This is a genomic window from Dactylosporangium vinaceum, from assembly GCF_019904175.1.
In the GTDB taxonomy this organism is placed as follows: domain Bacteria; phylum Actinomycetota; class Actinomycetes; order Mycobacteriales; family Micromonosporaceae; genus Dactylosporangium; species Dactylosporangium vinaceum.
On the sequence record NZ_CP061913.1, the window covers coordinates 7,809,014 to 7,920,666 of the forward strand.

108 protein-coding genes and 2 pseudogenes (2 of these 110 running past the window's edge) are annotated in these 111,653 nt (G+C 72.6%); 47 read left to right on the forward strand and 63 right to left on the reverse strand.

The genetic code is table 11. From position 1 onward, the window contains the following. Together Dvina_RS35000 and Dvina_RS35005 are read right to left on the reverse strand one after the other, a co-directional pair. Positions 1 to 488, reverse strand: the 5' end (the start) of a protein-coding gene (locus Dvina_RS35000) for a HAMP domain-containing sensor histidine kinase (RefSeq protein WP_223093548.1). Its footprint begins 880 nt before the window's first position; the window shows 488 of its 1,368 coding nt (coding positions 1-488); its start codon is at positions 486 to 488; the stop codon falls past the left edge of the window. Further along, positions 485 to 1,156, reverse strand: coding sequence for a response regulator transcription factor (locus Dvina_RS35005; RefSeq protein WP_223093549.1), 672 nt, complete (start codon positions 1,154 to 1,156; stop codon positions 485 to 487). The genes Dvina_RS35000 and Dvina_RS35005 overlap by 4 nt, the downstream gene beginning before the upstream one ends. A 155-nt stretch (positions 1,157 to 1,311) precedes the next feature. Here Dvina_RS35005 and Dvina_RS35010 point away from each other — a divergent pair, with 155 nt between their 5' ends. The 4 genes from Dvina_RS35010 (at position 1,312) to Dvina_RS35025 (ending at position 7,427) form a co-directional block, all read left to right on the forward strand. Continuing rightward, positions 1,312 to 1,617 (forward strand): STAS domain-containing protein, encoded by a 306-nt coding sequence (locus Dvina_RS35010; RefSeq protein ID WP_223093550.1) that lies wholly within the window; start codon positions 1,312 to 1,314, stop codon positions 1,615 to 1,617. 81 nt (positions 1,618 to 1,698) lie between these two features. Beyond that, a complete protein-coding gene (locus Dvina_RS35015) occupies positions 1,699 to 4,704 on the forward strand; it encodes a helix-turn-helix transcriptional regulator (RefSeq protein WP_223093551.1) in 3,006 nt (1,001 codons plus the stop codon). A gap of 88 nt (positions 4,705 to 4,792) precedes the next feature. Further along, positions 4,793 to 5,461, forward strand: coding sequence for an esterase/lipase family protein (locus tag Dvina_RS35020; RefSeq protein WP_223093552.1), 669 nt, complete (start codon positions 4,793 to 4,795; stop codon positions 5,459 to 5,461). Positions 5,462 to 5,522: 61 nt separating this feature from the next. After that, positions 5,523 to 7,427: a potassium transporter Kup gene (locus tag Dvina_RS35025; RefSeq protein ID WP_223093553.1), complete on the forward strand. Its 1,905-nt coding sequence runs from the start codon at positions 5,523 to 5,525 to the stop codon at positions 7,425 to 7,427. A gap of 4 nt (positions 7,428 to 7,431) precedes the next feature. Here Dvina_RS35025 and Dvina_RS35030 read toward each other — a convergent pair whose 3' ends face one another. Both Dvina_RS35030 and Dvina_RS35035 read right to left on the reverse strand, forming a co-directional pair. Beyond that, entirely contained in the window at positions 7,432 to 9,066 is a 1,635-nt protein-coding gene (locus Dvina_RS35030) for a sensor histidine kinase (RefSeq protein ID WP_223093554.1), read from the reverse strand. Further along, positions 9,063 to 9,806, reverse strand: coding sequence for a response regulator transcription factor (locus tag Dvina_RS35035; RefSeq protein WP_223093555.1), 744 nt, complete (start codon positions 9,804 to 9,806; stop codon positions 9,063 to 9,065). Before Dvina_RS35035 ends, Dvina_RS35030 begins: the two co-directional genes overlap by 4 nt. A gap of 104 nt (positions 9,807 to 9,910) precedes the next feature. Between Dvina_RS35035 and asnB the strand changes: the two genes are divergently transcribed. Further along, positions 9,911 to 11,779: an asparagine synthase (glutamine-hydrolyzing) gene (gene asnB, locus Dvina_RS35040; RefSeq protein ID WP_223093556.1), complete on the forward strand. Its 1,869-nt coding sequence runs from the start codon at positions 9,911 to 9,913 to the stop codon at positions 11,777 to 11,779. Positions 11,780 to 11,802: 23 nt separating this feature from the next. On the opposite strand, the gene Dvina_RS35045 is transcribed toward asnB, so the two are convergent. Further along, positions 11,803 to 13,008, reverse strand: a complete 1,206-nt coding sequence (locus Dvina_RS35045; protein ID WP_223093557.1) for an MFS transporter — start codon at positions 13,006 to 13,008, stop codon at positions 11,803 to 11,805. A gap of 61 nt (positions 13,009 to 13,069) precedes the next feature. Between Dvina_RS35045 and Dvina_RS35050 the strand changes: the two genes are divergently transcribed. The 3 genes from Dvina_RS35050 to Dvina_RS35060 all read left to right on the forward strand — a co-directional run bounded on the left by Dvina_RS35050 (position 13,070) and on the right by Dvina_RS35060 (position 15,716). Beyond that, positions 13,070 to 14,029, forward strand: a complete 960-nt coding sequence (locus tag Dvina_RS35050) for an ArsR/SmtB family transcription factor (RefSeq protein WP_223093558.1) — start codon at positions 13,070 to 13,072, stop codon at positions 14,027 to 14,029. 34 nt (positions 14,030 to 14,063) lie between these two features. Next, entirely contained in the window at positions 14,064 to 15,086 is a 1,023-nt protein-coding gene (locus Dvina_RS35055) for a glycoside hydrolase family 113 protein (RefSeq protein WP_223093559.1), read from the forward strand. Between the two features lie 108 nt (positions 15,087 to 15,194). Continuing rightward, positions 15,195 to 15,716 carry an AAA family ATPase gene (locus Dvina_RS35060; RefSeq protein WP_223093560.1) on the forward strand — a complete coding sequence of 174 codons (522 nt, stop codon included), beginning with the start codon at positions 15,195 to 15,197 and terminating at the stop codon, positions 15,714 to 15,716. On the opposite strand, the gene Dvina_RS35065 is transcribed toward Dvina_RS35060, so the two are convergent. Next, a complete protein-coding gene (locus tag Dvina_RS35065) occupies positions 15,697 to 17,811 on the reverse strand; it encodes a methyl-accepting chemotaxis protein (RefSeq protein ID WP_223093561.1) in 2,115 nt (704 codons plus the stop codon). The genes Dvina_RS35060 and Dvina_RS35065 overlap by 20 nt on opposite strands. 59 nt (positions 17,812 to 17,870) lie before the next feature. Between Dvina_RS35065 and Dvina_RS35070 the strand changes: the two genes are divergently transcribed. Beyond that, entirely contained in the window at positions 17,871 to 18,443 is a 573-nt protein-coding gene (locus Dvina_RS35070; protein ID WP_223093562.1) for a GNAT family N-acetyltransferase, read from the forward strand. A gap of 1 nt (position 18,444) precedes the next feature. On the opposite strand, the gene Dvina_RS35075 is transcribed toward Dvina_RS35070, so the two are convergent. From Dvina_RS35075 to Dvina_RS35090, 4 genes are read right to left on the reverse strand one after another with little or no spacing between them, the layout of a single operon-like run. Then, entirely contained in the window at positions 18,445 to 19,224 is a 780-nt protein-coding gene (locus tag Dvina_RS35075) for an SAM-dependent methyltransferase (protein WP_223093563.1), read from the reverse strand. Then, positions 19,221 to 20,888, reverse strand: a complete 1,668-nt coding sequence (locus Dvina_RS35080; protein WP_223093564.1) for an AMP-binding protein — start codon at positions 20,886 to 20,888, stop codon at positions 19,221 to 19,223. Before Dvina_RS35080 ends, Dvina_RS35075 begins: the two co-directional genes overlap by 4 nt. Positions 20,889 to 20,934: 46 nt before the next feature. Next, positions 20,935 to 21,246 carry a hypothetical protein gene (locus Dvina_RS35085; protein WP_223093565.1) on the reverse strand — a complete coding sequence of 104 codons (312 nt, stop codon included), beginning with the start codon at positions 21,244 to 21,246 and terminating at the stop codon, positions 20,935 to 20,937. 2 nt (positions 21,247 to 21,248) lie between these two features. Then, positions 21,249 to 21,545, reverse strand: coding sequence for a hypothetical protein (locus tag Dvina_RS35090; protein ID WP_223093566.1), 297 nt, complete (start codon positions 21,543 to 21,545; stop codon positions 21,249 to 21,251). A gap of 154 nt (positions 21,546 to 21,699) precedes the next feature. Here Dvina_RS35090 and Dvina_RS55375 point away from each other — a divergent pair, with 154 nt between their 5' ends. Next, positions 21,700 to 22,881 (forward strand): sensor domain-containing phosphodiesterase, encoded by a 1,182-nt coding sequence (locus tag Dvina_RS55375; RefSeq protein ID WP_223093567.1) that lies wholly within the window; start codon positions 21,700 to 21,702, stop codon positions 22,879 to 22,881. Positions 22,882 to 22,934: 53 nt separating this feature from the next. Here Dvina_RS55375 and Dvina_RS55550 read toward each other — a convergent pair whose 3' ends face one another. Both Dvina_RS55550 and Dvina_RS54725 read right to left on the reverse strand, forming a co-directional pair. Further along, positions 22,935 to 23,738 carry a hypothetical protein gene (locus tag Dvina_RS55550; RefSeq protein ID WP_343217197.1) on the reverse strand — a complete coding sequence of 268 codons (804 nt, stop codon included), beginning with the start codon at positions 23,736 to 23,738 and terminating at the stop codon, positions 22,935 to 22,937. Further along, positions 23,721 to 24,842 (reverse strand): annotated as a pseudogene (locus Dvina_RS54725) (lytic polysaccharide monooxygenase auxiliary activity family 9 protein); the annotation flags it as partial. The gene Dvina_RS55550 and the pseudogene Dvina_RS54725, both read right to left, overlap by 18 nt. A 226-nt stretch (positions 24,843 to 25,068) precedes the next feature. Here Dvina_RS54725 and Dvina_RS35105 point away from each other — a divergent pair. From Dvina_RS35105 to Dvina_RS35120, 4 genes are all read left to right on the forward strand, one after another. Next, on the forward strand, positions 25,069 to 26,247 hold the full coding sequence (locus Dvina_RS35105) for an FAD-dependent monooxygenase (protein ID WP_223093569.1): 1,179 nt from the start codon (positions 25,069 to 25,071) through the stop codon (positions 26,245 to 26,247). A gap of 83 nt (positions 26,248 to 26,330) precedes the next feature. Beyond that, positions 26,331 to 27,122, forward strand: a complete 792-nt coding sequence (locus Dvina_RS35110; protein ID WP_246655527.1) for a hypothetical protein — start codon at positions 26,331 to 26,333, stop codon at positions 27,120 to 27,122. Then, entirely contained in the window at positions 27,115 to 28,047 is a 933-nt protein-coding gene (locus tag Dvina_RS35115; RefSeq protein WP_223093570.1) for a serine hydrolase domain-containing protein, read from the forward strand. The genes Dvina_RS35110 and Dvina_RS35115 overlap by 8 nt, the downstream gene beginning before the upstream one ends. A 94-nt stretch (positions 28,048 to 28,141) precedes the next feature. Further along, positions 28,142 to 28,717: a hypothetical protein gene (locus tag Dvina_RS35120; protein ID WP_223093571.1), complete on the forward strand. Its 576-nt coding sequence runs from the start codon at positions 28,142 to 28,144 to the stop codon at positions 28,715 to 28,717. Positions 28,718 to 28,757: 40 nt separating this feature from the next. Here Dvina_RS35120 and Dvina_RS35125 read toward each other — a convergent pair whose 3' ends face one another. Then, positions 28,758 to 29,282, reverse strand: a complete 525-nt coding sequence (locus tag Dvina_RS35125; RefSeq protein WP_223093572.1) for a GNAT family N-acetyltransferase — start codon at positions 29,280 to 29,282, stop codon at positions 28,758 to 28,760. Positions 29,283 to 29,292: 10 nt separating this feature from the next. Continuing rightward, on the reverse strand, positions 29,293 to 29,853 hold the full coding sequence (locus Dvina_RS35130) for a helix-turn-helix domain-containing protein (RefSeq protein ID WP_223093573.1): 561 nt from the start codon (positions 29,851 to 29,853) through the stop codon (positions 29,293 to 29,295). 73 nt (positions 29,854 to 29,926) lie between these two features. Between Dvina_RS35130 and Dvina_RS35135 the strand changes: the two genes are divergently transcribed. Together Dvina_RS35135 and Dvina_RS35140 are read left to right on the forward strand one after the other, a co-directional pair. Further along, on the forward strand, positions 29,927 to 30,646 hold the full coding sequence (locus Dvina_RS35135; protein WP_223093574.1) for a dienelactone hydrolase family protein: 720 nt from the start codon (positions 29,927 to 29,929) through the stop codon (positions 30,644 to 30,646). 86 nt (positions 30,647 to 30,732) lie between these two features. After that, entirely contained in the window at positions 30,733 to 31,260 is a 528-nt protein-coding gene (locus tag Dvina_RS35140; protein ID WP_223093575.1) for an FBP domain-containing protein, read from the forward strand. A 374-nt stretch (positions 31,261 to 31,634) separates the two neighbouring features. Here the strand turns inward: Dvina_RS35140 and Dvina_RS35145 are convergent, their stop codons facing one another. From Dvina_RS35145 to Dvina_RS55805, 4 genes and pseudogenes are all read right to left on the reverse strand, one after another. Further along, entirely contained in the window at positions 31,635 to 32,666 is a 1,032-nt protein-coding gene (locus tag Dvina_RS35145; protein ID WP_223093576.1) for a helix-turn-helix transcriptional regulator, read from the reverse strand. A 3-nt stretch (positions 32,667 to 32,669) separates the two neighbouring features. Further along, positions 32,670 to 33,560 (reverse strand): SDR family oxidoreductase, encoded by an 891-nt coding sequence (locus tag Dvina_RS35150; RefSeq protein WP_223093577.1) that lies wholly within the window; start codon positions 33,558 to 33,560, stop codon positions 32,670 to 32,672. A gap of 106 nt (positions 33,561 to 33,666) precedes the next feature. Next, positions 33,667 to 34,203, reverse strand: a complete 537-nt coding sequence (locus Dvina_RS35155) for a YciI family protein (protein ID WP_223093578.1) — start codon at positions 34,201 to 34,203, stop codon at positions 33,667 to 33,669. A 29-nt stretch (positions 34,204 to 34,232) separates the two neighbouring features. Next, positions 34,233 to 34,915 (reverse strand): annotated as a pseudogene (locus tag Dvina_RS55805) (IS5 family transposase). A 280-nt stretch (positions 34,916 to 35,195) separates the two neighbouring features. Between Dvina_RS55805 and Dvina_RS35165 the strand changes: the two are divergent. Continuing rightward, positions 35,196 to 35,693, forward strand: a complete 498-nt coding sequence (locus tag Dvina_RS35165) for a hypothetical protein (RefSeq protein WP_223093580.1) — start codon at positions 35,196 to 35,198, stop codon at positions 35,691 to 35,693. Between the two features lie 31 nt (positions 35,694 to 35,724). Here the strand turns inward: Dvina_RS35165 and Dvina_RS35170 are convergent, their stop codons facing one another. Continuing rightward, on the reverse strand, positions 35,725 to 36,267 hold the full coding sequence (locus Dvina_RS35170; RefSeq protein ID WP_223093581.1) for a DUF6939 family protein: 543 nt from the start codon (positions 36,265 to 36,267) through the stop codon (positions 35,725 to 35,727). Positions 36,268 to 36,326: 59 nt separating this feature from the next. On the opposite strand from Dvina_RS35170, the gene Dvina_RS35175 reads away from it, so the two are divergent. Continuing rightward, positions 36,327 to 36,812, forward strand: a complete 486-nt coding sequence (locus Dvina_RS35175) for an ATP-binding protein (RefSeq protein ID WP_223093582.1) — start codon at positions 36,327 to 36,329, stop codon at positions 36,810 to 36,812. A gap of 118 nt (positions 36,813 to 36,930) precedes the next feature. Next, positions 36,931 to 37,257: an STAS domain-containing protein gene (locus Dvina_RS35180; RefSeq protein WP_223093583.1), complete on the forward strand. Its 327-nt coding sequence runs from the start codon at positions 36,931 to 36,933 to the stop codon at positions 37,255 to 37,257. Here the strand turns inward: Dvina_RS35180 and Dvina_RS35185 are convergent. Then, complete coding sequence (locus tag Dvina_RS35185) at positions 37,234 to 38,352, reverse strand: ROK family transcriptional regulator (protein ID WP_223093584.1); 1,119 nt, start codon at positions 38,350 to 38,352, stop codon at positions 37,234 to 37,236. The genes Dvina_RS35180 and Dvina_RS35185 overlap by 24 nt on opposite strands. Positions 38,353 to 38,402: 50 nt before the next feature. Between Dvina_RS35185 and Dvina_RS35190 the strand changes: the two genes are divergently transcribed. Then, on the forward strand, positions 38,403 to 39,638 hold the full coding sequence (locus Dvina_RS35190) for an MFS transporter (protein WP_246656622.1): 1,236 nt from the start codon (positions 38,403 to 38,405) through the stop codon (positions 39,636 to 39,638). An 83-nt stretch (positions 39,639 to 39,721) separates the two neighbouring features. Here the strand turns inward: Dvina_RS35190 and Dvina_RS35195 are convergent, their stop codons facing one another. Continuing rightward, on the reverse strand, positions 39,722 to 40,825 hold the full coding sequence (locus tag Dvina_RS35195; protein ID WP_223093586.1) for a hypothetical protein: 1,104 nt from the start codon (positions 40,823 to 40,825) through the stop codon (positions 39,722 to 39,724). A gap of 27 nt (positions 40,826 to 40,852) precedes the next feature. Next, positions 40,853 to 41,065, reverse strand: a complete 213-nt coding sequence (locus Dvina_RS35200) for a hypothetical protein (RefSeq protein ID WP_223093587.1) — start codon at positions 41,063 to 41,065, stop codon at positions 40,853 to 40,855. Between the two features lie 253 nt (positions 41,066 to 41,318). Between Dvina_RS35200 and Dvina_RS35205 the strand changes: the two genes are divergently transcribed. The 3 genes from Dvina_RS35205 to Dvina_RS35215 are packed head-to-tail and all read left to right on the forward strand — an operon-like array spanning position 41,319 to position 44,677. Continuing rightward, entirely contained in the window at positions 41,319 to 41,522 is a 204-nt protein-coding gene (locus Dvina_RS35205) for a heavy-metal-associated domain-containing protein (RefSeq protein WP_223093588.1), read from the forward strand. 3 nt (positions 41,523 to 41,525) lie between these two features. Further along, positions 41,526 to 42,413, forward strand: a complete 888-nt coding sequence (locus Dvina_RS35210; protein WP_223093589.1) for a hypothetical protein — start codon at positions 41,526 to 41,528, stop codon at positions 42,411 to 42,413. Continuing rightward, a complete protein-coding gene (locus Dvina_RS35215; protein ID WP_223105884.1) occupies positions 42,413 to 44,677 on the forward strand; it encodes a heavy metal translocating P-type ATPase in 2,265 nt (754 codons plus the stop codon). The genes Dvina_RS35210 and Dvina_RS35215 overlap by 1 nt, the downstream gene beginning before the upstream one ends. Positions 44,678 to 44,720: 43 nt before the next feature. Here Dvina_RS35215 and Dvina_RS35220 read toward each other — a convergent pair whose 3' ends face one another. Beyond that, the gene (locus Dvina_RS35220; protein WP_223093590.1) at positions 44,721 to 45,707 is read right to left on the reverse strand and encodes an AraC family transcriptional regulator; all 987 of its coding nucleotides are present in this window, start codon (positions 45,705 to 45,707) and stop codon (positions 44,721 to 44,723) included. A gap of 71 nt (positions 45,708 to 45,778) precedes the next feature. Between Dvina_RS35220 and Dvina_RS35225 the strand changes: the two genes are divergently transcribed. Then, positions 45,779 to 46,657, forward strand: a complete 879-nt coding sequence (locus tag Dvina_RS35225; protein ID WP_246655528.1) for an NADP-dependent oxidoreductase — start codon at positions 45,779 to 45,781, stop codon at positions 46,655 to 46,657. Here Dvina_RS35225 and Dvina_RS35230 read toward each other — a convergent pair. Together Dvina_RS35230 and Dvina_RS35235 are read right to left on the reverse strand one after the other, a co-directional pair. Then, positions 46,641 to 47,555 carry an aminoglycoside phosphotransferase family protein gene (locus tag Dvina_RS35230; RefSeq protein ID WP_223093592.1) on the reverse strand — a complete coding sequence of 305 codons (915 nt, stop codon included), beginning with the start codon at positions 47,553 to 47,555 and terminating at the stop codon, positions 46,641 to 46,643. The genes Dvina_RS35225 and Dvina_RS35230 overlap by 17 nt on opposite strands. Further along, positions 47,552 to 49,435: a SpoIIE family protein phosphatase gene (locus tag Dvina_RS35235; RefSeq protein WP_246655529.1), complete on the reverse strand. Its 1,884-nt coding sequence runs from the start codon at positions 49,433 to 49,435 to the stop codon at positions 47,552 to 47,554. The genes Dvina_RS35230 and Dvina_RS35235 overlap by 4 nt, the downstream gene beginning before the upstream one ends. 67 nt (positions 49,436 to 49,502) lie before the next feature. Here Dvina_RS35235 and Dvina_RS35240 point away from each other — a divergent pair, with 67 nt between their 5' ends. The 4 genes from Dvina_RS35240 to Dvina_RS35255 all read left to right on the forward strand — a co-directional run bounded on the left by Dvina_RS35240 (position 49,503) and on the right by Dvina_RS35255 (position 51,843). Then, positions 49,503 to 50,189 (forward strand): hypothetical protein, encoded by a 687-nt coding sequence (locus tag Dvina_RS35240; protein WP_223093594.1) that lies wholly within the window; start codon positions 49,503 to 49,505, stop codon positions 50,187 to 50,189. A 137-nt stretch (positions 50,190 to 50,326) separates the two neighbouring features. After that, complete coding sequence (locus Dvina_RS35245; RefSeq protein ID WP_223093595.1) at positions 50,327 to 50,539, forward strand: PspC domain-containing protein; 213 nt, start codon at positions 50,327 to 50,329, stop codon at positions 50,537 to 50,539. Between the two features lie 17 nt (positions 50,540 to 50,556). Continuing rightward, positions 50,557 to 50,856 carry a MazG nucleotide pyrophosphohydrolase domain-containing protein gene (locus tag Dvina_RS35250; protein ID WP_223093596.1) on the forward strand — a complete coding sequence of 100 codons (300 nt, stop codon included), beginning with the start codon at positions 50,557 to 50,559 and terminating at the stop codon, positions 50,854 to 50,856. Positions 50,857 to 51,003: 147 nt separating this feature from the next. Then, positions 51,004 to 51,843 (forward strand): YunG family protein, encoded by an 840-nt coding sequence (locus Dvina_RS35255; RefSeq protein WP_223093597.1) that lies wholly within the window; start codon positions 51,004 to 51,006, stop codon positions 51,841 to 51,843. A gap of 61 nt (positions 51,844 to 51,904) precedes the next feature. Here the strand turns inward: Dvina_RS35255 and Dvina_RS35260 are convergent, their stop codons facing one another. Further along, positions 51,905 to 53,218 carry an outer membrane protein assembly factor BamB family protein gene (locus tag Dvina_RS35260; protein WP_223093598.1) on the reverse strand — a complete coding sequence of 438 codons (1,314 nt, stop codon included), beginning with the start codon at positions 53,216 to 53,218 and terminating at the stop codon, positions 51,905 to 51,907. A 76-nt stretch (positions 53,219 to 53,294) separates the two neighbouring features. On the opposite strand from Dvina_RS35260, the gene Dvina_RS35265 reads away from it, so the two are divergent. Next, entirely contained in the window at positions 53,295 to 54,758 is a 1,464-nt protein-coding gene (locus tag Dvina_RS35265; protein ID WP_223093599.1) for a DNA polymerase domain-containing protein, read from the forward strand. A gap of 83 nt (positions 54,759 to 54,841) precedes the next feature. Here the strand turns inward: Dvina_RS35265 and Dvina_RS35270 are convergent, their stop codons facing one another. The 9 genes from Dvina_RS35270 to Dvina_RS35310 all read right to left on the reverse strand — a co-directional run bounded on the left by Dvina_RS35270 (position 54,842) and on the right by Dvina_RS35310 (position 61,549). After that, positions 54,842 to 55,381: a GNAT family N-acetyltransferase gene (locus Dvina_RS35270; protein WP_223093600.1), complete on the reverse strand. Its 540-nt coding sequence runs from the start codon at positions 55,379 to 55,381 to the stop codon at positions 54,842 to 54,844. Between the two features lie 77 nt (positions 55,382 to 55,458). Then, positions 55,459 to 55,737, reverse strand: coding sequence for a GlsB/YeaQ/YmgE family stress response membrane protein (locus Dvina_RS35275; RefSeq protein ID WP_223093601.1), 279 nt, complete (start codon positions 55,735 to 55,737; stop codon positions 55,459 to 55,461). Positions 55,738 to 56,222: 485 nt separating this feature from the next. After that, the gene (locus Dvina_RS35280; RefSeq protein WP_223093602.1) at positions 56,223 to 57,350 is read right to left on the reverse strand and encodes an ARPP-2 domain-containing protein; all 1,128 of its coding nucleotides are present in this window, start codon (positions 57,348 to 57,350) and stop codon (positions 56,223 to 56,225) included. Further along, complete coding sequence (locus Dvina_RS35285; RefSeq protein ID WP_223093603.1) at positions 57,347 to 57,709, reverse strand: hypothetical protein; 363 nt, start codon at positions 57,707 to 57,709, stop codon at positions 57,347 to 57,349. The genes Dvina_RS35280 and Dvina_RS35285 overlap by 4 nt, the downstream gene beginning before the upstream one ends. Positions 57,710 to 57,724: 15 nt before the next feature. Next, complete coding sequence (locus Dvina_RS35290) at positions 57,725 to 58,738, reverse strand: hypothetical protein (protein WP_223093604.1); 1,014 nt, start codon at positions 58,736 to 58,738, stop codon at positions 57,725 to 57,727. Between the two features lie 161 nt (positions 58,739 to 58,899). Further along, on the reverse strand, positions 58,900 to 60,105 hold the full coding sequence (locus Dvina_RS35295) for a hypothetical protein (protein WP_223093605.1): 1,206 nt from the start codon (positions 60,103 to 60,105) through the stop codon (positions 58,900 to 58,902). Then, positions 60,105 to 60,656 carry a SigE family RNA polymerase sigma factor gene (locus Dvina_RS35300; protein ID WP_223093606.1) on the reverse strand — a complete coding sequence of 184 codons (552 nt, stop codon included), beginning with the start codon at positions 60,654 to 60,656 and terminating at the stop codon, positions 60,105 to 60,107. Before Dvina_RS35300 ends, Dvina_RS35295 begins: the two co-directional genes overlap by 1 nt. Before the next feature lie 75 nt (positions 60,657 to 60,731). Further along, positions 60,732 to 60,962, reverse strand: a complete 231-nt coding sequence (locus Dvina_RS35305; RefSeq protein WP_223093607.1) for an SCO4848 family membrane protein — start codon at positions 60,960 to 60,962, stop codon at positions 60,732 to 60,734. Positions 60,963 to 60,976: 14 nt separating this feature from the next. Then, positions 60,977 to 61,549 carry a maleylpyruvate isomerase N-terminal domain-containing protein gene (locus tag Dvina_RS35310; protein ID WP_223093608.1) on the reverse strand — a complete coding sequence of 191 codons (573 nt, stop codon included), beginning with the start codon at positions 61,547 to 61,549 and terminating at the stop codon, positions 60,977 to 60,979. Between the two features lie 287 nt (positions 61,550 to 61,836). Between Dvina_RS35310 and Dvina_RS35315 the strand changes: the two genes are divergently transcribed. Both Dvina_RS35315 and Dvina_RS35320 read left to right on the forward strand, forming a co-directional pair. Further along, positions 61,837 to 63,786 (forward strand): discoidin domain-containing protein, encoded by a 1,950-nt coding sequence (locus Dvina_RS35315; RefSeq protein ID WP_223093609.1) that lies wholly within the window; start codon positions 61,837 to 61,839, stop codon positions 63,784 to 63,786. A gap of 15 nt (positions 63,787 to 63,801) precedes the next feature. Further along, positions 63,802 to 65,700, forward strand: a complete 1,899-nt coding sequence (locus Dvina_RS35320) for an RICIN domain-containing protein (RefSeq protein ID WP_223093610.1) — start codon at positions 63,802 to 63,804, stop codon at positions 65,698 to 65,700. A 100-nt stretch (positions 65,701 to 65,800) separates the two neighbouring features. On the opposite strand, the gene Dvina_RS35325 is transcribed toward Dvina_RS35320, so the two are convergent. The 3 genes from Dvina_RS35325 to Dvina_RS35335 are packed head-to-tail and all read right to left on the reverse strand — an operon-like array spanning position 65,801 to position 67,989. Next, on the reverse strand, positions 65,801 to 66,136 hold the full coding sequence (locus Dvina_RS35325) for a hypothetical protein (protein ID WP_223093611.1): 336 nt from the start codon (positions 66,134 to 66,136) through the stop codon (positions 65,801 to 65,803). 17 nt (positions 66,137 to 66,153) lie between these two features. Continuing rightward, a complete protein-coding gene (locus tag Dvina_RS35330; RefSeq protein ID WP_223093612.1) occupies positions 66,154 to 66,699 on the reverse strand; it encodes a DUF4232 domain-containing protein in 546 nt (181 codons plus the stop codon). Between the two features lie 15 nt (positions 66,700 to 66,714). Beyond that, a complete protein-coding gene (locus Dvina_RS35335; protein ID WP_223093613.1) occupies positions 66,715 to 67,989 on the reverse strand; it encodes an alpha-hydroxy-acid oxidizing protein in 1,275 nt (424 codons plus the stop codon). 23 nt (positions 67,990 to 68,012) lie between these two features. Here Dvina_RS35335 and Dvina_RS35340 point away from each other — a divergent pair, with 23 nt between their 5' ends. Next, complete coding sequence (locus tag Dvina_RS35340; protein ID WP_223106254.1) at positions 68,013 to 68,453, forward strand: hypothetical protein; 441 nt, start codon at positions 68,013 to 68,015, stop codon at positions 68,451 to 68,453. Between the two features lie 96 nt (positions 68,454 to 68,549). Here the strand turns inward: Dvina_RS35340 and Dvina_RS35345 are convergent, their stop codons facing one another. Then, positions 68,550 to 69,974 (reverse strand): WD40 repeat domain-containing protein, encoded by a 1,425-nt coding sequence (locus tag Dvina_RS35345; RefSeq protein WP_223093614.1) that lies wholly within the window; start codon positions 69,972 to 69,974, stop codon positions 68,550 to 68,552. Positions 69,975 to 70,151: 177 nt separating this feature from the next. Here Dvina_RS35345 and Dvina_RS35350 point away from each other — a divergent pair, with 177 nt between their 5' ends. The 3 genes from Dvina_RS35350 (at position 70,152) to Dvina_RS35360 (ending at position 71,653) form a co-directional block, all read left to right on the forward strand. After that, on the forward strand, positions 70,152 to 70,553 hold the full coding sequence (locus tag Dvina_RS35350; RefSeq protein WP_223093615.1) for an HIT family protein: 402 nt from the start codon (positions 70,152 to 70,154) through the stop codon (positions 70,551 to 70,553). Positions 70,554 to 70,634: 81 nt separating this feature from the next. Continuing rightward, positions 70,635 to 71,246 carry a hypothetical protein gene (locus tag Dvina_RS35355; protein WP_223093616.1) on the forward strand — a complete coding sequence of 204 codons (612 nt, stop codon included), beginning with the start codon at positions 70,635 to 70,637 and terminating at the stop codon, positions 71,244 to 71,246. An 11-nt stretch (positions 71,247 to 71,257) separates the two neighbouring features. Then, a complete protein-coding gene (locus Dvina_RS35360; protein WP_223093617.1) occupies positions 71,258 to 71,653 on the forward strand; it encodes a DUF4240 domain-containing protein in 396 nt (131 codons plus the stop codon). A gap of 9 nt (positions 71,654 to 71,662) precedes the next feature. Here Dvina_RS35360 and Dvina_RS35365 read toward each other — a convergent pair whose 3' ends face one another. The 4 genes from Dvina_RS35365 to Dvina_RS35380 all read right to left on the reverse strand — a co-directional run bounded on the left by Dvina_RS35365 (position 71,663) and on the right by Dvina_RS35380 (position 75,613). Next, on the reverse strand, positions 71,663 to 72,472 hold the full coding sequence (locus tag Dvina_RS35365; protein ID WP_223105885.1) for an alpha/beta hydrolase family protein: 810 nt from the start codon (positions 72,470 to 72,472) through the stop codon (positions 71,663 to 71,665). Between the two features lie 133 nt (positions 72,473 to 72,605). After that, on the reverse strand, positions 72,606 to 73,988 hold the full coding sequence (locus tag Dvina_RS35370) for a hypothetical protein (RefSeq protein WP_223093618.1): 1,383 nt from the start codon (positions 73,986 to 73,988) through the stop codon (positions 72,606 to 72,608). Between the two features lies 1 nt (position 73,989). After that, on the reverse strand, positions 73,990 to 74,652 hold the full coding sequence (locus Dvina_RS35375) for a zinc ribbon domain-containing protein (protein WP_223093619.1): 663 nt from the start codon (positions 74,650 to 74,652) through the stop codon (positions 73,990 to 73,992). Between the two features lie 142 nt (positions 74,653 to 74,794). After that, a complete protein-coding gene (locus tag Dvina_RS35380; RefSeq protein WP_223093620.1) occupies positions 74,795 to 75,613 on the reverse strand; it encodes an NAD(P)H-binding protein in 819 nt (272 codons plus the stop codon). A 96-nt stretch (positions 75,614 to 75,709) separates the two neighbouring features. Here Dvina_RS35380 and Dvina_RS35385 point away from each other — a divergent pair, with 96 nt between their 5' ends. Beyond that, positions 75,710 to 76,075: a winged helix-turn-helix transcriptional regulator gene (locus Dvina_RS35385; protein ID WP_246655531.1), complete on the forward strand. Its 366-nt coding sequence runs from the start codon at positions 75,710 to 75,712 to the stop codon at positions 76,073 to 76,075. Here the strand turns inward: Dvina_RS35385 and Dvina_RS35390 are convergent. Next, positions 76,055 to 76,828: an MBL fold metallo-hydrolase gene (locus Dvina_RS35390; protein WP_223093622.1), complete on the reverse strand. Its 774-nt coding sequence runs from the start codon at positions 76,826 to 76,828 to the stop codon at positions 76,055 to 76,057. The two genes, Dvina_RS35385 and Dvina_RS35390, sit on opposite strands and share 21 nt — an antisense overlap. 90 nt (positions 76,829 to 76,918) lie before the next feature. After that, on the reverse strand, positions 76,919 to 77,065 hold the full coding sequence (locus Dvina_RS35395; protein ID WP_223093623.1) for a hypothetical protein: 147 nt from the start codon (positions 77,063 to 77,065) through the stop codon (positions 76,919 to 76,921). A gap of 81 nt (positions 77,066 to 77,146) precedes the next feature. Between Dvina_RS35395 and Dvina_RS35400 the strand changes: the two genes are divergently transcribed. Next, complete coding sequence (locus Dvina_RS35400) at positions 77,147 to 78,178, forward strand: LLM class flavin-dependent oxidoreductase (RefSeq protein WP_223093624.1); 1,032 nt, start codon at positions 77,147 to 77,149, stop codon at positions 78,176 to 78,178. Between the two features lie 101 nt (positions 78,179 to 78,279). Here the strand turns inward: Dvina_RS35400 and Dvina_RS35405 are convergent, their stop codons facing one another. Further along, positions 78,280 to 80,214: a DUF6541 family protein gene (locus Dvina_RS35405; RefSeq protein WP_223093625.1), complete on the reverse strand. Its 1,935-nt coding sequence runs from the start codon at positions 80,212 to 80,214 to the stop codon at positions 78,280 to 78,282. 184 nt (positions 80,215 to 80,398) lie between these two features. Between Dvina_RS35405 and Dvina_RS35410 the strand changes: the two genes are divergently transcribed. Then, on the forward strand, positions 80,399 to 81,058 hold the full coding sequence (locus Dvina_RS35410) for a class I SAM-dependent methyltransferase (protein WP_223105886.1): 660 nt from the start codon (positions 80,399 to 80,401) through the stop codon (positions 81,056 to 81,058). Positions 81,059 to 82,702: 1,644 nt separating this feature from the next. Here Dvina_RS35410 and ligA read toward each other — a convergent pair. Further along, positions 82,703 to 84,796, reverse strand: a complete 2,094-nt coding sequence (ligA, locus tag Dvina_RS35415; protein ID WP_223093626.1) for an NAD-dependent DNA ligase LigA — start codon at positions 84,794 to 84,796, stop codon at positions 82,703 to 82,705. Between the two features lie 39 nt (positions 84,797 to 84,835). Between ligA and Dvina_RS35420 the strand changes: the two genes are divergently transcribed. Together Dvina_RS35420 and Dvina_RS35425 are read left to right on the forward strand one after the other, a co-directional pair. Then, entirely contained in the window at positions 84,836 to 85,678 is an 843-nt protein-coding gene (locus tag Dvina_RS35420; RefSeq protein WP_223093627.1) for a tetratricopeptide repeat protein, read from the forward strand. Positions 85,679 to 85,823: 145 nt separating this feature from the next. Continuing rightward, on the forward strand, positions 85,824 to 86,918 hold the full coding sequence (locus Dvina_RS35425; RefSeq protein ID WP_380027916.1) for a glycoside hydrolase family 53 protein: 1,095 nt from the start codon (positions 85,824 to 85,826) through the stop codon (positions 86,916 to 86,918). 12 nt (positions 86,919 to 86,930) lie between these two features. On the opposite strand, the gene Dvina_RS35430 is transcribed toward Dvina_RS35425, so the two are convergent. The 9 genes from Dvina_RS35430 to Dvina_RS35470 all read right to left on the reverse strand — a co-directional run bounded on the left by Dvina_RS35430 (position 86,931) and on the right by Dvina_RS35470 (position 96,163). Further along, the gene (locus tag Dvina_RS35430; protein WP_223093628.1) at positions 86,931 to 88,055 is read right to left on the reverse strand and encodes a serpin family protein; all 1,125 of its coding nucleotides are present in this window, start codon (positions 88,053 to 88,055) and stop codon (positions 86,931 to 86,933) included. 118 nt (positions 88,056 to 88,173) lie between these two features. Next, the gene (locus Dvina_RS35435; RefSeq protein ID WP_223093629.1) at positions 88,174 to 88,773 is read right to left on the reverse strand and encodes a hypothetical protein; all 600 of its coding nucleotides are present in this window, start codon (positions 88,771 to 88,773) and stop codon (positions 88,174 to 88,176) included. Positions 88,774 to 88,859: 86 nt separating this feature from the next. After that, a complete protein-coding gene (locus Dvina_RS35440) occupies positions 88,860 to 89,537 on the reverse strand; it encodes a hypothetical protein (RefSeq protein WP_223093630.1) in 678 nt (225 codons plus the stop codon). Between the two features lie 39 nt (positions 89,538 to 89,576). Next, entirely contained in the window at positions 89,577 to 90,539 is a 963-nt protein-coding gene (locus tag Dvina_RS35445) for an acetylxylan esterase (protein ID WP_223093631.1), read from the reverse strand. Between the two features lie 7 nt (positions 90,540 to 90,546). Next, on the reverse strand, positions 90,547 to 91,386 hold the full coding sequence (locus tag Dvina_RS35450) for a carbohydrate ABC transporter permease (protein ID WP_223093632.1): 840 nt from the start codon (positions 91,384 to 91,386) through the stop codon (positions 90,547 to 90,549). Continuing rightward, the gene (locus tag Dvina_RS35455; RefSeq protein WP_223093633.1) at positions 91,376 to 92,245 is read right to left on the reverse strand and encodes a carbohydrate ABC transporter permease; all 870 of its coding nucleotides are present in this window, start codon (positions 92,243 to 92,245) and stop codon (positions 91,376 to 91,378) included. The genes Dvina_RS35450 and Dvina_RS35455 overlap by 11 nt, the downstream gene beginning before the upstream one ends. Further along, the gene (locus Dvina_RS35460; protein WP_223093634.1) at positions 92,242 to 93,501 is read right to left on the reverse strand and encodes an ABC transporter substrate-binding protein; all 1,260 of its coding nucleotides are present in this window, start codon (positions 93,499 to 93,501) and stop codon (positions 92,242 to 92,244) included. The genes Dvina_RS35455 and Dvina_RS35460 overlap by 4 nt, the downstream gene beginning before the upstream one ends. 14 nt (positions 93,502 to 93,515) lie before the next feature. Continuing rightward, complete coding sequence (locus tag Dvina_RS35465; protein ID WP_223093635.1) at positions 93,516 to 95,111, reverse strand: FAD-dependent oxidoreductase; 1,596 nt, start codon at positions 95,109 to 95,111, stop codon at positions 93,516 to 93,518. Then, complete coding sequence (locus Dvina_RS35470; protein ID WP_246655532.1) at positions 95,108 to 96,163, reverse strand: LacI family DNA-binding transcriptional regulator; 1,056 nt, start codon at positions 96,161 to 96,163, stop codon at positions 95,108 to 95,110. Before Dvina_RS35470 ends, Dvina_RS35465 begins: the two co-directional genes overlap by 4 nt. A gap of 147 nt (positions 96,164 to 96,310) precedes the next feature. Between Dvina_RS35470 and Dvina_RS35475 the strand changes: the two genes are divergently transcribed. Beyond that, on the forward strand, positions 96,311 to 97,285 hold the full coding sequence (locus Dvina_RS35475) for a glycoside hydrolase family protein (RefSeq protein ID WP_223093636.1): 975 nt from the start codon (positions 96,311 to 96,313) through the stop codon (positions 97,283 to 97,285). Positions 97,286 to 97,316: 31 nt separating this feature from the next. Here Dvina_RS35475 and Dvina_RS35480 read toward each other — a convergent pair whose 3' ends face one another. The 3 genes from Dvina_RS35480 to Dvina_RS35490 are packed head-to-tail and all read right to left on the reverse strand — an operon-like array spanning position 97,317 to position 101,558. Further along, a complete protein-coding gene (locus tag Dvina_RS35480) occupies positions 97,317 to 98,201 on the reverse strand; it encodes a class II glutamine amidotransferase (RefSeq protein ID WP_223093637.1) in 885 nt (294 codons plus the stop codon). Between the two features lie 43 nt (positions 98,202 to 98,244). Next, positions 98,245 to 100,539 carry a beta-glucosidase gene (locus Dvina_RS35485; protein WP_223093638.1) on the reverse strand — a complete coding sequence of 765 codons (2,295 nt, stop codon included), beginning with the start codon at positions 100,537 to 100,539 and terminating at the stop codon, positions 98,245 to 98,247. Positions 100,540 to 100,541: 2 nt separating this feature from the next. Continuing rightward, a complete protein-coding gene (locus tag Dvina_RS35490) occupies positions 100,542 to 101,558 on the reverse strand; it encodes a LacI family DNA-binding transcriptional regulator (protein WP_246655533.1) in 1,017 nt (338 codons plus the stop codon). 131 nt (positions 101,559 to 101,689) lie between these two features. Between Dvina_RS35490 and Dvina_RS35495 the strand changes: the two genes are divergently transcribed. The 6 genes from Dvina_RS35495 (at position 101,690) to Dvina_RS35520 (ending at position 109,239) form a co-directional block, all read left to right on the forward strand. Then, entirely contained in the window at positions 101,690 to 102,997 is a 1,308-nt protein-coding gene (locus Dvina_RS35495; protein WP_223093640.1) for an ABC transporter substrate-binding protein, read from the forward strand. An 11-nt stretch (positions 102,998 to 103,008) separates the two neighbouring features. Beyond that, positions 103,009 to 103,986 carry a carbohydrate ABC transporter permease gene (locus Dvina_RS35500; protein WP_223093641.1) on the forward strand — a complete coding sequence of 326 codons (978 nt, stop codon included), beginning with the start codon at positions 103,009 to 103,011 and terminating at the stop codon, positions 103,984 to 103,986. A 5-nt stretch (positions 103,987 to 103,991) separates the two neighbouring features. Beyond that, positions 103,992 to 104,843 carry a carbohydrate ABC transporter permease gene (locus Dvina_RS35505; protein ID WP_223093642.1) on the forward strand — a complete coding sequence of 284 codons (852 nt, stop codon included), beginning with the start codon at positions 103,992 to 103,994 and terminating at the stop codon, positions 104,841 to 104,843. Positions 104,844 to 104,999: 156 nt separating this feature from the next. Continuing rightward, positions 105,000 to 106,394 (forward strand): glycoside hydrolase family 10 protein, encoded by a 1,395-nt coding sequence (locus tag Dvina_RS35510; protein WP_223093643.1) that lies wholly within the window; start codon positions 105,000 to 105,002, stop codon positions 106,392 to 106,394. 1 nt (position 106,395) lies between these two features. Then, the gene (locus Dvina_RS35515; protein WP_223093644.1) at positions 106,396 to 107,685 is read left to right on the forward strand and encodes an extracellular catalytic domain type 1 short-chain-length polyhydroxyalkanoate depolymerase; all 1,290 of its coding nucleotides are present in this window, start codon (positions 106,396 to 106,398) and stop codon (positions 107,683 to 107,685) included. A 42-nt stretch (positions 107,686 to 107,727) separates the two neighbouring features. Then, positions 107,728 to 109,239: a PP2C family protein-serine/threonine phosphatase gene (locus tag Dvina_RS35520; RefSeq protein WP_223093645.1), complete on the forward strand. Its 1,512-nt coding sequence runs from the start codon at positions 107,728 to 107,730 to the stop codon at positions 109,237 to 109,239. A gap of 57 nt (positions 109,240 to 109,296) precedes the next feature. Here the strand turns inward: Dvina_RS35520 and Dvina_RS35525 are convergent, their stop codons facing one another. The 4 genes from Dvina_RS35525 to Dvina_RS35540 form a co-directional block, all read right to left on the reverse strand. Beyond that, entirely contained in the window at positions 109,297 to 109,686 is a 390-nt protein-coding gene (locus tag Dvina_RS35525; RefSeq protein ID WP_223093646.1) for an ATP-binding protein, read from the reverse strand. After that, positions 109,679 to 109,987: an STAS domain-containing protein gene (locus Dvina_RS35530; RefSeq protein ID WP_246655534.1), complete on the reverse strand. Its 309-nt coding sequence runs from the start codon at positions 109,985 to 109,987 to the stop codon at positions 109,679 to 109,681. The genes Dvina_RS35525 and Dvina_RS35530 overlap by 8 nt, the downstream gene beginning before the upstream one ends. A gap of 130 nt (positions 109,988 to 110,117) precedes the next feature. After that, positions 110,118 to 111,029, reverse strand: a complete 912-nt coding sequence (locus tag Dvina_RS35535; protein WP_223093648.1) for an SdrD B-like domain-containing protein — start codon at positions 111,027 to 111,029, stop codon at positions 110,118 to 110,120. A gap of 517 nt (positions 111,030 to 111,546) precedes the next feature. Continuing rightward, on the reverse strand, positions 111,547 to 111,653 hold the 3' portion of the coding sequence (locus Dvina_RS35540) for a tetratricopeptide repeat protein (RefSeq protein WP_223093649.1). The gene runs 1,192 nt beyond the window's last position; the window shows 107 of its 1,299 coding nt (coding positions 1,193-1,299); its start codon lies off the right edge, out of view; its stop codon occupies positions 111,547 to 111,549.

Here is a 111,653-nt window from a genome sequence, read left to right on the forward strand (position 1 = left end):
AGGACCCAGCCGACGGTGCGCAGCGTCTGGTCGAGCTCCCGCAGGTAGTCGATCTCGTACAGCGCGGTCGCCGGCGTCAGCAGGATGCCCACGATCACCGCCGGGGACCCGTCCACCCGGAGCCGCTGGATGCCCTGCCCGGTGGACCCGACGAGCCCCTGGAGGCGCTGCGGGATCGCGGACGACGCGCCGGTGTCGGCGTTGCGGCCGTACCACTGACCCAGGTGGAACACGAGCACCCGCCGGTTGCCGCCGGTGTCCAGGCTCCGGATCATGCCCCCGATGTCCGGCCGGTCCGTGTTCAGCCCGGCCGCGATGACCCGCGCGTCGAACGTCGCCGACCGCACGGCCGCCCGCTCCCGCCCGGTGATGAGCTCGCTGCGGGTCAGCTCATAGGACACGAGCGCCATCGACGCGGACAGGGTGAGCGCTCCCGCCGCGAAGCCGGCGATCACCCGCGTGCGCAGCCCGAGCCGCAGCCGCGTCATCGTTGCAGCTTGTACCCCATGCCGCGCACGGTCACCAGGTACCGCGGCTGCTTGGAGTCCTGCTCGATCTTCTGCCGCAGCCGCCCCACGTGCACGTCCACGAGCCGCTCGTCACCGATCTCGTACTCCCACACCCGCTGCAGCAGCTGCTGGCGCGAGAGCACCTGCCCCGGGTGCTCGGCCAGCTCGCACAGCAGCCGGAACTCGGTCCGCGTCACGGCGACCGGCTCCCCGTCGATGCGCACCTCGCCCGCCTCCGGCAGGATCTCCATCCCCCCGAAGACCAGGCTCGACATCGCCTGCACGGTCCGCCCGCGCCGCCGCAGGGCCCGCAGCCGGGCCGAGAGCTCCTTCACCGCCACCGGCTTGACCAGGTAGTCGTCCGCCCCGGCCTCGAGCGCGGCGACGATGTCGTGCGTGTCGTCGCGCGCGCTGATGACCACGATCGGCACGTCGTCCCCGCGCCGCAGCTGCCGGATGCACTCGAAACCGTCGATCCCCGGGAGCATCAGGTCGACGAGCACGGTGTCGGCCGGGTCCTCCCGCTGCGCGACGAGGCCCTCCTCCGCACTGGCCGCGCCGCGCACGACGTACCCCTCGTCTTCCAGCGCGAGCGCCATGGAAAGCCGGATCCGGTCGTCGTCCTCGATCACCAGCACGCCTGCCATAGGGGCATCATGCCGCCCGGAACGGCTCCGGCCCAACCCACCCCGGCCCCGGACGGGCCCGCACCGGGCGAAGTCATACAACCGTCACGGTTCCGGGAACGGTTCGCCACATCGAAACCCAACGCTGGGAACGGTCGGACGACGGGAGAACCACCATGCACAGCGGGACGGCCGAACCGGCCACACCAGCGATCGAGATCGTCATCAGCGAGGAGCTGGACGCCGCCTCGGTGCCGCGGCTGGGCGCCCTCCTCCACGAGGCCGTCGACCTGCGCCCGGACAACCTCGTCATCGACCTGACGGACTGCCCCTTCGTCGACGCCGCCGCGGTCGGCCTGCTCCTGGACGTCCATCGCCGCATGTTCACCCACGGCGGCCGCCTGACCCTGCGCTCCCCGGGCCCCCGGGTCAGCCGCACCTTCCGCCTGGCCCGCGTGGACAACGTCCTGCACGTGCAGTAGAAGCGGCAAACGCCACAGAGCCCGGGACCAATACCGCACAGAGCCTTCCCTAGCGCGTTACCCACGCGTAACAATGCGGCAATGGTTGTTGCATCGACCGTGCAGAAACATCGCCTCCGGGGCCGCGACGACGACCTGGCCGCCGCGACGGCGCTGCTGGACCGGGCCGCCGACGCCGAGGGCGGCGCCCTGATCCTGACCGGCCCGCCGGGCATCGGCCGCACCGCGCTGCTCCGGGCCGTCGCCGCCCACGCCCGGGCGGCCGCCACCACGGTCCTGACGGTAACCGGCTACGAGGCCGAGCTCCCCTTGCCCTTCGCCGCCCTGCACCGCCTCCTGAGCGCGTATCCGGCCTCGGATACCCGGCCCGCCCCCGACCCGCTCACCGCCCACGAGCGCGCGGCCGGCCCAGCGGCCCGCCGCCAACCCATCCGGCACGACCGCCCCATCCGGTACGACCACCGCCTCCGGTCCGACCGCCTGGCCGCGGGCCTGGCCGTCCTCGCCACGCTGCGCGACCTGGCCGCCGCCGGCCCGGTCGCGGTCCTTCTCGACGACGTCCACGCCCTGGACCGCCCCTCGCTCGACGCGCTGGCCGTGGCCGCCCGCCGCGTCGGCGGCGAACGGATCGCGCTGCTCTTCGCCCTGCGCGACACGCCGGCCGGCACCGCCGCCGGGGACACCCTGGCCGGGCTCCCCCACCGCCGCCTGGCGCCCCTCGACCCACGCGAAAGCCGCTACCTCCTGGCCGACGCGGTCCCGGAGCTGGCCGGCGACGTGGCCGGCGTCCTGGCCGCCCGGGCCGGCGGCAACCCGCGCGCGCTGACCGAGCTCGCATCCGCACTGACCGGCGAGCAACGCCGAGGCGAGACGCCCCCGCCGACCACCCCGCTGCGCACCGGCGACCTGAGCCGCGAATACCGGACCGCCCTGCACGCCCTCCCCCCGGCCACCCGCCGGGCCCTGATCCTGGCCGCCACCTCGGCCACGACCACCGCCGCCTTCCCGGCCGCCCCGGGCCCGGCAAGCGCCCCGGCAGCCGACACGCCCGACGGCGGCGGCACCCCGGGCGCCGGCACCGCCGGTGACGCCTGCCCCACCGCCCTCCTCCTGGCCGCCGGAGTCCACCCCGACGACCTGGCCCCGGCCGAGCACGCCGAGCTGATCCACACCGACGACACCCGGGTCCACTTCGTCGCACCCCTGTTCGCAGCGGTCGTCTACGCCGAGGCCACCCTCGCCGAGCGCCACGCCGCCCACCGCCGCCTGGCCACCCTGACGCCGGCCCTTCCCGCCGCCCTGCACCGCGCCGCCGTGGCGGCCGGCCCGGACGACATGCTGGCCGAGGCCCTCGCCGCGGCCGGCGCACCACCAGGCGCAGCCGCGGGCCCGGCCGCCGCACCGGGCCACGCCGCCACCGCACTGCAGCGAGCGGCCCAGCTGACCACCAGCCCGATCCGAGCGGCCGAGTGGACACTGCACGCCGCCCGCCTGGCCTGGCGAGCCGGCGAGCCCCACCGGGCCCGGCTCCTCCTGCGGCCCGTCTTCGCCGCCGCCGTCCCGGCCTCCCTGCACGCCGAACGCGACCTCCTGCTCGGCGAGATCGAGCTGCGCACCGGTGCCCACGCCGACGCCCGCCAGACCCTCCTGACCGCGGCCACCCGCCTCCCGCCGGCGCGGGCCCTGCGCGCCCTCGTCCTGGCCGGCGAGGCCCTCGCCGCCGCCGGCCGCCACCACCAGTACACCGAGATCGCCGACCGGGTCGCCGCCCTCCAGCACCAGCCTCCCGATCAGCCACCCCCACCGAGCCGCCCCGCCCCACCCGAGCCGCCGGCGCCGCACGACCGGCCCGCCACGGGCGCCGGCCGCACGACCGGCCACGGGCCCGTCGAGGCGCTGCTGTTCGAGTACGTCGCCGGTATGGCCGCCGGGTACGCCGGTGAGCCGGGCCGGGCCGGCGCACCCCTCGCCCGGGTCATCGCGCTCGCCGCCGCCTGCGACGAGCCCGCGGCGCTCGTGCGGGCGGCCTGGGCCGGGATCGTCACCGGCCGGGACGAGGACGCCCACCGGCTCGCCGGGCGGGCGGCCCGCCTGGCCCGCGGCGCCGCAGATCGGGCCACCGAGCCCATGGCCGCCGAGGCCGCCGCCACCGCCGCGCTCGCCCTCGGTGACCTCGACCTCGCCGCCACCACGGCGGCCGAGGGCCGGCGCCTGGCCGTGGCGACCGGGCAGGACGCCGTGGCCGACACGTGCTGCGGCCTCCTCGCGGTCATCGCCGGGATGCTCGGCGACGCCGACGGGTGCCGGCGGTGGGTGCGCCGGTGCCGGGCCCGAGCCGGCGCGGACATCGACAGCCAGGCCCGGGCGATGTGCGTCTGGGCGGCCGCGCTCATCGACGTGGCCGAGGGCCGGCACGCCGACGCGGCCGGGCGGCTCTGGGCGGTCATGCGCACGGAGGTCGGGCGCGGCCACCTCGGCGTCCAGGTGCCGGCCATTCCCACGCTCGTCGAGGCGTCGGTGCGCTGCGGCGAGCCCGGCGCGGCCCGCCCCGTGCTCGCCGCGTACGACCTGTGGGCGGCGAGCACGGCCAACCCGACCTGGCTGGCGCTGTCGGCCCGGTGCCACGGCCTCCTGGCCGCGTCCGACGACGAGGCGGACAGCCACTTCCGCGAGGCGCTGCGCCTGCACCTGGCCGGTGACTCGGCGTTCCCGGGCGCGCGCACGGAGCTGCTCTACGGCGAGGAGCTGCGCCGCCACCGCCGGCCCGCCGCCGCCCGCGAGCATCTGCGCAGCGCCCTGGCGACGTTCGAGCAGTACGGCGCCGCGCCGTGGGCCCGCCGGGCCGCCGCCGAGCTGCGCGCCGCCGGCGACCACGTCGACCCGCCCGGGCCCGCCGGCGCCGAACCGGGCCCGGAGCTCACCGCGCAGCAGGCCCGCATCGCCCACCTCGTCGCCGGCGGCGCCACCAACCGCGAGATCGCCGCCGCCCTGTTCGTCAGCCCCCGCACGGTCGAGCACCACCTGCGCAACATCTTCGTCCGCCTGGGCGTGCGCTCCCGCACCGAACTGGCCCGCGTGCTCCCCTGAGCCCGACACCGGCGATTTCACCGATGCGGGGCCGGGCCGGAAATCCGCAAGCTTCGATGCACACACCCCCGAGTCACAGGAGGTTCGCGTGCGTCGAATCCTCGTCCTGCTCCTGGTGTCGGCGGCGGCGCTGTTCGCCGTCCCGGCACCCGGGGCCCACGCTGCCACAGCGCGGCGGCCCGTCGTGTTCGTGCACGGGTACACCGGAAGCGCCTCGAACTGGGTGACCGCCGAGGCACTGTTCCGCGCGGCCGGGTACAGCAGCAGCGAGCTGTTCGCCTACGAGTACAACTCGTACGGCAGCAACGTCACGAACGCCCAGGGCCTGGCCGGCTTCGTCGAGCAGGTCAAGTCCCGCACCGGCTGGTCAAAGGTCGACATCGTGAACCACTCGATGGGCGGCCTGGTCAGCCTCTGGTACCTCAAGCAGCTCGGCGGCGCCGCCAGCGTGGCCCACCTGGCGTCGCTGGCGGGCGCGAACCACGGCACGACGTCCGCGGGTGCGTGCCTGGCCTTCGTGACGTGCCAGCAGATGTACCCGGGCTCGGCGTTCATCCTGACGCTGAGCGCCGGCGACGAGACGCCCGGCAGCACCGTGTACCGCACCTGGTACTCCCCCTGCGACGGCGTCATCATCCCGTACACCAGCACGGCGCTGAGCGGCGCGACGAACACCTACGTGCCGTGCGAGAACCACCTCACGTACCTGACCGACACGGTCGTGCTGTCGCAGGTGCGCGCGTTCGTCTCGAGCTAATCCGCCTCCGGACGCCCCCTCGGGACCCATACTGTACGGGTCGCGAGGGGGTACACGGGGCGTGAGCGCACGGCAGCAGGGACTCAGCGCCGGGCTCGTCATCGGCGCGCTCGGCGTCGTGTTCGGCGACATCGGCACCAGCCCGATCTACACGCTGCAGACGGTGTTCAACCCGGAGGACCCGCACCCCGTCCCGGTCAGCGACGCCAACGTGTACGGCGTGGTCTCCACCATCTTCTGGTCCGTCATGATCATCGTGACGGTGACGTACATCCTGCTGGCGATGCGCCTGGACAACGACGGCGAGGGCGGCATCATGGCCCTCATCACGCTGCTGCGCCGCCGCGCCGGCCGGCCGGGCCGCCGGACCGCGCTGTTCCTGGCCGCCCTGGGCATCTTCGGCGCGTCGCTGTTCTTCGGCGACAGCATGATCACTCCCGCCATCTCGGTGCTGAGCGCCGTCGAGGGCCTCAAGATCGTGCAGCCCTCGCTGGGCGAGCTGGTCGTGCCGATCACCGCCGTCATCATCATCGTGCTGTTCCTGGTGCAGCGGCGCGGGACCGAGGCGGTCGGCCGGATCTTCGGCCCGATCATGATCCTCTGGTTCGTGACCATCGGCGGCTTCGGCATCAGCGGGATCACCCGGCACCCGGCGATTCTCAAGGCCCTGTCGCCGACCTACGCCGTGCAGTTCCTGGCCGGGCACTTCGGCATCGCGTTCTTCTCCCTCGCCGCGATCGTGCTCTCGGTGACCGGCGCCGAGGCGCTGTACGCCGACATGGGCCACTTCGGCCGCCGCGCCATCGCCGCCGGCTGGCTGTGGCTGGTCCTGCCCGCCTGCACGCTGAGCTACCTCGGCCAGGGCGCGCTGGTCCTCGACGACCCGGCCAACGTCGCCGGCCCGTTCTTCCTGCTCGTGCCGTCCTGGCTGCGCCTGCCGCTGGTGCTGCTGGCCACGGCCGCGACAGTCATCGCCGCGCAGGCGGTCATCACCGGCGCCTACTCGGTCGCCGCCCAGGCCGCCCAGCTGGGCTACCTGCCCCGGCTGCGGATCGCCCACACCTCCGCCCAGCAGATCGGCCAGATCTACGTACCGTGGATCAACTGGCTGCTGCTGGCCTCGGTCCTCACCCTGGTGTTCGCGTTCCGCAGCTCGGCCGCCCTCGCCTACGCGTACGGCATGGCGGTGACCGGCACCATCACCATCGCCACGCTGATGTTCTTCTACGTGGCCCGCAAGACCTGGTCCACCCCGCCCTGGATCCTGTACACCGGCGCCGCCCTCCTGCTCGCCTTCGACCTGCTGTTCGTGGCGGCCAACCTCACCAAGCTCATCCACGGCGCCTGGCTGCCGCTGCTCATCGCCCTCACCGCGTTCACGGTCATGACGACGTGGCAGAAGGGCCGGGCCATCGTCACCGCCCAGCGCCGGCGCGAGGAGGGCTCGCTGCGCGACTTCGTCGACCGGCTGCGCACGGACCCGTCACTGACCCGGATGGTGCCCGGCACGTCGGTGTTCCTCAACCGCGGCAAGGAGACGACACCCCTGGCCATGCGGGCCAACGTGGAGCACAACCACGTCCGCCACGTGCACGTCCTGATCCTGTCGATCGAGACCCAGCCCGTCCCCCGCGTCCCCGACGAGGAGCGCATCACCGTCGACGAGCTCGGCTACGCCGACGACGGCATCCTGCACGTCACCATCAACTACGGCTACATGGACCCCCAGAACCTGCCCGCCGCCCTGCGCCTGCTCGACCCGGCGCGCACCGAGGGCGAGCTCCAGCTCGGCCAGGCGTCCTACTTCCTCTCCAAAATCGAACTCCGCCGCGGCGACGCCCCCACGATGGCCGCCTGGCGCAAACGCCTCTTCATCGCCACCTCCTTCATCACCGCCGACGCCGCCGAACACTTCAGCCTCCCCCGCGACCGCACCGTCATCATGGGCTCCCACATCGAGGTGTGACGGGTCACGGCCCGACGATCGGGAACGTCACGCGGAACGTGCTGCCCTCGCCCAGGGTGCTGGTGACCTCGATGGTGCCGGCGTGGTCGAGGACGATCTGGCGGGCGATGGTCAGGCCCAGGCCGCTGCCGCCCGTCTCGCGGTCGCGGGCCGGGTCGGCGCGCCAGAAGCGGTGGAAGACGTGGGGCAGGTCCTGCGGGGCGATGCCACAGCCCGTGTCGCGGACCTCGGCGATCGCGCGGCCGTGCAGGGGATACGCGCGCAGGACCACCGAGCCGCCCGGGTCGGTGTAGCGCAGGGCGTTCGTGACCAGGTTGCCCAGGACCTGGCGCAGGCGGTCCTGGTCGCCGTGGACCGGCAGGGGGCCGGCGGCCTCGGCGGTGAGGCGGACGCCGCCGTGCTCGGCGACGGCGAGGTGGGCGACGCGGCTGACCTCGACCAGCTCGGCCAGGTCGAAGTCGGTGCGGCGGTAGGCCAGGTGGCCGGCCTCGGCGAGGGTCAGGTCCTGCAGATCGTCGAGGATGCGCCGCTGCAGCTGGACCTCCTCGTGCAGCGAGCCGAACAGCTCCCGCGACGGCGGCACGACGCCGTCCTGCAGCGCCTCCAGGTAGCCCAGCACGTTCGACATCGGGGTGCGCAGCTCGTGGGCGACGCCGGCGAGCAGGCGGCGCTGGGCCAGCTCGGCGCCCTCGAGGGCGGCGGCCATCCGGTTGAACGAGCGCGACAGCTCGCCGACCTCGTCGCGGCCGGTGGTCGTGACCCGGGTGTCGAGGTGGCCGTCGGCGAGGCGGCGCGACGCGGCGGTCAGGGAGCGCAGGGGGCGGCTCATGTAGCGGGCGACGAGGGCGGTGCCGATCACCGCGAGCACCAGCACGGCGCCGACGGCGGCCATCATCGGCCGGGCGAGGAGCGTCACCGCGTCGTCGTCGACGGCTCCGAGGTACAGCTGCAGCGGCTCGGGGGCGAACGTCGCCGCCCGGTCGCCGAAGACCTGCACCAGGCAGGCGATGTGGTCGGGGGCGGTGGTGCAGGTGCGGGTGGCGCTGTAGTCGCCTTCGCGGGCGTACTGCTGGGCGTCGTCGGCCTGGGCCGTGCAGTCGCCGGGCAGGGCTCCACCCCCGGCCGGCAGCGGGATGCCGTACTGGTCCGGGGTGACCGGCGGCGGCTCCACGCCGACGTCGGTGAGGCAGCGGGCGTTGACGACCGTGCGGCGGTAGTCGGCCAGCTCGTTGAGGACGAGGGCGTCGACCTTGGCGCCGATCTTGGTGAGCTCCTTCGGGTCGAGCGTGAGCGTCGGGCGCGGGTTGACGAGCGTGGCCGGGCTGACGACCGGGCGGGCGGCCCGCCGGGCCAGGTTGTCGCTGTCGACGATGACCTGGCCGTCGAGGTTGACCAGCCGGATGCGCTGCTTGTTGGCGGCGGCCAGGGTCTCGACCCGCCTGGAGATCCCGGCCCAGGTGCCGTGCCGGCGCGCGTAGGTGCGCGCGGTCTCGGCGATGTCGGCGACGTGCCGGGTCGCCTCCTGCTGCGAGCGCTCGATCTGCTGGGCCGTGATCCGTAGGCTGAACCAGGCCGTCGCCCCGGTCGCGACCACGGCCACGACGAGCGTCAGCAGGAACACCCGCAGCCGGAAGCTCACGTCTGCTCGGCCAGGCGGTAGCCGCGGCCGTAGACGGTCTGGACGTATCGTGGCTGCACGGCGCCGGGCCGGGGTCCGGCCGGCGCGGCCCCGGAGCCGGCCTCGGCGTTGCCCTCCAACTTGCGGCGCAGGTTCACCACGTGGGCGTCGACCGTGCGCTCCGAGACGTCCCGTTCGAAGCCGAACACCCGGTTGATGATCTCACCGCGGGTGAACACGCGCCCCGGCTCCCCGGCGAGCAGCTCCAGGATGCCGAACTCCTTCGCGGTCAGCACGACAGTCTCCCCGGCCACCCGCACCTCGAACCGCCCGGCGTCGACGACGAGGTCACCGACGGTGAACACGCGCTGGTGGCCGGGGCTGCCGATGCCGGAGCGGCGCAGCAGGGCCCGGACCCGCGCGGCCAGTTCCCGCGGGCTGACCGGCTTCGTCATGTAGTCGTCGGCGCCGAGGTCCAGGCCCAGCAGCAGGTCGTCCTCGGTGGAGCGGGCGGTGACCAGCAGGATCGCCACGCTCGACTCGGCCCGGATGATCCGGCACACGTCGAGCCCGTCGACGTGCGGCATCATGACGTCGAGCACCAGCAGGTCCGGCTTGCGCGAGCGGCACTGCTCCAGCGCGGCCCGGCCGTTGTGCACGGTGAGCACGCTGTGACCGTCCCGCTCCAGGTACAGCCGGATCAGCTCGGCCTGCTTCGGGTCGTCGTCGGCGACCAGGATTCGCGCACTCATCCCGGCCATTGTGACGCGCCGAATGTGAGGAACCTGCGAAATCGGGTTCGGATTTCGATCCGGCAACGGGTTCTTCATCGGTTCCCAACACCGGGATTCCTACCGTCCCCGGCATGTGTGGTCTTCTGGTGTTCCTCAGCGGCGACGGTACGGCCGACCCGTCGGCGCTCGCCGCGGCGCTGGACCGGCTCCGCCACCGCGGCCCGGACGAGACGTCGCTCGTCGTGTCGGGCGGTGTCGTGTTCGGCTTCACGCGCCTGGCGATCATCGACGTCGCGCACAGTCACCAGCCGGTCCAGTATGCCGAGCGGTGGACTGTCGTGTTCAACGGCGAGCTGTACAACTTCCGGGAACTGCGCACGGCCCTGCAGCGCGAGCACGGCGCGAGCTTCGCCACCGAGGGGGAGGCGGAGGTCCTGGCCGCGGCGTACCACTACTGGGGCCCGGCGGCCGTGCGCCGGCTGCGCGGCATGTTCGCGGCCGTGCTCTGGGACGAGCACACCGGGACGCTGCACGCGATCCGCGACCCGTTCGGCATCAAGCCGCTGTACCACCTGCGCACGCCGGACGGGCTGTACCTGGCCAGCGAGAAGAAGGCCCTGCTGCCGTTCGCCGGCGGCGCCCGCCGGATCGGCACGGCGGCGCTGTCGCACTACCTGACGCTGCAGTACGTCCCCGAGCCCGCCACCCTGCACCCGGCCGTGCACCGCCTCCCCGCGGGCCACGCGCTGACCTGCCGCCCCGGTGAGGAGCCGGTGCTGCAGCGGTACTTCCAGATAGCGCTGCGCCCCGCCCCGCGCCCGGCCGCCGAGGCGATCGCCGCCATCCGCGACGCGCTGCGCGACAGCGTGCACGCCCACCTGCAGTCCGAGGTGCCACTGGGAGCGTTCCTGTCAAGCGGCGTCGACTCCTCGGCCGTCGTCGCACTGGCCCGGGAGAAGCACCCGAACCTGCGCGCCTACACGGCCGGGTTCGACGACGCGCGGTACAGCGAGATCGAGGCCGCCGCGCAGACCGCCGCGGCACTGGGGGTACACCTCACGGCGACTGTGGTCCGTGACGAGGACGTCATCGAGGCACTGCCGCGCATCGTATGGCACCTGGACGACCCGGTCGCCGATCCCGCCATCGTCCCCCTGTACTTCCTGTGCCGCACGGCCGCCCGGGACGTCACGGTCGTGCTGTCCGGCGAGGGCGCCGACGAGCTGTTCGGCGGCTACGAGATCTACCGCGAACCGGCCGCCCTGGCCCGCGTCGCCGGCCTGCCGGACCCGGTCCGCCGCGGGCTGCGCGCGGTCGCCGAGGTGATGCCGGAGGGCGTGCGCGGCAAGAGCTTCCTGCAGCGCGCCACGACACCCATCGGCCAGCGCTACTACGGCAACGCCCGCATCTTCGGCCCCGCGGAGAAGGCGGTGCTCATGCGCGGCCCGGCCGACCCGCACACGACCGTCACGTCCCCGCTCTACGCGGCCGCCGCGGGCCTCGACGACATCAGCGCCATGCAGTACGTCGACCTGCACACCTGGCTCCCCGGCGACATCCTCACCAAGGCCGACCGCATGTCGATGGCCCACTCCCTGGAGCTGCGCGTGCCGTTCCTCGACCGGGCCGTCTGGGCCGCCGCCGCGGGTCTGCCGCCGGAGCTGAAGATCAGCCCGCACGCCACCAAGCACGCCCTGCGCGAGGCCGTCCGCGACCTGCTCCCCCCGGCCGTCGTCGACCGCCGCAAGCTGGGCTTCCCGACCCCCACCCGGGTCTGGCTGCGCGGCCCGATCGGCGAGTGGGCCGCCGAGACGATGGCCACGGCCGACGTGGACCACCTGATCGACGTGGCCCACGTCCAGCGCCTGCTCGCCGCCCACCGCAAGGGCGGCCCGGACCACTCCCGCAAGATCTGGACCGTCCTGATGTTCTGCCTCTGGTACGCCCAGCAGCCCGCGGCCGCCATGCTCCCCGTCACGGCGGTGCACACCAGGCTCTGATCCGGCGGTTCACGGCGCTGTCGTCAGGTCCGCGACGCTGCCGGGCTGGGCGAAACGGCCGGGCGGGGGCCGACCGGCGCGCGGAAGGGACGCACCAGCAGGACGGACACCGTGATCGACGCGACGGCCATCACCGCCATCGCCGGCCCCGGCGCCAGGGACTGGGCCACCGCCCCGGCCAGCGTGGCGCCCACGGCCTGCATCGTGAACATGCCCGAGCTGTGCAGGCCGAGGGAGTGCCCGCGCAGCTCGGGTGGGGTGAGCTCGACGAGGCGGTCCTGGAGCAGCAGGCTGCCGCAGTAGCCCACCGACGCGACAGCGGCCAGCCCGGCCGCCGCCCACAGGGGCGGGTGCAGGGCGAACGCGAGGTACGGCACGGCCAGCAGCAACTGCACGGGCGACGTCAACGGCCGCCGCCACCGCGCCGGCAGCACCCTCCCCGCGAGCGCGTCGCCGGCCAGCATGCCCAGGGCTGCGGCGACGAACAGGGCTGCGGCGGCGTGCGGGGAGTACGGGACGAACAGCGCCTCACAGCCGACGATCAGACCGTTGGGCACCCACAGGCCGATGTAGACGGCGCGGCGGGCCGGGTCGCCCAGCAGCGCCCGGTTGCCGCGCCAGGTGGCCCGCACCGACGCCCGCCCGGCCGCGCGCGGGGGCCGCGCCACCAGCCCGAACCGGGCGACGGCCGCCGCGAGCAGGCTGAGCCCGGCCCCGCCGAGCAGGACCGCCGAGGGGCTGGCGACCGCCAGGAGCAGGCCGCCACCCGCGAACCCGGCGATCTGCATGGCGCCGACAGACATGTTGAGCAAGGACCGGCCGAGGAGGTACCCCTCAGCCGCGACGATGTCGGAGAGCAGCCCGAACCGGACCCCGCCCCCGATCGACGCCACCAGCCCCTGGAGCAGCACCACGCCCAGGACCGCCCCGATCGGCAGCGCCGGCACCGCCAGCAGCGCGGTGGTGAGCGCCGTGAACAGGGCCAGCCCGGCCAGCGCGGCCCGGGGCGGCAGCCGGTCGGCCGCGGACAGCAGCGTCGCCGCCCCCACGACCTGCGCGAACGAGGCCCCGAACATCGACAGTGCCGACAGCAGCGCCGACCCGGTGGCGCCGTAGACGAGCGTCGCCAGGGCGATCCCGCTCACCGTCTGGGCCGCCACCTGCACGGACACGGTGGCGAACAGGGCCGGGAACTCGGGGGCCCGCAAGAGCTCGCGGTAGGTGCGCATGCCCGCAGTCTGCTGCCGCGGGCCCGGCGGGCCGTAGAGTTTCGGTTGGAGGCGAAACATCGTGGGGCTGTGGCGGATCGATGCCGACGTGCTGGCGGGCAGCCGGTTCGTGGTCTCGCCGATGGCCGAGACCGTCGGCTGCCTGGCCGCGCTGACCGGTCAGCACCGCCTCTCCCCGGCCCAGCGCGAGTGGCTGGACGCGGCCGGCCCCGCGTTCACGGCCCGCTGGGGCGGCGACGACTTCGCGCTGCCGTTCCTGCGCGACGCGATCCGCCCCGGTTGGCTGGCCGACTTCCTGGTCCGGCCGCCGCGGACGGACCCGCCGGCGTTCGCCGAGGAGCTCGCGGCCATGGCCGCGACCACCGACGAGCGGGCCCGCGCGCAGATCCTGGAGACGATGGACCGCCCGCTCGCCCCGGTGCTGCTGGGCGACGGCCTGGTCGCCCGCGCGCTGGAGCTGGTGGCGTGGGTGTGGGAGCACACGCTGCAGCCCGGCTGGCCGCGCCGCCGCCGGGCCCTGGAGGCCGACATCGTGGCCCGCACCGACCGCCTGACGACCGGCGGCTGGGCCGCGGTCCTGGACCGGATGCGGCCGGGGATGCGCTGGCTGGGCGACGGCCGGCTGCAGATCAACACGTACGACTACCCGCCGCGCGACGTGACGGGCACCCGGCTGCTGTTCATCCCCACGACGGCGTACCGGGGGTGGGTGGCGTACGAGGAGCCCGCAGACGTGCACGCGGTCATCTACCCGGCGACCGGCTGGCTGGCCCAGGACCCGGACGCGGTGGCGCCGGAGGCCCTGGCCCGCCTGATCGGCCCGGCCCGGGCCCGCATCCTGACGCTGCTGGCCGCCCCGAAGAGCACCACGCAGCTCGTTGCGCTGACCGGTCAGGCGCTCGGCTCGACAGGTGACCACCTGCGCGTGCTGCGCGACGCGGGCCTGGTTGCCCGCCGCCGCTCCGGCCGCTCGGTGCTGTACTACCGCACGGCCCTCGGCGACGCGCTGTGCGGGGGTTGACCTTCACGTGGCGTGAGGGTCCACCGTGCGGCCCATGAACCGACGAGGGGTCCTCTACGACACCGGCCGCGTCCTGGGCTTCAACTGGCGCCCGCACTTCGACCGCGCGGCGACCCGCCGCGACCTGACCGTGATCCGCGACGAGCTGCACTGCAACGCCGTGAAGCTCAGCGGCCGCGACCTGGACCGCCTGACGGTGGCCGCCGAGGAGGCGCTCGCGCTGGGCCTGGAGGTGTGGCTGTCGCCGGAGCTGTGGGACCGCTCGCCGGAGCGCACGCTGTCCTACCTGGCGCAGGCCGCCGTCGCCGCCGAGTCGCTGCGCCGCGCGGCCGGCGACCGGGTGGTGCTCAGCGTCGCCACCGAGGCCACGTTCTTCCTGCGCGGCATCCTGCCCGGCCGCACGTTCGCCGCCCGCACCAGGAACGCCGCCCCGCTGATCCGGGCCGGCCGGCACGCGGCCGGCCTGGCCGCGTTCCTCCAGGCGGCGGCGCAGACGGTGCGGGCGCGCTTCGGCGGGCCGCTGACGTACGCGTCGCTGCCGTTCGAGCGGGTCGACTGGTCGCTGTTCGACTTCGCCGGGGTCGACCACTACCGGTACGTCACCACCGAGGGCCACTACCAGCGCGTCCTCGACCGGCTGGCGGCCCACGGCAAGCCGCTCGTCATCACCGAGTTCGGGATGCGGGCGTACCGCGGGGCCGACCGCGATCCCCGGCTGCTCGACGTCGGGCTGATCAGCTGGCCCACCGTCGCACTGCACCGGGTGCCGGTCGCCGGGCGGCTCGTCCGGCCGCGGCTGATCCGCGGTGCCCACGTGCGCGACGAGGAGTTGCAGGCCCGGCGGGTGGCGCAGGACCTGGCGATCCTGGAGCGCGCGGGCGTGGAGGGGGCGTTCGTCACCCAGTTCTCCGAGCCGCTGCTCACCCACGACCCCGACCCCCGCTTCGACCTCGACATGAGCGGGTTCAGCCTGGTCCGGACCCTCCCCGGGGCACCGGACCGCTGGGAGCGCAAGGCGGCGTTCCACGCGGTCGCCCGCCACTTCGCACAGGGCTAGGATGGCTGCACCACTTCCTGCCGCGCGATCCGCGCCGCGAAAACCCCTTTTTGCCGCCGGTCCGACGACCGCGGCTTCGCCGTGCCCGAAATCCGAAGGAGCCTCAGGATGGTCCGTAGGTACGTCATCACCGGCGCGCCGGGCGCCGGCAAGACCACGCTCGCCGAAGCCCTCCGGGCGCGCGGCTACCCGGTGGTCCGCGAGGCCGCCACCGACGTCATCCACGAGAGCCCGGAGCTGGAGGGCACCGGGCAGCCGTTCCTCGAGCGCATCCTCGCAACCCAGCAGCAGCGGCAGCGGGAGGCGGCCGGGGAGATCCAGATCTTCGACCGCTCCCCCGCCTGCACCCTGGCTCTGGCCGAGTATCTGACCGCATACGGCGGCCCGGCGCCGAGCGAGCAACTGCTCCGCGCGGCCGCGAACGACGGGACGTACCAACCGACGGTCTTCTTCGTTCGTCTGCTCGGCTTCATCGTCGCGACCAGGGCCCGGCGGATCAGCCTCGAGCAGTCGCGGCACTTCGAGCGCATCCACGAAGCCGTCTACACGCGCCTCGGCTACCGGCTGGTCGAGATCCCGCCGGCCCCGGTCGACCGGCGGGTCGAGCAGGTCATAGCCGAAATCGGCTGACCAGGGCCGACAGCGCGGCGGCGCTGCTGTTGAGCTCCGTGGCGGCCGAGCGGGACGTCTCCACGGCGCGCTGGGCGGTGGAGACGCTGGCGCTCACGCCGTCGATGTCGGCGGCGATCGCACCGCTGGCGTCGGCCGCGCGGCGGACGTTGTGCTGCATCGCGTCGGTGGTCGCGGTCTGCTCCTCGACGGCCGTGGCGATGGCCCGCTGATACTCGCTCACCCGGTCGATCGCCTCGGTGATCGCGTTGATGGCGGTGACCGCGCCGTCGGTGTCGGCGCGGATCGCGGCCACGCGGGACGTCACGTCGTCGGTGGCCCGGGCGGTCTGCTGGGCCAGCTCCTTGACCTCGCCGGCGACGACGGCGAAGCCCTTCCCGGACTCGCCGGCCCGGGCCGCCTCGATGGTGGCGTTGAGGGCGAGGAGGTTCGTCTGCTCGGCGATCCCGGAGATCACCTTCACGACGTCGACGATCTGGGCGCTCGACTCGCCCAGCTGCCCCATGACGGTGGTGGCGCGCTGGGCGAGCTGGACGCTGTCCAGGGCGACCTTCGCGGCCTCGTCGGCGTTGCGGGAGATGGCGGAGATCGACGCGGCCATCTCGGCCGAGCCGGTGGCGACGGTCTGGACGTTGCCGGTGACGTCGCGGGCCGACTCGGCGACCGAACCGGCCTGCCGGGCGGCCCCGGCCGCGGCCCCGCCGAGCTCGTCACCGACGGCGGCGACCCGGGCCGCCGATCTCGAGACCTCGCCGGCGGTACCGCTGATCTCCGCGAGCAGCCCGCGAAGCTCGCCGACCGCGGTGTTGAGGGCCGCGCCCATGCGCCCGACCTCGTCGTCGCCCCGGGCGTGCACCGTGGTGGTCAGGTCCCGCTGCGCGACCCGGTCCAGGGCCCCGGTGAGGCCCGCGAGCTGCCTGCTGACGCGGCGCGCCCAGTACCAGGCGACCGCCCCGACCACGACGGCCAGCAGCACCGCGGCGAGCGCGAACGCCATCAGCATGTCGCGGCGGCCGCGGTCGAGGTTGTCGATGAAGACCTCGGAGTCGGGGCCGTAGGCGCGGGTGACGATCGCCCACTTGTACGGGGCGTAGTACGTGACGGTGACGTCGTTCGCGGCGGCGGCCCGGTTCACGGTGCCCGGCAGCGTGAAGGTGCCGTGCCAGGCGGCGCCGGCCGCGAGCTTCGGCGCCTCCGTGGTGATCGCGTCCACGTACGCCACCCCGGCCGCGTCCTTCGCGTCCAGCTGCACCGTGTTGACGTCGGCCGGTACCGCGGACGCGATGACCCGGCCGCGGTCGGTGGCGCCGGTCGAGTACACCGTGACGCTGCCGTTGGGGCCGACCTTCGTCTCGGCGATCGTCTTCGTCAGGCTGGCGATCGCCTCGGCCTGGGGCACGCCGAAGTAGATGGCGCCGATGACGGCGCCGGTGGCGTCCTTGAGCGGGTCGTAGCCGGTGACGTACCAGGTGCCGACGACCTGCGCGACCCCGCGGTACGACTTGCCGTCGCGGATCGCCGCGGCGACCGCGTTGGGGCTGCCGTCGGCGGTGACGGCCGGGATATAGGTGCCGATGGCCCGCTGCCCGGACTTGTTCGGCACGTTCGTGGCCACGCGCAGCAGGTCGCCGGCGGCGTTCATGCGCTGGAACAGGGTCACGGTCCCGCCGACCATGCCGCGGATCTCGTCGACGACCGGGGTCGGCGTGTTCAGGTCGCGGTTCTGGCCCAGCCACACCCCGCCGACGGTGACCCGGGGCAGGGTGACGGTGGTGACGGCCTGGGTGAGCTGGTTCGTCGCCGTCCAGGTGGCGGTCTGCGGGGCGAAGCGCAGGCCGCCGTGCTGGGCGAGCTCGGCGATGGCCGCGGTCTGCGCCCGGTCGACGCTGGCCTGGACGCCCGCGCCGACCGCGGCGGCGAGGCGGGTGACGCCCTCGGACACGTGGTTGAGGTCGTCGCGGGACAGTGCGGCGGCATCGGTGCGGGCATCGTCGCTGAACCGGCCGCTGGAGACCGCGCCGACGCCGAAGAGGACGAGCGCGGTGACGATCGTGCCGCCGACGCCGAGGGCGAGCAGCCGATGTCGCAGTTGCATATGGAGCCGATCGGCACCGCAACTGGGGATATGAGCGGGACAAGAGCTATCTTTCGGGCATGCTCCGGCCCGACGAGACTTTCCCCCGCACCGTGCTCACCTCCGAGCGGCTCCTGCTGCGCCCGTTCACGGCGGGCGACGCGCCGGACGTGCACGCGGCCTGGCAGGACCCGGCGTTCGTGGCCAGCGCGCCCGTCGGCTACCCCTACGCGGCGGCCGACCTGGGGACGGCGGTGGCCTGGTGCACCACCGGGATCGAGCAGCGCCGGGCCGACGGCAAGGGCGTCGGGTTTGCCCTGGCCCCGCGGGGCGGCGGGCGGCTGCTGGGGCACGTGTCGCTGTTCGGGGCCGACTGGGAGGCCCGCACGGCCGAGATCCACTACTGGACGGCGCCCTGGGCGCGCGGGCGGCACTACGCGGCCGAAGGGGCCGCCACCGTGGCCCGGTGGGCACTCACCGAGTGCGGCTTCGAGCGGGTCCACCTGCAGGCCGACACCGCCAACGGCGCATCGCGCAAGACGGCGACGGCTGCGGGCTTCCAGTTCGAGGGGGTACTGCGCAACCTCACGCCGACCCGATCGGGTGTACGGGCGGACATGGCGGTGTACAGCCTCATCCCGGCCGACCTGTGAGTCAGCGGATCCGGGCCACCCCGCCGTAGACGGACACCTGGGCGTCGGTGGCCCGCCGGTCGACCTGCGCGTCGGGCCGCCACCGGGTGACGACGACCAGGCCGGGGTCGAGCAGGTCGAGGCCGTCGAAGAACTGGCCGATCTCGGGCCGCGAGCGCACCCGCAGCGCCACCCCGTCGCGCGCGTAGATCGCCGCGACCCGCTCCCAGGCCGGCGGGTCGAAGTCGCCGGTGAGGTGCGACAGCGCCAGGTAGCTGCCGGGCGGGAGGGCCTCGGCGAGGCCGCGCACGAGGTCGTAGGGCTTGTCCTCGTCCTCGAGGAAGTGCAGCACCGCGACGAGCATGAGCGCCACGGGCCGGCGCAGGTCGAGCGCGGCCCGCAGCTCGGGCGCGGCCAGGATCCGCTCGACGTCGCGCAGGTCGGCGTCGACGTATGCGGTGCGTCCCTGCGGGTGCCCGCCGGTCAGCGTCCGCGCGTGGGCCAGGACGATCGGGTCGTTGTCGACGTAGACGATCCGGGCCCCGGGGTCGATCGCCTGCGCCACCTCGTGGACGTTCGGCGAGGTCGGGATGCCGGTGCCGATGTCCAGGAACTGCCGCACCCCGTGCTCGAGGGCGAGGTGCTCGACGACCCGGCGCAGAAACCCGCGGTTCTCCCGGGGCGGGATGCGGCTGCTGGGGTTGGCCGCCAGCCCGGCCTCGGCGGCGGCCCGGTCGGCCGGATAGTGCTCGGTGCCGCCGAGCAGGTAGTCGTAGACCCGCGCCGGATGGGGCTGGTTCATGCGTCCCAGAACTCGCCGGCGGCCGGCACCGTCGGGTCGGGATGTTTGTCGTGCTCCCGGCCGCGCAGCTCGACCCGGCGGATCTTGCCGGAGATGGTCTTCGGCAGGTCGGCGAACTCGAGCCGGCGGATGCGCTGGAACGGGGACAGGTGGGCGCGGCAGTGCGCGAAGATGGCGCGGGCCGTGGCCTCGTCCGGCTCCCAGCCGGCGGCGAGCACCACGTAGGCCTTCGGGACGGCCAGGCGGACCGGGTCCGGCGACGGCACCACCGCCGCCTCCACGACCGCGTCGTGCTCGATGAGGACGCTTTCCAGCTCGAACGGGGAGATGCGGTAGTCGGACGCCTTGAACACGTCGTCGGCCCGGCCCACGTAGGTGATGTAGCCGTCGGCGTCGCGGGAGCCGATGTCGCCGGTGTGGTAGTAGCCGCCGGCCATCGCCTCGGCGGTGCGGTCCGGGTCGCCGTGGTAGCCGGTCATCAGGCCCAGCGGCCGGGCCGCCAGGTCCAGGCAGATCTCGCCCTCGTCGCCGGGGTCGCCGGTGCCGGGGTCGATGAGCACGACCGAGTAGCCGGGGACGGGGCGGCCCATCGAGCCCGGCTTCACCGGCTGCTCCGGCGAGTTCGCGATCTGCACGGTCGTCTCGGTCTGGCCGAAGCCGTCGCGGATGGTGCGGCCCCACGCCTGCTGGACCCGCTCGATGACTTCGGGGTTGAGCGGCTCACCGGCCCCGACGACGAGCCGCGGCGGCGCCGGCAGCCGGCTCAGGTCGGACTGGATGAGCATCCGCCACACGGTCGGCGGGGCGCAGAAGCTCGTCACGCCGCAGCGCTGCATCTGCTCCATCAGCGCCGTCGCGTCGAAGCGGGTGTAGTTGTAGATGAACACGCACGCCTGGGCGTTCCACGGGGCGAAGACGTTGCTCCACGCGTGCTTGGCCCAGCCCGGCGAGGAGATGTTCAGGTGCACGTCGCCGGGTTCGAGGCCGATCCAGTACATCGTGGACAGGTGCCCGGCCGGGTAGGAGGCGTGGGTGTGCTCGACGAGCTTCGGGCGGGCCGTCGTGCCGGAGGTGAAGTACAGCAGCAGCGTGTCCGACGCCCGCGTGGGCCCGTCGGGGGTGAACGTGTCGTCGCCGTCGAGCGCGTAGGGCACCCAGCCGGGCACGTCGCCGCCGACCGCGATGCGGGTCACGGCCGGGTCGACGCCCTCGAACTTCGCCGCCGCGGCCGCCCCGGCGATGACGTGCCGCGCGCCGCCGCGCAGCACCCGGTCGCGGGCGTCGGCCGGGCCGAGCAGCGGCGTCGCCGGGATGATGACCGCGCCGAGCTTCATCGCGGCCAGGATCGTCTCCCACAGCTCCGCCTGGTTGCCGAGCATGAGCACGAGCCGGTCGCCGCGGGCCACGCCCTGCCCGCGCAGCCAGTTGGCCAGCCGGTTGGAGCGGGCCGACAGTTCGGCGTAGGAGAAGCGCTGCTCGCGGCCGTCCTCCTCGACGATCCACAGGGCCGGCGCGTCGTTGCCGGCGGCGATGCGGTCGAACCAGTCGAGGGCCCAGTTGAACTCGCCGAGCTCCGGCCAGCGGAACCGCTCGACGGCCGCCGCGTAGTCCGCGCGGGTGGCCAGCAGCAGGTCCCGGGCGGCCTTGAAGTCCTCGAACGACATGGCAAGCAGCCTACGTCCGGGTAACCCCGAATCGTAGGCTGCGTCGCTACTTGCCGGACTTGGCCGACCGCGCCGGCGTGCGCCGCGGCTGGTCCTCCTCCGCGCCGTCCTCCATCAGCTGCAGGATCCGCGGCGCGAGCGCCCCGGCCAGGGCCGGGGCCAGGGCGTCGGCCAGGGCTCCGGCGACCGCCTCGGCGAGCAGGACCCGCTCCAGCAGCGGCGTGCCGCGCGGCAGCTGCGGCAGGGCCGCCGCCGTCGCCGCCGGGGCCCGGCCGCCGTCGCCGAGGATGTCGAGGATCAGGTCGTCGATGGCGGCGTCGACCGGCCGGCCGGCACCGTTCTGCTCGTGCTGCGGCATGGTCAGCGCCGCGACATCAGGGCCGCGAGCAGCAGCGGGTGGTCGACGAGGCTCTCGCCCTCGTCCTCGCGGCGGCGCATGAGCATCGCCAGCATCAGCGGGTGGTCGATGCCCATCCCGCCCCGCCGGCCCCGGCGCTTGGCGAGCGCGGCGAGCATGAGCGGGTTGTCGAAGATGCTGTCGCCGCTCTCCTCACGGCGGGACATGATGGCCGCGAGCAGCAGCGGATGGTCGATGCCCATCCCCTGGTCACGCTGCTCGGTGCTCGAGTCCTGACGCTCGGCGGTGGCACTTGTCACGGTGAACTCCCTCGGGTCGGTGGCGTCGACGTCTGGTTTGCGACGGTGTCGTCGCGCCAACCGTCGCCGCGGCCGGAATGACCCGGCGTCACCTGCACCGAAGGTCTTTGCCCCGGACGTCTTCACTCCGCCCGGGCAGCGCCGATGTGCGTGCATGGCCAGACGACGTACAGAAGCGGCCGAGCGGGTGGCGGCGCTGCTGCGGACCGCCCGCTCGGCCCTGGGCCTCAGCCTGGCCTTCATCACCCGGCTCGACGGCGACACCCAGCACCTGGAGGTCGTCGAGTCCGCGTTCCCGCCCCTCTTCCGCGACGGCTCGGCCCGGCCGTGGCACAACTCGCTGTGCAAGGCGATCGCGGACGGGAAGCTGCCGGCCGTGATCCCGGACCTGCGGCGGTATCCGGAGGCGATGCGCCTGCCCGCCGCCCGGATGCCGCGGATCCGCAGCTACGTCTCCGTCCCGGTGGTCCTCAGCGACGGCACGACCTACGGCACGTTCTGCGCCGCGGGCTTCGGCGCCGACCGCGAGCTCACCCGCCGCGACCAGGCCCTGATGACGGTGCTGTCCCAGGCCGCCGCCCTCATCGTCGAGCCCGGCGCCCGGCAGCGGGCCCGGCACGGCGAGATCGCCGCCCGCATCGACCCCGTCGTGGCTGCGGGCGGCCCCGGCATCGTCCTGCAGCCGATCGTCGAGCTCACCACGGGCCACCGCATCGGCGCCGAGGCCCTCAGCCGCTTCCCGCGGGCGTGGGGCAGTACACCCGACGTGCACTTCGCCGAAGCACACGAGATCGGCGCGGGCGACGAGCTGGAGGTGCTGGCCCTGCGCCGGGCCGCCGAACTGCTCGGCGCGGGCGGCGGCTACGTGGCGATGAACGTCTCCCCCAGCACCCTGCTCACCCACGAGTGCCTGGACGCCCTGTCCCGGATGCCCCTGGACCGGATCGTGCTGGAGCTCTCCGAACACCAGCAGGTGGCCGACTACGACCTGCTGAAGGGCGCCCTGGCCCCGCTGCGAGCCGGCGGCCTGCGCCTGGCCGTCGACGACGTGGGTGCCGGCTTCTCCTCGCTGCGCCACATCGTCCTGACCCAGCCCGACGTCATCAAACTGGACCGCAGCATCGTGGCCGGCGTGGCCGCCGACCCGGTCCTGCAGGTCCTGGTGCGAGCCATGGCCGACCTGGCCGCGGCGACCGGCGCGGCAGTGGTGGCCGAGGGCATCGAAACCGCCGCGGACGCCGCCGCGCTGGGCGACCTGGGCGTGCCGTACGGCCAGGGCTTCTACTTCGCCCGCCCCGACGACCCGGCCCTCCTGCGCGACACCTACACCCGATGAACGCCGCGCGCCCGGCCCCGATGGTGCTGGGGCCGGGCGCGGTCGGGCGGTGACTAGCAGCCGATGCGCTGGGCGCCGACCGCGACGTCGTCGTACCACAGGGTGTCGTCGCCGTCTCCGTAGGCCTCCCAGCCGAGGCGGAGGTCCTGCGGCGCCGGCTTCCAGGAGCGGGCCAGCCACTGCTGGTCGATGTCCGCCGTCGGCGTGCCGTCGACGGTCAGGCCCGGGATGGCCGTGCCGTTGAGCCACGTCGTCAGCAGGCCGCGGCCGTCGACCATGAACTCCACGCAGTTCCAGGAGTTCGTCGGCAGCGGCCTGCTCTGGGCCACGCCGTTCGGGCTCTGGGCCGGCAGGGTGGCGTCGTCGGACTCCCGGTTCCACTGCAGGGCGCCGTTCTGGCCGCCCATGCGCAGGTCCTTGCCGCCGTCACCGCTGTCCTTCAGCGCCGCGAACGCGACGTGCTGGGCGGGCAGGGCGGTGGTGTGGCGGACGTAGAACCGGCCGTACCAGACCGAGCCGAGACCGCTGAGGTCCTTGGCCGGCTTGACCAGGACGTGGTTGCAGTAGCCGCCCTTGCCGTCGATGCGCACCGACTTCGAGCCGCTGTGGGCGACCGACGAGTCGACGGTGGCGGTGCCGGAGCCCTGGCAGTTGGCGTAGGACGTGCCCCAGACGCCGGATACGGTGGACCCGGTCTGGCTCTCGAACCCGTCACAGAACGCGGCAGTGGTGCAGGTCTGCCCGCCCTGGGTCGGGCCCGTGCTGGCGCTGGCGCTGGCGCTCGCCGAGCGGGACGGCGAGGACGAGGCCGTCGGCGAACCCGTCGTCGGGGTGCCGCCGTTCGCGGCGCAGGACAGCGTGGGGGCGGTGCCCGCGCTGCCGTTGCCGAGCATGCCGAAGTTGGTGCTGCCGCCCGCCGGTATCGCCCCGTTCCAGCTGACGTTGGCGGCGCTCACCGCCGTGCCGGACTGGGTGACAGTGGCGTTCCAGCCCTGCGCGACGGTCTGGCCACCGGTGTAGTTCCACCCGACCTTCCACGAGGAGGTCGGCGCGGTCCCGGTGTTGGTGACCTTGATGTCGGCCTGGAAGCCGCCCGACCAGCTGCTGGTGACCGTGTAGCTCGCGGTGCACCCGGCGTTGCCGCCGCCCGTGTTCCCCGGGCTGGAGGAGGAGGCGCCAGGGCTCGACGGGCTCGACGGGGGCCGCGACGTCGGACCGCCGTTGGTCGGGGTCGCCGTCGAGCCGGGGTTGCCGTCGCCGACGCCGGTGACCTGGCCGTTGCCGCCGTCGAATGTCACGTCCGAGCAGCCGTAGAACGTCTCTGTGCTGTCCGAGCGCGACCAGACCGAGTAGATGATGTGCCGGCCGGACTTGCCGGTCGGCAGCTTCCCGGACCAGTAGTAGTGCCCGTCGTTGGTGCCGACCGAGCCGACCTGCGGCGGGTTCGTCACCTGCAGGAACGGCGTCGACTCCAGCGAGTTCCAGGTGATCGGCTGGCTCGGGTCGAAGCCGTCCTTGGTGACGTACAGGTAGAACGTCCCCGGGTGGGCGGCCCAGTTGCTGTAGTCGAACTCCATGGTCGCGCCGGCCGTCAGGTGCGTCAGCGGCCAGTCGGTGCGGACCAGGTCGAAGCCCGAGAAGTCGTACAGCTTGGCGTCGGCGCTGCACATCTTGTTGTCGGGGATGAAGCCGGCCGTGCGCCCGGCCCCGTCGGAGCGCAGCATCGCGAACCAGTTGTACAGCGAGTTCGTGCCCTGCTGCGCCACGGCGGCGGCACAGGCCGGGTTCTTCGGCTGGATCGCGCCGGTGGCGTTGAGGCCGTCCTTCCAGCACAGGTACTGGCGGCTACCCGGCTGCATCAACGCGCCGTGCGCGGACGCCGGGGTCGCGAGCACCACGACCGCGCCGGTTCCGGCCATGGCCGCGGCGAACCACAGCGCGAGTCTTCGTCGTATCGTCATGCCCAACCTTCCATCCCATCGAGGGCAGTCCATTGCCCGGATTGAAGGCCGCTGACCAGCGAATTGACAATTCCGAAACAGGTTTCGCGCGCTCGGGCGGGCAAAAACGGTGAAAGATTCATCACCGGGCGCTGGAATCCTGCACGTGCGAATGGATAGGCTTCCGTCGCCCCATGGGCCATTTGTCCGTGTCACATTGTCAATCCCTCGTATACGTGGAGTACGGATGAGTTCGGCACCCCTGCGCGTCGCCATCGTCGGATCCGGCATCGGCGGGCTCGCCGCCGCGATCGCCCTGCAGGCCAAGGGCCACGAGGTCGAGGTGTACGACCAGGCGAGCGAGCTCTCCGCGATCGGCGCCGGCATCGCGCTCGGCGGCAACGGCATGCGCGTCCTCGACGACCTCGGCGTCGGCCGGGCCGCCCGCGACGTCGCCAGCAACCTGCAGCGCATCCAGTTCCACCACTGGCAGACCGCCGAGATCTTCTACGAGCACCCGATGGGCGACTGGTACGACAGCAAGATGGGCGGCCCGTTCCTGGGCATCCACCGCGGCGACATGCACCAGGTCCTGCTCGACCGGTTCGACGGCACGCCGCACCTCGGGCACCGGGCCGCCGCCGTGCACGAGGACCCCGGCGGCGCCGAGATCGAGTTCGCCGACGGCACCAAGGTCCAGGCCGACGTCGTCGTCGGCGCCGACGGCCTGCGCTCCGCCGTGCGCCACCACGTCGCCGGCCCCGACGAGGCCGTGTTCTCGGCGATGAGCTGCTTCCGCGGCCTGGTCCCGGCCCAGAAGGTCCCCACCTCGGAGTCGATGGGCCTGACGTTCATGCTCGGCCCGGGCCGGCACCTGGTCATCTACCCGGTCCGCGGCGGCGAGCTGATCAACTTCGTGGCGTACGTGCCCGATCCCGAGTGGACCCTCGAGTCGTGGTCGTCCAAGAGCGAGCCGGCCGAGGCGGTCGCCGCGTTCGCCGGCTGGAACGACACCGTGATCTCGATGCTGTCGAACGTCGAGGAGGTCGGCCGCTGGGCCCTCTACGACCGCGAGCCGCTGCGCAAGTGGAGCACCGACCGGGTCACGCTGCTCGGTGACGCCGCGCACCCGATGCTCCCGCACGCCGGGCAGGGCAGCAACCAGGCCATCGAGGACGCCGCCGCGCTTGCCGCGTTCCTGTCCGCCGACGGGCTCTCGACCGCCGAGGGGCTGCAGCGGTACGAGCAGCTGCGCAAGGCCCGCACCCGCAAGATCCAGATGGGTTCGCGGGGCAACGCCGCCTGCTTCCAACTGCCCGACGGCCCCCCGGCCGACGAGCGCAACGCCCGCCTGCAGTCGCTGCCCGACAACGTAGCCTGGATCCACGGCTACGACATCTTCGCGGACCTGCAGGAGACGAAGTAAAACACCGGCTTCCCGAATGCCCCCCGGACCTGCACCCGGAAGCGCTCCCCGCCCGGCTCCACAGCTGGGCGGGCTCGCCCGTCATGCGCAACCTGGTGGCCGCGTTCAACGGCAAACTGCCTGATGCGGTGGGTACCGCCGGTCTCCTGGCCTGGCTCGACGAGTTCTCCGACACCCACTGGAACTTCCGCGGCCGCCTCGGCGGCGCCGAGCGCGACCGGGTCCGCGTCGACCTGGACCCCGCCCACGCGGCCGCCGCGCTGACGGCCGCCGAGGGCCTCGGGCTGACCGACAGCATCGAGCCCCCGCACGCCGGCTACGACCACCTGCTCATCCTCGGCGGCCTGGCCCCCGCCTGCCTGCAGCGCACCGAGCACGCCGCCCGCCTGGCCGCCACCCGCCGCATCGGCACGGTCACCGCCCTGGGCAGCCTGCGCCCGCTGGGTCCCCCGGAGCGCCAGGTCCCGGGGGTCGAGGCCGCCGAGACCGAGGCCGACGCCCTGGCCGCCGGGGTCCGGGCCGCGTTCGACCGGCACGTGCCGGTCCTGGTCGCCCCACCCCGCGACCCGGCCGCGCCACGCGCGAACACGGCCGACACTTACGAGCACTGGGCCGCCGTCGCCCGGCCGCGCCCGGAGCAGCGGATCCTGATCGTCACCTCGCCGATCTACGTACCGTTCCAGCACTGCGACGCCATCCGCATCCTGGCCCTGCGCTACCGCTGCGGCATCGACACGGTCGGCTTCGACCCGGCCCGCGCGACAACGCCCCAGCCGCCCGGGGCCGCGGCCCCGGACCGCTACCTGCAGGAGATCCGCTCCGCAATCCGCGCCGCCCGCGCCCTGCACACCGCGGCGACCGGCACCCATGCCTGACACCTGGCTGCACGACCTCACCGCCCAGGCCCCCATGCCCGCCGTGGCGGTCGCCGTGTTCGACCGGGACGCCACGGTCGCCGAGAGCGTGCACGGCGTGGCCGACCTGACCACCGGGCGGCCGGTCACCCGCGACTGCTGGTGGGACCTGGCCAGCCTGACGAAGGTCCTGGTGACACTCCCGGCCGTGCTGCGGCTGGGCCTGCCGCGGGACCGCCCGATCGGCGAGCTGTGGCCCCGTGCGCGGGGCCGGGCCGCGGGCGCGTGCACGGTGGACGATCTGCTCGCCCACCGGTCCGGGCTCCCGGCGACCGTGCGGTTCTACGAGACTTTGCACGGCCCGGCGATCGTCGACGCCGCCCTCGGCACGGCCCGCTCGGCCCCCGAGCCGGTGTACAGCGACCTCGGGTACATCATCCTCGGCGCCCTGGTCGAGGACCTCACGGGCCGCCCGCTGGACGGCGGCGGCCTGCGCCTCGGCGGCCCGGTCGCGCCAGCGGTGGCCACGGAGCTGTGCCCGTGGCGGGGCCGGCTCATCTGCGGCGAGGTGCACGACGAGAACGCGGCCGCGCTCGGCGGCTACGGCGGCCACGCAGGCGCGTTCGGCACTCTGGACCTCGTGACCGCCGCAGCCCGCCGCTCACTGGGGCCGCTCCCGCCGCCGTGCCTGGCGCAGAACTCGGCCGGTGAGCGGTTCGCGGCGGGCTGGTGGCTCCACCCGGCCCGCGGCCTCGGCGGACCCGGCGCGGGCCGCGACGGCTTCGGCGCCTCCGGCTTCGTCGGCAACCGGATCTGGTTCGAACCTTCGCGGGGGTACGGCGTCGTCGTCCTCAGCAACCGCATCCACCCCACCCGCGGCGACCGCACCCCGTACGCCGCCTGGTGCGACGACCTGCTCACGCGCATCGCCACCGAGCTCACCTGAGACGGTTCTCAGGGGCCGGGCTCCGGCGGACCTCCGGGTCGTGTCGGGGTTCTGCCCGGATGTCCGTTCCCGCCCCGGCGACAACGCTCGTGGCATGACCTCGACCTCGTTTGTGCGCGCCGGTGCCCTGGTGGCGCCGGCGCTGCTGTTCGGGTACGGCACCCTGCGCCTCATCGACCGCAGCGACGGCCGCATGGACAAGGGCGCGTGGATGTGGAACACGGGCCACGTCATGTTCTTCATCGCCATGGCCCTGCTCGCCGCCCTGGCCGTCGGCGCCCGCGCCCGGCTGCCGCTGCGCGCCTTCGGCAACCGCCTCGCCGCCAACCTGGCCGTCGTCGCCACGCTTGTCGGCGGCCTGGCGTTCCTGTGGGTCATCACCGGCGACCTGTTCCCGTCGTTCCGCGACGCCGCCCCGCTGCCCACCGCCCTGGCCGTCGCCGGCAATGCCGCGTTCATGCTCGGCCTGCTCACGCTGCTGATCCAGCTGGTCCGGGCGACCCGCCTGCCGGCCTGGAGCCCGGTCGCCGTGCTGTTCGCGTTCCTGATGATCGCGGTCAGCCTGGACACGATCCCGGTCGCCGCCGTGCTGCTGTTCGTGGGCCTGCTCCCCCTCTCCAGCGACCGGGCACCGCTCAGCGGCTCCGGCCCACGGCTCGCCCGCGGCTGAACCCGCCGGCCGTCTTCAGGTCCTCGTCGGCCTCCATGGTTCACGGCTCCAGGCGCTTGTAGAAGAAGCTGCAGGGCTCGAGCGTGCCGTCCGGGTCGGTGGCGTAGCCGGGCACGATCCCGAAGCGGGTCCAGCCCGCGGTCTCGTACAGCCGCTCGGCCGGGCTGCCGGTCACGGTGTCGAGCAGCAGCAGCGTGGCCCCGGCCGCGGCGGCGGCCCGCTCGGCGGTGTCCAGCAGGGCCCGGCCCAGGCCGCGGCCGCGGTCCCGGCTGTGCACCATGAGCTTGACGACCTCGGCCCGGTGGCGGCCGTTCGCCTTCGGCTCGAGCGCAAGGCTCACCGTGCCGGCGAGCCCGGCCGGGCCGTGCACGGCCCAGACGTGCAGATCCCCGGCCCGCACGGCCGGTTCACGGCTGCGCCACCAGGCCGCGGCCTCGGCGGCGGCGAACGGCTTGCGGAACCCGACGGACGCGCCGTGCGCGACGACGTCGGCGAGGACCTCCGCGAGAGCGGGAACGTGCTCGGAGTACAGCTGCGGGGTGAGCCGGGTGATCACCGGGGACATCGCGGGCTCCTCAGGGCAGGACGATGAGCAGGACGTAGCGGACCTCGGCCGGGGCGGAGTTGACGAAGCGGGAGGCGCCCCACAGCCGGTACCGCAGGCAGTCCCCGGCCCCGACGCTGTGCACGGTCTCACCGACGGTGAGCTCCAGGCCGCCCGCGAGGACCCACAGGTGGTGCTCCAGGCCCGCGACCGGCGGCACCGGATAGGCGATGTCAGCGCCGGGCTCCAGCACACCCTCGATCACCTCGCCGCGCAGCCCCGGGTGCGGCGGCGACACGGACCGGCGGGTGAACCCTGTCACCCGGTCCCGCCACACCGGCTGCATCGCCGCCGAGACGAGCTGCGGCGGCTCCGGCTCGACCTCGGCGAGGAGGCGGGACATCGGCATCCCGTATGCGCCGCACAGCCGGCCCAGCAGCGCCGCCGTCGGGCTGATCTCGCCCCGCTCCAGCCGTGACAGCGTCGACCGGCTGATCCCGGTGTGCTGGGCGAGCTCGTCGAGGGACCAGTCGCGCTCGCTGCGCAGCTCACTCAGCCGTGCGGCCAGCCGGGCCTCCAACTCGTCTCCCATATATGGGACGCTATCCCATATCCGGGACACGGTCGCTGTGGTGGTCGTCACGGCCGCCTGGCACGATCGGGCCATGACCGACGTGTCCATCACGAGCCGCCACGGGGCGATGCCGGCGTACCTGGCCGAGCCGGACGGGCCGGGACCGTTCCCGGGCGTGGTCGTCATTCACGATGCCATGGGCATGGGCAACGACACCCGCGCTCAGGCCGACTGGCTGGCCGGCGAGGGCTACCTGGCGCTGGCTCCGGACCTGTTCTTCTGGGGCCGCCCGCTGACCTGCCTGCGCACGGTCTTCGCCGACGTACGCCGCCGCTCCGGCCCGACGTTCGACGACGTGGATGCCACCCGCGCCGTCCTGGCCGCCGACCCGCGCTGCACGGGCCGCATCGGCGTCATCGGCTTCTGCATGGGCGGCAGCTTCGCCCTGCTCCTGGCCCCGGGCCACGGGTTCGCCGCGGCCAGCGCGAACTACGGCATGGTACCGAAGGACGCCGCCGACCTCCTGCGCGACGCCTGCCCGGTGGTCGCCGGATTCGGCGCCCGCGACCTGACCCTGCGCGGCGCGGCCGCCCGCCTGGAGTCGGCACTGACCGTGTGCGGCGTGCCGCACGACGTGCACGAATACCCGGACGCCGGCCACGGCTTCCTGAACGACCACGAGTCCGCCGGCGACCCGATCCCCCTGATGGTCCGCTTCAGCCGCCCACTCCTGCGCTACGGCTTCCACGAGCCCTCAGCCATCGACGCCCGCCGCCGCATCACCACCTTCTTCGCCGAGCACCTGCGCTGAGCCGCACCGATCCGCGCTCGCCCGCAGGTGAGCCGAAGCAGTTTAACCCTTTGCCTAAACCCATTAGGGAGACGTACCGTCGAACCGTGGAACCCGTCACCGAATCCGACCTGCGCGCGGCCTTCGTCAACTGCTCCAAGGGCGAGGCGCAGCGCGCGTACATCCCCCGTGACCTGGCCGAGCGCCGCTGGGCCGACCTCGACTTCCTGGGCTGGCGCGACCCGGGCACGCTCGACCGCTCCTACCTGGCCGCCGAGCACGACGGCCGGCTGGTCGCCGTGGCACTGCGGATCGCCCAGCAGCAGCGCAAGTTCCTCGCCCGCGGCATGTGTTCGCTGTGCCTCACCGTGCACCCGGGCAACGGCGTGTCGCTGATGACCGGGCGGCGCACGGGCAAGGCCGGGCGCAACGGGGACTCGGTGGGCCTGTACCTGTGCACCGATCTGCACTGCTCGCTGTACATCCGCGGCATCCGCAAGCCGAACACCGGCGGCCGGATGGACGAGACGCTCACCGTCGACGAGCAGGTCGAACGGCTCACGGGCAAGCTCACCGCGTTCCTCGACCGGCTCACTGACCGCACCGCCGAACGGGCCGCCGGCGTCGCTGAGTGATTCACAGGTTTCCTCAGCGTCGTCACAACGAGGGAGCGCAGCCTGAGGCGTATGGCGATCGGGGAAGCATCGAAGATCGTACGCTGGTATGCGTACACGGGCTGCCTGGCGGTCGTGCCGTTCGTCGTGGCCGGGTTCCGGCTGCCCTGGTACGGCACGGCGGTCGTGCTCAGTGCGGCGCTCGCCGCCTGGGGTGTGCTCCTCACACTGATCCGGCCCGCCACGGCGTCGATGCCGCTGCCGGGCGTGTGGGCCGCGGCCGGGCTGCTCACCGTGTACGGCACGGCCATGCTCCTGCTGCACGGCACGGTCAGCCCGGGCGCGGTGGCGGCCGGGGGCTACGGCTGGGCGCTGCTCGTGGCGGCGCTGTCCTATCAGCGCCGGTACAGCGCCGCCGTGCGTTCGGCCGCGGCCGCCAGCAGGGCCCGCAGCTCGGCCGGGGCGACCGCCTCGACCTCAGGACCAAGAGCCAGCAACTGGGTGTACGCGACAGGCACCGACTCCACCGGCAGCGCGACGGTGACCCAGCCGTCCGCGCCGGGCGGCCCGGCCCCCTCGACCGCCTCCCGGTAGGCGACCGCCTCCACGGCGTAGCGCAGCGCCCGTAGCCCGGCCGGGCTCAGCCGCACGGTCACCGTGTCGCGCAGCATGGCCCGCTCGAACTCGGCCGCTCGCCGTTCCCAGAACGACGGCAGATCGAACGCATCGTCCCGCGCGAACCGCGCATCCGTCACGGTCACCGCACGAATCCGGTCCACCCGATAGGTCCGCGGCCCGACCGGACCGGTGCGCGCACCGAGCCCCGTCCCGCCGCCCGGGACCGTTCCCGCATGGCCGGTGTCGGCGGGCCGGGCGACGACGTACCAGACGCCGTGCTTGAGGACCAGACCGAGCGGCTCGGCGGTGCGGTGCACCTCGCCGCCGCGGCCCGCGTACGTGAGCTCGGCGACCCGGTCCTCCCACACGGCCCGGGCCAGCTCGGCCAGGAACGGCGGCGGCTGCGGATCCCGGAACCAGCCGGGCGCGTCGAGGTGGAAGCGCTGCCGCCCCTGGGCCGCCGCCGCCCGCAGCGGACCGGGCAGCGCCGCCGTGACCTTCAGCTCCGCCGCGGCCAGCGCTTCACCCAGTCCCATGTCCCGCGCCGGACCGGGCAGCCCCGAGAGGAACAGGGCCTCCGCCTCGGCCCGGCTGAGCCCGTTGAGCCGCGTCCGGTAGCCGTCCAGCAGCCGGTACCCGCCGGCCCGCCCCTGCTCGGCGTAGACGGGCACCCCGGCCGCGGACAGGGCCAGGATGTCGCGGTAGATCGTGCGTTCGGAGACCTCGAGCTGGGCGGCGAGCTCGGCCGCCGTGCGTGACCCGCCGGACTGCAGCAGCAGTACCAGCGAAATCAGCCGGGAGACGCGCACCGGCTAACGGTAGTCGTCGGGCCGGACGAACCCCCCGGCCTCGTACCGCCAGAAGTCCGGCCGGCTGCCGTCCGCGTCGGTGAGCCCGTACTCCCGGGCCAGGTCCGCACTCGACAGCGACGCCCCGTTCCACCGCGCCCGGTCCGGGTCCGCGGCCAGCGCGGCGACCCCGCGCCCGACGTACGCCGGCGACTCCGACATCGCGAAATGCGGATCCTTCGCGGCCCCCTCCCGCCAGGTCGCCTCGGTGACGCCGAAGTGCTCGAGCATCAGCTCCGAGCGCAGAAACCCGGGCGTCACCGACACGGCCGTGCCGCCGACGGATCGCAGCTCCTCGGCGAGTGCGAACGCCATCCGGTTCACCGATGCCTTGGCCAGGTCGTAGAAGAACGAGACCCGGTAGCGCTCCCGGTTGTACTCGGCCGTGCCGTCGGTCATCTCGACCACGAGCCCGCCCGGCCTGCCGGTGAGCAGCGGCAGCGCCGTGTGGCTGGTGATGATGTGCGTGTCCACCGCGAGCCGCAGCAGCCGCAGCCCGCGCTCGAGGTCGTCCTCCCACAGCCGCTTGTCCCAGGCGAACATGCCCTCGGCGCCCCAGATGTCGTTCACGAGCACATCGAGCCGCCCGTGCTCGTTGCCGATCCGTTCGACGACCGCCCGCACCTGCCCCGGGTCGAGATGGTCGGCCGCGATCGCGATCCCGGTGCCCCCGGCCGCGGTCACGAGCTCGGCCGTCTCCTCGATGGTCTCCGGCCGCCCGTACTCCGATCGCTGTGCCCGCGTCGTGCGCCCCGTGCAGTACACGGTCGCGCCCTGGACGCCGAGCTGCACAGCGATCTGCCGTCCGGCCCCACGGGTGGCCCCGGCCACGAGCGCAATGAGTGTCTCAGTCATGCCGTGACCATCCCAGCAAACCCTGACACGGTGCGTCACCCTTTCCCGGGCCCACGCCAAATGCCCGTGTGGGTGTACCGCCTCACCGTCGCCGAGCGCCGAGCGTTCAGGCGCCGGGCCGTCCCCCGAACCGCCACGGTGAGGCGGCGATCGTCCCGGACCCGGCGCCCGGGAACATCGACACGGCGGCCTCCGCGGTGCCCGCCTGCACGCAGGCAACCAGCCCGATCACGCCGTCGTCGGCCAGCCGCCGCAGCCGCCCGAGCACGATCACGTCACCGCGGTCGTCCGGGAGCACGGGGTCAGCACCATCGGCGATGACGAGAAACCGCGGCCCGGCCGGCCCCGGGAACGCCCACATGGACCGCCCGAGCAGATCCTCGAACCGGCACACGGTCATCGCCGCGTAGACCCCGCCCCGCCAGTTGGGCTCCGACTCCGCGAACTCCCGGGCCGCATCATCCGACGGCAGCTCGACGACGTGGATGCTCCCGGTAGCGGTCTCCAGGTCGTCGGTGAGCGTCGGCCCACGCGCATACAGCCGATCGGCGAACCCGTCCATATACGCCCAGTGCGCCTCAACCAGCTCGTCCCGCAGTGCCGCGGACCCGACCCGGTCAATGCAGTAAACGAAGTACATCATCCCCCCCACCCTAGGTTCTGTCTCGCGGATCATGGTTGGTCGCGTACGGCCTGGAGCCAGTCGAGCATTTCGACCAGGTCGAGCGTGGCTTGGTAATGGCTGCCCAACAGTCGTAGCGGGTGGCGAGTCCGCGCCAGTGTTCGCGCCGGTTGAAGCCGCGTTCCACGAAGGAGTCCGGGCGTTTGCGGGGTCGGCCCCGCCGGGCGGGTTCGTCACCGACACCTGCTCCAGCAGCGGCGCGAGCTGGCGGATGTCGGCGGCCCGGCCCGGTGTGATCTGGGTGGCAAGGGGCCGGCCTCGCCCGTCGGACAGGGTGTGGACCTTCGCCCACCACGGGACCGTCCGATGCCCTGCCGTGCCTGCGATACGTCGGCGTCGAGCCCCCTTGATGGGCACTGGCCGCGTGCTGGTGCACCCGCACGACGGTGGAGTCCACCTGCGCGTCCCAGTCGATGTCGCCGTCTGCCTCGGCAAGCGCGACGACCTGTTGTTTGAGCAGGGCCCAGGTACCGTCGGCAGCCCATCTGCGGAACCGCTGGTACGGCGTCTTCCCCGGCCCATGCCGTTCCGGCAGGTCACGCCACGGCGACCCGGTCCGTTTCACCCAGCAGCTCGCATTGATCACCTGACGGTGATCACGCCAACGGCCACCACGAGTGGGTTGCGCTGGCAGCACCAGTACAACGAACCAAACCCATGATCCGCGAGACAGAACCTAGAGGCGCCCGACCACCCCACTCACCGCCGGCCGACGTCCGCCCGGGCCCGCAAACGCGCACGGCCGACCGACATCCCGCACCGGACGGCCAAGCCCCACCGGCGCCCAAGCCCCTGCCGCATATGCCCCTGGCGCACCGGGCGACCGCAACCGCCCGCCCGCACCCCCGGCCGCAACCGCCCGACTACCGGGCCCGAACTGACGCGGTTCGGAGCGAGCGCTCACCGGCGGTGATCCTGATCCGGATGCGGGCTGCGCGCTACGCTGGCAATCGATGGCCGACAGCCCCGACACCCCGCACGACGCCGTCATCATCGATCTGGACGCGTTCGACCCGAGCCAGGCGCAGGCGGCGAGCTCCACCACGCCGTCCGGCGCAAGCGGCCGATGGCCGAGCCGGTCGGCCGACGCACGGCGGGACGGACGAGCCGACCGCCGCGAGCCGACACGAAGCCCGGCATCCGGAGCCCGCCCCCTGATGGGCCGCCGCACACCCCTGACCCGCGCCGCCGTCATGCTCGGCCTGGCTCTGGCCGTCGGCATCCCTCAATCCACGGCCCCCGCCCTCCTGAGCCGCGGCCGCCCGGTCCCCCTCCCGAGCTTCTGCACCGGCACCCCGATCCCCGGCGGCCGCCTCGACATCGTCGAGAACGACAGCTACACCATCCTCGACGCCACCACGAACACCATCGTCAACACCGGCCCCTGCCCTCGCGGCACCGGCACCCGCTCCAACACCCGGACCCGCACGAGCACCGGCATGGCCGACTGAGACCACCCGCCCGCCGCCCGGGCCGGCAGCCTCACCCGCCCGGCCACTCGTCGAGCAGGTACAGCCGGATCAGCGCCGCATGCGACAGCGGCGAGCGCAGGTCGGCCACGTCACCGTTCGTCGTGTAGTCCAGCAGCGTCACCGGGGCCGCGGCGGCCAGCTCGCGGAGCTTCGTGAGCTCGGCGGAGACGTGGTGGTCGAGGACGTGGCGATACGCCGGGAGGTAGATGCGGCGGCGGGCCGTCCCGTAGTCCAGCAGGTCCGGGGCGTCCAGGCCCGCCCGGTGGCCGCGAACCGGGCCGTAGCGGCGCACCGTGCGCTTCAGGCCGGTCATCCGGGTGGTCTCCAGCAGCGCCCGGTCGACGTCGGCGGACTCGAACACCTTCAGGGCCTGCCAGATCGCCTCCACCGACGTGCCCGTCGCGCCCGGGCTCAGGGGGACCGGGATGCCGCCGTGCGGATAGAACGGGCTGAAACGCACCCACGGGTATGGGCCGCGGGAGGTGACGTCGACGACGGCGTCGGTGGTGGTCTTCGCGGACTTGCTGTTGTGGTGCACGACCCGGATCTCCATGCCGCGCATTCTGCCCGCCGGGTACGACAGTTTTCGGCACGCGCCGGTTGGGTACGCCGGTGGACGCGACGAAGGAGGAAGATGTGCCGCAGCACGACATGCGTCTGCAGTTTTCACTCGAACTGCCGCGCGACGCCGCACTGGTGCGCGACGCCCGGCGAACGCTAGACGGGGCCCTCGCCGGTGCCGGCGTGACGGAGGAGTGCCGCGACGACATCCGGCTCGCGCTCACCGAGGCGTGCGGGAACGTGGTTTCGCACGCCAATCTCGCCAGCGGCTACCACATCGACGTCACTGTCGATGACGGCGAGTGCGTGATCGAGGTCACCGACGACGGTGGCGGCTTCAACCCGGCGCGGGTGCCGCCGGTTGAGCCAGTGGAGGCCGGGCATGAGCCCGGGCACCTCAAGGAGAGCGGGCGCGGCCTGCAAGTCCTCGCCGCCGTGGTGGAGCGGCTCGACGTGGTGTCGGTCGAGGACACGGGCACGCTCGTCCGGTTCAGCAAGCACCTGACGTGGGACCCGGCCCCGCGGCAGGAACCGTGAGTGAACGGACACCCGGGCCCGTCTGGACGAGAGTAATCCGCCGTTCGGACGTATGCTTGCCCGGGCAAACGGCCAGTTGTACAACGAGTGCACAAACAGACGAAGGGGCGGGACGCCGATGCAGGTCACCTCGACGGTCGAGGGGTCGCGCGCCGTGGTCACGGCGAGTGGCGAGCTGGATGTCGCCACGGCCCCCGAGCTGCGCGCCTACCTGCACAAGATCGTGGATGAGGGTGCTTCGACGCTGATCGTCGACCTCAGCGACGTCGGTTTTCTCGACTCGACGACCCTGGGCGTGCTGATCAGTGTGCACAAGCGGCTGGCCGAGGCCGGCGGCGTGGTCGAGCTGGTCATCCCGCACGCGCGCCTGCTGCGCATCTTCCAGATCACCGGCCTCGACCGGGTGTTCACGATCCACAGCTCACTGACGGCCGCCGCCCAGTAGGGCACTGTCGGGCGAAGGGCGGCCGTACACGGCGTTGAGCACCTGCATGGCCGCCCCCGCCGCAATGACGTCGCTGCCCAGCGCCGACACGGACACGTCGACCGTGAGCCAGTCGGCGCGGGGCACCTCGAGACGTACAGCCGCGGCAATCGCCGCAAGGTAGACGTCGCGGTGGCGCAGCAGGTCCGCGCCGGCCAGCACCACGTGACCGACGTCGGTGGTCTGCAGCAGGTTCACCACGCCGACGGCGAGCAGCCGGGCCGCGTGCGGCAGGTCACCGCGGGCCACGGCCGCGTCGTGGAGCACCTCCAGGCAGCCGCGCCGCCCGCACACGCACGCCGGCCCGTCCAGCTGCATGACCGTGTGCCCGAACTCGCCCGCATTGGTGTGCGCCCCCCGGTACGCGGCCCCGCCGAGCCACAGCCCGGCCCCGATCCCGGACTCGACCATGATGAGCACGCCGTCGCGAAAATCCGCACCGCGCCGCCACGCTTCGGCGGTCACGCCGGCCGTGACGTCTTTGTCGAGGTGTACTGCCAGTCCGAGCTCCCGGGCCGCCAGTTCGCGCAGCGGCACGTCGTGCCAGTGCCGGAGCCGATGGGCGTCGCGGACGATCCCGTTCGCGTGGTCGAGCGGCCCGACCATGCCCAGCCCGAGCCCGAGAACGCGGGCCGGGTCGACCGGGCCGTCCCGGAACAGCACGGTCCGCGCCGTGCCGATCGCGGCCAGCAGTTCGCCGGGCGTGAAGTCGACCGGGAGCGGTGCCCAGGACCGGGACAGCACGGTCCCGAGCAGATCCGTGAGCACCAGCCGCACGCCGGTCCGGGCCACGTGCACACCGATCGCGAACCGGCTCCCGGCCACGATCCGGTACATCGTCGCCGGCTTGCCGACCCCGCCGCGGCGCACGCCGGCCGGCTCGATCAGCCCGTCACCGGTGAGCCGGGCCAGCACCTTCGACACGGCCTGCGGCGTGAGGCCGGTCGCCGCGGCGATCGACGCCCGGTCGAACGCGGGCGCCGTGCGGGCCAGACCGACGACGAGCGCGTCGTTGTACCCGCGCAGGTAGCCGAGGCCGGCACCGGGCGTGTCCATGCCCACAGCCTATAACGCAACAGCGTTGCTAAACTGCCCCCATGGAGGACATGACGACGGTTCGCCGCTGGACCGCGCTGCTCGCCCTGTCGCTGGGCGGCTTCGGCATCGGCCTGACCGAGTTCGTCGCCATGGGTCTTCTGCCCGACATTTCACGAGATTTACTGCCGCAGTTGTACGCCCAGTCGTCTGCGAAGGCCGTAGCGCACGGCGGATGGATGATCACCGCCTACGCGCTGGGCGTGGTCGTGGGAGCGCCGACGATCGCGGCGCTCACCGCGCGGCTCCCCCGCAAAACGCTCGTCGTCGGGCTGCTGGGGCTCTTCACCCTCGGTACCGTCGCATCCGCTCTTGCTCCGGGCTTTCCGCTCGTGCTCGCCGCCCGCTTCGTGGCCGCACTGCCGCACGGCGCCTACTTCGGCGCGGCCGGCCTCCTCGCGGCGGCCATCCTCGGCCCCGGCAGCCAGGGCAAGGGCTTCGCAGTGGTCCTCGGCGGCCTGACCGCCGCCAACGTCTTCGGCGTCCCGCTCATCACCCGGCTGGGCCAGGCCGCGGGCTGGCGCGTGGCGTACCTCGCGATCGCCGCCATGTTCGCCCTCACCCTCGTCTTCGTCCTGCTGAGCGTGCCGCACCAGCCCGCCGACCCGACCGGCTCCCCGCGCGCCGAACTCCGTGCGTTCCGCAGCCCGCAGGTATGGCTTGTCGCGACCACGGCGGCCGTCGGCTTCGGCGGCTTCTTCGCCATCGACAGCTACATCGCGCCCGTGACGACCCAGGTGGCCGGCCTGAGCGAGAGCACCGTGCCGTGGGTGCTCGTCGCGATCGGCCTCGGCATGACCGCCGGGAACGCTCTCGGCGGCTGGGCCTCGGACCGCAACCTGCGCCGCAGCCTCCTGTCCGGCTTCGTGGTCTTCATCGCGAGCATGGCCGCGTTCGCCGTGCTGGCCCACAACCCGTACACCCTGTTCCTGGGCGCGTTCTTCCTGGGCGCCGCCGGCCTGTTCCTGGGCCCCGCCATGCAGTCGCGCCTGATCGGCGTCGCCCCGGGCGCCCAGCTCATGGGCGCCGCCGTGAGCCAGTCCGCCATGAACATCGCCAACAGCCTGGGCGCCGCCCTGGGCGGCCTGGTCATCGCCGCCGGCTGGGGCTACACCGCCCCGAGCTGGGTCGGCGTCGCCCTGGGCGCAACCGGCCTGGCCCTGGCCGCCGCGAGCTTCGCCCTGGACGCCCGCCGCCGCAACGCAACCCCAACCCCCGACCCCGCCCGACTCCAACCCACCCCCTGACACCGCACAGCCGCACGGCGTCCCGGTGGGCAAATGCGGCCGGTATGGCGTCCCGAGGGCGGAAAGTGCTCAGCCGGCCGGGCTCAGCGGGTGCGGTAGTTGACGCGCTGAGTCGGGCGGAACGGGCCCAGGATCACGCCGCGTTTCGCGCCGCCCCGGACGGCGAACTGGGTGCCCGGGCGCATGGCGACGCCGAAGATGCGGACGGGCCGGCGGACCTCGTACAGCGGTGAGAACGGCGGCTCGAAGTAGCAGGTGTCGCCGACCGGTGGCACGTGGTACCACAGGTCGCCGGTCTGCAGCCCGGCCTCGATCTGCGCCTGGATGGCCAGTGTCGCGCCCGGGCTGGGATCGGTGCGCCACATCTCGATCAGGGCGTGGTGGGCGTGCGGATCCTGCTTCCAGCGGTTCAGGGTGGCTTTGTCCGTCATGCACCACACGTCGAAGCGCGGGCCGGCCAGCAGCGACGGCATCGCGGCCAGCTGGCCGACCTTGAACCACAGTTCGAGCGCCTGCTTGAGGTTCTGCTCGATGAGCTCGTGCAGCCCGTGGTGGTGCCGCCCGGTCCGCAGCCCGGCCGCGTAGTCGGCCGCCGCCGAGGCCGCCGCGAGGTCCTGGCGCAGCCGGTTCACGGACGACTCGTACTGCGGCGGCACGCCCGTGCGGACCAGTGCGTGCACAGCCACCTCGGCGTGCTCCCGGACCGGGGCGACCGCGGCGTGCAGGGCGGTCAGGTGCTCCGGCGGGCAGACCAGCACCTCGGCCCACGCCGGCAGCGGGGCCGGGACGACGCTGAGCATCGCGATGTCGTACTCCGGGTTCGCCCGTGCCTGCCGCGCCCGCGACACCCAGTCCCCGACCGCGTGCAGCCAGGCCGCCGCCTGGTCGTAGGTCACCGGCGGCACGTATCCGGCGGTGGCGGGCCGCGCCTCGTAGTCCGCGTCGAGGAACCGCTCCCCCAGCGTCTGCAGCACGAACGCGTTCCATGCGGCGAGCAGCTGACTCGCGGCGGCCGGCGGGGCGGTCCACAGCGAAGGCAGCTGCTGGCGTAACTCGTCGGCCGCGAGGATCTCGTCGTACGCCGCTCGGCCCGCGGTGCGCAGCGCCTCCAGGTAGACGGTGTCCCGCTCCCCGGCCAGCCCGGCACGCAGCCGGGTCAGGAAGCCGGGTTGCTGAGGATCGGACATCCCAACAACGTAACGGGTGACATCCAGTCAGCTCGCCCGAGTGATCGGGCTCTCGACCTCGCCGAGCTCGCTCATGTCGACCCCGGCCTGCGCCAACAGCTCCGCGACCCGCCCGATCGTCAGAAAGTCGACGACGTTCTCACCGTGCACCAGCCGATACCACCGGGACCCGCTCGGATGCCGGACCGCCTCGACGCGCCACTCGCCACCAGCCGTCTCCATCGCGCCGATGACCTTCACGCAGGGAGGCTAACCCGCCCTGTGACCAGCGTGAAGGCGAGATCCACAAGTACAACGGTGTAATTCCGATAAGCGCTGCTCCACCGAGCGCATGGGCACAGCGAGGTATCGCCGATCCGAGCCGGCCGCCATCGCCTCCGTCGCCCGCAGCGCCGCCTGCGGGTGACGCATGTCGCTTGACTTGGATACCCCCAGGGGGTTTATGGTGGCGTAGTCTGGTACCCCCAGGGGGTAATGCGGCGAAGGAGTGACGATGCTGACGACGTACACGGTGACCGGAATGACCTGCACGCACTGCGTGAACGCGGTGACCACCGAGCTGGAGCAGCTCGACGGGGTGTCCGCGGTTCAGGTGGACCTGGAGAGCGGCGCTGTGACAGTGACAAGCGAGCGGGCCCTCGACGTCGAGTCGGTGCGGGCGGCCGTCGACGAGGCCGGCTACGCCCTGGCGGGCTGAGCGGTGCCGGCCCTCAACGGTCCATGGCTCCGGCTGGGAGCGTTCACGGCCGGCCTGGTGGCGGTGTTCGCGGCCGCGTACGGCGCCGGCAGCCTGGCCGGACCGGGTACACCGCCTCCCGTGCCGTCGCACGGCGACATGAACGCCCACGACGCCGGCGCCGAGCACGGCGAAGCCGCGCACGACGGCGCTGAGTATCTGCCGGCCGGGCTGCAGGTGGCCGAGGCCGGGTATCGGCTGATACCGCTGACCGACAGCCTCAGCGACGGTGCCGAGTTCCGGTTCCGCATCGACGGGCCGGACGGGCGGCCGGTCACGGCGTACACCACCGCACACGGCAAGGAGCTGCACCTCATCGTGGTGCGGCGGGACCTCAGCGGGTTCCAGCACCTGCACCCGAGCCGGGACACGGCCGGGGTGTGGAGCGCGCCGGTGCACACGAGCGGGCCCGGGCAGTACCGTGCGTTCGCGGACTTCGTCCCGGCCGGGCGGGCCGAGGGGCTCACGCTCGGCGTCGACGTCGACGCGCCCGGGGACTACCGGCCGGTGACGCTGCCGGCGGCCGGGCGTACGGCGCAGGTCGACGGCGGGTACACGGTCACCCTCGAAGGCGACCTGGTCAGCGGGGCCGCCTCGGCGCTCGGACTGCGGATCGCGCGCAACGGTGTGCCGGTGACGGACCTGGAGCCCTACCTCGGCGCGTACGGGCACCTCGTCGCGCTGCGCGCGGGTGACCTGGCGTACCTCCACGTGCATCCCGAGACGGGCCCGGCCGGGCCGCTCGTGCGGTTCGCGGCGTCCGTGCCGTCGGCCGGGCGGTACCGGCTCTATCTGGACTTCCAGCACGGTGGGACCGTGCACACCGCCGAGTTCACCGTGGAGGCCCGGTGATGGACGTGCAGCGGATCGAGCTCTCGATCGGGGGCATGACCTGCGCCTCGTGCGCGATGCGCATCGAGAAGAAGCTCAACCGGATGGACGGTGTCACCGCGTCCGTCAACTACGCCACCGAGACGGCAAGCGTGCAGTTCCCGGCGACCGTGACGCCCGCAGACCTGGTCGCGACGGTGGAGAAGACCGGCTACACCGCCGCCGTGTCGACGCCGGAACCGGTCGCGGAGCCGCGCGACGAACTCGACTCGCTGCGGCTCCGGCTGCTGGTCACGGCGGCCCTCGCGGTGCCCGTCATCGTGCTGGCGATGGTACCGCCCTGGCAGTTCACATACTGGCAATGGGCCTCGCTGACCCTGGCCGCACCCGTCGTCGTCTACGGCGGGTGGCCGTTCCACCGGGCCGCGTTCGTGAACCTGCGGCACGCGGCGGCCACCATGGACACGCTCGTCTCCGTGGGTACCCTCGCCGCGTTCGGCTGGTCGCTGTGGGCACTGTTCCTCGGGTCGGCCGGCGCACCGGGCATGACACACCCGTTCACCTTCGCCATCGAGCGCACGGACGGCAGCGGCGACATCTACCTCGAGGCGGCCGCCGGCGTCACCGTGTTCCTGCTGGCCGGGCGATACTTCGAAGCACGGGCCAAGCGGCGGGCCGGATCGGCGCTGCGCATGGTGCTCGAGCTCGGGGCCAAGGACGTCGCCGTGCTGCGCGACGGCCGGGAGCAGCGCGTGCCGGTGGCACAGCTGCGGGCCGGCGACCGGTTCGTGGTCCGGCCCGGCGAGAAGATCGCCACGGACGGCGTGGTCGACGAGGGCTCCTCCGCAGTCGACGCGAGCCTGCTCACCGGCGAGTCGGTGCCAGTCGAGGTCGGCCCGGAGTCGGCCGTGACCGGCGCGACGGTCAACGTCGGCGGCCGGCTGGTCGTGCGGGCGACCCGCGTCGGCGCCGACACCCAGCTGGCCCGGATGGCCGAGCTCGTCCGGCAGGCCCAGAGCGGCAAGGCCGCCGCACAGCGGCTGGCCGACCGGATCTCCGGCGTGTTCGTCCCGGTGGTGATCGCGCTGGCCGTGGCGACACTTGCATTCCGGTTAGGAGCCGGCGGGGGTACTGCCGCGGCTTTCACGACAGCAGTAGCCGTACTGATCATCGCCTGCCCGTGCGCGCTCGGCCTGGCCACGCCGACGGCGCTGCTCGTCGGGACCGGCCGCGGCGCCCAGCTCGGCGTGCTCATCAAGGGCCCCGAGGCCCTGGAACGCACCCGCCGGGTCGACACCATCCTGCTGGACAAGACCGGGACCGTGACCACCGGCCGGCTCGCGCTGGCCGACGTCACGGCCTCGCCCGGCGAGGACGCGGACGAGGTGCTGCGCATGGCGGCCGCGGTCGAGCACGCCTCCGAACACCCCGTGGGCCGAGCCGTCGTGCGCGCCGCAACCGAGCGCGGGCTGCCCCTGGCCGCGGTGACCGGATTCGGGAACGTTCCCGGCCTCGGCGTGCACGGCACGGTCGACGGCCGTGCGGTGCTCGTCGGCCGACCGGCCCTGCTGCAATCACACGGCATCGCCCCGGACGCGGCGCGCCCGCACGGCGGCGGGACGCAGACCGTGCGCTCGCACGGTGCAGCGCTGGAGTCGGCCCGCTCGAATGAGGGCGGGTCGGAGGCGGGCGGCATCCTCGTGGCCTGGGACGGGCGGGTGCGGGGGGCGCTGCGGGTCGAGGACGTCGTGAAGCCGGAGAGCGCACGGGCGGTACAACTGCTGCAGGGTCTTGGGCTTTCGCCTGTGCTGCTGACCGGGGATTCGGCGCATGTCGCACGGGCCGTCGCCGCGGAGGTCGGGATCGTCGATGTCGTCGCCGGGGTGCTGCCCGAGGGCAAGGTCGCGGCGGTGCGGGAGCTGCAGGCACAAGGGCGGGTCGTGGCCATGGTCGGCGACGGGGTCAACGACGCCGCCGCGCTCGCCCAGGCCGATCTCGGCATCGCCATGGGGACCGGCAGCGACGCCGCCATCGAGGCCGCGGATCTGACGCTCGTGCGCGCCGATCTGCTCGCGGCAGTTGACGCTCTTCGATTGGCACGGGCGACGCACAGCACCATCAGAGGGAATCTGTTCTGGGCCTTCGCCTACAACGTCGTCGGGCTCCCCGTCGCCGCGTTGGGGCTGCTGAACCCCATGCTCGCGGGCGCGGCGATGGCGTTGTCGTCGGTGTTCGTCGTGGCCAACAGCCTGCGCCTGCGGACGTTCCGGTCGGTCGGGTCGTGACGCCGGCGCCGGTCGTCGGCGGCCGGCGCCGCCTCCGGTGACGTCATACGGCACCGCTGGACTGCACCTCCGGCTGGGGCTGTCCGGGCCGACCCTGAGCGGAGACCTGGTCGGCGGCGCTGCGGAAGCGGCCGGGGGCCGTGCCGAAGCGCCGCTTGAAGGCTGCGGCGAACGCGAACTCGGACGCGTAGCCGACCCGCCGGGCCACCACCCGCAGCGGCACGTCGGACTCGCGCAGGAGCCGGGCCGCGAGCGTCAGCCGCCACCAGGTCAGGTACGCCTGCGGCGGCTGGCCGGCCAGCGCCGTGAACCGCCGGGCGAACGACGAGCGGGACAGGCCGCCCTCCCGGGCCAGCGCGGCCACCGTCCACGGCGCATCCGGGCGGCTGTGCATGGCCTCGAGCGCGGCCCGGACCGCGGGATCGCCGAGCGCGCCCGGCTCGTCGGCCCGGCCGGACCAGGCCCGCAGCGCGTGCAGGAACAGCAGGTCGAGCAGTGACGTGACGCCGATCCCGTCGACCCGGCCGCCGTGCTCGAGCTCCTCGACGAGCAGCTGCACCACGCGCTGCACGGCCGGCCCGGCGGCCAGGTGCACCAGGTCGGGCACCGTGCGCAGCAGTGGGTGGGTCCGGAGCCGGCCCAGCTCGTAGGCGCCGCAGATGACCAGCGTCGGCCCGGACAGTTCCGGCGCCGCGACGCTTGTCCCGATCCCGATCCCGGCTCCGTGCTCGCTCTCGGTCCCGGTCCCGGTCCCGGTCCCGGTCGTGCAGTGTCGCAGCGGTGTCGTGGGTGGGTCGGCCAGGGCGTGACCGCTCCCATCGGTCAGCAGCAGCACGTCGCCGGCCCGGAGTCGCACGGCGGGAGCGCCGGAGTCGGGAAGCAGCCAGCACGAGCCGCGCACGACGACCTGGATGCCCACCGCGCCCGGCACGGCGGCGAAGCGCTGGCCGAACGGCGGCGCCCACGACATCGCATTGGCCACCGGGCGGCCGGTGCGCAGTGCGGTCACCGCGTCGCTGAGTACGTCCATCGAGACGGGATCGTATGCCGCGCGGACGCGCAGACATGGGCCGGGCGCCGGGCGGCTCCTACGGTCGGGGTGTGAAGGCGATACGCATCCATGCATACGGCGACGCGTCAGTGCTCCGGCTCGACGACATCCCGGTCCCGGAGCCGGCGGGCGGTGAGGTGCTCGTGAAGGTCGCGGGCACCTCGTTCAACCCGTCGGAGATAGGCCTGCGCAACGGGTGGCTACGCGGGGTGTTCGACCTGCGGCTGCCGTACACGCCGGGCTGGGACCTGGCCGGTACGGTCGTGCACGGTGCGGGAGCGTTCACGGCCGGGCAGCCGGTGGTGGGGCGGGTCGACGGGGGTGCGGCGGCCGAATACACGGTGGCCGACCCGGCGCTGCTCGTCCCCGCGCCGGTGACAGTGCCGCTCGCGCACGCGGCGGCGCTGCCGGTCGCCGGGGTGACGGCCTGGCAGGCGCTGTTCGTGCACGCCGGGCGGGCGCTGGACGGGGCCCGCGTGTTCGTGAACGGTGCGGGCGGCGGGATCGGCGGCTTCGCCGTGCAGCTGGCCCACGGCGCGGGCGCTCACGTCACGGCGACGGCGAGCCCGCGCAGCGCCGGGACCGTGCGCGAGTTCGGGGCCGCGGCCGTGCACGACTACGCGCACGGCCTCCCGCCCGGGCGGTTCGACGTCGTGCTCAACCTGGTGCCGACGGACGACGACCTGGCCGCGCTCGTCGCGCCGGGCGGTGTGCTCGTCTCGGTGACGAACCCGTTCGCGCCGCCGGCCGTGCACTTCGTCGTGCAGAACAACCCGGCCGATCTCGCGCGGCTGGTGGGCCTCGTCGACGCCGGCGACCTGCGCCTGGACATCGCGGGCGTGCGCGGCCTGGCCGAGCTGCCCGCGGTACACCGGGCGGCGGAGTCGGGAAGACTGCGCGGCAAGACGATCATCACGCCGAGCGGCTGACCTGCGGCCACAGGAGCCGGGCGACGTCGAGCGCGCGGCTGGCCGGTGACCAGGTGTCGCCCGGGCTCCAGTTTTCGGCCGACCACACGTCGGACAGCACGGCCTTGACGAAACCCCAGGCGACCAGGCGTTCCAGGGGTTGATCGATGAGGTCGGCGAGCTGCTCGAGGCGGCCCGGGACCAGGGCGAGCAGCGCCGGGTCGCGGTCGTCGGGCTCGGGATTGAAGAGCCAGGAGCCTATTTCGTACCCCGGGTCGCCGCTCGCGCCGTGCGGGTCGATCGCCAGCCAGGGTGCCCGCGCGGCCGAGAGCAGGTTGTCGTGGTGCAGATCGCCGTGCAGCAGCACGGTGGCCGGGGCCGACGCGCACAGTTCCCGCATGAGCCCGGCGGCGGTGACCACCAGCTCGGCCGGGAGCGGCCCCGACACCGGGAACCGGGCCAGGTACCTGTCGAACGCGCCCGCTTGGAGCACCACGTCCGGCAGCGCGTCGCCCGGACGGTGCAGCTCGCGCATCACCGCCGCCACGGCCGCTGTCGCCTCGGCGTCCGCGACGTCCCGGGCCCGCACGCCGGGGACGGCCCGCTCGATCAGCAGGGCGCCGCGGGCGAGATCCGACCGCTGCAGGTGTACCGCACCGCGCCCGGCGAATGCGGTGAGAGCCCGGGACTCCTCGGTCAGTGCGTCGGCCTCGGGCACGCCGAGCTTGAGCACGGCCGGGGTGCCGTCAGCGGTGGTGACGGCGGTGACGTAGTGGTACGTCAGGTCGAACGGCTCACCCACCGTCAGGTCCCAGTCGGCGGCCAGGCCGTGCAGCGTCTCGGGCAGTGTCGCCAGCCAGCGCGCGCCGGCCTCGCCCCACACGGATGTCACGTGGCGGCGCAGCGTCGGCGGGATCACGCGTACGGCAGTGCGACGAGGGCCAGCACGTGGCGGGCCGGGCTGCCGGGCGGGGCCACGAGCGTGAGCTCCGTGCCGTGCGCACGGTGCCGGGCCCGGACCGCGTGCAGCGCCGCGACGCCCGCGCTGGCCAGGTGCGTCACGCCGGACAGGTCGGCCCGCAGCGGCACCGTGCCGCCGCGCGAGCGGTACAGCAGCTCGTGCTGCAGCCGTTCGGCGGTGGCGGCGTCGACCGGGCCGGTGATCGTGACGCCGGTACCGCTCCCACTGTCGGCGATCGACATGTCCTCGGACTCCTCCGGGTGGTGGATCGGCGCGGGCACGGCGTGGCCCAGCAGCGCGGCCGGGCGGGTGACCCGGTGGCGGAGCGTTGCGACGGTGCCGGTGCCGGTGCGGTCGAGGACCAGCTCGTCGACGAGCTGGCTGGACAGCGCCAGGCCGCGGCCGCGCTCGGACACCCGCCGCGGCTCGCGCCACGGGCCCGGGCCGGCGACCGTGATCTCGGCCGTGCCCACGGTGGTCAGGCGGGCGCCGACCGCGACGGAGCCGCCGGGCGGGGCGTGCTCGACCGCGTTCGTCGCCAGCTCGCCCACGGCGTGCTGCAGCGCGAACGCGTCCTCGTCGGTCACGGCGACGGTCTCCAGCCAGGTGCCGAGCGTCTTGCGCAGCGCGCCGAGGCGGGTCAGGTCGGCCGGGATCCGGGTGTCCAGCGCCTCGGCGGCCGCCGTGCGCTGCGCGGCCAGGAGTGTGATGTCGTCGCGGTACCCCGTGCCGCGCACGAGCAGCTCGACCGTCTGCGTGCAGGCGCGCTCGGCCGGGTTCGCCTCGGGCGCGTGCAGGGCCCGGCCGGCGACGGCGTCCGCGGCGACCCGGGCGAGTTCGTCGGATGCCTCGGCCACCGTGCGGCCGGGGCGCTCGATGATGCCGTCGGAGTACAGCAGCAGCACGTCGCCCTCGTCGAGCGACGCGGCGGCCTCGGGAAACTCACCGGCCGTGCCGAGGGGTGCGGCGCCGGACGGGCTCAGGTAGCACGGTTCACCCGACGCGGTGACGAGCAGCGGCGGCGGGTGGCCGGCCGTGCAGTATGTGACGGCGCCCGTGCGCGTTTCCAGGACCGTGACGCACACGGTCGCGGCCCGGGCCGCGGGCACCCGGCGAGCGAACCGGTCGGCCGCCGCGAGCGCCTCGGCCGGGCCCGCGCCGTCGTCGAGGCGGTCCTGGAGCACGGCCCGCAGCTGGCCCATCACGCCGGACGCGGCGACGCCGTGCCCGACCACGTCGCCGACGACCAGGGCGACGGTGCCGTCGGCCCGCGGCACGGCGTCGAACCAGTCGCCGCCGGCGGCCGTGTCCGCGCCGGCCAGCAGGTAGCTGGCGGCCACCCGGGCCGTCGGCAGCAGCGGGAGGCCGCGGGGCAGCAGGACCTGCTGGAGCGCGTCGACGACGTCGCGCGCGTGGCGGTACTGCTGCCGGATCTCCTCGGTCTGTCGCTCGGCCTCCAGTCGTGCCTTGACGATGCCTGTGACGTCGGTGCCGCCGCCGATCACGCCGCGGACCGTGCCGTCGCCGTCGAGCCACGGTGTGATGCTGAAGTCGGCGAACAGTTCGCGCACCGTGCCGTCGGGCCGTGTGATGTGCGCCCGCCACTGCTGACCGGTCACTGGCACACCCGTGCGATACACCTGCTCATAGAGGTCGACCCAGCCCTGTCCGGCCAGGTCGGCGAGCGCCTCTCGCAGTGGGCGGCCGGCCACGTCACGGTCGCCGAGCATCAGCCGGGTGACCCGGCTGACGTCGACGATCCGCAACTGGGGGCCTTCGGCGACGAGCAGAATGAACGGCGCCTGCTCGACGGCTGAGCGGAGTGGGTCGGCGTCCATGGGACCCATCCTGTCAGGCGTGCGTCACTCTCAGGACGCCGACCGGCCCGGGCTCCATCATGGGCACATGTTCGGATTCCCCCGGCAGCAGCCCGGTGACGTCGGCCGGCCCGACCTGTTCGCGCTGCCGCCGGTCCCGGTCGGCGACCCGCACGGCCTGGCCGCCGTGCCGGCCGACCTGCTGGGCGCCTACCTGCGTCACCCGGTCCGGTCGGTCGGCCCGCTGGACCTGCTCGGCCCGGAGGCGACCGGGTTCCTGGGCAACGCCATCCGCAAACGCATGCGCGAACGCGGCGTGGCCGGGCCTTCGCTGGAGCACGGTGAGCTGGTGCCGGGGCAGCACGCGGCCCGGATGCGCGCGCAGGGCATGAGCGAGGAGCAGATCGAGCAGATCGAGGCGACGGTTGCGGCGAAGGCGGCCGAGCGGCAGGCGGCGGGCTGGACCGTGCGGTTCACTGACGACACGTACGCGTCCGTGCTGCCGCAGCCGCACGGTGGCGACGGCACGGGATTCCAGTCGATGCGCGACCGGTTCCGGCGGCAGCACACGCGCACCGAGTCGGAGGACCTGTTCTCGCACGCGGTGGAGCAGGTGCCCAGCACCCCGTACGAGTCCTACCACGACGGTGGCGCGCTGACGGCCGGTGGGCGCGGGCACGATGTCGCCGTGCAGTCGGCGGGTCTGCGGTCCGGCTACTTCGTGGAGATTCTCGCGGGGCTGGCCGCTGTCACGCTTCGGGTGCTCGGGAGCTGACCCCTGTCCATGCCTGACTGCCCGGCTGTTGTTCGGCCGGTGTCGCGTCGGGGTCGGGCCAGGGGCGGTCCCTGATGCGGCTCGGGTCGGTGTGGGCGGACGCTGTATGCACACCGATCGCGAATGGAGAGATGACAATGGACAGCGTGTACGGTTCGATGCGCCGGCAGGGTCTGGTCCGGCCGCTGCACGGCCGGATCCTCGGCGGCGTGTGCGCGGGCCTCGGGCAGCGTTTCGGTCTCGACCCGTGGATGGCGCGCCTGATCTTCGTCCTGGCGCTGCTGGTGATCCCCGGCAGCCAGATCCTCGTCTATCCGGTCCTGTGGCTGCTCATGCCGTCGGAGGCGTGACGTTAGTCTTCCGATTCGTGGAGGAGAACTTCGGTCCGGCCGGGCCCTATGAGATCGGTTCTGCGACCTGGCCGGGGCTGGCCAAACTCGCGGAGGAGGCCGGCGAGCTCGTCCAGGTCCTGGCGAAGCTCGTCGGCGCCTCGGGGCGCGAGACGTATTACGACGGCACCGATCTGCGGGCGCGGCTGATCGAGGAGTGCGGGGACGTGATGGCGGCGCTGGCCTTCTTCACGTCCGCCAACGGGCTGAATGCCGATGTTGCGCCGCGGGCTTCGCAGAAGCTGGCGCTGTTCGAGCGCTGGCACGCTGAGGGCTGATCCGGCGCCGGCGGTCCTGCTCAGCCGCTCCGGACGCCTCAGAGTCGGACGTATCCGATTTATACCCCGACGGGGTGTTGGTTCCGCTCACCGGCGTTGACCTGCGGTGATGCGTTTTTTGTCGTACCCCTCCGGCATGATGCGGCCATGCTGCTCCCCTTGCTGCTGCGCTCCTGGGGTCCCGAGACCTGTGACCCGATCGACCTTGCCGACTGGCATCCCGGCAACCCCTCCCGCGGCCAGTGCGGTGTCACCGCCATGGTCGTCCGCGAGGTCCTGGGCGGTGACCTGCTCCTCGGCCGGGTCACGTCCGGTGGCACCCCGACGGGCCACCACTACTGGAACCGCCTCCCCGACGGCACCGAACTCGACCTCACCCGCGACCAGTTCCGCCCCGGCGAGCTGGTCGGCCCCGGCACTGTCGTCGTCCCGCCCGACGGCCCGCCGAGCCGGTGCCGCGGCCAGCTCGCGATCCTGCGCCACCGGGTCATGACGGGTCTGGGCCGCCTGCCCGCCCCCGACCCGGCGGGACCGCCCCTGCGGCTGGCGATGGCGCTGCTGGTGGACCCCGCCGGTGCGGTGCTGCTCCGGCGCCGCTCCCCCACCACCGCCTTCGAGCCCGGCCAGTGGTCGCTCCCGGTCGCGCACATCCATGACTCCGGCGACGGCTCGGTGTCCGCGCAGCGCGGCCTGGCGGAGGAGGCCGCACGGCGGGCGCTGGCGGAGGAGGCCGGCATCGAGTACACCGACCGCCTCCACCACCACTGGCGCGGCATCCTGCCCGACGTGACCGGCCGCGCGCCGCACGTCGAGCTGACGGTGCTCGCCGGCCGCCACGACCTGGACGACGCGGGGATCCTCGCCGACGACCTGGCCGCCACCGATCTCGCGCCGACCGCGGCGATCGCGCTGCAGGCGCTAATCAAAAGCAGTCGCGCGAGCCCGGTGCGGGCCGAGATCGGGGCGCGGCGCACCGCCCCCGCCTGACGGACGGGTCAGCGGAGTACGGCGGCACGACCTGTGCGGTTGTGACGGCGATTCGGGCGAGTCAGGGGCGTACGGCCACGAGACCCGTGTAGTCGTGGACGGCGAAGACGTAGCCGGCGGCGACGGTCAGCATGCCCGGGAGGCCGTGGCCGAGATTCGTCCCGCTCAGGCGGTGGCCGTCCTGCGCCGACAGGGCGAGGAGCGCGGACTGCTCGCCGACGTCGTGGTGCAGCAGGACCATGCCGCCGGTGACGACGGGTGGGTGGACCGGGTCGGAGCCGATCGGGGCATCCCAGCGGATGTGGCCATCGGCGGGGTCGAGGGAGAGGAGGTGCCCGGCGGTCGTGGCGTAGACGGCGGTGGGGGCGACGGCGACGGTGTCGTATGGACGGTCGGTGCGGCACCAGCGGACCGTGCCGTCGGTGAGGGCGCGGGCGCAGAGCTGGTCGGCTGCGGTGTACACGGTGGTGGTGTCGGCGGCGGTGCCACGAAGGCTGCCCGGGCCGGTGGCGTGCCAGGCTTCGGCGCCGGTGGTGGCCTCCAGCGCGGTCAGCCGCCAGCCGTTGGGGACGTCGCCCGCCGCGGACGCGTGCGCCTGGAAGGCCGCGCCGGCTTCGACGGCCGCGGTCGCCTCGCCGATCGCGCCGGCGCCACGGGCTGCGGTCGTTTCGGGTGTGGCCGCCTCGAGAGCGGTGCGTGGTTGGGCGGTCGGCCAGAGAACTCGGGTCGGGGTGATCGTCGGGCGGTCGAAGGCGGCTTCGCCCTGGATGGTCTGGTGCCAGCGTTCGGCGCCGGTGGTTGTCGAATACGAGCGGATCACGGAGGTGGCGCAGGTGTACGTGCACGCCTGACCGGTTGTGGTCAGGACCTGGCCGTTGGCTGTGGCGGTGTTGTCGCCTGTGTTCTCGCCCGGGATCCGGACCTTCCAGCGGACCCGGCCGGTCAGGGTCAGGGCTCGGAGCTCCGCGTGGCCGTAGCGGTCGAAGAAGAGGGCGTACAACGAGCGGCCGTCGCTCACGGGCTGGCCTATCCAGAATGCGGCGCTCGCGTCCGGGGCGAAGGGTTGGCGGGTGCCGGCGAAGGCGCGGCGGGTGATTGTTGTGGACTCCGGGTAGTACAGGGAGCCGTCTACAGCAAGCGGGGAGCGGCTCGGGCGGTCCGGCGTCGACCAGGATCGGTGACGTGGCGCTCCGAGCAGACCGGCATTCGACTGATAACCGGCGTGCATGGCGGAGCCCTGAACGTCCAGCCAATCGGTGAGACCTGGCGGTGCGGCCTGCGCCGGGATTGCGGTCTGCGCCGGTGGTGCGGCTTCGGCGGGCGGCGGGGTCAGCAGGGCTAGCACGAGTGGCAGTGGTGCCAGTTGGCGGAGCATGAGGTACCCCCGAGAAAGGCTGATATGTGCAGAATATGACGATTTGGAGGGGCGACGGGCGCGCGACACTTGGGGTATGTCGTCTTTGCGGTTTGTCGTGCAGTTGCACCGGGCTCGGCGGCTGCATTACGACTTTCGGCTCGAAGTGGGCGGGGTGCTCGTCAGTTGGGCGGTACCGAAAGGGCCCACGCTCGATCCCAAGGTGCGGCGGGCGGCGTTTCACGTCGACGACCATCCGATGGAGTACGTCGCGTTCGAGGGGGTGATTCCGGCCGGCACGTACGGTGGCGGGGACGTGATCGTGTGGGACGCCGGGCACTGGGTGCCCTATAAGGATGCGGATCCGAAGGCTGCGATCGCCGGCGGGGAGTTGCACATCGAATTGCACGGGGAGAAGCTGCGCGGGAAGTTCGTGATGGTGCGGACCCGGGCGGACGAGTGGCTGCTGTTGAAGAAGCGCGACGAGTTCGCGGCCGACGGGTGGGAGGCGTCGGCGTTTCCGCTGTCCGTCCTCAGTGGACGAAGTAGCGACGAGGTCAAGGCCGATCCGGAATGGTTCTGGCGCTCGGACCTCCCGGCGGCCCGGGCGGCCGTGCCCGCGCGGCCTGGGATGCGGGACATCGACCTGGCCGGGCTGAACGCCATCCGTGAGAACGGGACCTGGGAGGTGTTCGGGCGGCCGTTGCGCGTCACGAACCTGAGCAAGGTGCTGTTTGCCGCCCGGGGCGGCGAGGATCCGGTGACCAAGCGGGAGTTGCTGCGGTACACAGCGGAAATGGCATTTGTCGTGCAGCCGTATCTTGCCGGGCGGGCGCTCAATCTGCACCGGTTTCCCGGTGGGGCGGCGACGAAAGGGTTCTGGCAGAAGGCATTGCCGTCGCATGCGCCGGACTGGCTCCCACGGTGGGCCGAGCCCGGCTCCGGCACCGAATATCTGGTCGTCGACGAGCCGGCGGCGCTGGTGTGGGCGGCCAACTTCGGCGGGCTCGAGTGGCATCCGTGGACGTCCACAGTGGACGAGCCGGAGCGGCCGTCGTACGCGCTCATCGATCTCGATCCCGGTGACGGTACCGCCTGGGAGGATCTGCTCGTGCTGGCCCGGCTGCACCGCACGGCGTTCGAGCATCTCGAGGTGCGGGCGTGGGCCAAGGTCACCGGGCGGCGCGGCATTCAGGTGTGGGTGCCGGTCGAGCGTGGGCCGGGGTTCGCCGAGACGCGGGCCTGGGTGGAGCGGCTGTCCCGGTCGGTCGGCGCGGTGGTGCCGGAGCTGGTCAGCTGGGCGTGGGAGAAGGCCGAGCGGGGCGGACGGGCGCGGCTCGACTTCACCCAGAACGCGGTGAACAAGACGCTTGTCGCGCCGTACAGTCCGCGGCCCGCGCCCGGTGCGCCCGTGAGCGCCCCCATCGCCTGGGACGAGCTCGACGACCCGGCCCTGCGGCCGGACGGGTTCACGATCCGGACCATCGGCTCGCGGCTGGCCGAGCGGGGCGACCTCTTTTCTGGGGTACTGCACACCGCCCAGCGACTCCCGCCGCTCTGACCTTGCGCGAACCGCTCGCGCCGTGCGACGGCACGGGCCGCACCCGCGCGGCGTCACGGCCCGAGCCGTGCGGTGCAGCGCCGTCAGTCGGCGTCCGTGCGCAGCTTCGCGTGCAGGTGTTCGTCGTGGCGTCGGCCGTCGCCGTACAGGTACGCCTCCCGCAGCGTCCCCTCGAGCAGGAAGCCGGAGCGCTCGGCGACGCGGCACGACGCGGTGTTCTCGACCGCGTGGGCCAACTCGATGCGGTACAGGCCGACGACGTCGAACGCGAACCGGGCTGCGGCGCGCACCGAACGGGTGGCGACGCCCCGGCCGCGCGCGGCCGAGGCGGTCCAGTAGCCGATCATGCCGTTGTCGGTGGACGCGTCGACGCGGACCGAGACCGATCCCAGGACCGGGCCGCCGGCCGCGTCGCTCACCACCCAGCCGACCCGGCGGCCGGAGGACCAGTCGGCGCGCTCGTCGATCCACTCGGGCACGGTGACCGCGGCCGGCGGACTCCACAGCTGCAACGCAGGATCGGTGAACGCCTCGGTGACGGCGGCGACATCGTCGGGTACCGGCGCGCGCAGCACCAGATCGCCGAGGTCGAGGGGAACGCATTCGGGCGGAACGACGGCCATAACGCTGGACTGTACGCAAGACGCAACGATCCCCGGCCCACCCGGGCCGGGGATCGTGAGGTTGCTTGCGCCCTGGATTACAGAGCGCGGCGGCTGCGGCCGCTCAGGCCGGCGACGAGCGCCACACCGACCGCCGCGAGCAGTACCTGAACCAGCAGCTCGCCCCAGTCGACACCCGGGGTGTCGGTGGAGATGCCGATCGCGTTCGCGAGCACCGTGCCGAGCAGCGCCGCAATGACGCCGACGACCATGGTGACCAGGATCGACATGCTCTGCCGGCCGGGAACCACCAGCCGACCCAGCGCACCGACGATCAGACCGACGATGAGCGCCGTGATGATTCCGGTGACAGTCACTGCTCCTCCTCAAAGTCTTTGTCTTTCCGACACACCATTGATGCCCCCTGCCTTCGCGGCCCAAACACGACATCGATCGGGTGGCTTCCGGGCAATTTCGGCGGTGCGCGTCGCGCGTGGTGGCAAGACTGGTGGTACCGGAAGCGAAGCACGCGATCGCACAAGCTCACCGGCAGCCAGGTGACCTCCCCCTGTGGCCGCGGGGGACGGCACAGAACGGCGGTATGGCGTCGGCCGCGTCCACGGCCCGCGACCGGCGCCATGCCCGACCGATTCCGGGTGCCGCGACCCTCCGACCAGCCACACCACCATCCGCCGACGCGAGGATACGACAGATACCCCCAGTAGGGTGATAAGCCCGATATGTCGAGCGCAGGACGCGCACACCAAACGGTGCAACACGCCGCACACCGTACGGCCGAGGACAAGGCGCAACGCACAACGCGCGCCGCGTGGTGCAAGCGGGTGAACGGCTGGAGTAGCGCTCACCGACCGGCTCGGGCCGCGGCCCGGCAGGCGTCCAGGATGTCCGGACGCAGCAGGTAGCCGAACCCGGCCCGGTCCAGCCGCAGCACCAGCCCCCGCCGATCCGTGCCGAGCGCCTCCGCCGTCGCGTCGAGCGACCAGTCGCACGCCGCCAGCCGCGACAGCAGGAACCCGCGGCGGGCCTGGGCGGCGGACAGGCGGAACGTCTTCAGATACGCCACGGTCCCGTCGTCGGCCGTGATCGTCTCGCCGATGTGGTTGTCGGCGGCGGGGTCGAAGGGCGGGAGGAAGCGGGACAGGGTGAAGCGGCCCATGCGGTACACCGGCCGGCTCTCCAGCGCCCGGACCGTGAACATGACGTCGTTGTGGAACTGCTCCCACTCCGACCGCACCCGGGCCAGCTCGGCGCGCAGGTCGTCCACCGTGTGCACCCGGGCGTCGTGCACGGGCACGTCGAAGCCGGGCACGGCCGGGTACAGCTGCGTGTAGTGGTACAGCAGTTCGCCGTAGTAGTCCTGCAGCAGCGTCGCGTGCAGCGCACGGTAGTCGTCGGGGTGCGGCACGGCGAACACGCTCGCGAGTGCGTCGGCCACGTACACCACGACGCCGCACTGTCCCGGGTGGACCTCGAACACGCGCAGCGCGTCGTCAAGCCCCTGCACGGCCGCGCCCCGGTACGCCTCCTCGACCCGCGGCGACAGCCCGTGCGCCACGGCCGCCCGCGTCCACTCCTGCCAGGCGATGGGCGGGCCGCCGAACTGCAGGTCGAGGAAGCCCTCCACGGCCAGGTGCAGCGGCAGGAACCGCAGCCGGTTGCGGTCCTCGCGCCGGGCCAGGCGACGGTGGAAGCGCAGGCCGGCGACCCGCGGGAGCGCCTTGTCGGCCGGAGCGACGAGCTGCGTGCCGAAAGCCGCGGCGGGGGTGCCGTCCCCGGTCCAGCCGGCGACGAACGCGTGCGGCACATAGGCGATGTACGACTCGCGCGGCCCCAGCTCCACAATGGACAACTCGTCGCCGTGCAGGCGGGCGTGCAGCCGCAGATCGGTGATCGGCTCGTCGCGCAGCAACGGCACGAGCCGCACCGCGCCCCACGTCTGCGCCGGACCGGCACGCAGGCCGGCAATCATCGCAGAAATCCTTCCACGAGGTCGTCGAGGTGGGCGCGCAGCTGCGTGAACGTCGCCGTCCCGGTCGCGAACCGGGCCAGTTCCACGAGCACGGGAGCGTTCTCGGCGTCACGCACGCCGACACTTGGCACGAACGGCGAGATGGTGCGCACCTGGAAGCCGTCGTACACCGGGTTGAGGTGCACGACCGATGTGTGCCCGTCCGGGTCGAGCCGCTGCCGCCACACGCGCAGCACCTCGGCCGCCTGCCCGGGTGGTGCGTTGTCCCACCCGTCCGACACGACGACGACCCGGCCGGGCCGCCGGGCGAGCGCGTCCAGGAGGCGCTCACCGAGCGGTGTCGCGCCCGCGGGGTGCACGAGCAGCGGGTCGCCCTAGTGGTTGAGCCAGATGCAGTGGTACCGCGAAGACAGCACTTCGAGCAGATAGTGCGTGGCCAGCGCCACGGCGAGCGGCCGGCGGCGCTTCACCGCCGAGCCCGCGGACGAGTAGCTGTCGTCGAGCACGGCGACCACATCGCCCCAGGTCCCGGCCCGGCGACCGGCGGCCCGGCGGGCGGCCGCGCGCAGGGCCGCGGTGAGCTCGTCGCGGCGGCGGGCCCGCTCGGGGCGCGGCAGCGAGAGCACGTAGATCGCCAGCCGGGTCAGCGGGGCTCGGGCCAGGTCCATGTCGAGCACGCCGGAGCGCTGCAGCCGCAGCCGTTCCAGCTCGGTCAGGCGCGGTGCGACGGCCCGGAGGAACTCGGCCCGGTCCGTGTCCGGGCGCCGGGTCGAGGCGAGGCCCTCGGCGACCGTGTACGGCAGCTCGTACAGCGCCCGCGAGTCGTAGTGCGCCCGCCGCCACGTCTCCAGGATCGGCGTGTCGTAACGGGCCGGGCGTCGCCAGTCGAACAGCATCGTGCCCACCTCGCGGGGCAGCCTGAGGTGGTTGTGCCCGGCGACGGCGGCCAGGCTGCGGCGATACTTGACCGCGTCGAACGCGACATCGGGCCGGGCCGCGACCCAGTCCCGGGCGATCGCACGGGTGCGCCGGTTGTTGATGCCCTCCGCGCGCAGTGTGCGCAACAGGCGGTACACCCGCTGCGGGGGAAGACGCAGGAGACGGGTCGCGATGAGCCTGCCCTCGGCCTGACGCTGCGGCAGTGGTACGTCCTGGGCCGTGCGCAGCAGCCCGAGGATCACGGTCGCGGCGCCGAGGTCGTTGATGTCCAGGGCGAGCGTGGCCGCGTAGATCTCGCGGTAGTTGATGCGCACGTACTCGTGGAGGAATTCCAGCGACAGCCGCTGATCACCGGCCTCGCCGTAGAACTCGCGCTGCCCGGTCGCGGCGACGGCCGCGTTGACGAACATGACGATGTCCTCGCACGCGGTCAGCTCCGACAGCTCCACGGACGACGCCCTCCCCCGGCCGGCGCGATGCTCTGGTGCCGGTCGGGGAGTTCGACGTGCGAGCAGCGAAGCATCGCTTCAGAGGCGGGTTCCGGAAGTCGCGCGGACAGTCCCGCGACCGGCCGGATCAGGGTACAACCGGCCGGCCGCCACCCGCCTTCCTAATTTTCCAGGGAGTCCCGGTGGATCACCTTGCCGCCGGCGTCGTAGGCCGTGCCCGTGACCGGCCCCTGCAGACCGGTGGCCCAGGCCACGTGCAGGTTCGGGTAGGCGCTCCAGGCCCCCGAGCCCTGGTGCGCGGCGCCGCTGCCGCTCAGCTCGACCCGGGAGGCCTGGCCCTCGTAGATGCCCACCCGGACCTTCTGGCCGCCGTCCACGTCGAGCCGGAAGGCCCCGCCGTAAAAGATGCCGCCGCCGCTGCCGTACGGCGGCTGGTGCACGCCCATCAGCGTCTTGATCGTCGTGAGGCGGCCCCGGTCGTCCACCCGTCCGGCCACGAGCAGCATCGTGGTGCCGTCACCGTAGAAGAACAGCACGAGCTCGCCGCCGCCGGCCGCCGTGATGCCGGTGTGGATCCGGTCGCCGACCTCCGCGCTGGCGTCCTGGACGTTGACGATCGTGTCGACTCGCTGGACCGGGCCGGCCGTGCCGAGCACGGTCCCGTGCGCGTCGTACGCCTTGATGACGGCGTCCGCCTGGGCCGGGTGGGCCGAGCTGGTGGGCCCGGCGATCTGGCCGCCCCGGCGGACCCACCAGACGCTCAGGCCGGCGTGTCCCGGCACGGGCTTCGTGCTCGCGTCGAGCGTCTGACCGCCGGCCGTGACCTTGATCTTCGGGTCCGCACCGCCGAACGCGCCGTAGTCGATGATGCCGCCGTGGCGGTCGTCGAACTCGCTGACGGTCCACCCGAAATGGCCGGGGTCCGGCTTGCCGGTGCTGCCGATCCGGCGCAGCCCGCCGCCGGCGTCCACCAGGCCGCCATCCAGGCCGTTGTCGTCGTCCATGTAGAACAGCACCAGCCGCTCGGTTTCGCCGAACTTGACGCCGGTCTCGATGTAGTCGCTGCTCGCCGGGGCCGGAAATGACGAGTCCGCGTGCCAGGGGTTGTCCGTGCCGTTCGGCCGATAGGGCACGAACGGCACGGATGTGCGTGCGTCCGGCGACGGGGACGGCCCGCCCTCGCCGGGGACGAGCGCGATCGCCCCGCCGGCCGCCATGATCGGGGCCAGCAGCACGGCGATCCCGGTGAGGAGCGTGCGGTGGCGGCGGCGGCCCGCGGCCCGCTTGACGTCGGCGAAGTTGAGCCGGGTGAACCGGTCGGTGCTCTCGTCGGCGAGCGCCTGCCGCAGATCGTCGATGGTGTACATCACCGGGCTCCCTTCTGCTCCGCCAGCGGGCTGAGGTCGGGGTTGACGCGCAGCTTGCCCAGGGCCCGCGCGGTCGCGCTCTTCACGGTGCCGAGCGCGGTCCCGAGCTCGGCGGCCGTCTGCTGCTCGGTGAGGTCGAGGTAGAAGCGCAGGACCACGACGGCCCGCTCGCGCCGGGACAGCGCCCGCAGCGCCTTCGCCAGCCCGACCCGTTCGAGGGCGGTGTCGGCCGGGTCGCGCCCGGCGGCCGTGCGCTCGGGCACCTGCGGCACGGGCCGTTCCCGCCGCCGCAGGCGCCGCCACCAGTCGCTGTGCAGGTTGACCAGGATGCGCCGGGCGTACGCGTACGCGTCCCCGCCGTCGACGCGCTCCCACGCCGTGTACGTGCGCACCAGCGCGCTCTGGGTCAGCTCCTCGGCCTCGCCCGCGTCCCCGCTGAGCAGGTACGCCACCCGGTACAGCCGCTGTGTCGCCGTGCCCATGAACGCCTGGAACTGCCCGTCGCGATCGCGGGAGTCCCAGTCGCTCACCGATTCGGTGGATCTTCGCATCTGCCGCCCGCTCCTCCCGTGGTGACCCTTCGCCCCTCCTCTACTGCGCAGGGCCGCGAAAGGTTCCGTGCGGGTTCACGATCGCGGCGCTTTTCTCCATCCGCGGACGCCGAGCACGGCGACGGCCGTGCCGATGCACAGCGACACGGCGATCAGCACGGCGTGGACCCAGAAGAACGCGGTCGGACGCCCGCCGGCCCAGGCCCGGTCGTCCTTCCAGATGGCGAGCAGGAACCGGGGCCAGATCACCCAGCTCCACACGCCCACGAGCACGAGAAACGCCGACCACCGCCGCGACAGCACCATCCGGGCAGTATCGCTCAGCCGAGTGTGAGCCGGCTCAGCCCGGCCCGGTCGGCGGCGCCGTACACCCGGGTGAGCAGCGCGGCCGCGGCCGGGGTGAGCCACGGTTCGCGCCCGAGCGCCTCGGCCAGGTCGAGGCCGTGAATTCCGGCCTCGAGGACGCGGGTCGCGAGGAAGTCCCCGAGCAGCATCGCGTCGCCGTGCCGGGTGCGCACGACCCGGCCGGGCGGTTCCCGGCGGCAGCGCCCGACGGCGTCCTCGCGGGCGACGGCGAGGCGCCGCACCAGTTCCGGCCCGCCGGCTGCCGCCTCGCGCCTTCCAAGATCAATCCTTGCTTCGTTGGTACTGCCGGAGAAGCGCTCGTCGGTCCGGAAGTACCCGACGGCGTCGATCTCCGCCCGGGCGGGCGCGGGCGCGTCGAGCATCCCCGGCACCCGGGCGACCCCGGCGACGACGTGCCCGAGCAGCTCGGCCGCGGTCCAGGGTGGGCACGGGCTGGGCCGTTCCCAGTCACCGTCCGGGACATCGTGCAGCACGGTGACGAGCCGTGCGGTCTCGGCGGCCCAGGCGTCAAGCGGATCGATGCTCATGCGACAGACAGTAGGGAGGCCCGAGATCTCCGGCGGCACCGGTGGAATGCCCATTGCTCTGCCATCTGAGCTACCGCCGCACGAGCGGCGGGCAGGATTCGAACCTGCGACCCATGGATGAGAAGTAACCGTTGCCTGCGCACCGGGCCCCGGTCGCATTGATCACGACCGTACCAGCCCCGGCCCGCCCGACGCAGGCGAATTTCTTGACATTCGTTGCGGCCGATGCTGTGCTTTGCAGCACCACGTTACATTTATGTTTCATTTGTTACAGACCGGAGAAGCAGATGCAGCGAAGGGTCTCAGCCCTGGCCGCTTGCCTGGTCGTGGGCCTGATCGCGGTGGCTACGGCCGGCGCCGGGCTCACCGGGGCCACCGCCGCGCAGGCGAGTGCGGCGCCCTCGGCGCGGGTCTGGGTGACGACGATCGACCGGGCCGAGCTGATGCACGAGCGGGCCGCCGTGCCGTTCACGGAGCAGCACAGCGACCTGACCACGATCACCGTCGACCCGAGCCGCACGTACCAGAGCATTGACGGCTTCGGGGCGTCGATCACCGACTCGTCGGCGGCCGTGCTCTACCGGCTCCCACCGGCCGCGCGGGCCGACGCCATGCGGGCGCTGTTCGACCCGGCCAAGGGCGTCGGCGTGAGCTTCCTGCGCCAGCCCATCGGCGCGTCGGACTTCACCGCTCAGCCCCAGCACTACACGTACGACGACATGCCCCCCGGCCAGGCCGACTACCTCCTCACCCGCTTCAGCATCGCCCACGACCAGGCGCAGATCCTGCCCCTGCTGCGCGAGGCCAAGCGGCTCAACCCGCGGCTGAAGATCATGGCGACGCCGTGGAGCCCGCCGGCCTGGATGAAGACCGGTGACTCCCTCGCCGGCGGTGAGCTCAAGGACGACCCGAGGGTGTACGCCGCGTACGCCTTCTATCTCACCAGGTTCGTGCTCGCGTACACGGCCGCGGGTGTTCCGGTCGACTACATCACCGTGCAGAACGAGCCGCAGAACCGCGACGCCGGCGGCGGCCCGGTGATGGGCCTCGACACGGTGCAGGCCGGGAAGGTCATCGACATCCTGGGACCGCTCCTGCGCCTGGTCAGCCCGCGCACGAAGATCCTGGGCTACGACCACAACTGGGCCACCCACCCGAACGACATCGCCAACACCCCGCCCGGCCAGGACCCCGAGCCCGACTACCCGTACCGGCTGCTGCAGAACCCGGCGAGCCGCTGGGTCGCCGGCACGGCCTACCACTGCTACTACGGCGACCCGAGCGCCATGACGGCGCTGCACAACGCGCACCCGGACAAGGACATCTGGTTCACCGAATGCTCGGGCTCGCACGGTGCGAACGACACCCCGGCCCAGTACTTCACCGACACGCTCAAGTGGCACGCCCGCACGATCACGGTCGGCGTCACCCGCAACTGGGCCAAGTCGGCGGTCACCTGGAACCTGGCCCTGGACTCGACCGGCGGCCCGCACCTCGGCGGCTGCGGCACCTGCACGGGCCTCATCACCGTCCAGCCGGACGGTAGCTGGACCACCGACGCGGAGTACTACACGATCGGGCACCTGTCGAAGTTCGTGCAGCCCGGCGCGGTCCGCATCGCCAGCACCAGCTTCGGCAACCCGGCCTGGAACGGTGAGGTCACCGACGTGGCCTTCCGCAACCCGGACGGCTCCACCGTGCTCGTCGCGCACAACGAGAACGACGCACCGAGAACGTTCACTGTCGCCGTGGCCGGCCGATCGTTCGACTACACCCTGCCCGGCGGCTCACTCGCCACCTTCACCTGGCCGAAGAGCCGGGTGCTCGAGGACGGGCTGCACCTGCAGTCCCTGGCCGGGGCGACAGCGGTGTCGTCGCCGGCGAGCTCGGACGCCGGCCTCGCCGCGTCCCTGGCCGTCGACGAGGACGGCACGACCCGCTGGTCGAGCGGGGCGGCGCAGGCGCCCGGGCAGTACCTCCAGGTCGACCTCGGCTCGGCGCGCACCTTCCGCCGGGTCGCGATCGACAGCGGCGCCAGCGTCGGTGACTACGCCCGCGGCTGGCAGCTGTCCGCCAGCACCGACGGCACCCACTGGACGACCCTCGCCCAGGGTGCCGGCACCGGCCAGCTGACAAACGTGGACGTTCGCCCCACCCGGGCCCGGTACGTGCGGATCACCTCCACCGCGACGACCGGCAACTGGTGGAGCCTGGCCGATATCCGTCTGTACAACTAGCGAAGGAGCACCGCCATGCGCCTCCGTCTGCTGGCGATGAGCACGGCCGCCACCGTGCTCGTCGCCGGCGTGGCCTACCTGGTCACCCAGCCGAATGTCGCACTCGCCGCCACGTCGGCGAACGTGTGGCTCACGACCCCGGACCGCGCCAGCCTGCTGGCCCAGAAGGCCGCCGTTCCCTTCGGTACCGCGGGAAGCGGCGCGGTGATCAGCGTGAACCCGAACACCACGTACCAGTCGATGGTGGGCTTCGGCGCCTCGCTCACCGACTCCAGCGCGTACCTCATCTTCAATTCGTCCGCTCGTAACACGGTCATGAACAACCTGTTCAGCCCCTCGTCCGGCATCGGCCTCACCTGGCTGCGCCAGCCCTTCGGCGCGTCCGACTTCGCCCGCAGCTTCTACAGCTACGACGACGGCGCCGCCGACCCGGGCCTGGCCCGGTTCTCGGTCGCGCACGACCAGGCGTACATCCTGCCGCTGCTCACCCAGGCGAAGTCCATCAACCCGGCCGTGCAGGTGATGGGCGTGCCGTGGAGCGCGCCGGGCTGGATGAAGACCAACGGCAACCTGGTCGGCGGCTCCCTCGCCACCACCTACGAGGGCGCGTTCGGCGACTACCTGGTGAAGTCGATCCAGGCGTATCAGGCGGCCGGGGTCCCGGTGCAGTACCTGTCGATCCAGAACGAGCCGCAGTTCTCCCCGCCCGGCTACCCGGGCATGCTCATGCCGGCCGACCAGCAGGTCCGGGTCATCAACTCGCTCGCGCCGAAGCTCTCCGCGGCCGGGCTGGGCACGAAGATCCTGGCCTGGGACCACAACTGGGACAACACGGCGTTCCCGCAGCAGGTCCTGGCCGGTGCCGGGAACAACGTGGCCGGCACGGCGTGGCACTGTTACGGCGGCACGCCGAGCGGACAGTCGACCGTGCACGACGCATATCCGAACAAGGACATCTTCTTCACCGAGTGCTCCGGCACCGAGTCCGGCAGCACGTTCGCCGACTCGCTGCTGTGGCAGGGGCGCAACCTGGCCATCGGGGCCGTGCGCAACTGGGCCCGGACCGTGACGACCTGGAACATGGCCCTGGACCAGAACCACGGCCCGGTGATCGGCTCGTGCACCAACTGCACGGGCGTCGTGACCGTCAACGGCGCCGGCATCACGTACAACGCCGAGTACTACGTGCTCGGGCACCTGGCGAAGTTCGTGAAGCCGGGCGCCGTGCGCATCGACTCGACGAGCCAGGGCCAGGGCGGCATCGAGAACGTCGCATTCCGCAACCCGGACGGCTCGATCGTGCTCGTCGCCGTCAACTCCGGCGGCGCCCAGAACTTCCAGGTCTCCTTCGGCGGCTCGTCGTTCGGCTACAACCTGCCGGCCGGCGCGATGGCCACGTTCACCTGGCCGGGCGGCACCGTCACGCCGACGTCGAACCCGCCCACGACCGGCGGCGGCACCCAGCCGAGCACCGGCGCGTGGTATCAGGTCACCAACGCGAACAGCGGCAAGTGCCTCGACGACACCGGCTGGGGCACGGCCAACGGCACGGCACTGCAGCAGTGGTCGTGCAGCAACCCGGCCGCGACCAACCAGCAGTGGCAGTTCCGCTCCGCCGGCAGCGGCTACTACCAGGTCGTCAACCGGTACGCGACAGGCCTGTCCTGGGACGTGAACGGCGGCGCGGGTGCGACCGGCGACGGCGCCCAGGTGCACCTGTGGGCGTACGGCGGGGCCACGAACCAGCAGTGGCAGGCGGTCGCGAACGGTGACGGCACGTACCGGTTCATCGCCCGCAACAGCGGCAAGTGCCTGGACGTGAAGGACGTGTCCGCGGCCGACGGTGCCCAGCTGCAGCAGTGGTCGTGCACGGGCGGCCCGGCCCAGAGCTTCCGGCTGGTCGCGCAGCCGTAGGCGGTAAACCGTCTCGCGTTCTGCCGATGACGAGGGTCGCCGTGCGGCGGCCCTCGTCACTGTTCCAGCGCCACCGTGCCGCTCACCGCCACCATGCCGATCAGCGCCGCTCCGGCACGTCCAGCAGGATGTCGGCGAGGGCCCGGTGCACCCGGGACACCCGCGGCGGGGCGGCGTCGACGGTGAGCTCCAGGAGCGGTCCCAGCCCGAGCTGAGCGGCCGGCACGTCGTGGAGCTCGATCTCCAGCCGCTCGCCGGTCATCCGCCAGCCGCGCACGGCCGACTCGACGCACTCCCGGGCCGCGTTGGCCACCTCGTGCGGCTCCCGTTCCCAGGTGGCACGCGTGAACCGCAGCACCGTGCCGGACTCGCCGGGCCCCTCGGCGAGCGTCAGCGTCATGACGTCATCGACGAACTCGTAATGCGTGTACGACATCCGCACAGTGCGTCACTCTATAACCAGGCGCTCACTTCGAGGCGGCCCGTGGAGCCGAGATCCAACGACGAGGGCGGCTTGACCAGCTGCCGCGGCACTCCGGGGGTCGCCGCCACGGACAGGTAGACGCCGACGACCGGGGGTTTGCTGATGTCGTCGTACGTGTTGCGCCACGACATGACGGCCGAGGTGCGCGTGCCCGGCTTCAACACGATCGGGTGCGGCGACGGGTTGTAGTGCACGCTGGCCACCACGGCGATGTCCTGGACGTCCCGGTCCTTGCCCAGCACGACGATGTCGGGCCGGGCGTTCACGGTCACGGGCACCGGGCCGCAGTTGGCCAGGAACAGGGACATCTCGCGATATCCGGCCGCCGCGTCGCCCCGCTCGGCCGTGACCTTCAGACCGCCCGGCGGGCAGGCCGCCTCGGTGACGTCCTCGCTCGGCACGGCGGAGACGGACGCGGTCCGGCCCGGCGTCGGCTGGGTCGCACCCGGCTGGTCCGGCCGTGCGCACGCGGTCAGGAGCAGGAGCCCCATCAGTGGTACCGCCCTGAGCTTCACGGATCGATACTGCCCTCAGGGCGCCGGTTGCAGCACCGCCGGGGTCAGCTCCGCGAGGTTCGCCACTCCCGCCAGGCCCATGGTCAGGTCCAGCTCGGCGACGACGTTCTCGATCACCTGCCGCACGCCGTCGGCCCCGGCCAGCGCCAGCCCGTAGAGGTGCGGCCGCCCGAGCAGGCACGCGTCCGCCCCGAGGGCCATCGCGAGGGCGACGTCGGCCCCGGTCCGGATACCGCTGTCGAAGAGCACCGTGGCTGCGGTACCCACGGCATCGCGCACCTGCACCAGCGCATCGAGCGCCGCGATGGTGCGGTCGACCTGGCGCCCGCCGTGGTTCGACACGATGATCCCGTCCACGCCGGCGGACAGGGCCCGGCGCGCGTCGGCCGGGTGCAGGATGCCCTTGAGCAGGATCGGCAGCCGGGTGCGCCCGCGCAGCGTCTCGATGTGCGCCCAGCTCAGCCCGGGGTTGGAGTAGATGTCGAGGAATGTCTCGACGGCCGCGCGCGGCTCCCGCGACCGCAGGTTGGCCAGGAACCCGCCGGGATGTTCCCGGGCGATCGAGACGAGTGTGCGCAGTGCGCCGAGCGTGACCGGTGGCCGCGGGCCGGTGGCCGGCTGCTGGGAACGCTCCCGGACGATTTCCATGAACCGGGGGTCGGAGGTGTACTGCGCGATGCCCTGCCCGCGCGCGAACGGCAGCGACCCGAGGTTGAGGTCCTGCGGCCGCCAGCCCAGCATCGTCGTGTCGAGGGTGACGACGAGCGCCTGGGCCCCGCACGCCTCGGCCCGGCCGATCAGGGAGTCGACGAGCCGTTCGTCGGTGGACCAGTAGAGCTGGTACCAGAACGGCGTCCGACCCATCGCCCGGGCCGTGCGCTCCATCGGGCTGCAGCCCTGGTTGGAGAGGATGTACGGCGTCCCGGCCGCGGCCGCGCCCCGGGCGATGAGCACGTCGCTGTCCCGGCGCACGAGCGCACCGGCGCCGACCGGTGCGAGCAGCACGGGGGCGTCGAGCCTGGTGCCCAGCACCTCCGTGCGCAGATCCCGGGTCGTGACACCGTGCAGCATCCGCGGCACGAGCCGCCACCGATCGAACGCCGCCCGGTTGTGCCGCACGGTGGCGCCCTCACCGGCGCCCCCGGCCACGTACGCCCAGGCCGCGGCCGACATCCTGCGCCGGGCCCGGCGTTCGAGCTCGGCGGCGTCGGTCGGCACGGCCGGCCGCCGCCCGAGTGCACCCTGCCGGTACACGATCCCTTGCCGTGTGCGGCCGCTCTGAAGAACCACGCAGGGACGGTACCGTTTCGGGGATGGCCCTGCCGAGCCCGGACGAGCTGCGGGACGCGACGTGTGTCGCCTGCCCCGGCCAGTCCCTGCCGCTCGGCGCGTTCGACGTCGCGGCACGCCCCGGCCCGGCGATCCCGTACAGCCCCGAGCACGGTCACCGGGTCGCGGCCGGCACCGGCGCGCCGACGTGCGTCCACCCGTACCGTGTCGGCGTCCCACCGGCGCCGTACGCGTCGGCCGGCGCACCACTGCCCGCCGCGGACACGCCGGCACCACCGGTCCGCCCGGCCGATCTGGAGCTCCCGGCCGACCCGACGCTGCTGGAGGCGTGGCTGATCGCCGTGCTCCGGGCCGCTCCGCCGGCGCTGCTGGCCCGCACACTGCACCGGGCCGAGGCCGCGGCCCTGGAACGGTTCCACCCGGCGGACGTCACGGCCGCACTGCGCCGCGCACTGCACGGCTGATGCCCGCCCGGCCGCCCCGCCCGGATAGGGGCCAGAAGCCGGTCAACCGACGGTCGGGGCGCAGACCGGCGCCGGGCGAGTCATGCGCCGTGCGAATCAGCGGTACGGGCCCAGCGCCGGCCCGCCACCGCCGCCGCGGCGCCGGAGGTCGGCTTCCAGGTCTGCGGCGCGCACCGCGGCCCGGCGGCGGCTGAGGTACAGGGCGAACAGCAGCGCCGCCGCGATCAGCGCCGCGACCAGCATGCGCAGCGACCACGGCCACGGCCCCCGGTCCGGCGACCCGGCCGGGCGCACGGTCAGCTCCGGCACCAGCCCGGTCGCCAGCTGCAGGTCCAAGATCTCACAGTGCTGCATCCCGAGCTCACAGCTCAGCCCCGGGTCGAACCGTGACAACACCCGCCGCTCCCCCGACGCCAGCGCCACCTCGGCCAGCTCCAGCTCGTGGCCGCCCGGTGCGACCGCCACCACCAGGTGATCGGCGTCCCGCCAGCCCAGGACCCGCACGACATCGGCCGCCGGGGCCGGCGGTGGCGGCGCGCCCGGGGTGAGCGCGACGAAGCCCACGTCCCCGCCGCTCACGGCCACGCCCAGGACCGTCCCGTCGTCGGAGGCGGTGCCGTCCCACGGCACGGTCGCCAGCAGCCGCCCGTCGACCGACCAGCCCACGCGAGGAGCCAGACCGCGGCCGGGCGCGACGGTCACGACCCGGTCCTCGTGACCATCCAACTGCAGCAGGTGTACCCGCTGAGCCTCCTGAACAGCCACCCGTGCACTGTCCGGAGCAAACGCCGCCGCCGACGGGCGCCGCACGGACGCGAACTCGCGGCTGTCGCCGGTCGACAGGTCCAGCAGGCGCAGCGTGCCGCCCTGCTGCACGTCGTACCCGACAGTGCCGCCGTCGCCGGGGGCCGGGTCCCGGGTCGTGGCGCTGTAGGCGACGTACCGGCCGTCCGGCGACCACGCCAGCAGCCGGACCTCGAGTGCACCGCCGAGCGGCACCGACCGTTCCCGGCCGGTGGTGAGGTCGACCAGGAGCAGGTCGGGGGTCGGCCCGGCGTCGTCGCCGAGGAGCACGCGGGTGCCGTCCGGGGCCAGCAGGCCCGCGGGGCGGCCGCGCCGGTCCCAGTCGTCGATCCGCCGGTACGTGTCCGCGTCCGCCCCGACGACCAGCTGCTGGAACATCGTGAGGAGCGCACCGCTGCCGTACCCGTACAGCGCCACGGCCCGCCCCGGAGCCGAGCGCTGCACGGTGCTGGTGAACACCGAGTACCCGGCGAAGCGGTCCGGCACGGTGGCCGCGGTGTGGCGGCCCGGGTGGGTCGGCGGTGCCGGACGGACCCGTGGCGGTACACCCGGCAGCACAATGGCGACGAAGACCAGCAGCACGGCCGTCCCCGCCGCGGCGGCCCCGATGCGGCGGCGCCGGACGGCACGGCGGCCACGGGCGATCACCCGGTCGAGGTAGTCCTCGGTGAACGGCGGGCCGGGGTCACCCGGCAGCAACGCAAAGAGCTCCTGCATCCGTCCGCCTCCCGTACGTCAGGCAACCTCGGCCTTCGCCCATGTAAAGGGCGCCGGCACCCGATTCGGTTCGACGGTGAACCGAAGCATTCGCCGCCCACCGGCTCACGGCATAGACGTTCGCTGCGCCCGCCGCGTTGCGGCCACCGCGATTGCGGGAACGTAAGGTGGGAGCCCATGAGCAGTGTCTTCTCGAAGATCCTCGCCGGTGAGCTGCCGGGCCGGTTCGTCTGGCAGGACGACGACGTCGCCGCGTTCCTGAGCATCGCCCCGCTGCGCCCCGGGCACACGCTCGTCGTGCCCCGGGCGGAGATCGATCAGTGGACCGACGCCGAGCCGGAGCTGTTCGGCAAGTGCACGGCGGTCGCGCACACGATCGGCCGGGCCGTGCGCCGGGCCTGGGACGCACCGCGGGCCGGGCTGCTCATCGCCGGGTTCGAGGTGCCGCACGTGCACCTGCACGTCTTCCCCGCGTGGGGCATGGACGACTTCGACTTCGCCCGGGCCGATCAGCACCCGGACCCGGCCGCGCTCGACGAGGCGGCCGAGAAGATCCGGGCCGCGCTCCGGGAGCTCTAGGGACAGAACATCCAGTGCAGCTCGACCGTGGGCTCGCCGATGCGCGGTCATCATCGCAGCCGGAGCGGGTATACCGATCATGTGCGGCTGCGCTTTGACGGATGGATCGCCGGGATCGGCACGGCGAGCGGGACTCGGCTGGTGCTCGGGCACTGGCCGCGGTCGCCGTTCGGCCCGGTCAGCGATGTGATGGTCGAGCACGCGGACGGCCGGCGGGTCCTGCTCGCGCCGTCCGCGGAGCTCGGCGAGTTCATCGCGGCCACATACGGGTTCGACGAGGTGAACGTCGTGCCCGTCACCGTGCACCGGGACCGGGACTGGACCGTGACGGCGGGCCCGCTCGCGCTGCGGTTCACGACCGGGCCGCGGCGGGCGCTGGGCCGGCTGCTGCGCGCGGTACCACCGGGCATCGCCCGGCAGCCGCTGTGGGTGCGGGCCATCGACCTCCCGGCCCGCCTGGTCATGCCCGGTGTGCGGACGCACGGGAGCGCCGGGAACGGCCGGCGCGAGTGGTACGGCGTGCAGGACCTCCACCCCGTCGCCGCCGCCACCGCAGCCTGGGACGGCGCCGGCCTGGGAGCGTTCACGGACGTGGACCCGCCGGTCCGGTTCGGGTTCGGGTCGACACCCCGCCACCCGGCGTTGGCCCGGGTCACCACCACTGTCGATGTCCCGGACACCATGACCATCTAGTCTCCCGGCCCGTGGATGTCACGTACGACCTGTGGGGAGCCGCGCACCAGATCATGGACGGCCGGTGCCCGGCCGGCGGCCTCCTGGAGTTCCAGTGCTGGCTCGCCGCCATCCTGGACCCGGACGAGTACGCGCGGGTCGTCGCCGCGCCGGACACCCTCGCCGACGTGCCCGCGATCCGGCGGCTGGCCGGGCGGGAGACGTGGGACTGGACCGATGACGAATGGCCCCGGCGCCGGCGGCCGGGGCGCACCGGCGACGGGCCGCCGAGCGGCGAGCCGCAGCCGGAGCTGAGCGGCGAGCCGTGGGACTTCGACGACCCGCGGCAGGTGGCCCACCGGCTGCCCCGGCTCGGGCGGATGTTCCCGCGCATCGGCGAGGTGCACGAGCACGGGAACATCCGGTGACCCGGGACCTCAGCAGGCGTTGGACCGGAAGTCCGACACCGCCACACCGCTGAACCCGCAGGTGAACGGGGTGAACCGGGAGTCCTGGCTGACCCACCGCTTGAACCAGGCGACCAGCGCGCGCGAGGCCGTCGCGTTCGTGGTCTGCGGGAAGAAGTGGCTCTGCCCGGTGAGCTCGACGTACGTCTTCGGGCCGGCCAGGGTGTTGTAGAACGGGATCGAGTGGCTCGCCACCGGGGCGACGGTGTCGGCCTGGCCGCCGACGATGAGCACCGGCTCGCTGACGTTGTTCCAGGTCTTGTCCGTGTTCCAGGGTGCGAGCGGCACGCCGGCCTTCACCAGGCCCGTCGTGTCGGCGGCGAGGGCCTCCAGGGTGCCGCCGCCGCCCATGGAGTGCCCGGCCACGCCGCGGCGGCTGCCGTCGACGTGCGAGCGCACCGCCGTGGGTGAGGAGTTCACGGCCCAGTTGAGCGCGGCCAGCAGCTGGTTGCCGCGGCTGGCCGGCTGGTCGTAGATCGAGTTGGTCTCGATCCCGACGACGACGAAGCCCCACGAGGACAGGCGGGGCCCGATCCAGGCCAGGCTCGACCAGGTGGCGGTGAAGCCGGGCGAGATCGCGATGACCGGATACGTCCCGGCCGCGGTCGGGTAGTACACGCGGCCGCCGCCGAAGCCGCTGACCGTGCTGGAGATGCTCGCCGAGGTGGTGGCGAAGCTGCCGTTGCCGGTGATGTTGGATGCGGTCGGCGCCTGGCCGATCTGATCGGCGTGGGCCGGGGCGGTTGTTACGGCGAGGGATCCGCCGACGAGGCTGAGCATGAGCCCGACCCGCAGGGCGAGCCGGATGGCGGGGGTGTTTCGCACCGTTGTCTCCCGGGTGATGAGGGAATACTGCGATGCGCGTCAGTGTGTCCAGGCACGGTGGCCGCCGGGATCCGTGAAATCGCCAGTCTCAGCGCGGCAACCGGGTGCGCCAGCCCTCCGTGTGCACGACTCGGCTCTGGAAGCGTTCCCGCAGCACCCGCAGTGCGGGCAGGCGCTCAGCGGCCTTGCGGTACTGCGACCCCGCCGACGTCGCGTCGGCGTAGATCCCCTCGACTCGGAAGCCCACCAGGTCGAGAGCGCGGTTGAGCTGGGCCAGCTGGTCGGCGTCGCGGCAGCTGAAGACGTACGTGGCGTGGTCGGCCTCGTTGAGCACCTCGTAGACCAGGTGGCCGGAGGGTGTCAGGACGAGCAGGAAGGCCAGGACGGCCGCGGTGTCCAGCGCGGCGTAGTCGGTGTGCGCGGGCGTGACCGGCTGGTGCTGGAACACGTCCCGGGGCAGGTGCGGGCCGCCGGCGTACGAGCTCTGGAACCCGCCGAGCATGCCGTAGGCCAGGGCCGGGCCGAAGGAGTCGAACGGCCCGTCGAAGCCCGACATCATGCCCGCGGCGAACATGCCCGCCGCGCCGGACGCGAACGAACCGGCGTGCGCATCGTGGTCGAGCACGATGGGCTTGGCCGAGTCGCGCCACGGACCCGCTCCCGAGCCGGCGCGCTGGACCGAGACGGTCTGCTTGAAGCCCAGCCAGGTCTGGCCCAGCCCGAGCAGGTGCTGGGCGCCGGCCGCACGGTCCGGGAGGCAGGCGGCCTCGAGCAGGGCCGGGAAGACCGTCGGCTCCACCGCTTCGAGGCCGGCCCGGGGCGCGGCCAGCCCGTCGCGCAGCAGCCCCGCGACCGAGCGCAGGGCGACCGGGCCGAGGCCGGGCAGGAGCGCGGCCAGGAAGTGGGCCGTGCGGCCCGACGCGGCGGCCGTGCGCGCACGGAGCAGGTCGAGGAACTCGGTGGTGCGCCGGGCCAGGCGGCCGATCGTGACCGGTGGGCGGCCCGGCACGTCGAGGCTGATGGTGTAGCCGGAGGCGTCGGTCGTGACGCCCTTGATGAACGGGTACGGGTACTTGTCGGCGAGCCCGGCGCCGGGAACGCTCACGAGCGCGTCGTCGTACAGCCGCAGCTCGGCCTCGACGCCGTCGACGACTGCGTTGAACGCCTCGGGTGTGCCGACGCCGTCGAGGAGCAGGACCCGCTCGGTGTCGGCGACGCGGGCCTCCGACAGCTCGGCGAGCAGCTGGGTGCGCATCACGCCGAGCCGGCTGAGCTCGAGCCGGGCGCCGTCGGCGAGCGTGAGCATGACGACGTACGGCTGCGGCTCCTGCAGTTCGACGATGTCCCCGGGCGCCACCCGCAGCAGCGTGCCGTGCTCGGGCGTGACGACGAGCGCGCCGCCGGCCATCTCGGCGGTGCCACCGCCCTCGTCGAGCAGGGCACCGCCGTCGGCGATCAGCCGGTAGTACACGTCAGGCCGTCGACGTGCCGCATTCGGCGCAGAACATCGCACCGGGCTGGGTCGGCGTGCCGCAGTTGCCGCAGAACCGCTTCTGCTGCTGCGGAGCCGCGGCCAGCGGGGTGCCGCAGTGCTGGCAGAACTTGCCGCCGCCGGTCTCGTTCATGCACGACGGGCAGCGCCCGACGGCCTGGTCGCGGTAGTTGACGTCACGGGTCCAGTCGACCTGGTTGATCCGCTCGTGCAGCTGGTTGACCTGGGCGGACGCCTGCATGCCGGCGATCTCCTGGTCGAGGCGGGGCGCACACGAGGTACACAGGCCGCGCTCGTGGTTCCAGCACACCTGCTGGCACACCCACTGGCCGCAGCGGTGGCACTGCGTGAAGTACACCTGCATCTCTTCGGCCGCTTTGGCCAGGGCCTTGTCCCGGGTCGAGCCGCGCAGCCCGTCGCGCATCCACTCGGCGTCCCAGCCGAGCTGCGACGCCTTGCTGCCGACCTCACCGCCGAGCAGGTCGCCGCCCATCTTCAGCAGCTTCCCGCCGAATCCGGTCACGGAGTGCTGGAACGACGAGGAGTACCCGTTGCCGCACCGCATGCAGTTGAACTCGAACTGGTACCCCTCGCGGGTCGAGTGGTCCGAGTAGTTGTTGGTGAACGGCACCATGCCAGCCATCGGCGACTAACCCCTTGTTCGACTGCAACCAGTGTTCCTCCTTTTTTGTACCTGTTGCCCGCCGTTCGCATGATCGGCAAGTCGGTCATACGACATCGCCTGATCGGTCGTCCCACCGCCCTGACCTGGCAACCGTGACGTACTACTGCACGGTTGTGTCAATGTCCTGGAACACCGCACGGTGCCGCCCGGCCCACTCCTGGAACGACCGGGCCGGGCGGCCCAGGACCCGCTCCACGTCCCGGCTGACCGCCTGCTCCTCCGGCAGCGGCCGGCCGAGGATGGCCAGGGTGCCGTCGACGACGGGCGCGGGCATGAACGCGAGCATCCGCTCCCGGGCCTCGTCGGGCGTGAGCTCCACCAGTTCGAGCTCGGCACCTATCGCGTCGCCGATCGCCCGGAGCCGCTCCTGCGGAGTGGTCGCCGCGGGCCCGGTCAGCACGTACGTCTGCCCGTGGTGGTCGTCCAGCAGCGCCGCCGCGGCGACCTCGGCGACGTCGGCGGGATCGACAATCGGCAGTGCGACGTGGGCGTACGGCGAGTAGGCCCGCTTCGCCGCCCGAATCGTGTCGGCCCAGGCGAACGCATTGCTCGCGAAACCGCCCGGGCGCAGCACGGTCCAGCGCAGGCCCGAGCCCTTCACGAGGTCCTCGAGCGCCTTGAGGGGCGCGTGTGACGGCGCGGTGGAGCGGGTCCCGGCGGCCTGGGACGACAGCAGCACGATGTGCTGCAACCCCGCAGCCTGTACCTCCCTGAGCAGCGCGGCCCCGTCGAAAGCGCCCGGGACCAGCAGAAAGAGCGCGTCGGCGCCCTCCAGCGCCGGCCGCAGGCTCTCCGGCCGGGCCAGGTCCATCGACCCCGGGCCGCGCCGGGTCACCGGCCGCACCGGCTGCCCCGCCTCATTGAGCGCCCGCACGAGGGGTCGCCCGACATTCCCTGTCGCACCGGTCACCACGATCATCAGCTGCTCCTTTGCGCGCGTCCTGCGGTTGCGCTGGGAAAGCTAACATCGTGGAAATAGTAGGTACCTAGAGGAAAGTGGCTATGGATTGTGACTGTGCATTCGGATAGCGAAGCCTGCCCGATCACGCCGGTGGTCGACATCGTGTTCAGCCGCTGGACGACGCCGATCCTGTGGTCGCTGCACAACCACGGCCGCCAGCGCTTCTCGGAGCTGGAGCGGGGTATCGGCGGCATCACCGCGAAGGTGCTCACCCAGCGGCTGCGCCAGCTCGAACGCGACGGCCTGGTCGCGCGCACCTATACGCCACAGATCCCGCCGCGGGTGGAGTACGAGATCACCGAACTGGGTCGTAGCCTCGGCCCGCTCTTCCATCACCTGACCGAGTGGGCCGTGACGAACCTGCCGGCCGTCGGCACGGCCCGGGCGGAGTACGACGGCTCAGGCCGGCCCCGGCCCTGACACCGGCAGGTCGATGCGCAGGCCCGGGCGGGCCACGGCGAGCGGCCCCTTCCAGCCGGCCGACTCGGCCGCGGCGAGGTGGGCAGCGGGATCGCTCCCGGGCCAGAGGTGCGTGAGCCACAGCGCACCCACGCCGGCCCGGGCGGCCACCGCACCCGCGTCCCGGGCCGAGCTGAGGTTGCCCAGGCGGGCCGCCGGGACCTCGTCGGCGTACGTGGCCTCGGCCAGCAGGAGATCGGCGCCCGCGGCCAGGTCGTCGAGCGCCGCGCACGGCCCGCTGTCGCCGGTGTACGTCACGGTCGCCCCGCCCGCCGTGATGCGCAGCCCGGCGCTGGGCACGAAGTGCGGCAGCCGTGCGGTCCGCACGGTGAACGGCCCGATGCTCAGGGTCGCGCCCGGCTCGAACTCGTGGAGCACGGAGGCGCCGTCGAGCATCCCGGGCTCGTCGAGGGCCAGCACGGCGTCGAGGGCACCGGGCGGGCAGAACAGGGGCAACGGCGGCGGCTGTACCGCACCGGCGCCGAGCCGGCGCGCCCGCAGCAGCGGATTCACGTCGGCACAGTGGTCCGGGTGGCCGTGGGTCACCACGACCGCGCCGACCGCCCCGGGGTCCCAGCCGGCCTGCAGCGCCATCACCGTCGCGTATCCGGGGTCGGCCAGCAGCACGAACCCGTCGTGCTCGAGGACATAACCGGAGCAACCGGCCACTGGTTCGGGATAGGCGCCGACGCCGCCGATGATCGTGAGCCGCACGGCGGCAGCGTACTCTGACCGGCCCAGCCGCACACCGTGCAAAGGCCCACCCGGCACCGTGCGGTGCCGGGTGGGCCTCGACAGGCGGTGCTACGCGGTGATGACCGGCCACGCATAGGCCAGCAGCGCGAACGCCGCGGCGGCCAGAGCGAGATTGAAGCCACGCACCGGAACGGGCAGCGCGGCGACGACGAGCAGGATAATGGCGATCAGGTAGAGCACGGCCTGTGCCGACATATGAGCCTCCGGGAAGGGGTTCGGACTGGTCGATCCATACCCGCGGCACCGTCCACAGTAAACACTCAAGGGAGCGCACCCATGCCCGCAGCCGGTCAGCCCTTGCGCAAGCTGGGCTTTCTCACCATCGGACTGTTCGACCCGGCCGAGCCCGCGGCCGGTCACGAGGCCACCCTCGAGGTCATCGCGCTCGGCGAGCGGCTCGGGTTCGACAGCGCCTGGATGCGCCACCGGCACCTGCAGCACGGGATCAGCTCCCCGCTCACGCTGCTCGCCGCCGCCTCCCAGCGCACGTCGCGGATCGAGCTGGGCACCGCCGTCACGCCGCTGGGCTGGGAGAATCCGCTGCGGCTGGCCGAGGACCTGGCCACCGTCGACCTCCTGTCGGGCGGCCGGCTCAACCCCGGCCTCAGCGTCGGGCCGCCGATGCACTACGAACGCGTGCGCGACGCGCTGTATCCGGACACCGCGGACGCCGAGGACTTCACGTACGCCCGGCTCGAGCGCCTCCTGGACCTCGTCGCCGGGAAGCCGGCGAGTGACTTCTCCGGCACCGAGGGTTTCGAGGTGTTCTCCAGCCGCGTCGAGCCGCACTCAGCGGGGCTGCGCGCCCGGATGTGGTACGGCGGCGGCAGTCTCCGCTCGGCCCAGTGGGCCGGCGAGCACGGCATGAACTTCCTGACGAGCAGCGTGGTGAAGGCCGAGGACCCGGACGATCCGGCCCCCGACTTCGCGGCGATCCAGCTCGCTCACGTGCGGGCGTTCCGGGCCGCGCACCCCGACGGGGACCGGGCCCGGGTCTCGCAGGGCCTGGTCGTCATCCCCACCGACTCGGCCACGGCGGCCCAGCGCGAGAAGTACGCCGAGTACGTCGCCAAGCGCACGCCCCGCACCGCCACCCCGCAGGGCCCGGCCCGCATGATGTTCGCCCGCGACCTGGTCGGCCCGGCCGAGCAGATCGCCGCCGAACTGCACGCCCACGCCGCGTTCCGGGAGATCGACGAGGTGGCCTTCGCCCTGCCGTTCACGTTCGAGCACGAGGACTACGTGCAGATCCTCACCGACATCGCCGGGAAGCTGGGCCCCGCCCTCGGCTGGCGGCCGGCCGGCTGAGCACCTTGCCGGAAGTCCTGTCCGCCGGGCCGACTCAGACGGCCCAACTCGGACGGCCGGGCCATCGCCTGCTTCCGGTGACGGCCCGCGTTGCCTGTCGGTCAGGACGTGACCTTGTAGACCCAGACGTCGACCACGTGCTTGCCCGGGCCGAAGAGCTGATCGGCGGTCTGGCGCACGGCCTCGCTGTTGCCGTGCTGGTCGGGCAGGACCAGGTAGTCGGCCTTCCAGTACGCCAGGTCCAGCTTCGCCATGGCCTTCTGGTCCGGGGTGATCACGGGGACCGTGCCGTCGGTGGCGGCGGAGTTCATCAGCTGCATGGTCGGGCGGGTCGGGGCGTTGAAGATGGCCACCTTCTCCGGGTCGTCCGGGTTGGGGACGAGGAAGTAGCCACCGGCGATCTTGAAGTCCAGGCCCGCCGCGGTGGACCAGCGCATGGCGTCCAGGCCCTCGAACCAGCCCAGCGGGATGGCCACGACCGTCGAGTTCTCCGGGATCTCGGCGCGCCAGGCATTGGTACTGAAGAACGCCGGGATCGGGGCGCGGGGCGAGGCCGGTTGCGGGGTCGGGATGAGGGGTACCAGGGCGATGGCCAGCGCCGCGGCCCACAGCCAGCGGGCGACAGGCGTGGTCTCCTCGGCCTGCGGGCGGACGTCGGTTTTGACGCCCACCGCGCCTTCCGACGTTTCCGGCAACGCGGACTCATCGGCGACGAGCGTGCCGCCGCCACCCCCACCACTACCGCCACCGACCCCGCCCGCGTCCCCACCGAGAGGACCGTCAGCCGCGTCGTCGGCGTCCGGGCCGGCCGGGACCGGCTCGGCCGAGGTGGCCGGCAGGCCGACGATGAAGCGGTCGACGACCATCGCCAGGATGACGCCGAGCAGCGGTGCGATCGCGACCCCCATGCGGGTGGGGACGACCGAGTCGAACAGCGGCAGTTCGTGGACCCAGTTCCACGGGCCGTGCCAGCCGGTCTCCTCGCCCTTGTACTTGATCACCGTCCCCAGCGAGAGCAGCGAGAACACGAGTGCCGTGATGAACAGCGCGCGCGCCGCCCGCTGGCGCCAGAGGGCGACCGTCCCGGCCAGCAGCAGGCCCAGCAGCGGCCAGCCGAAGAAGGTGTTCTCCTCGGTCGGCCCGCCCATCTTGTCGATCACCGACAGATCGTCGGGCGCCATGATGGAGCGGCGGCTGAACTCCTTGAACGAGGCCAGGTCCGTGCTGAAACCGTGCACGAAGTCGGGCAGGCCGCGGTACGCCTGCGGGCCGAAGAACTGGTGGTACAGCGGATAGGCCAGAAGCACACCGGCCGCGGCCGCGCCGATCAGGATCGCGGGCAGCGCGGCGCGCACGGACGGCAGATACTCGCGCGGGTGCAGGTACGCCAGCAGGAAGATCAGCAGCGCCACCGCCGTGAGGAACAGGACCTCCTCGTTGATGAAGCACTGGTAGAGCACCACGGCGCCCAGGACCAGGCCCCGGCGCACCGCCGAGCCCGGCTCGCGCAGGCGCAGGATGTTCCAGACGATGAACGGGATCAGGAACTGCCCGGCGATGTTCGGGTGCGCCGTGCTCTGCGAGATCATCGACGGGGCGAATCCGCAGAAGAGTCCACCGATGTACGCGGCGGCCCGCGATCTGACAACATGGCGGGAAAGAATGAAATACCACGCGATCGCGGTGCCGGCGAGAGCGATGGTGTCCATGAGCACCAAAGTGACGCCGGCGCCGAACAGTAACGTGATCGGCGCGAACGGTAGCGCAAGTCCGAGAACGGAAGTGTTCGCCATGAGATTGACGCCGTCCGGCGCATTTAGTTGATCGGTGAAGAACGGGTTGTCACCGTGAGTGAAGAGGCGTGCCGCATGCGTCAGCACCCACTCGAAGAAGATCTGATCCTGCGCGTTGTCGGCGAACATCCGACCCTGTGGATCGGCCCACAGGTGCTGGAGTACCAGCACCGAGCACACGACATAACTGAGCAGCGCGGCCGCCGCGGCCCGGACCTCGCGGGTCTTCTCCCCGAATTTCACGGTGACACCATAGTTGCCGTCCGAAGTGCGCCGCAGGGGCTGGCGGGGGACTATCAACGCCGATACACTACGCCAGTTCTGCCAGACATGATCAGTATTCACGTAGGGGTGCAGAGTGCCGAATCCGGACGCGGCAATCCTCGGAGACCAGGCCATCCAGTCGGAGGTGCTCGAGGGCCTGGCGATGGCGGTGAACCATCGCAAATGGTTCGTGGCGTTCGCGACGCCCTACCTCGGTGACCATCCGATCGAGGTCTCCGCGGGTCTCGGCGACTACGCCGCGGAGTGGCTCCAGCACACCGAGAAGATGTCGCTGACCGAGGCGGACTCGGGCCGGATCGTCGCGCTCAAGGAGCGCTTCTCCGACCACCCCGGCGTTTCCGTCCGCGAGCTGCTCCTGCCGAGCGAGGTCAACGGCGACCACAGCGCCGCGATCTCGTACAACGTGCTCGAGCACATCGACGACGACATCGGCGGCCTGCGCACGATGAAGTCGCTGGTCCGCCCGGGCGGCTACATCATCAACGTGGTGCCGGCCTTCCCGTTCGCCATGGGCCCGGCCGACATCGCCACCGGCCACGTGCGCCGCTACACCAAGAAGACGATGCGCGCGGCCATGAACGCGGCCGACATCGAGATCGTCAAGCTGCACTACGCCAACTCGCTCGGCCTCATCGGGTACTACGTGTCGACCTGCCTCCTCAAGCAGATGCCCGGCCCCGGCCCGATCGTCAAGTTCTACGACAGCACGGTCGCCCCGATGACCCGGCTCATGGAGAAGGCGTTCAACCCGCCCTTCGGCCAGTCGGTGATCGCGATCGGCCGCCGCCCGCTCAACGGCTGACACCAGCAAACTTCCGCGCCCCAGGGGTCATTCCCTGGGGCGTTTTGCTGTCTCGAGGGCGTACCGCCAAGCGCCAACTTCCACAATTGTCACTCGACTGTCATACCGCCCCCGCCGTCCCGCGATATCACGAAATGTCCGACGTCCCCGCCGCCCGGGCCGCTCTTGCACCAGCCATCAACCAACTCGCGCCCCGACCACCCTGTCGCCGCGGGCGCAAAATTCAAGCCGAACGGCCAGGAAAACACCATCTGAAGCGCGTACATTTCACGCGACCTTCGTCCCATCTTCCGGACCCTCCGGCGCCAAGCGCAGCGTCAGCCCCTGCCGCAGCCGCACAGGACCACCTGGTCCACCCGTGCCGCACGCACGGCCAGGCATGCTCGCGTGGTCACTGGACCAGCCGAAGCACACCCGCCCGTACGCCGATCCGGCACCCCATCACCGCCCTGCCCACCCAGGCTGCCGTAGACGGAGCGCCGTCACGCTCGCGGCCAACGAGGACACCACCTCGTCGCTCACACAGGCAGACGACCAACTCCCGGACGCCCACACACCGGCGTCCCCCGGCACGCCCTACGCCGGATCGCCCATATCCGGGCCGCTAACCGCCACAAGGCACAGCCCCGCGCACGAGTCCATCCCGAGTAGGACACAGCCAAATCCGTGCGCAGTCACAGCACGGACACTTCCCCGTGCACGAGCACGAAGCACAGGAACGAGCACGGGACACGGGCCACGCGGCACGGGGGCACGAGCACGGAGCACAGGAACGAGCACGGGACACGGGCCACGCGGCACGGGGGCACGAGCACGGAGCACAGGAACGAGCGCGGGACACGGATACGGAGCAAAGAAACGAGCACGGAGCACGGGACACGCGGCACGGGGAACGCGGAACGCGCACGGGCACGGACACGGAGCACGGGCACAGGCACGCGGCACGGAGCGCGGGCACGCGGCACCGGGCACGATCGCGGAGCACGGGCATGGAGACGGGCAGAGGCACGGACGCAACCCAGTGCGACACGGATACGGGCGCGGCACGCCGCGAATCAGCGGAAACGAACCCAGCAAGGTCTCTCCGCCACCCCACCGCCCGACCCTTCTGGCCGCCGCTGGTGGACCTGCGGCGGGCAGTGCGTTGGCGCGAGGCTGTGAGCGGCAGGCGCTGCGGCTTGGGCGCCGGCTGCAGACGCGGCATTGATGGCGGGCCTGCACGGCTACGGGTCGGCGCGCGCCTGTGGGCGACGGGCCACGGGTCGCGTCGGCTGTAAATGCGGCATGGACGGTGGCCCCGCACGGCTACTGATCGACGCGCGATCATCCGCAAGCATGGGGCTGCGAATGGCATGCGCTGCGAGTGCGCCATGGATAGTGGGCCGCACGGGTTACGGGGCGGTGCGCGGATTGCGGGGCGGCGCAACGGTTGCGGGGCAGTGCACGCCGCGGCGGCGGAGGTTGTGGGTTGGCGTGCGCTGTGGTCGACGGAGCCGCGGATTGGCTTGGGTATGGGTGACGGCCGCGCGGATTGGCTTGAGGCGTGGGCGACGAAGCGCGGATTGGCTTGAGGCGGGGCGACAAAGCGCGAATTGGCATGGGGTTTGGGTGGTGAGGGTTGCGGGTTGGGGTTGGGGGGCGGGGTTAGAGGCCGGAGGCTTGGACGAGTTCGGCGAAGGCTTCGGCGGGCATGATGGTGACGCCTAGTGCTTCGGCTTTTGCGGCCTTTGAGCCGGCGCCCTCGCCCACGACGACCAGGTCGGTCTTCTTGGAGACGGAGCCGGAGGAGCGGCCGCCCAGGCGTTCTACGGCCTCGTTGCCCTCGTTGCGGGTCAGGCCGGGGACCGAGCCCGTCACGACCACAGTCATCGGGGTGCCGTCCTCCTTCTGCAGGGGTAGCCGAGCCCCTGGCGTGGCCAGGGTGCCGTCCGCATCGGCGCCGGCCGCGGAGAGGTTGGTGGCGGAAGGGTCGGTGGCGGCGGGAGCGGACGGGTCGGCCGGGGTGGGGCGGGGGCGGTAGGTCGGTTCGGTCATGTTGACGCCGCGCTCGGCCAGGCGGGCGATGACCGGGGCGAGCTCGACCAGCTCGGCGGCGATGGTGACGGCGCGCTCCGGGCCTACCGCGTCGACCTCCTGCAGTTCCAGCGGGGTGGCGGCCAGCAGGGCGTCCATGGTGCCGAAGTGGGTGGCCAGGCGGCGGGACATGGAGCGGCCCGTCATGCGCACGCCGAGGCCGGTCAGCACCCGGCCGAGTGGCTGGGACTTCGAGGCCTGGATGGCGGTCACGAGCTTGGTCGCCGAGACCTCGCCCATGCGGTCGAAGGCGCTCAGCGTCGGTACGTCCAAGTCGTACAGATCGGCCGGGTCGGTGACGCGCCCGGAGGCGATGAGCATGTCGATGATCTTGCCGCCGAGGCCCTCGATGTCGAGGCAGTCGCGGCTGGCGTAGTACGAGAGGGCTTCGCGGGCGCCGCAGGCGCGGCCGGTCGTGCACCGCCAGCGCTTCTGGGTGCGGTCGATCTCGCCGCCGCAGCGGGGGCAGTGCGCGGGCGGCTCGAACGGGACGGAGTCGGCGGGGCGCTCGTCGAGCTTGGCTCCGGTGATCTCGGGGATGACGTCGCCCGCGCGGCGGACGAAGACGGTGTCGCCGGCGCGGACGTTGCGCCGGACCAGGTCGTCGAAGTTGTGCAGGGTGGCCGAGGTGACGATGACGCCGCTGATCTGGACCGGCTCCAGGACGGCGACGGGCGTGATGACGCCGGTCCGGCCGATCTGGACCTCGATGGCCTTCAGGCGCGTGGTGCGGGTGTCGGCCGGGAACTTATAGGCGATGCCCCAGCGCGGTGCCCGGCTGCCCGAGCCGGCCTGGTCGCGGTCGGCGGGGTCGTCGGCCTTGATGACGGCGCCGTCGATGCCGTAGCCGAGGGTCGCCCGGCCCTCGCTGAGCTCCTTCACCGCGACCAGGATCTCGTCGATCGTCGCGCACACCGGGCCGCCACCGGTCGAGGCGACGCCGAGGCGCTGCAGCTCGGCCATGGCGGCGGAGTGCGGGCCGTCGCCGAGGCCGCGCACACCGTAGGCCAGGAACGACATCGGCGCGTCGTAGGTGCGGTCCTGGGCGCGCAGAGTGCCGGCGGCGGCGCTGCGAGGGTGGGCGAAGGGCGGCTCGCCGGTGCCGGTGCGCATGGCGTTGGCGACCTCGAAGTCGGCGTCGGTCATGAAGACCTCGCCGCGGACCTCGATGGTGAGCGGCTCGGTCAGCCGCTCGGGCAGGCCCGCGGCCCGCCGGGCCTGGCCGGTGACGTCCTCGCCGGCCCGCCCGTCGCCGCGGGTGGCCACCTGGACCAGGCGCCCGTCCTCGTAGCGGGCCGCGACGGCCAGGCCGTCGATCTTCGGCTCCACCGTGTAACCGGCGGCGGGGCGGCCGAGCAGTTTGTCGAGGCGGGCCGCCCACCGGCGCAGGGAGTCCTCGTCGAACACGTTGTCGAGGCTCAGCATCGGCTCGCTGTGCACCACGTCGCCGACGACGCCCCCGCCGGCCGCGACGACCTCGGTCGGGGAGTCCTCCGGCTTCCACTGCGGGTGCGCCTCCTCGGTGGCCGCGATCCGATGCATCAGCGCGTCGTAGTCCGCATCGTCCATCGCCAGGTCCGGCCCGCTGTAGTAGGCGGCCGCGGCCGTCCTGACCTGCTCGATGGCGGTGCGGTAGTCGGACCTGGTGTCGAATGCGTCGGCCATGTCCGGAGCCTACCGACGGGGTACGACAAAATCGGCTGTGTGATCGAGGACGACTACGTCGAACTGGCCCATCGGATCAACCGGGGCGACCTGATGCTCGGCATCCTGCCCCTCTCGGCCGCCGGGACGGTGGTGGCGGGGCTCTCGGCGGCCGGGACCGCACGGGCCTGGCGGGAGCTCGGCATCTGCTACCTCGGCACCAGCGGCGACGTCCTGCCGCCGGCGCCGTGGTCGCCGGACCTGCCATTCGCCGACCCGGCCGACCACCCGCAGGACCGGGCGCTGCGCTCCTTCGCCGAGGCCGCCAGGCTCGGCGACCACGAGGGTGCGGTGCTGTTCGCCCGCTGCGCCCGCGGGGCCTCGGTGGCGGCCCGGGAGGCGGCCCGGGCCCTGCTGCGCCCGCACGCCCGGGCCGACGGGGCCACCGCCTACCAGTACGGCCTGCTCGAACAGTGGCTGGACCGGCCCGGTGCGGCGATCGAGCACCACCTCTGGGCCGCTGCGCAGGGCGACGCCGACGCGGCCTTCGAGCTTTACGTCCTGTTCGCCACGGGTACCGGAGTCGAGCGCGACGACGCCGAGAGCGCCCGCTGGCTGCAGCGGGCGGCCGACCTGGGCCAGGACCGTGCGCTGTACAACCTCGGGGCCGCCCACGCCACCGGCAACGGGGCGCCGCTGGACCCGGCCCGGGCCGTCGCGTACTACGAGCGGGCCGCGAAGGCCGGGAACGCACGGGCCGCGGCCACGCTCGGCGTCATGTACCTCACCGGCGAGGGCGTCGAAGCCGACCGGCAGCGGGCCGCCCACTGGCTCGACGAGGCCGACGACCTCGACCACCCGGTCGACGAGTGGCTCGCCCAGTTGGGTCTTTCACGGCCGTGAGGCCGGACCGTACCGTGAACGGTCCCAGTTTCCATCAACATCTGTCACTGCCTTGACACGGGAAAACGGGCCTCCGAAGACTGGGAGCGTTCACAGCGACAAGCGATCGACCCAAGGAGAGCCCGTGCGAAGAACCATCTCAATCGTGGCTGCCGCTGCCCTCGGCGCCGCCATCGCCGTCACCAACGCCGTCGTGGCCGCCGCGCCCGCCGGCGCGGCGACCATCAGCATGCGCGGCGCCGACGTGTCCTCCCTGCAGCGCAGCCTGGACCTCGGCGCCAAGTACTACAACGCGTCGGGCACCGCCGCCGACCCCCTCGACATCCTCAAGGGCATCGGCCTGAACTACGTCCGGCTGCGCATCTGGAACAACCCGGTGAGCGGGTACAACAACCTGAGCAAGGTGCTGGTCCAGGCGAGGGCGGCCAAGGCCAAGGGCCTGCAGCTGATGATCGACTTCCACTACTCGGACACGTGGGCCGACCCGGGCAAGCAGTACAAGCCGGCCGCCTGGTCGTCGCACGACATCGGCGCCCTGCAGAGCGACGTGTACAACTACACGCTGAGCGTGTGCAACGCGCTCAAGTCGCAGGGCACGACGCCGGACAGCGTGCAGATCGGCAACGAGATCAACGTCGGCATGCTGTGGAACGACGGCAAGGTCGTCAACAACGACTTCACGAACCTGAGCCTGCTGTTGAAGCAGGGGTACAACGCCACCAAGGCCTGCAACAGCGGCACCCAGGTCATCATCCACACCGCCGACGCCGACAGCGACGCGAACGCCCGGTGGTTCTACGACGGCATCCGGGCCAAGGGCGTGCCCTGGGACATCACCGGCCTGTCGTACTACTGCATGTGGCACGGCACGCTCGCGAACCTGTCCACCGTCATCAACGACGTGCGCACCCGCTACGGCAAGCCGGTCATCCTGGCCGAGACCGCCTACCCGTTCACGGCGGCGAACGCGGACTCGGAGGCCAACGCCATCAACGGCTCCGCGCCCTGCTCCGGCTACCCGGCGACCTGGCAGGGCCAGGCGAGCAACTTCACCGCCGTGCAGAACACGGCCCGCACGGCCGGCGCGATCGGCGTCTTCTACTGGGAGCCGACTTGGTACGCCATCAAGGGCAACGGCTGGGCCCCGGAGAACATCAACGGCACGGGCGACCAGTGGGACAACATGACGCTGTTCGACTGGACCGGGCACATCAACCCGAACGTGCGCTGGACCCCCTAGAGCAGGGCCGGCTCAGCCGCGAAACGGCTGGGCCTCGCCCACCCAGCCGGCCACGAGCACGAGCCCGGTCGGGCGGTGCACGGCGAGGAAGCCGAACGGCCTGTCGAACACCACGCTCGTGACCTGCTTGCGCTTGTCGAGCTGAGGGAAGAACGCCCCGGCGAGCCGCATCGCGATCCCGGTGACGGCGGCCGCCTTGAAGCCCGTGGCGGTGAACTCGGCGACGGCGTCCTGCCGGGCCTGCGACACGGCGAGGGGCACCGGGCTCATCCCGGGAAAGTGCCCGGTGCCGGTATCGGTGGCCGCCCGCAGCCCGAACACCTCGGCGTGCGCCAGCAGGTCGTGGGACGCGCCGACCCGGAACCGCACGGTGCTGACCACCAGCTCCGGCTCGTCGTCGACCGCCTCGATCTCGCGCACGCTCACGCCGGGGCCGCGCTCGACGGCGGCCGTGCCGTCGGCGCCCAGCCCGGCGATCGCCGCGGGCAGCACGACGGAGGCCGGCACCTCCGCCCCACCGAGGGCGAGCACGACGTCCACGTCGGCCTCGCCGGCCACGGTGAGCAGCGTGAGCGGCCCGTCCGCGCCGTCCACGACCCGCAGCGCCGACAGTGCCGCCGCCCCGCGCCCGCGCCGGTGCAGCCCGGCCAGCTCCCGCTCGGCCCAGGGCCCGGACCGCGGCCGCTGCACACCGTCCTCGAACCGGTCGGCCCACGCGGTCTGCACGACCAGCGCACTGGCCAGGACCATCAGCGTCTCCGCGCCGACCCGGATCGGCATCGCCGGGATCTCGCCGTCGGTCTGTGCGGCCGCCCAGGCGTCGAGCTCCGGCTGGTCGACCGCCGGGTCACCGGTGAGCTTCCCGCGCAGGTGCTCCGGCACGGCCGCCGCGAACTCTTCGGTCAGCGGCACCTCCGAGCGTGACCACACGGCGGCGGCCATCCGCGCCGCCGGCGAGCCGGGCAGCCCGAGCGGCGTCGGCGCGACGGCGAGCAGCTCGTCGCGGGCCGCCCCGGCCGCGAACGGCCCGAGCAGCGCCAGCAGTACATAGGCGCCGGCCCCGGACAGCACGGTCCCGTCGCCGTCCAGGGTGGCGGCCCACCTGGCGGTGAGCGCATTGGCATTCGCGGTCGTCATACACCCACCCTAGTGAGACGGACCCCCGGACGGTCTCGTGCAGCCCGCGCCCTGGGCGGCCGGCGACCCCAACGGGGGCATCCGGTTCGACTGGAGCGGGTTCACCCGCGTCCGGTGCTCAGACCGCCAGGCCGCGCCGGGCCCGCAGCAGGCCCCAGAGCACGGCGCCGTACAGGCAGACGCCGGAGCCGACGCCGGCGACGGCGCTGACCGCGGCCGCGGAGCCGCCGGCCGCGTAGGTGACGAAACCGGCGACCGCGAGGGCGGTCATGGCCGTGGCCAGCCAGTGGTACATCGGGGCGTGCCACACGGCGCCGAGGCCGTAGAAGTGCAGGCCGACGATCAGCGCGACCCAGGCCACGGCGACCTCGGAGCGGTGCAGGACGCCGTTGATGACGAAGAGCCCGCCGAAGAGCGCGATGGCCTCGATCGCGACGACGATCCAGTAGCCGCGCCCCATGGCCTGCCGCGCCAGCACGGGCTCCACGGCGGGCGCCGGACCCGACGCCGGGGCGGCGGTGGAGGCGGACCGGGTGCGGAAGGTGGCGATGATGAGCGCGGCCGCGCACAGGGCGGCGCCGATGCGCAGGATCTGCGGCCACGGATCGGGCAGACCCCCGCTGTTGCCGGCGATGAACCCGGTGCCGAAGCCCGTGGCGATGATGGAACCGATCACGTATCCCGGCAGACGACGCTGCCCGGCTTCCCCGTTCGTCACCGGGCGACCGTATCAGGGATCTTGGATCTTCCGATGTCCCGACCGGCGGCTCCGAGCTCCTCGCCCCTTGTACCGCCCAGGCCCCGTCAGACCGGCCCGCAGTAAGACTCGGCACCGATGCCGACCACGTCGAGCTCCGACTGCAGCGCGCTGATCTTCAGCGAGAAGAGGACGGCGCCGCACTGGAAGCGCTGGCTCGAGCCGCTCGGGGCCGGGTTGACGTTCGCCGCCAGCCACTCGACCGCGCGGGAGCTCAGCGGGTCGTTGCCGGCCAGGGCGGCGCCGCCGCAGGTCTTGAGGAACGCCAGCTCGGCCGCGGTCAGCTGGCTCGTGCCCGTCGAGTTGGCCTCGCACCGCAGCTGGTACACCTCCTGCTGCGCGTGGGTGACGCTGAGGCGGGCGCCGGTGTTGGCGTCGATCGGGGTGCTCACCAGATGCGTGCCCGAGTCGTTGCGCCACTGGTCCGACATGCTCATGTGCGCACCCTCCAGCAGCTGGTCCAGGCCGACCGGCAGGGGGGTCGCGGTCCGGACGCAGCGCTCGTCGTCCGGGCTCACGCACATCGTCACGCTCGGGGCCGGAGCCTGCGGCCGCGGGGCGGCGTCGGCGGCGGCCCGGTCCGCCTCCGCGTCACGGCCGGCGGACACCTGCACGGCGATGTACGCCCCCGCCGCCAGCAGGATCAGCAGCGCGATGGCGAGGGCGGCGGGGATGATGGGAAACGACCGGCCGGGTGCGGGGGCCGGCTCATCGGGTTCGGACACGGTGCAGTTCATATCATGGCCGCCGCCGGCCGACCGTCCCTACGGGTGCAGCAGGTCCGCGAAGAAGCGCAGGCGCTCGGCGTGCTGCACGGTCTCGCCGCCCTCGTGGCCGTTGAACGGGTACACCTCGATGCGCTTCGGGCCGGCGTAGTTGTGATAGGCCCCGAAGACCGTCGACGGCGGGCAGGTGGTGTCCATCAGGGCCGCGCTGAACAGGGCCGGAGCCGTCGCGCGCCTGGCGAAGTGGACGCCGTCGAAGTGCCCGAGCGTGGCGAAGACGGTCTCGGCCCGGTCGCGGTGCACCTTCAGGTAGCCGCCGATCTCCAGGTAGGGCCCGGTGGCGGCCCGCTCGGCGCCCCGGCGCATGTCGCACAGGAACGGCACGTCGGCGGACACGGCGGCCAGGTCGGGCACCAGGCCGGCCACGGCGAGGGCCAGGCCGCCACCCTGGCTCACACCGGCGACCGCGACCCGGGCCGGGTCGACGAGCGGATGGGCCCGGGCGGCGTGCACGGCCCGGACCGCGTCGGTCACGACACGGCGGTAGAAGTGCTTCTCCGGGTCGAGGATGCCGCGGGTCATGAACCCGGGGTGCTGCGGCCCGGTCCCCTCCGGCTCGTGGTCCTCGGTGTCACCGCTGCGCCAGCCGCTGCCCTGGCCGCGGACGTCGATGAACAGGTGGGCGTAGCCGGCCGAGGCGTAGAGCAGGCAGTCCTCCGGCAGCCCGCGGCCGCCGTTGTACCCCGGGAACTCCACCACGCACGGCAGCGGCCCGTCGGCCCCGGCCGGCGTGACGAACCATCCGCGCACGGGCTGCTCCGCGTGGCCGGGGAAGCGCACGTCGTACACCCGCAGCGTTTTGAGGCTCGTCGAGACCTCCACGAAGTCGGCCGGGCCGCCGCTGGAGCGCGCCCGCGACCAGAACTCGTCGAAGCCCGGCGGTTCGGTGGCGGTGCTGCGGTAGGCGTGGCACTCGTCGAGGGTCAGGTCGGACAGCGGCATCGGCGGCTCAGCCTTTCAGTCCCGTGTGGGCCAGGCCCTCGATGAACTGCCGCTGCGCGATGACGAAGACGACCAGGACCGGGATCGCGGTCATCGTCGCCGCCGACAGCTGCACATTCCAGGCCGGCCCGCCGTAGGCGTCGACGAACTGGGTGAGCGCCTGCGGCAGTGTGAACTTGGACGGGGTGGACAGGAACACGATCGGCTCAAGATACAGGTTCCAGCTGTGCAGGAACGTGAAGATCGAGACCGCGCCCAGCGCCGGGCGGGCCAGTGGCAGCGCGACCCGGCGGAACAGGCCCCATCGGCCCAGGCCGTCGATGCGCCCGGCCTCCTCCAGCTCCGGCGGCAGGGTGATGAAGAACTGCCGCATGATGAACGTTGCCAGCACGCTCGGCGCGCCGAAGATCGGCACGAGGATGAGCGGCCAGTGGGTGTCGATCATGTGCCAGCGCTGGAACAGCTGGAACAGCGGCACGATCGTCACCTCGCTCGGCACGAGCAGCCCGGTGAGCACGAGCAGGAACAGCGCGTTCTGGCCGCGGAAGCGGATGCGGGCGAACGCGTAGCCGGCCAGTGACGACACGACGAGCGTGCCGAGCGTGCACACGACCGCGATGTACATGCTGTTGAAGTACTGCTGCGCGAACGGCTGCGCTTCGAACACCTGGCGGTAGGCCGACGTGTCGATCGACGTGGGGATCAGCGACGGCGGGAACTTGAACACGTCGCCGAGCGGCTTCACCGAGGACGTGGCCATCCACCAGGTGGGGAACACGAACGGGATGGCCAGCACGCACAGCAGGCCGTACAGCCAGACCTTGCGGCTGCTGCCTTCAGTTCTCATGGAACACCCATCGCTTGCGCAGCTGCCACTGCACGGTGGTGAGGATCAGGACGATGGCGAACAGCACCAGCGACAGCGTGGCGCCGTAGCCGAAGTGGTGGAACTGGAACGCCTGCTGGTACAGGTAGTACACGAGCACTGTCGTCGACGTGCCGGGGCCGCCCTGGGTCAGCACGGCGATCTGGGCGAACACCTGCAGCGAGCCGACCACCGTGATGATGGACGTGAGCAGGACCGTCGGGCTGATCATGGGCAGCGTGATGCTGCGGAACGCCCGCCAGGCGCTCGCCCCGTCCAGCCGGGCCGCCTCGTACAGCCCGGACGGCACACCCTGCAGGGCGGCCAGGAACAGCACCATGTTGAGCCCGACGTTCTTCACGACCTGCACGACGACGACCGCGAGCATCGCCGTCCACTCGCCGCGCAGCCAGTTGGGACCGTGCACACCTACCGCGTCGAGGATGCCGTTGACGCCGCCGTTGTCCTGCAGGAGGAACCCCCACACGATCGTCCAGGCCACCATTGACACGACGACCGGTGAGAAGAACAGCGTGCGGAACACGATCGTGCCGCGCAGTTTCTGGTTCAGCAGCACGGCCAGCAGCAGCGCCAGGCTCAGGTTGAGCACGAGCAGCCCGGCCGAGAACAGGCCGGTGGCGGCGAGCACCTTCGGCAGGTTCGGGTCGTCGGCGAGCTGCCGGTAGTTGTCCGCGCCGACGAAGTTGAACTCGTCGGCCAGGACGTTCCACTCGTGCAGGCTGTACCAGGCGACCATCACCAGCGGGAAGAGCACGAACACCACCGTGCCGGCCAGCTGCGGCAGGATGAACAGGTAGCCGGCCAGGTTCTCCCGTCTCATTTCGCGAGCAACGGCTTGAGTCCGGTGCACACGGTGTCGAGCACGGACTTGACGTCGGCGCCGGGCTTCCACAGCGGGTCGAGCGAGGCCCGGACGTTCTGGGCGATCTCGGCCGAGCCGGTGTGGCTGGGCTTGACGACGCCGTTGGAGATGCCGTCGATGACGACCGACTGCAGCTGGGCCGGCTTGAGCAGCGGGTTGGTCTTGGCCATGGTCTCCGCGTTGAGCTGGCTCTTGCGGGCCGGCGGGAAGTACTGCGCGAGCTTGGCGCTGTTGGCGGCGTTGGTGAAGAACGACAGGAAGTCGGCGGCGGTGCCGGCGTGCTTCGACTTCTTCAGTACCCCGAGCCCGGCCTGCCCCACCACGGAGTATTTGCCCTTCGGGCCGGCCGGGAGCGGCACCAGGTCCCAGCCGAACTTGGCGTCCTTGAGCAGCGACGCCCGGGAGATCTGCGTGATGGTCATCGCCGACTGCCCGGTGAAGAAGTCGGCCGCCACGCCTGGCCCTGGCATCGCTTTCGCCGTGAAGACGGCCTGGTGCAGCGCGGTCATGGCGTCGACCATCTCGGGCGCGTTGAAGCCGCAGGTCTTGCCGTCGGCGCTCCACGCCTGGGCGCCCCAGCCGGTCCAGACCGTGGACAGGTTGCCCCAGGTCTTGTAGTCGAAGTCGCGGACCACGATCCCGGCCGTGCCGGTCTTCGCGTTGACGGCCGCGCCCTCGGCGAACGCCTTGTCCCAGGTCCACTGCCCGGCTGTGACGAGGTCGGCCGGGCTGTCCTGGCCGGCCTGCTTGAGCAGGTCCGTGTTGACGAACATGCCGAACGGCGAGGTCGAGAACGGGTACGCGTACAGCTTGCCCCCGCTCTGCCACAGCTTGGTCGCGGCCGGGGTCAGGTCGTCGGGCTGGTCGAGGTTCTCCAGCGGCACGAGGGCGCCGGAGCCGACGAAGTCCGGTGCCGACTCCTCCAGCACCCAGGCCAGGTCGGGGCCGTTCCCACCGGCGATCTGCGTGGTGAGCGTGGTGGTGTACGACTCGAACGGCAGCGGGTCGAACTTGACGCTGACGTTCGGGTGCGCGCTCTTGTACTGCGCGGCGATGTCGTTGAACAGTTTCAGGTGGGCCTCGTTGGCCGACCAGATCGTCATGCGCAGCTCGACGGGGCCGGTCTCGACGGCGGCGGGGGTGCTGCCGCCGCCGTCGCCACAGGCGGCCAGGGCGAGCACGGACAGTGCGGCTAACGCTGTGCGAATCCTCATCAGGGGCGTCCTCACTAATATCCGGCGACGTCGGGCCAGTGCCGTTCGACGCCGTCGCGGTCCAGGCGGGTCTGGAACTCCTCGAGCAGGGCGGGGGTGTTGCGCACCGCGCGGGGGGTGCTCGCGCGGTCCAGGCAGAAGGCGGCGAGCGCACCGGCGGCCTCGCCGGCGTTCCACTCGACGGGGTGCAGGCGGTAGGCGCCGTTGGTGATGTGGGTGGTGCCGATGTTCTTGCCGGCGGCCAGGAGGTTGTCCATTCGGCGCGGGATGAGCGCGCCGAGCGGGATCTGGAACGGGCAGCAGCCGACGTCGATGTAGTGGTCGCCGCCGGTGGACGGGTGCAGGTCGATGCGGTACATCCCGACGCCGACCGAGTCGTGATACGGCACGGCCCCCTTGTCGCCGCGCACGGCCAGGGCCAGGTCCTGCTCCACGACCGTGTACTCGGCCCGGATGCGCCGGGACTCGCGGATGTACGGCGCCTGGGCCAGGCCGTCGGCGCCGCCGGTGACGTCGCCGCGCAGCCGCAGCCCCGGGAAGCCGGTGCCGCCGTCGGGGCGCGGGGCCTCGGTCTGCAGCCAGTACAGCACTGAGCGGGCCTGCTCCCGGGCCGCGGCCAGGTGGGCGGCCGGGTCGGGCACATCGATGACCGGGTGCTCGAAGTAGTCGAGCATCGGCCAGTTCACCAGGCAGATGTCGCTGGCGTAGGCGCCCGGGGCGAACAGGTCCCGGGCCGCGATGCGCCGGAACGTCCACAGGTTGCTGTCGCCCGGGTTGCGGCGCTGGTCGGCGTCGACGGCGAGCGGGTCGTCGCCCGGGTTGGGCGCGAATACGCGCTCGGCCGGCTCCAGCGTGCGCGGGCTCGGGGCCCGGAACGACAGCAGCGGGCCGCCCCAGAACGGCGGGGTGTAGTCGCGCCAGAAGCCGTAGCGGGCCGGGCGGTCGATGGTGTGGTCGCCGTCGACGTGATCGACCGCGAAGCACACCGACACGGCCTGCATGTTGGCCGGCTGGGCGGTGGCGGGCGCGCTCGGCTCACCGGTGTCGGCCTGCGACTCGAAGCCGGTGACGTACTCGGTGCCGGTCAGCGGGAGCAGCTCGCCGGTCTCGGTCGCGTCGAGCACGTAGGCGGCCGTGACGTGCACGGTCTCCCCCGTGTCGCGATGGCGCAGCGTCACGCCCGTGACCCGGTCGCCGTCGGTGTCGGCCGCCGCGGGCCCGTACGGCTGCAGGACCCGCAGCCGGCCGCCGCTGCGGTACGGCATCAGCATGGACTCGAGCACGGCGACCGCGACCCGGGGCTCGTGGCAGAGCCGGCTCACGTGCCCGGCGCCCGGGTTCAGGTCGCGCCACGCGCGGGCCGCCGTGGTCAGCGGATAGTGCCGGCGGTAGTAGTCGCGGATGCCGGTGCGCAGCGCCCGGTAGCTCGCCGTGATGCCGAACTGCTCCACCCAGGAGTGCTCGTCGGGCGGTACCGCCTGGCTGGTGAGCTGGCCGCCGAGCCAGTCGTACTCCTCGGTGAGCACGACCGACCGGCCCGCCCGGAGCGCGGCGAGCGCCGCGGCGACCCCGCCGAGCCCTCCGCCGACGATCAGGACATCAGTGTTCATGGTTCGACTTTCCTTAGGGTGGTACCGGGAACGAGCGCGCACGGCAGCAGTCGCTGGATCTGGGTCCTGGCCCCGTCGATCAGGGCGGTCAGCACCTCCAGGGCCTGGGCCCCCATCTCCCGCCGCGGGATCTCGAAGCCGGTGAACTCGGTGTCGTGGTTGCCGGGGGCGTTCACGGGCCGCGTCGGCTGCCCCAGCGTGATGATGGACGGCGACGTGCCCGGCGCTTCCGGGCCCGGCCCGTCGAACGTTTCGCCGGACGGGGTGCTTGCCGCTCTCGCGTGCAGGGCCACGCCGTCGCTGTGCTCCTCGGCGAACACGGCCGTCGCCCCGCTGCCCAGCACCGCACCGAGGTCGTCGGCCGGTAGGTGCAGGCCGGTGACGCCGGCCGCCGCGACGGCCCGGTCGAAGCCCGCCTTGCGGTCGGCGTGCGACTCGGGGCCCTCGCCCTGCCCCATGTAGAGCAGGCGCGTGTGGCCCAGGCCGACCGCCCGGCGCACGAGCGTGGCCGTCGCGCCCGCGTAGTCGGCGCCGACGTATGGCACGGGCCCGCCGGCGTCGTCGCGGCGGCCGACCGAGACGAACGGGAACCCGTCCGCGACCAGCCGGGCCAGCTCGTCGCGGTCGAGCGAGCGGCCGAGCAGGATGCAGCCGTCGGCCAGCCGCAGCCGGTTGCCCTCGTGGAAGATACGGCGCCGCCCGTCGACCACCGGAGCGCTGGTCAGCAGCAGCAGGTCGCTGCCCAGCGCCTCCGCCCGCTCCTCGATGCCGACCAGGAACGGGTGGTAGAAGTCGCTGTTGCCGGCCGGGAACACCGGCTCGTAGGTGAACACGCCGATGATCCGGTTGTCCCGGGCGGCGAGACGGCGGGCGATCGGGTCGGCGACGTAGCCGCTGTCCCGGATGGCCTGCAGCACCCGCTCCCGGGTCTCGGGCGCGATGCGCACGTCACCGTCCGAACGCCCGTTGAGCACGAGCGACACGGTGGCCTGGCTGACGCCTGTCATGCGGGCGATGTCCCGCTGCGTCAGCCGCCGCTTCGTCGGGGGCACGGCTTCCTTTCCGGTGCTAATGCGCATTACCACTCGATGGTTGGCCATCCTGAACCCATCGGCGGGCGTTCGTCAAGGGGTGGTGCCAATTGATAATTCGTATTAGCACCTTGACCGGGCGTTCGTGGCGGTCACACACTCCCATCCATGAATCGCCGCCAACTGCTCAAGGGAGCGGCGCTGAGCACGGGTGCCGCCGCCATCGGCGCCCTCTCGGTGCCAACAGCCGCGTCCGCCGCGCCGGCCGGTTTCCCGAACTACCAGTACCTCGGTGTGCCGTTCAACAAGTCGGCACTGCGCTACAACCCCACGAACGAGCTGATCTTTCCGTGCATCCGGGGCGTCTACGACAAGATCACGGGCGGGCTCGGCCGCTACTACCTCTACTACGCGCCGCACGAGAAGCCGGGCGGGATCTGCCTGGCGTACGGCAACTCGCTGTCGGGACCGTTCACGGAGTATCCGGCCAACCCGATCGTCAGCAACACCTGGTCGCCGTACTACTCGGTGAGCCACGTGTCGTCACCGCACGTGCTGTGGAGTGCCTCGAACAAGAAGTTCTACCTGTACTTCCACGGCGAGAACACCACCACCCGGATGGCCTGGTCGACCGACGGCGTGCACTACACGTACTTCGGCGTCGTGCTGAGCACGGCCATGGTGCCCGGCACGACCGAGACGTCGTACGCCCGGGTGTTCGAGCACACGGTCACCGGCCTGGGCAACACCTACGTCATGCTGTTCATGGGCGTCACCGGCGGCACCCGGAAGATCTTCTGGGGCTGGTCCGCGGACGCCAAGTCGTGGCAGTTCGACCCGACCCCGCTGGTGACCCCGGGCCCGGACGGCCAGGTCGACATCTCCGGCGCCCACCTGCTCAAGCGCAACGGCACGGCCTACGTCGTCTACCACGGCAACGGCGGCGACCAGTTCATCACCGAGGTCGGCAACGCCTTCGACCGCGAGGTCCACCTGGGCGTCTTCCACCCGGCGCTGACGGGCGCGCCGGACAACGGCCGGGCCGCCGCCCCGTCGTTCGGCACGGACGGCGGCGTCGACTACATGTTCTACGAGGCCGGTCCGCGCCTCTCGGCCACGATCGCGGTGGCCCGGGCGGTGTGAACGCCGAGGGGGAGCCGCGGCTCCCCCTCGGTCACAGCCGCGTGAGATCGGCCAGGGCGGGGGTGGGCGCCGCCGGGTCGGGATGCTGGGCCGGGCGGAACGGGCCCACGACGTCGAAGTCGCGGGTCACCAGCCCGTAGCTCGACTCGGCCACCGGCTGCCAGGCGCCGACCAGGCCGCCCAGGGGCTCGGAGACGACGATCCGCGTGCTGTCCGCGACCCGCTGCAGCACGGGGTTCTCCGGATACATGCAGCGCAGGGTGTCGACGGCGGTGCTGCAGTACAGCGAGCGGCTGTTGTGTTCGGTCGAGTAGCGGAAGGCCCACAGGCGCTCGCCGTCGGAGGTCGCGACCGTCATCTGGACCGGGTTGTCGACGCCCGCGCGGCGGCCCGCGTGCTCGACCCACCCGACCATCCGCTCGACGGCGCCCACCGGATCGCGCTCCAGGCCGAACGTCAGGGCCAGGTAGAACATCAGCTCCGAGTCGGTGGAGCCGCCGATGTACGGGAACAGGCCGGGGTCGACGGCCATGGTCAGGGTGCGTTTGAGCCTCGGGTAGTCGCGGATGCGCCCGTTGTGCAGCCACAGCCAGCGGCCGTGGCGGAACGGGTGGCAGTTGGTCTGCTGCACGGGGGTGCCGGTGCTGGCCCGGATGTGGGCCAGGAACAGGCCGGAGCGCACCGAGTAGGCGAGCTCCCGGAGGTTCTCGTCGCCCCAGGCGGGGCCCGTCCCGCGGAACAGGGTGGGCTCCGGGTTCCCGCCCGGGGTGTACCAGCCGACGCCGAAACCGTCGCCGTTCGTGGTGCCCACCCCGAGGCGGGCGTGCATGCTCTGGTCGATGAGCGAGTGTTCGGGCTTGTACAGCAGCTCCGCCAGCAGGATCGGCGAACCCGAGTAGGCGAGCCATCGGCACATCTCGGCACCTCCTGACCCGAGCGTGCCGCTCCCGGATGCCCCCTCAGATCACCCGGGCGGTGTGATTGAGCCGCCGGGAGGCGCCGACGTGGCGGACCGGGCCGACCACCGGGACGGGCAGCGCGGTGTGGACGTCCGTGCTGGACCGGGCCACGAGCAGCTCGATGTCGCCGGGCTCGACGCGCCGGCGCCCGTCACGGCCGGTGTAGGACAGCAGGTCGGCGTGCAGCGTGACGACGAGCGTGCGCGACTCGCCCGGGTCCAGGTCGACCCGCGGGGCGGCGACGAGCTGGCGGACCGGCCGGGCGACCTCGGCCACCGGGTCGTGGACGTAGATCTGCACGACGGTGGACACCTCGCGATCCGCCGGGTTGTGCAGGGGCACCGTCACCTCCACCTCGCCGTCGGTCGCCCACCCGTCGGGTGAGTGCAGCGACACCGCGCCCCACTCCGCGTCGGCGTAGGACAGGCCGTGGCCGAACGGGAAGAGCTGGCTCGGGTCCACTGTGGACACCTCGCTGAGACGGCCGAGCGGGGCGGCCAGGTAGGGGGCGGGCTGGGAGGCGCCGGCACCGGGGAAGCCGACCGGGAGCCGGCCCGAGGGGTTGACCCGGCCCGTGAGGACGCCGGCCAGGGCGGCCGCGCCCTGCTCGCCCGGGAAGAACGTGCACACCGCGGCGGCGAGGCGGTCGACCTGGCGGGACAGCTCGTAGGGGCGGCCGGCCAGCACCACGAGGACGACGGGCGTGCCGGTGGCCAGCAGCGCCTCCAGGAGCTCCTCCTGGCGGCCGGGCAGGCGCAGGTCGGCGGCGTCACAGCCCTCGCCCGAGGTGCCGGCGCCGAACAGACCGGCCAGGTCGCCCAGCACGGCGACGCAGACGTCAGCGTCCGCGGCGACGGTGGCGGCCGCGGCGATGTCCTCGTCGGACCCTCCCTCGACCGGGCAGCCCAGGGAGTACACAAGCGAGAAGTCGTTCTGCAGTGCTTCGACGACGGTCTGGACGTCCAGGCCCAGCTCCAGGCCCTCGTGGTGGATGCCGACGTGGCGGGGGAAGGAGTAGCAGCCGAAGAGGGCGTCGGGGCGGTTCGCGCCGGGGCCGACGACGGCCAGGCGGGTGCCCGGGCGCAGCGGCAGCGCGCTCTCGTTGCGCAGCAGGACGATGGAGCGCTCGGCCAGGCGCCGGGCGATGTCGCGGGCGTCGGCGTCGTCGAGCGCGCACGGATCGGTCAGATACTCCGGCTCCACCGCCCAGCCGTCGTCGAGCAGGCCCAGCTCGCACTTCTGGCGCAGGACCCGCTCGACCGCGCGGTCGATCAGGGCCTCGTCGACGTCGCCCGCCTCGAGGGCCTTGAGCAGCGGGTTGCCGTAGCAGTTCACGCCGGGCAGCTCGACGTCGATGCCGGCCCGCAGCGCGTTCGCCGCCGCCTCGGCCCGGTCGGCCGCGACGCCATGCAACGATTCAAGGAAGGCGATCGCGAAGTAGTCGGACACGACGGTGCCGTCGAAGCCCAGGCGGTCCCGCAGCACCTCGGTGAGCAGCGTGCGGTCCGCGGCGACCGGCACGCCGTCGATGTCGGTGTAGTTGTTCATCACCGAGCGGGCACCGGCCCGCAGGGCCATCTCGAACGGGGGCAGCAGGACGTCGGCGACCTCGCGCGGGCCGATCGACACCGGGGCGAGGTTGCGCCCGGCGCGGGAGGCCGAGTAGCCGACGAAGTGCTTGAGCGTGGCCACGATCCCGGTCGACTGCAGCCCGCGCACGTAGGCCGCGCCGATGGTGCCGACGAGGTGCGGGTCCTCGCCGATGGTCTCCTCGACGCGGCCCCAGCGCACGTCGCGGATGACGTCGAGGACCGGGGCGAGGCCCTGGTGGATGCCGAGCCGGCGCATGGTCTGCCCGATGTGGGCGGCCATCCGCTCGACGAGCCCGGGGTCGAAGCTGGCGCCCCACGCCAGCGGCGTCGGGAAGATCGGGGCGCGCCAGGCGGCCAGGCCGGTGAGGCACTCCTCGTGCACGATCGCCGGGATGCCGAACCGGCCGCCCCCGACGATCTGCGACTGCAGGTCGGCGACGCGGCGGGCCCCGGCGGCGGGCTCGATCGGGGCGGAGCCGTAGACGCGGGTCACCTGGCCCAGGCCGTGCCGGATCAGCTCGGTCCAGTCCATCGGGTCGGGGGCCTGGTCGCTCTGGTGCGGGGCGACCTCGCCGGCGGTGTCGTCGACGTTGAGCCAGGCGCCGTACATCTGCGCCACCTTCTCGCGCAACGACATCCGGGCCATCAGGTCCGCCACACGCACGGCGACGGGCTGCTTCGGGTCCCGCCACGCTTCAGTCACGCTCAACGCTCCGTCTCCAGGTGTGCGGTCGACTGGCGCACCACGAGCCGCGTGGCCAGCCGGACGTGGGTGTTCTCCACCGGCTCGCCGTTCATCAGCTGGATGAGCAGGTCGATCGCGCGGTGCCCCATCTCGTGGATGGGCTGTTCCACTGTGGTCAGTGAGGGGCTGGCCAGCGCCGCCTCGGGGACGTTGTCGAAGCCGACGACGGACAGGTCCTCGGGCACCCGCAGGCCCATGGCCACGGCGACCTCGATGGCCGCGATCGCCGAGGTGTCGTTCGCGGCGAAGAGGGCCGTGGGGCGGTCGGGGCGATCCAGCAGCCGCCGGGCCGCGGCCGCGGAGTCGTCCGCGTCGTAGTTGCCCGGCTGGATGAGGTCGGGGTCGGGGTCGATCCCGGCCCGGGCGAGCTCCTCGCGGTAGCCCTGCTCGCGCTCCTTGGCCGACTCGAGGTCGGGCCGCCCGCCGATCAGCGCGATGCGCCGGTGCCCGAGCTCGACGAGGTGCCGCACGCCGCTGCGCGCCCCCTCGAGGTTGTCGGAGTCCACCGTTGGCAGCCCGGTCGGCCCGGCGTGGGGGTCGACGGCGACCACGGATTGCCCGAACTCGACCTCGACCACCGTCGGCGTGACCAGGATGGCCCCGTCGACGAGGGTGCCCGACAAGCGTGAAAGATACCGCTGCTCCCAGCCGGCGTGGTCCACGGTGCGCCCGCCGGCCGAGTAGACGACAAGCTCGTACCCAGTGCCCTTGATCGCCTTCGCGGCACCCTTGAGCAGCTCCGTCGAGAACGGCTCCAGGTCGGCCACGAGGATGCCGATCACGTTCGTCTTGTGGTTGCGCAGGCTCTGCGCCACCAGACTCGCCTCGTAGCCCAGGTCACGGATGACGGCCTGGACGTGCGCGCTGGTCGCCGCGGACACGCCGTAGCGGGCATTGAGGACCTTGGAGACCGTCGCGACCGAGACGCCGGCGGTGGCCGCGACGTCGCGAATCGTGACTCGGGAACTGGGCTTCACGAGGGCACAATAACGTCCGATAACGTTATCGACAACGATTGACAACGCTCGTAACAAAGGCGCAGACTCTGCGGTCATCGAGGGCCGAGCCCCTGTTGGCTCGCCCACGCCCCCGTCAGGAGATGATCAATTTGAACGTCCGCCTGAGCACCCCACGGAGGCTGGCCGCGATCGCCATCGCCCTGTCGATGACGCTCCCCTCCTTGACCGCTTGCGGAGACGACAGCACTCAAGCACCGACCGATGCCAACGCCCCGGTCACCCTCACCTGGTGGCACAACGGCAACCAGGACCCAGCCCTGGGCGTCTGGCAGTCGGTCGCCGACCAATACCACAAGGACCACCCGAACGTGTCGTTCAAGGTCGAGCCGGCCCAGAACGAGGCGCTCAAGACGAAGATCTCGGTGGCGCTGCAGTCACCGAACCCGCCCAGCATCTTCCAGCAGTGGGGCGGCGGCGCCCTGGCCACGCAGGTCGAGTCGGGCAAGATTCTGGACATGACCGAGCAGGTCAAGCCCTGGATCGCCGAGCTCGGCGGGGCCGCGCAGGGCTGGCAGGTCGACGGCAAGCAGTACGGCATTCCCTACGACCTGCACGTGGTCGGCTTCTGGTACCGCAAGGACCTCTTCGAGCAGGCCGGCATCGCGGGCGCACCGAAGACGATGGCCGAGCTCAACGACGCCGTCACCAAGCTCAAGGCCAAGAACATCACGCCGATCTCGATCGGTAGCAAGGACAAGTGGCCCGACGCTTTCTGGTGGTCGTACTTCGCGATCCGCGAGTGCTCCACCGACACCGTCAAGAACACCGTGAAGAACCTCAAGATGGACGACCCGTGCTGGGTGAAGGCGGGCGAGGACCTCAAGGCGTTCCTGGACACCAAGCCGTTCCAGGACGCGTTCCTGGGCACCCCGGCCCAGCAGGGTGCGGGCAGCTCGGCCGGCCTCGTCGCCAACGGCAAGGCCGCGATGGAGCTGCAGGGTGACTGGGAACTGCCGACGATGATCCCGCTGACCGAGGACAAGCAGTTCGCCTCGAAGCTCAGCTGGTTCCCGTTCCCGACCATCGAGGGCGGCAAGGGCACCCCGGGCACCGCGCTCGGCGGCGGTGACGGCTTCTCGTGTGCGGTCAAGGCCGGCCCGGCCTGCGCCGACTTCCTGAAGTACGTCGCCAGCGCGGACGTGCAGTCCAAGCTGGTGTCCTCGAACACGGCGACACTGCCGGCCAACCCGAAGGCGATCTCGGCCATCCAGGACGCGTCGCTCAAGACGGTGCAGGAGTACCTGAACGGGGCGCCGTACATCCAGGTGTACTTCGACCAGGCGCTGCCCACCAGCGTCGGCCAGGCCCTGAACGACGCGATCGCCGACTTCTTCGCCGGCAAGGGCAGTCCGCAAGGGATCGTCGACGCGTTCGGCAAGGCCGTCGCCAACAAGTAAAGAGCAGGGGCATGACGCAAACGAGTGGTACTGCCGTGGCGGCGGCACCCTCGGCCCGGGCCGGTCGCACTGCGCGACCGGCCCGCCGGCCGGGAGGGAGCCGGGCCAAGCGGCTCGAGCTGGCCCTGCTGCTGACGCCGGCGCTGATTCTGTTCGTCGGGTTCGTGCTGCTGCCGATCGCGGCCTCGGTCTACTACAGCTTCTACAAGTGGACGGGGTTCAGCCCGCGGACCTGGTTCGGCTTCGGCAACTACGCCCGCATCCTCGATGACGAGGTCTTCCGGCAGTCGCTCTGGCACAACATCGTCATCGCGGTGCTGTCCCTGGTCATCCAGCTGCCGCTGGCGATCGGCATCGCCCTGATGCTCAACGGCAAGATCCGGGGCCGGGCGGTGCTGCGGCTCATCGTGTTCGCACCCTACGTGCTCTCCGAGGCCATCACCGCCGTGGTGTGGCTGCTCATGCTGCAGCCGGACGGCTTCGTCGACCAGCTCTTCAAGGCGGTCGGGGCGGGCGGGCTCATCCAGGACTGGCTGGCCGACGGCGACCTGGTGCTGTACACCCTGTTCGTCGTCGTCACCTGGAAGTACCTCGGCTTCGGCATCATCCTGCTGCTGGCCGGCCTGCAGAGCATCCCGGCCGAGCTCAAGGAGGCGGCCGCGACCGACGGCGCCACCAGCTGGCAGACCACGCGCAGCATCGTGCTGCCGCTGCTCGGCCCGACGATCCGGATCTGGATCTTCCTGTCCGTCATCGGCTCGCTGCAGCTGTTCGACCTGGTCTGGATCATGACGCTGGGCGGCCCCGCAAACGCCTCCAGCACCATGGCCGTCTACCTGCTCGACCGCGGCTTCACCCGCTACGAGTTCGGCTACGGCAGCGCCGTCTCCGTCGTGCTGTTCATCGTGTGCTTCATCTTCGCGCTGCTCTACCAGCGTTTCGCTCTGCGCCGTGACACCCAGGGCGCACTGACCCGGATCGTGGAGTGACCGCCATGACCGCGCCGAAAGCCGCGACCGCGCCGAGGTCGCTGACGCTGGGCACGCCGTTTCGCTACCTGGCGGTCCTGCTCGTCGTCGGGGTCACCCTGGTCCCGCTGCTGTTCACCATCCTGGGCGGCTTCCGCACCAACGCGCAGCTCAACAACTCACCGGCCGGCTGGCCGAGCCCATGGGTGTTCAGCAACTTCTCCGAGGTGCTGTCCTCGTCGGTGTTCTGGCGGGCGATGGGCAACAGCGCGTTCATCGCCGTGGTCGCGACGTTCCTCGCGGTCGCGGCCGGCGCGATGGCGGCGTTCGCGCTGTCGCGCTACCAGTTCAAGGGCCGCGAAGGCATCTACACGCTGTTCACCATCGGCCTGCTGTTCCCCGTCTCGGCCGCGGCGCTGCCGCTGTACCTCCTGCTGCGCCAGATGGGCCTGCTGGAGCAGTCGCTCGGCGTGGCCCTGCCGGAGGCGGCGTTCTCACTGCCGATCACGATCGTCATCCTGCGCCCGTTCATGCACGCCATTCCCGGCGAGCTGGAGGACGCGGCGGCGATGGACGGGGCGGGCCGGCTGGGGTTCTTCTGGCGGATCCTGCTGCCACTGAGCCGCCCGGCCCTGACGACCGTGGCCATCCTGGCGTTCGTCACGAGCTGGAACGCGTACCTGCTGCCGGTGCTCGTGCTGTCGGACCCGTCCGACTTCACGCTGCCACTGGGGGTGGCGGCGTTCCAGTCGCAGTATGCCCAGGACACCGCCCGCATCCTGGCCTACACGGCCGCCTCGATGATCCCGGCGATCGGTTTCTTCGTCTTCGCCGAACGCCGTATCGTGGGTGGCTTAACCGGTTCAGTAAAGGGCTGAAAGATTTGCTGTTGTAAGTTTCACAGAATGCATTATCGATAACGCCCGCGACCTGCAAGAGAGGTCGCGGGCGTTTCTTTCCGGCGCATTTCCGTAATGCTGGAGGCGGTCCGCGAGCAAGCGGATTTTCAATTCCGTCCGGAGGTCTTTACCGCCATGAGAAACTTCAGGACCCGGGGCGCTGTCGCGCTGGCCGGCGCGGCCGCGATCGCCGTCGTCGTGAGCCTCGCGAGCACCGCCGAGGCCGGCACGACACTCGGCGCCTCGGCCGCCGAGAGCGGGCGCTACTTCGGTACCGCCGTCGCGAACTACAAGCTCAGCGACGCCACCTACAGCGGCATTCTCGACCGCGAGTTCAACATGATCACGCCCGAGAACGAAATGAAGTGGGACGCCACCGAGCCCAGCCAGGGTTCGTTCAACTACAGCAGCGCCGACGCGATCGTCGCACACGCGAATGCGCACAACCAGCGGATGCGCGGGCACGCCCTGGCCTGGTACTCGCAGCAGCCGCCCTGGGCCCAGGGCATGGAGGGCACCGCGCTGCGCAACGCGATGGTCAACCACATCACCAACGTCGCCACCCACTACAAGGGCAAGATCTACGCGTGGGACGTGGTGAACGAGGCGTTCGCCGACGGCGGGGGCGGCGGGCGCCGCGACTCCAACCTGCAGCGCACCGGCAACGACTGGATCGAGGTCGCGTTCAAGACCGCGCGGGCCGCCGACCCGGGCGCCAAGCTCTGCTACAACGACTACAACACCGACGGCGTCAACGCGAAGAGCACCGGCGTCTACAACATGGTCAAGGACTTCAAGGCCCGCGGCGTGCCCATCGACTGCGTCGGCTTCCAGTCGCACATCAACTCCGGCTCCCCGCTGCCGTCGGACTACCAGGCCAACCTCCAGCGCTTCGCCGACCTCGGCGTCGACGTGCAGATCACCGAGCTCGACATCCAGGGCTCCGGCACGGCCCAGGCCAACAGCTACGCCACAGTCGTCAAGTCCTGCCTGGCCGTGGCCCGCTGCACCGGCATCACCGTGTGGGGCATCCGCGACAGCGACTCGTGGCGCAGCGGCGACACCCCGCTGCTGTTCGACAACAACGGCAACAAGAAGGCCGCCTACACGTCGGCGCTGAACGCGCTCAACAGCGGCGGCACCTCCTCGCCCCCGCCGGTCTCCACCTCCCCCAGCGTCTCGGTCTCGCCGAGCGTCTCGGTCTCCCCCAGCGTCTCGACCTCGCCGTCGAGCCCGGGCGGCGGCACCGGCAACGGCTGCACCGCCACCACGTCGGTGAACCAGTGGCCGGGCGGGTTCGTCGTCACCGTGCGCGTCACGGCCGGCGCGGCCGCGATCAACGGCTGGACCGTCGGGCTCACACTGCCCAGCGGCGCGACGGTGACCAGCTCCTGGAACGTGACCCGCTCCGGCAACAGCTGGAGCAACGTCTCCTACAACGGACACGTCAACGCCGGGCAGTACACCGAGTTCGGCATCCAGGGCACCGGCACCGCGGGAACGCTCACACCCACCTGTGCGGGGAGCTGACATGCGCCGTGCCCTCGCCGCACTCGGCGGCCTCGTCCTCGCCCTCATCGGCGTCTTCGTGGTCGCCCAGCCCGCCCAGGCCGCCTCGCTCGTCGAGGTGACCGGCTTCGGCAACAACCCCAGCGGGCTGCGGATGCACATCTTCGTGCCGGACAACGTCCAGGCCAAGCCGCCGATCCTGGTCGCCGTGCACTACTGCACGGGCTCCGGCCCGGCGTTCTACTCCGGCTCGGAGTTCGCGTCGCTCGCGTCGCAGTACGGGTTCATCGTCATCTACCCGTCGGCCACCCGCAGCGGCCAGTGCTTCGACGTCTCGTCGCCGCAGGCGCTGACCCGCAACGGCGGCAGCGACCCGGTCGGCATCATGTCGATGGTCACCTACACCGAGCAGCACTACAACGGCGACCCTTCGCGGGTGTACGTCACCGGCGCCTCCTCCGGCGCGATGATGACAAACGTCCTGCTCGGCGACTACCCCGACGTGTTCAAGGCGGGCGCCGCGTTCATGGGCGTGCCGTTCGGCTGCTTCGCCACCACCGACGGCTCCTCGTGGAACAGCCAGTGCTCCGGCGGGCAGCGCATCTACACGCCGCAGCAGTGGGGCGACATGGTCCGGGCCGCGTACCCCGGGTACACCGGCCCGCGGCCGCGGATGCAGGTATGGCACGGCACGACCGACACGACGCTCGCCTACCCGAACTTCGGCGAGGAGATCAAGCAGTGGACGAACGTGCTGGGCGTGTCCCAGACGCCGGCGCTCACCGACACGCCGCGGTCGGGCTGGACCCGCACCCGGTACGGCAGCGCGGCCGTCGCGCCGCCGGTCGAGGGCATCAGCATCAGCGGTGTCGGGCACTCGCTGCCGCTGGCCGGGCAGGCCGCGATGGCGATCGAGTTCATGGGCCTCAACGGCCAGGGCCCCACGCCCCGGCCCTCGTCCTCGTCGGCGTCACCGCGCCCGTCGGCCTCGTCGCCCTCGGCGTCACCGTCGAGCCCGGGCGGTGGCACGGGTAACGGCTGCACCGCCACCACCGCCGTCAACCAGTGGCAGGGCGGGTTCGTCGTCACCGTGCGCGTCACGGCCGGCGCGGCCGCGATCAACGGCTGGACCGTCGGGCTCACACTGCCCAGCGGCGCGACGGCGACCAGCTCCTGGAACGTGACCCGCTCCGGCAACAGCTGGAGCAACGTCTCCTACAACGGACACGTCAACGCCGGGCAGTACACCGAGTTCGGCATCCAGGGCACCGGCACCGCGGGAACGCTCACTCCCACCTGTTCCGCGAGTTAAGACCGACTGCACGGCCGCCGCGGTCGCCGATAGGCTGCGGGCATGGCAGACGACGCCGACACGACTGCGGCGGTCGTGCAGGAACTCCTCTCGGGCGTCCCCGCCGGCTGTACCTTCCTGCGCCCGATCACCGAGTCGGGTGCGGTCGTGGACTTCCAGGTGGTGGCGACCAGCGGGACCGGCACCGATCTGCTCGGGCTCGGCACGGCGCGCAGGGGCCGCCGCCTGACCCAGCTGTACCCCACGATCGCCGGCGGCCCCCTCTGGTCGGCCTACCTGCGGGTGCTCGCGACAGGTGAGCCGACGACGCTGGAGAACTTCCAGTACAACCCGGACACCGCCGGGATCGTGGCCGACTCGTCGTTCGTCATCAGCGTGCACCGGGTCCTCGACGGGCTGCTCGTGTGGTGGGAACGGGTCGACGAGGCCCGGCGCCGCCTCGACCGGACCGAGCTGCTGGGGCTGCTCGGGTGGTCGGAGTACAACCTCGTGACCGGCGAGATGGATTGGTCACCGGGGATGTACCGGATCTTCGAGCGGGACCCGGCGCTGGGACCGCTCCCGCGGGCCGACCAGAGCGCGGCCGTCGTCCCCGAGGACGTGCCGGTCGCCGAGCTCTCCTGGCAGACCCTCGACAGCGGCGCCACCTCCGACGTCATCGTGCGCTTCCGGATCGGCACCGGGACCAAGCACCTGCGCATCCTGTCCGACCTGGCCCGCGACCCGGCCGGCAAGCCGCTGAAGATCTACGCGGTCGCCCAGGACGTCAGCGGCCGGGAGCGGTCTCGCTCGGCGATCGAGCAGCTCAGCGATCAGCTGCACACCCGCGAGATGACGGCGCTCGCCGAGCACCGCCTCGCCGCGCAGCTGCAGCAGCTGATCCAGCCCGTGCCGGGCGAACCGTTCCCGCTCAACGGGCTGCGGGCCGCTGTCGGCTACCTGCCGGCGGAGAGCGCGCTGCGGGTGGGCGGGGACTGGTACCACGCCCAGACCCTGCCGGGCGGCTCCGTCCTGCTGGCCATCGGCGACGTCGCCGGGCACGGGCTCGAGGCCGCCAACGGGATGGCCCACCTGCGGTTCGCGCTCGTCGCGTGGCTCTCCATCGGCCTGCACGACCCGGGTGAGCTGCTCGGGCACATGAACCGGCTGTGCGTGCAGCTCGGAATCACCGGCACGGCCGTCATCGGCGTCTTCGCACCGCCGGCGCGCCGGCTGGACTGGGCCCGGGCCGGGCACCTGCCGCCGCTGCTCGGGCGGGCCGGGACCGCCGCGGAGCTCCAGCCGCCGCCGGGCCTGCTCCTCGGGGCCGCCGCGGACGCGCAGTATCCGGCCGCCGTGGCCGAGCTCAGCCCCGGTGACCTGGTGCTGCTCTACACCGACGGGCTGGTCGAGCGCCGCTCGATGGACGTCGGCACGCACCTGGACTGGGTGAAGGCCGCCCTGTCCGCGGCCACCGCGGCGGGCGTCGGCGACCCCCTGCCCGGGCTGCGCCGGCTGCTGCGCCGTCCCAACCCTGACGACGACACGTGCACGCTGGCCGTGCAGGTCGTTTAGGCCCAGTCCGGTCGGGCCCGGACGGAGCCCGGGTTTCGGTGATCGGCCGGACCGGGCCTAGAGACCGAGCTGCAGCCGGACGACCGAGCCGCGGGCGACCGCGAACGCGGCCACGTGGTCGCACACCATCTCGACGATCGGCAGGCCGCGCCCGCGCACCGCGTCGGCCGCGGGCATGTCGCCGCCGAACGTGAGCACCGGGCCCTGGTCGAGCACGTCGCAGTAGATCTGCCCGGACTCCGACCACAGCTGGACCTCGCCGCCCTCGGCCGTGTACTGCAGCGTGTTCGTCGCGAGCTCGTTCACGGCGAGGGTCAGCATCTCGGCCCGGTCACGCGACAGGCCGAGCGCGACCGCCCGGGTGGTCACGAACGCCCGCACGGCGGCCAGGTCGCCGACCAGCCGGTAGCCGATCGACTCGACCGGGCGGGCCGGGTGCTCAACCATCCCCGGCTCCGTCCTGCGGCTGCAGCAGCCCGCCGACGCCCGTGATGTCCAGCACGTGCGCCACCATCCCGCCGGCGTTGACGACGCTGAGCTGCCCGCCCCGCTCGATCGCCGCCCGATATGCCGTGACGAGCGCGTGCACGCCACTGGAGTCGAGAAACGTCAGCCCGCCCAGGTCCACGACGACCTGCGGCGCCGCGTCGACGGCCGCCATCAGGACGGCCGTGCACTCCTCCCGCGCCGCGAGGTCGCACTCCCCGGACAGCGAGACCGCCGCCTGTTTCCCGTCGACCGATGTCATTGCCTCGAACCGCGCCATCCGACCGCTTTCCTCAGTTGACGATCGCCCGGGACACATCATGGCATCCGCGGTGGCCAGCGACTGCCGCGGATGCCGCGAAAGTGCCCGGACGCGTTCGCCCGAACGACGGTCAGGCCCGCCGCCGCGCCGCCCGCACCAGGACAAAACCGGCGAGCACCAGCGCAAACCCGGTTCCCCCGACGGCGACGACGTTCGTGCCGGTCACGGCGAGTATCGACCGGTGGTACATCCCGGCGTCGAGCACGGCCGCCCCGCCCGGCGCGATCGTCACGACGTCCGACACCCCGAACACCGCCGGCCCACCGGCATCGGTGTACGCCACGAAGTCCGAGTCACGACTGGGATCGTTCCCGGCCGCGTAGCGCGTGAACGCCCACTCGATCGCCGCGATGTCCCCGTCCGGCCCGACCCGCCCGGCCCCGATCAGCACGACGACGCTTCCGGCCGGCAGCCCCGTCACCCGGTACGTCCCGTCGCGGCCGGTCACCGCCTCCCGCACGTCGCCGCCGGACGTGTCCCGGGCCTGCACGCGCCCGATCAGGCGGCGCATGAGGTCGGCCTTTGACTGCTGCGACTGCCCGGCCAGCTCACCGACGGCGAACACGGCCACGGGCAGCCCGCCGATACCCGGCTCTGCGCCGTCCCGGAGCCCGTTGCGGTTCCGGTCGTTCCAGGCCCGCCCGCGCACGGTCACGGTGGCCGCGCTCGCTGCCACTCCCCCGGCCGCCGCGGACGCTCCCGGCCCGGCCGCCACGGACGCTCCCGGTGCGGCCGGCGCAGATGCTCCGGACCGGGCCGCCGCGGACGCTCCTGGTGCGGCTGATACCGACGGCCCGGTCGCCGCCTGGGCCCGCGACTTGCCGACCGCCTTGGACGCCTTGGACGCCTGGGCGGACGCGCTCGGGGCGGCGGCCACGGACGCGCCCGGGGCGGCGGCGGTCTCCGCGTGGGCCGCACCCGCCAGTGCCACGACTCCGGCAATGACAATTCCTGCGGGCACGAGCAGCAGCCGCTTGAGCATCAGTACATCCACATCGTCCGAAAGGGCTGCCTCGCGCGGCCCGAAGAGACGATAAATACGAAATGCCCGATTTGTTAGTACTGCGACCCGCTCGCCGCCCGGCGTGTCGCCCTCGGCGCGCCCGAACGAGTGACTCGCAGACGCCTCCGCCCGAGCCCTCCTGATCGATGCAGGCACGCGCGACCCCGCATGCCGACCCGCCCGGCCCGCTGGGACGGCACGCCGCCGCACGGCACGATGGGCGACCGCACGGCGCGATACGCGGCACGCCACGGCGACACGGCACGGTGCGGCACCGTGACACGACACGGTGCAGTGCGGCACGGTGCGGCGCTGCGCTGCACGGGCAGGGGCTCGGTGCGGTGGCACGGCAGAAGCACGGCGGCACGGGTAGGGCTACGTGCGTGCGGTGGGAGGGCCCTGGCACTGCACGGCACGGTGGGAGGGCCGGGACGGCACGGTGGCGTGGGACGGCACGGGCTGGGCGGTTGCGGTGGAGCGGCAGCGCGGGTGAGGGTCAGCCGGCCTTGGCGGCGCTGTCGCGGGCGGCGGCGAGGTGGACGCGGGCCAGGGTCAGTGCCTCTTCGTCGCGCGGCTCGGCCCGGGTGAGGGCGGCGACGACGC

Bases quoted from the DNA above. Each gene is read 5' to 3' on its own strand.
- Dvina_RS35005 (WP_223093549.1), bottom strand. From the start codon at position 1,156: ATGGCAGGCGTGCTGGTGATCGAGGACGACGACCGGATCCGGCTTTCC.
- Dvina_RS35010 (WP_223093550.1), top strand. From the start codon at position 1,312: ATGCACAGCGGGACGGCCGAACCGGCCACACCAGCGATCGAGATCGTC.
- Dvina_RS35015 (WP_223093551.1), top strand. From the start codon at position 1,699: ATGGTTGTTGCATCGACCGTGCAGAAACATCGCCTCCGGGGCCGCGAC.
- Dvina_RS35035 (WP_223093555.1), bottom strand. From the start codon at position 9,806: ATGGCCGGGATGAGTGCGCGAATCCTGGTCGCCGACGACGACCCGAAG.
- asnB (WP_223093556.1), top strand. From the start codon at position 9,911: ATGTGTGGTCTTCTGGTGTTCCTCAGCGGCGACGGTACGGCCGACCCG.
- Dvina_RS35045 (WP_223093557.1), bottom strand. From the start codon at position 13,008: ATGCGCACCTACCGCGAGCTCTTGCGGGCCCCCGAGTTCCCGGCCCTG.
- Dvina_RS35055 (WP_223093559.1), top strand. From the start codon at position 14,064: ATGAACCGACGAGGGGTCCTCTACGACACCGGCCGCGTCCTGGGCTTC.
- Dvina_RS35060 (WP_223093560.1), top strand. From the start codon at position 15,195: ATGGTCCGTAGGTACGTCATCACCGGCGCGCCGGGCGCCGGCAAGACC.
- Dvina_RS35065 (WP_223093561.1), bottom strand. From the start codon at position 17,811: ATGCAACTGCGACATCGGCTGCTCGCCCTCGGCGTCGGCGGCACGATC.
- Dvina_RS35070 (WP_223093562.1), top strand. From the start codon at position 17,871: ATGCTCCGGCCCGACGAGACTTTCCCCCGCACCGTGCTCACCTCCGAG.
- Dvina_RS35075 (WP_223093563.1), bottom strand. From the start codon at position 19,224: ATGAACCAGCCCCATCCGGCGCGGGTCTACGACTACCTGCTCGGCGGC.
- Dvina_RS35080 (WP_223093564.1), bottom strand. From the start codon at position 20,888: ATGTCGTTCGAGGACTTCAAGGCCGCCCGGGACCTGCTGCTGGCCACC.
- Dvina_RS35085 (WP_223093565.1), bottom strand. From the start codon at position 21,246: ATGCCGCAGCACGAGCAGAACGGTGCCGGCCGGCCGGTCGACGCCGCC.
- Dvina_RS55375 (WP_223093567.1), top strand. From the start codon at position 21,700: ATGGCCAGACGACGTACAGAAGCGGCCGAGCGGGTGGCGGCGCTGCTG.
- Dvina_RS35105 (WP_223093569.1), top strand. From the start codon at position 25,069: ATGAGTTCGGCACCCCTGCGCGTCGCCATCGTCGGATCCGGCATCGGC.
- Dvina_RS35110 (WP_246655527.1), top strand. From the start codon at position 26,331: ATGCGCAACCTGGTGGCCGCGTTCAACGGCAAACTGCCTGATGCGGTG.
- Dvina_RS35115 (WP_223093570.1), top strand. From the start codon at position 27,115: ATGCCTGACACCTGGCTGCACGACCTCACCGCCCAGGCCCCCATGCCC.
- Dvina_RS35120 (WP_223093571.1), top strand. From the start codon at position 28,142: ATGACCTCGACCTCGTTTGTGCGCGCCGGTGCCCTGGTGGCGCCGGCG.
- Dvina_RS35125 (WP_223093572.1), bottom strand. From the start codon at position 29,282: ATGTCCCCGGTGATCACCCGGCTCACCCCGCAGCTGTACTCCGAGCAC.
- Dvina_RS35130 (WP_223093573.1), bottom strand. From the start codon at position 29,853: ATGGGAGACGAGTTGGAGGCCCGGCTGGCCGCACGGCTGAGTGAGCTG.
- Dvina_RS35135 (WP_223093574.1), top strand. From the start codon at position 29,927: ATGACCGACGTGTCCATCACGAGCCGCCACGGGGCGATGCCGGCGTAC.
- Dvina_RS35150 (WP_223093577.1), bottom strand. From the start codon at position 33,560: ATGACTGAGACACTCATTGCGCTCGTGGCCGGGGCCACCCGTGGGGCC.
- Dvina_RS35155 (WP_223093578.1), bottom strand. From the start codon at position 34,203: ATGATGTACTTCGTTTACTGCATTGACCGGGTCGGGTCCGCGGCACTG.
- Dvina_RS35165 (WP_223093580.1), top strand. From the start codon at position 35,196: ATGGCCGACAGCCCCGACACCCCGCACGACGCCGTCATCATCGATCTG.
- Dvina_RS35170 (WP_223093581.1), bottom strand. From the start codon at position 36,267: ATGGAGATCCGGGTCGTGCACCACAACAGCAAGTCCGCGAAGACCACC.
- Dvina_RS35180 (WP_223093583.1), top strand. From the start codon at position 36,931: ATGCAGGTCACCTCGACGGTCGAGGGGTCGCGCGCCGTGGTCACGGCG.
- Dvina_RS35185 (WP_223093584.1), bottom strand. From the start codon at position 38,352: ATGGACACGCCCGGTGCCGGCCTCGGCTACCTGCGCGGGTACAACGAC.
- Dvina_RS35190 (WP_246656622.1), top strand. From the start codon at position 38,403: ATGACGACGGTTCGCCGCTGGACCGCGCTGCTCGCCCTGTCGCTGGGC.
- Dvina_RS35195 (WP_223093586.1), bottom strand. From the start codon at position 40,825: ATGTCCGATCCTCAGCAACCCGGCTTCCTGACCCGGCTGCGTGCCGGG.
- Dvina_RS35205 (WP_223093588.1), top strand. From the start codon at position 41,319: ATGCTGACGACGTACACGGTGACCGGAATGACCTGCACGCACTGCGTG.
- Dvina_RS35215 (WP_223105884.1), top strand. From the start codon at position 42,413: ATGGACGTGCAGCGGATCGAGCTCTCGATCGGGGGCATGACCTGCGCC.
- Dvina_RS35220 (WP_223093590.1), bottom strand. From the start codon at position 45,707: ATGGACGTACTCAGCGACGCGGTGACCGCACTGCGCACCGGCCGCCCG.
- Dvina_RS35235 (WP_246655529.1), bottom strand. From the start codon at position 49,435: ATGGACGCCGACCCACTCCGCTCAGCCGTCGAGCAGGCGCCGTTCATT.
- Dvina_RS35240 (WP_223093594.1), top strand. From the start codon at position 49,503: ATGTTCGGATTCCCCCGGCAGCAGCCCGGTGACGTCGGCCGGCCCGAC.
- Dvina_RS35245 (WP_223093595.1), top strand. From the start codon at position 50,327: ATGGACAGCGTGTACGGTTCGATGCGCCGGCAGGGTCTGGTCCGGCCG.
- Dvina_RS35255 (WP_223093597.1), top strand. From the start codon at position 51,004: ATGCTGCTCCCCTTGCTGCTGCGCTCCTGGGGTCCCGAGACCTGTGAC.
- Dvina_RS35260 (WP_223093598.1), bottom strand. From the start codon at position 53,218: ATGCTCCGCCAACTGGCACCACTGCCACTCGTGCTAGCCCTGCTGACC.
- Dvina_RS35265 (WP_223093599.1), top strand. From the start codon at position 53,295: ATGTCGTCTTTGCGGTTTGTCGTGCAGTTGCACCGGGCTCGGCGGCTG.
- Dvina_RS35270 (WP_223093600.1), bottom strand. From the start codon at position 55,381: ATGGCCGTCGTTCCGCCCGAATGCGTTCCCCTCGACCTCGGCGATCTG.
- Dvina_RS35280 (WP_223093602.1), bottom strand. From the start codon at position 57,350: ATGATTGCCGGCCTGCGTGCCGGTCCGGCGCAGACGTGGGGCGCGGTG.
- Dvina_RS35295 (WP_223093605.1), bottom strand. From the start codon at position 60,105: ATGTACACCATCGACGATCTGCGGCAGGCGCTCGCCGACGAGAGCACC.
- Dvina_RS35300 (WP_223093606.1), bottom strand. From the start codon at position 60,656: ATGCGAAGATCCACCGAATCGGTGAGCGACTGGGACTCCCGCGATCGC.
- Dvina_RS35305 (WP_223093607.1), bottom strand. From the start codon at position 60,962: ATGGTGCTGTCGCGGCGGTGGTCGGCGTTTCTCGTGCTCGTGGGCGTG.
- Dvina_RS35310 (WP_223093608.1), bottom strand. From the start codon at position 61,549: ATGAGCATCGATCCGCTTGACGCCTGGGCCGCCGAGACCGCACGGCTC.
- Dvina_RS35315 (WP_223093609.1), top strand. From the start codon at position 61,837: ATGCAGCGAAGGGTCTCAGCCCTGGCCGCTTGCCTGGTCGTGGGCCTG.
- Dvina_RS35320 (WP_223093610.1), top strand. From the start codon at position 63,802: ATGCGCCTCCGTCTGCTGGCGATGAGCACGGCCGCCACCGTGCTCGTC.
- Dvina_RS35325 (WP_223093611.1), bottom strand. From the start codon at position 66,136: ATGTCGTACACGCATTACGAGTTCGTCGATGACGTCATGACGCTGACG.
- Dvina_RS35340 (WP_223106254.1), top strand. From the start codon at position 68,013: ATGGCCCTGCCGAGCCCGGACGAGCTGCGGGACGCGACGTGTGTCGCC.
- Dvina_RS35345 (WP_223093614.1), bottom strand. From the start codon at position 69,974: ATGCAGGAGCTCTTTGCGTTGCTGCCGGGTGACCCCGGCCCGCCGTTC.
- Dvina_RS35350 (WP_223093615.1), top strand. From the start codon at position 70,152: ATGAGCAGTGTCTTCTCGAAGATCCTCGCCGGTGAGCTGCCGGGCCGG.
- Dvina_RS35365 (WP_223105885.1), bottom strand. From the start codon at position 72,472: ATGCTCAGCCTCGTCGGCGGATCCCTCGCCGTAACAACCGCCCCGGCC.
- Dvina_RS35375 (WP_223093619.1), bottom strand. From the start codon at position 74,652: ATGGCTGGCATGGTGCCGTTCACCAACAACTACTCGGACCACTCGACC.
- Dvina_RS35380 (WP_223093620.1), bottom strand. From the start codon at position 75,613: ATGATCGTGGTGACCGGTGCGACAGGGAATGTCGGGCGACCCCTCGTG.
- Dvina_RS35395 (WP_223093623.1), bottom strand. From the start codon at position 77,065: ATGTCGGCACAGGCCGTGCTCTACCTGATCGCCATTATCCTGCTCGTC.
- Dvina_RS35400 (WP_223093624.1), top strand. From the start codon at position 77,147: ATGCCCGCAGCCGGTCAGCCCTTGCGCAAGCTGGGCTTTCTCACCATC.
- Dvina_RS35410 (WP_223105886.1), top strand. From the start codon at position 80,399: ATGGCGGTGAACCATCGCAAATGGTTCGTGGCGTTCGCGACGCCCTAC.
- ligA (WP_223093626.1), bottom strand. From the start codon at position 84,796: ATGGCCGACGCATTCGACACCAGGTCCGACTACCGCACCGCCATCGAG.
- Dvina_RS35430 (WP_223093628.1), bottom strand. From the start codon at position 88,055: ATGACGACCGCGAATGCCAATGCGCTCACCGCCAGGTGGGCCGCCACC.
- Dvina_RS35445 (WP_223093631.1), bottom strand. From the start codon at position 90,539: ATGCCGCTGTCCGACCTGACCCTCGACGAGTGCCACGCCTACCGCAGC.
- Dvina_RS35450 (WP_223093632.1), bottom strand. From the start codon at position 91,386: ATGAGAACTGAAGGCAGCAGCCGCAAGGTCTGGCTGTACGGCCTGCTG.
- Dvina_RS35455 (WP_223093633.1), bottom strand. From the start codon at position 92,245: ATGAGACGGGAGAACCTGGCCGGCTACCTGTTCATCCTGCCGCAGCTG.
- Dvina_RS35460 (WP_223093634.1), bottom strand. From the start codon at position 93,501: ATGAGGATTCGCACAGCGTTAGCCGCACTGTCCGTGCTCGCCCTGGCC.
- Dvina_RS35465 (WP_223093635.1), bottom strand. From the start codon at position 95,111: ATGAACACTGATGTCCTGATCGTCGGCGGAGGGCTCGGCGGGGTCGCC.
- Dvina_RS35475 (WP_223093636.1), top strand. From the start codon at position 96,311: ATGAATCGCCGCCAACTGCTCAAGGGAGCGGCGCTGAGCACGGGTGCC.
- Dvina_RS35480 (WP_223093637.1), bottom strand. From the start codon at position 98,201: ATGTGCCGATGGCTCGCCTACTCGGGTTCGCCGATCCTGCTGGCGGAG.
- Dvina_RS35500 (WP_223093641.1), top strand. From the start codon at position 103,009: ATGACGCAAACGAGTGGTACTGCCGTGGCGGCGGCACCCTCGGCCCGG.
- Dvina_RS35505 (WP_223093642.1), top strand. From the start codon at position 103,992: ATGACCGCGCCGAAAGCCGCGACCGCGCCGAGGTCGCTGACGCTGGGC.
- Dvina_RS35510 (WP_223093643.1), top strand. From the start codon at position 105,000: ATGAGAAACTTCAGGACCCGGGGCGCTGTCGCGCTGGCCGGCGCGGCC.
- Dvina_RS35515 (WP_223093644.1), top strand. From the start codon at position 106,396: ATGCGCCGTGCCCTCGCCGCACTCGGCGGCCTCGTCCTCGCCCTCATC.
- Dvina_RS35520 (WP_223093645.1), top strand. From the start codon at position 107,728: ATGGCAGACGACGCCGACACGACTGCGGCGGTCGTGCAGGAACTCCTC.
- Dvina_RS35525 (WP_223093646.1), bottom strand. From the start codon at position 109,686: ATGGTTGAGCACCCGGCCCGCCCGGTCGAGTCGATCGGCTACCGGCTG.
- Dvina_RS35530 (WP_246655534.1), bottom strand. From the start codon at position 109,987: ATGACATCGGTCGACGGGAAACAGGCGGCGGTCTCGCTGTCCGGGGAG.
- Dvina_RS35535 (WP_223093648.1), bottom strand. From the start codon at position 111,029: ATGCTCAAGCGGCTGCTGCTCGTGCCCGCAGGAATTGTCATTGCCGGA.